The sequence below is a fragment of the Ochrobactrum sp. S1502_03 genome (assembly GCF_044435015.1).
Classification (GTDB): Bacteria; Pseudomonadota; Alphaproteobacteria; order Rhizobiales; family Rhizobiaceae; genus Brucella; species Brucella chromiisoli.
The window spans coordinates 57,672-173,014 of record NZ_JAYEXN010000004.1 but is presented as its reverse complement, the minus strand read 5'-3'; the positions used below and the strand labels follow the sequence as shown (position 1 = coordinate 173,014).

Sequence of the window (115,343 nt, the reverse complement as noted above, 5' to 3'; positions counted from 1 at the left end):
TCGAATGCGCGCTTTTTAAGCGCTGCCAGCACACGGTCCATGTCTGCGAGAAGCAGGTCAGCGGCACGAACGAGCTGCACATTAAGCGTTGTGTCGAGCACGTCCGACGAGGTCATGCCCTGATGCACGAAACGGCTGTCTGGACCGATGAATTCAGCGAGATGCGTGAGGAACGCGATGACGTCGTGCTTGGTGACGGCTTCGATCTCGTCGATGCGCGCAACGTCGAACTTGGCGGCATCACCCTTTTCCCAGATGGTCTTTGCAGCTTCCTTCGGGATGACGCCCAGTTCAGCAAGCGCTTCGCAGGCATAGGCTTCGATCTCGAACCAGATGCGAAACTTTGTTTCGGGAGACCAGATGGCGACCATTTCTGGTCGGGAATAGCGCGGGATCATGGGCATATCCTGTTTTGGCGGCCCGTCTGCTGGGCTGCAGGTATTTAGAGGGAATACGCGGTGTTTAGCAGAGCGTAAGGCTCTGCTCAACGCATTCCACCGGAAAAGTGGCTTGTTTAGCGTGCTGCTTCTGCGGCTGCGCGAATGGATTTGATGTTGGCGGCATAGCTCTCGACTGAGTTGCCTTTATAAACAGCAGAACCGGCGACAAGAATATTGGCGCCGGCCGCAACGACCAAACCGGCAGTGTCTGGCGTAATTCCGCCGTCAACTTCAATATCAATCGGGCGGTCGCCAATCATCTCGCGCACGCGTTTGATCTTATCGAGCATCGGCGCAATGAATTTCTGGCCGCCAAAGCCCGGATTAACAGTCATGACAAGTACGAGATCAACATCATCAATGACGTTGGTCAATGCTTCGACAGGGGTAGCGGGATTGAGCGCCAGACCGGATTTCTTGCCCAAAGCGCGGATGTTCTGGAGTGAGCGGTGCGTATGCGCGCCAGCTTCGGCATGAACCGTGATCAGGTCACAGCCTGCATCGGCAAAAGCTTCAAGATAGGGATCGCAAGGCGCGATCATTAGATGCGTGTCGAAGAAAGCCGGCGTGCGCGGGCGAATTGCTTTCACCACCTGTGGGCCAAACGTAATATTCGGTACAAAATGCCCATCCATGACGTCGATATGAATCCAGTCGGCACCGGCTTCAAGCACGGCATCGACTTCTTCTCCCAGACGCGCAAAGTCGGCGGATAAAATGGATGGGGCGATAGCGATAGGACGCATGGTTGTCTCCCTTGGCAAACACTTGCCTTATTCAAACAAAAAAGCGTCCGACCTTTGCTGGCCGAACGCAGATATTGATTTCTAGCCCCAGCGCTTGTGGAACCACATCCACTGGCCAGGATATTCGCGCACCCAGCCTTCAACCGTATCGTTGAGGAGCTGCGCGGTCGCGGCGATATCGATCTCACCCTTTTCATCGCGCGGCAGTTCCATGCGCTCTTTTAGCTCAAGCCGGTATCGCCCGCCGGGCAGGCGAATGCAGCGCGCCGGGTAAACGTCGCAATCATACTGGCGCGCGAGCTTTGCGAGCAACGGATTGGTCTTAACCGGACGGTTGAAGAAGGTCGAAGGTACTCCACGCTGGAACTTCTGATCCACCAGCATACCGACATTGCCATCAGCATCCAGAACGCGCGCCAGCGACCATGCGGCGCCAGCCTTTGATGGCACCAGATGCCCCATATTGGTCTTACGTGCTTTGAGAACGGTCTTGGCAATATAGGGATTGTTCGGCGGGCGGAAGAGGGCGGTTACATCCAGACCGAACGTACCGGCGCAGATCGGCAGAAGCTCGAAATTGCCGGTATGTGCGGTGAAGAAGATGTGCGGCTTTGTCTCGTCACGCAGACGTTCGAAAATCGGAATGCCGTCAACTTCAATTAGGCCGGGTTCTGTAGCGTTCGGATCAAAATCGAAGATCGCATCGAGAAAGATATATTCTGCGAAAAGACGCGCCATCGAATCCCACATTTCGACGGCGATCTTTTCGATTTCAGCATCGCTCTTCTCAGGATAAGCATGACGCAGATTGTTGGTCGCGACCTTATGCCGTGGCGTGAGTGGGCCTACTTTGCGCGCAAACCATGCAGAAAAGCGGATTGCGCTTTTCGCAGGCAGGAGACGCAGCAGAGCCAGCGCGATAAAGACGGCCTGCGCCCAAAGCCAGTAGTTAAACTGCTTGAGCTTGCGTGACCACTTGAAGAGAAGAAGCTTAATCTTGAACATTCAGGCTTAGTCGATCTGCAACACGATCTTGCCAAACACGTCACGGCCTTCCATGCGCTTCAGAGCGGTGCCAATGTCATCAAAGCCGACAATGGTGTCGATGACCGGATGAACAACGCCCTGCGCCATTTTCTGCATCGCATCAGCCATGTTTTCCATGCGGCAGCCAAAGGAACCGAGGATTTTAAGCTGCTGCTGGAAAAGCTGCATCAGGTTCATGTTGGTTGAAACGCCAGAGGTCGAACCACAGGTCACGAGCCGTGCGCCGCGCTTCATGCAAAGCATTGAGCCTGCCCATGTGTCTGCACCGACATGTTCGAACACTACATCAACGCCCTTTTTCTTGGTGAGCTTGCGCACAACACCTTCAAAGCGATCCACGCGATAATTGATGACATGATCGGCACCGAGTGCCTTGGCCTTTTCGATCTTGTCGTCCGAGCCAACGGTGGTAATGACCGTGCAGCCCATCTTCTTGGCAAGCTGAATGGCAGCCGTACCGATACCGGAGCCACCAGCCTGAACCAGAACGGTTTCACCCGGCTGGAGCTTCGCATTATCAAACAGCATATGCTCGACCGTACCAAAGGTAACAGGAGCAACAGCCGCACCAATGGCATCAACGCCGGGAGGTGCGGGAACCAGCAAACGTGCTGGCAGATTAACCGCTTCACAGGCAAAGCCATCAAGATGGAAGCCATGAACGCCGCCGACATGCTCACAGAGATTGTCGCGACCTTCGCGGCAGGCCTTGCAAAGACCACAGGTGCGCGCACCATAGATCGAAACAAGCTGACCCGGCAGAACATTGGATACGCCGGGGCCGATTGCATCGACGACGCCGGAAGCTTCTGCACCGATCACCAGAGGCATCTTGCGCTTGGCAAATGCCATGCCGCGCCAGCCCCATACGTCAATATGGTTGAGTGCGACGGCCTTGATACGGACTGTCACTTCACCATTGCCGGGGGCAGGTGGCGGAGCAATATCGGTCATTTCAAGACGACGATCGTCGAGAAGCTGCAAGGCGCGCATGAATTTATCCTTTTCAAGACATAATCCCGGAAAGCAATCTGCTGACCGGGATTACCGAGAATATATAACTTTGGACCCGATTAATTCGGATTTGCTGTCAATACAAGGCTGGTATTCTGTCCGCCAAAGCCAAATGAGTTGGAAAGCACGGTAGAAACCTGTGCGTCGCGCTTCACATTTGGCACGACATCCAGCGGAATTGCCGGATCTGGGTTGTCGTAATTGATGGTTGGAGGCAAGGTGCCTGTCTGAATTGTCAGCAATGAGAATACCGCTTCAATCGCACCGGCAGCGGTCAGCGTGTGGCCGATCATCGACTTGTTCGATGAAACAGGGATCGAAGAGAGCCGGTCGCCAAACACAGTTGAAAGCGCAAGATATTCCATCTTGTCGTTCTCAGGTGTGGAAGTGCCATGTGCATTGACATAGGAAAGCTGATCTTCGGTAAGGCCTGCATCACTAAGTGCGGCACGCACTGTACCAATTGCAGGTGAAGCGTCGGGCTTTGAGCGGGTGCGGTGGAAATCATCAGCCTTTTCGCCACAACCGGCAAGAATGCCAAGCACTTTCGCGCCACGCGCAAGCGCGCTTTCAAGCGATTCCATGACCAGCGCACCAGAGCCTTCGGCCATGGCAAAACCATCACGGTCTTTGGAGAAAGGCTTGGATGCCTTTTCCGGCTTGTCGTTCTGTGTGGACAATGCCGAGAGCAGCGAAAAGCGAATGAGCGATTCAGCCGATACCGAACCATCTGTGCCAATCGAAAGAACACGGTCACTTTCGCCACGACGAATGGCCTCAACGCCGAGCTGAATTGCGGTTGCACCTGAAGCGCAGGCGGTCGAGAGTGTTACCGGCAGACCGCGTGTGCCAAAAGCTTCCGACAGGCGTTCTGCTATATAGCCGAACTGTGTTGTATTGAAGAGCTCATCCTGACGTGTACGACGGCAGGCTTCAAGCAGAAGCTGATAGCTTGCCGGGCCTTCATCCTTGATGCTGGCATCCAGTGCAAAGCGGCTCTTCCAGTCGAGCTCAACAGGAGGGGCTGCAAGGAAAAGCGGGCCGCCAAAATTGGTAACTGAAAGACCTGACTGGGCGAGGGCTTCTTCACCGGCAAGACGCGCCAGCGCCTCAGACAGCGCGGACGAGCCAATATTGCTTTCAGGAAGAAAATCCACCGTGCCGGAAAAGCGCGTTTTCAGGCTTTCTGTCGGAAAACGGCTGATTTCATGAATGCCCGAGCGTCCACCGGTAAGCGAGGCCCAGTTGTCTTCCTTGCCCTGTCCGAGCGAAGAAACAACGCCTGCACCCGTGATGGCAACAATGGGACGGCCGAGATGGTCTGTATATTTGGTCATCTTATGCTCTCACCAGCTTTGCGGCACCTTCAGCGCGTGTTGCACCGATGGTGGTGACAATGGCTTCACTGATTGTTCCATCAATGGCTTTTTCAGCCGCGCTTGATGGTGTGAAAGCCTCACCTTTCCAGACAGAAATCGCTCCAAGCGCCAGCGCCAGCGGAAACTGTGCTTCACGCAAATGACCGGTCAGGCCGGCAATCCCGCGATAGGCGGCATTGATGCCTTCAAGTGCTGCCTTTTCACCAGTTGTTGCAGCATGCGCGCCGGAAGCACCCGAAACCACATATTGAGGCTCTTTGCCGCCATTGGCCGCAATCACAAGATCGCGAATTGCGTTTGTAAGATCAGCAGTATCGCGGCGGATTTGCTCGCTTTCAATGCTTGCGATCTCGGCATAGGCACGTGCACCGCGCTTTTGCGCGTGTTCAGCGCTTTCGAGCACCAGAAACACGCCGCCAGAACCGGAAATCATGCCACCACCGGCTGAACCTTCACGCTCCCAGAGCGGTGCCCAACCATCATGCTTGAGCAAACCGCCAAGCTCGTGGCCGAGAATCATATCGAAATGTTCAGCATTATAAGAGCCGCCGACCAACGCATGCGTGCTCTGTCCTGAACGAATGCGGGCAGCCGCTGTTTCAATAGCCGAAATACCCGAACCTTCCTCGCCCATGAAGGTGCGCGAAGAACCGGTGACTTTGTGAACGATGGAGATATTGCCCGCCAGCAGGTTGGAAAGCTGGGCAAGAAACAGGGTAGGGCGCAACTCTGTCGAGAGCTTCTCGTTGAGCATCTCACCGCGATTATTGCTGATGCGTCCTTCTTCGAGAATTTGCATATCGACAGTAATGTCGCGTTCACCACCACCGGCTCCCACGATCATGTCCATGCTGGCGCAAAGGGCTTCGTTGTCCTTGATACCGGCATCTTCGAGCGCAAGGCCTGCCGCATAGGTGCCGAGCCGCTGCCATGTTTCCATCTGGCGCTGGTCGCCACGCTTGGGTATCTGCAACCCCCAATCGACTTCACCAAGCGGATGAACTGTATAGGGCGCAAAGGCTTGCTTTTCGAGGCGCGGTTGAGAACCTGACGTTGAAAAAGCGTTCCAATGCGCATCCAGCCCTTCGCCGAGCGAGGAGATGATGCCAATACCGGTAATGACGACTTTATTGCTTTGCATGGTTCGGCCTGCCCGTAAATGCTGCGCTTGATCCTGAAACGGAATTAGGGCGAACAGGGATGTTCACCCTTTTTAACGCATCCCGAAAAGTGTGAAACGGTTTTCGGATAAGATGCGCGTTAAAAATAAGTTAGAGCGCCAATCTGATTTTATCAGATCGAAGGCGCTCTAATACCGTCAGCTTGCGTGGCTGTTCAGCCCTTCTTGGCTGCAACCAGCTCGTCAATCTTGGCGCAGAGGTTTTTCAGAACGAAGTATTCTTCGGTCGGAGCCTTACCTTCGTTGACTTCCTGCGTCCACTGTTCAAGCGGAATCTTGATGCCGAATTCTTTGTCGATAGCGAATACGATGTCGAGGAAGTCGAGGCTGTCGATGCCAAGATCATCAATGGTATGGCTATCGGGCGTGATGGTGTCACGGTCGATTTCGCTTGTTTCGGCAATGATGTCGGCGACTTTGTCAAAAGTAGAGGACAAGTTTCGATTCCTTTATTCTTGGCGATGCCACAACAGGCATGCGTCTGAGTATCTGCGCGTATCTAGCGTTTTTCCGATGATAGGGAAAGTCATAATAGTTCCACGATCACCGGCATTTCGCTGGACTTTGATTGCGCATATAAGGTGCACAATGCGCCAAGCGCAACATAAAGCCCATTACAAAAAATTGAAATGTCCTTCGGAGGGGGCTTGTTCAGGGTTCATTCCTGATCCGCTTGATGAAGTACCAAAGGCCAATGGCGGTGCATGCAAGCATGATGATTGCGAGCGCATATTGCACCGGTCCATTGCCGGATGCGATTGCCGCAAGGCCTGATATTGCGCTGCCCAAAGTGCCGAGCGCTTCTGGATGTTTGAGTGCGGTACTGATGGCTGTATCGCTTTGGCGGGCTTTCGGTAGCGGGTCAGCATTCGGCTCGGCGGGTTCGGTGGCAGGGGGCGTTGCGGCCAATGCGAGCGCGCGTGAGCGCACCCGCTCCACCCGCGCCAGCCAGCCATTGCCAAAGGTTGCAGCCGTGGAAAGTCCCTTGAGCCACGCTGCGCGTGCATCGCAGAGTGCATTGATAATGACTTCTGGAGGATAACTGGAAACTGCTGCAATGGTTTGTGCGCCGATTACAGCATCTTCTGGTTGATTGACGATTCCTTGCAGTGTTTTTGCAGCCCGCCCCGGACCGGAGTTCACCGCAAAATCAAACACGGCATAGTCGACCCCCGATGGCAGCTTGTCGCCGTCAACCTTGTTCCAGAATTGCTGTTGATAGATTTTTGTTGCTTCTGCCGGAGAAAGTTTCTCAACATCCAGTTTAGAGACAGGGTGCCCCTTCCATGCAGACAGTGTTGCTATGGTAATTCCCATGTTGGTCGCCCCACCGGGATCGCGGGGATCATCTGCATATCCGCCTTCTTCACTGAAAATATAGGGCATAATATTTTTGAAATTTTCTTTCATCGCTAAAACCCCTAATTTAGTTAATAATATTAAATTAATACTTGTTATATATTTATATTACGCTGAAATTTGACAAAATAATATTAACTTATGTTTTCCGGGTCTTGCTGGGCGGTTTTAATAATCGGTGTTCCCTCTTGCGTCATCTTCACGATGCGGATTTGATGCAGCTTTCGAAAACACATCAAAATGGGCGAGCACAGTGACATCGGAAATTTTTGGATATGCACCCGACGGGCAGGCGGTTTATCGGATGACCATTGCCAATGGTCCGCTTGAGGCAAAGATTATCACATGGGGCGCAGCCATTCAGGACCTGCGCATGGAAGGGCACGATGCGCCGTTGGTTATAGGCTATCGTGACTTTGCCGATTATCCTGAACACTCGCCGCATCTGGGCGCAATTGCGGGCCGCTTTTCCAATCGCATTCGCAATGCTCATTTTGAGATTGATGGTAAAGGCTACGATGTCGAGCCGAATTTTCAGGGCATTCATAATCTCCACGGCGGAAGTCATGGTCTTGGCAACCGGGTCTGGAAGGTTACAGGCTCTGGCTCAGATTTCGTGACGCTTGCAACGATCGCAGCCGATGGTGAGATGGGTTTTCCGGGCAATCTGAAGGTAAGTTGCACTTATATGCTCAATGCACACGGCACGCTGATTGTCCGCCTTGAAGCCGTCACTGACCAGCCAACACCCTGTAGCCTTCTCCATCACAGTTATTTCAATCTCGATGATGGTGGCGAGAGTGATATTCTTGATCATCAGCTTAAGATCGAAGCCGAGGCCTATATGCCCGTTGATGAAGCGCTGATACCGGATGGCCGCATTCTGCCGGTCAAAGACACGCCCTATGATTTCCGGGAATTTCGTCCGATTCGGTTTAATGAAAACGGCAAGCAACTCGAATATGACAACAATTTCTGCTTAACAGCTGCGCGCGGACCGTTGCGCCCTTGCGCTTCCGTCAAGGGCGCGCGTTCTGGCATCCGTCTTGATATTGCGACCACAGAACCTGGTGTTCAGTTCTATGCGGGCAATACGATGGCCAATGACTGCATTGGCCTGACAGGTAAGCCCTACGGCAAACATGCGGGCTTCTGCCTTGAGCCACAGCTGTGGCCTGGCTCGTTGGAATATTCTTATGTGCCGCAGTCGATTCTGCATCCGGGCGAGGTATACGCCCAGATGAGCCATTTCACATTTACGCGTGACTGATTTCGCTAAGATACGCGGCGCGCGCTGCTTCCATTGGAGCGAGTGCGCCGCGAATTTCAACAACACGGGCAGCAACCGCATGGGCTTTTCGCGCAGCCTCAACGGGTGACAGGCCCTCAAGACGGGCGGCAAGATAGCCGCCGTTAAAACTGTCGCCGGCCCCTGTCGTATCAACTGCATTGGCCTTGACGGCAGGCACAAGGGCCTGTTTGCCGTCAGCGATAATAAGCGCAGGCTCGGTGCCGTCTTTCACAACGATTTCCTTCACACCCAGGCCGATAAGCCGATCTGCACAGGCTTGCGCAGTTTCGTCGCCAAACAACGCCTGCTCATCCGGAAAGGTCGGCAGCGCAATATCGGCGATCTGCATCGCCGCGCTGATAATTTTTTTGGCGGCTTCGCGGTCTGGCCAAAGCTGATGACGGAAATTGGGATCAAAAGCGATAAGCGCGCCATTTGCACGGCACTCGCGCAAAATATCGAACAATGTTTCGCGGTGCTCAGGAAACACAATGCCAACCGAAATACCGGAAAAATAGATCATATCACGATTGGCGAGACTTAATCTCAGCGCATTCTCATCGCTTGCGAGGCGCTTTGCTGCGGCGTCACTGCGCCAATAGGTGAAGGAGCGTTCGGCACCGTTCAGGGTAATTGCGTAAAGACCCGGATGAACGCCTTTGATGGTAGGGCTGTGGGCAATACCAATGCCATTGGAGGTGAGAAAGTCGCGCTGCTTTTTTGAGAACTCGTCTTCGCCAAACGCAGTAACATAATCTACAGGAAAGGCCTGATCCGTGAGCGCGCGCGCATACCAGGCCGTATTGAGCGTATCACCCGCATATCCCATGCGCCATTGATCGTCACCATTGCCTGAAAGCTCGATCATGCACTCACCGATCGACGCAAAACCACCCATAGTCATCTCCTAATTTTATCCGGGAATACGCCTATACGAATTTGTCAGGATGTAAAATATTGATGTGATCTTCCTTTATCGACTTGCCACATTCGGCGTGTAACGATCCCGGCAAAAGAGGAATCACGATGCGTTACGCAATCTATTTTACGCCGCCGTCGGGTGATGCGCTTTTGAAAGTCGCGGCAAACTGGCTGGGGCGCAGTGCATTTAGTGGAGAGGCGGTTAAGGTTCCGGCGATTCGCACACTCGCAGCCGAAGATATCGCCGCGTTGACCGAAGAGCCGCGCCGTTATGGCTTTCACGCAACGCTCAAGGCGCCGTTCAGGCTGGATACAGCTTATAATGAAAGCGATTTGCTTTCGGCCCTGATGTATTTTGCATCGTCGAGCCGGCCATTCATGATTCCACGCCTGCGAGTACAGGGTATAGGTCCATTCTTTGCGCTGGTGCCGGAAGAGCCGGTTGCGGAGCTTAATCAGCTTGCCAATGATGTTGTTGTCTCGTTTGACCGTTTTCGTGCGCCTCTGCGTGATTCCGAAATTGCAAAGCGCCGTCCCGAGCGCTTAAGCGAAGCGCAGCGTCAAAATCTTGATCGCTGGGGGTACCCATATGTTTTCGATGAGTTTCGTTTTCATATGACGCTCACCGGATCGGTGGAAGAAAAACAGCGCCCGCATGTCGAGCGCGTGCTTGATGATTTTTTCGCACCTGTTCTGGACGATGCGGTGGAGGTTGCCAATCTTGCTTTGTTTGTTGAATCGGAAAAAGGTGCACCTTTTGAGATTCATTCGCTACATCCGATGACCGGTGGTAATAAGATTCCCAAACGGTCCTCGCGGGCTGTGGGGAGGCCTTAAGGGATGACGACGGAATTAATTCTGAAAAATGCAAGCATCGTGCTGCCGGATGAGGTTATCCGCGGCACGGTGAAAATCGTTGATGGAATCATTGCTGATGTTGCGTCTGGCTCGTCTGTGTCTGGTAAAGACATGGAGGGAGATTATCTGACGCCGGGGTTGGTGGAATTACACACCGACCATCTTGAAGGGCATTATGCGCCGCGTCCGAAAGTGCGCTGGAATCCGATTGCGGCCGTTCAGGCCCATGATGCGCAGATTGCGGCGTCGGGTATTACCACGGTTTTTGACGCTCTTCGTATTGGCTTTGATGAAGAAGCGCAGACCGGTATTGATGATATGCGCAAGCTATCATCAGCCATCGCCGAAGGGCGCGAGGCAGGACGGCTGCGCGCAGACCATTTTCTGCATTTGCGTTGTGAGGTTTCGGCTCCTGATTGCCGTAGCGCTTTTGAACGGTTTGGTGAACATCCGCTGGTCCGACTGGTGTCATTGATGGATCACGCGCCGGGACAGCGCCAGTTTACGGATTTAGAGACCTATAAGCTTTACTACATGAGCAAGCTTAGGGTCTCGGAAGAAGAATTTATCCGCTATTGCGAAAAGCGTATGGGGCAGTCACAACAGCATTCGGTATCAAACCGAACGGCCATTGCGAGTGCTTGTAATGCACGTGGAATTGTTCTTGCCAGCCATGATGATGCAACAGTGGATCATGTTATGGAAGCAAAGACACAGGGCATTCGCGTTGCAGAATTTCCGACCACGCATATGGCTGCGCAAGCCTCGAAAGAGGCGGGGATGTCGGTTCTGATGGGCGCGCCCAATGTCGTGCGTGGTGGCTCGCATTCTGGCAATGTTTCGGCCCGTGAACTTGCGAAAGCAGGGCATCTTGACATTATTTCGTCAGATTACATTCCGGCAAGCATGATGCAGGCGGCATTTTTTATGGCTGATGTGATGGATGAAATCACCCTGCCGCAGGCGATTAAACTTGTCTCAGCCAATCCGGCAAAGGCCGCTGGTCTTGATGATCGCGGAGAAATCGCGATTGGCAAGCGTGGCGATCTGGTTCGTGTGCAGATTGCTGAACATGTGCCGATTATCCGCACCGTATGGCGTGAAGGACGGCGCGTGATTTAACGCGCGCCGTTTTTAATATTAAGCAGCAGCATCAGCAAGAGAGAGAAGGCCGGTATCGCCGTCTACCGAAAGTTTCAACTCGTGATAGCTGTTGATGCTTCTATGTGACGTCTTTGGTGAATGCGGATGTGTTGCTGTCACCACCACAACGCTTGCCCCTGCCGTTTCGCCTGCAACAATACCGGCGGGCGCATCCTCGAAGACCAGACAATTATGCGGGTCAAAACCAAGGCGCTTTGCACCAAGCTGGAAACATTCCGGGCTTGGTTTCCCCCGTTCGACGTCTTCCGCAGACACAATTGTCTTGGGCATCGGCAATCCGGCAGCTTGAAGGCGACGACGCGCAAGCTCAATCGGTGCGGATGTCACAATTGCCCATAGGTCTTCGGGGAGAGAATTGACAAAATCCAGCGCACCTTCAATGGCGACAATCCCATCGAGATCAGCCATTTCGGCATCAAGCAGAATTTTGGCTTCTGTATCGGGATCAAGATGCGGCAAACCAAGCCTGCGCACCGTATCGACCGCACGAACACCATGAATGGTTGGAACAAAAGTGACCGGATCAATGCCATGGCGGATAGCCCATTGTCCCCAGACGCGTTCTGTTGCCGCTATTGAACTTAGAACAGTACCATCCATATCAAACAGAAAAGCATCGAAGGTTTTATTGAAGGGGGACAGGTCGGTCAAAACGGGGCCTCGAACTTTCATGGTCAGAATCGTGTATGATGATCTTAGAGCGCATCCCTAAAAGTGTGAAACGCTTTTCGGATAAGATGACCGCCCCGGCAACTTGATCATTTGCAGCGTTTGTGGCTTTTTGCGCCACTTGAAGCGGGGCATTTTATATGAAGCCAGCAAGCTTGCATGAATCGCATTCTCAGGATTATTGCTTAAATGACTGATATTAAATATAAAAATCACAATTATCCTGATCACCGGTTCTCCGTAGCACCTATGCTCGACTGGTCCGACAGGCATTGTCGTTATTTTCATCGACTGTTTTCAAAGCGTGCGCTGCTCTATACCGAGATGGTTGTGGCCGATGCGGCCATTCATGGACCGCGCGAGCGTCTTATGGGTTTTGATAACACGGAGCACCCGATTGCGCTCCAGCTTGGCGGCTCCGATCCAGTCAAGTTGCAGGAAGCAGCACGGATTGGTGCGGGCTTTGGCTATGATGAAATCAATCTGAATGTCGGTTGCCCGTCTGATCGCGTTCAATCAGGAACTTTTGGCGCCTGTCTGATGCAAACACCGGATGTGGTTGCGCGCTGCGTCGCGGCCATGAAAGAAGCCGTTTCCGTGCCGGTGACTGTTAAATGCCGGATCGGGGTCGATGATCAGGACCCGGAAGAAGCCCTTGATGCATTGGCCGATCAGACTCTTGAAGCTGGTGCTGACGCGCTCTGGGTTCATGCGCGCAAAGCCTGGTTGAAAGGTTTGTCACCGAAGGAAAACCGCGATATTCCACCGCTTGATTATGATCGCGTCTATCGTTTGAAGCAGCGCCTTGCTACGTCCTTCATTGGTATCAATGGGGGGGTCGGCTCTCTGCAGGAGGCCGTTGCGCATCGTGATCATGTCGATGGCATTATGCTGGGACGTGCCGCCTATCACAATCCGGCCATTCTCGCTGATGTTGATCATCTCATGTATGGCGATGACGAAAAGCCAACCGATATGGCTGAAATCATCGAAGCAATGTGCGCCTATATCGACAGGCATATTGCAGATGGCGGCAGGCTTTCCCATATCAGCCGCCACATGGTCGGCCTGTTTATGGGGCAACCTGGTGCACGCCGTTGGCGCCAGATATTGTCAACGGATGCGTCCAAGCCCGGTGCAAACAGTGATGTGCTGCGTCAGGCCTATGCCTCCGTCATGGAAGCCAGTGCGGAAGCAGCCTGACTTAATCCATCATGATCAACTGATCGCCGCGAACGCTGAATCCGCCCAGTGTTTGAAGGAAGTTCATACCGAGCAAGCTGCCGGTCATCAGGCCTTCCTGCGTGACCATGGCGCGAATATTGTGCCGCTCAATATCGCCAATCTGCAATGTCGCAATGGTTATGCTGGCGGCTGTCGCTCTGCCATTGGCCGTATTAATCGGTACGTTATAGGAAAGCGATGAGGTGTCTATGCCCGCGCGCTCGGCGTCTTGTTTTGAAAGCACGACGGACGATGCGCCGGTATCGACGAGGAAATGCACACGCGCATCATTGACGCGACCATTCACCTCAAAATGACCGTTGGACGATTTTGCGAGCGTGACTGTGAGCGAGCCATCGGCGGCGCGCCCTGAAATCGGGCTGCCGGGAATAAGCCCGGCGGTGATGCGGCTTCCGACATCCTGAAGCTCGTAGCGATATTGATAGGCGGCAACCAGAGCAAGAATGATGACGGCCCAAACGGCCATATTGCGCGCGAAATCGCTGAGTTTGATACCGGAGCCCAATATGCCTGCCGCAAGCACGACGCCCCAAATACCCATATAGGCAGCCTGACCAAATGCATCATTGGCAAGGCCGAGCGTTGTGCCGCTATCATTGTTTGCCATCAGCAGCAGAATAACAACTGCAATGGCTGCAATCACGATCCAGAACAAACGCCCCATCAGTCTTCTTTCTTTTCCAGTTTTTCATGCCGTGCCGGTAACAGCGCCATGATCGCCTTTCGTTCGTCCTGCTTCATAGCGGACCAACCGGCAATTTCATCAAGGGTGCGTGCGCAACCGAGGCACAAACCGCTTTCGCTGTCTATCACGCAGACGAGCACACATGGAGTTTCGATCGCTTCTGCACTCATGGGATCAATGTGGTTTCATCAAAGCGAGATAACAAGGCCAAGCAATATGGTGAGCACACATATCTGCTGTGCTGCGCCCAGCGTATCGCCGGTTTGTCCGCCAATCCTGGCAACGCAGAGCCTTGCAAAGCCAAAAAGCACCACACCGCTGATAACCAGTGCTTTGATAAAGCCGGAAACGCCGACGGAAGCAACGACAGTCACCAATAATAATACCAGACCAATCAAGCAGGCGCAGACAAGTGTTTCCCAGTTTGGTCGCCCCAGATTGTCGGCAAGGCCTCCGGGACGGGCAGAGGGAAGGCCGTGCCAAAGTGTGAGCATTGCAGCACGACTTGCAGCTTCCGCACCAATTAAGGCCAGCGCCGCAGAACACGCACCCGCGCGATCGATGATTGCAGCCAGCAGCGCGACCTTGATACCCGTCGAGATAATGAGAGCAAGTGCTGCAAACGTGCCAATGCGGGAATCTTTCATAATTGCCAAGCGCCGCTCTGGCGTGGATGCGCCAAAAAATCCGTCGGCAGTGTCTCCGAGACCATCTTCATGCAGTGCGCCGGTCATGGCGGCGAGTATACCGACTGCGATAAAACCCGAAACAATTGATGGCAGGGTGAGATAATCGGATATGAGCAGCCCTATGCCAGCCAGAACTCCAAGAACAGCACCGGCAAGTGGAAAAGCGCGCGCACTTGTTTTTAGCGAATCGCTTCCATCTTCAAACCAGCCATCGGGCAGCGGCAAGCGGCTCAGAAACCCGAGAGACCGAATTGTGTCGCTTAACAAGCTTTTCTTGTGCAACTGCTTGCTCCCGAAAGGAATAATTGCAGCCATTGAGGCATGGCGCAAAGAGGTGATTTGAAAAATTGCGTAAGTGCTTATAGGACGAGCACAACGATATTGCATCCTCCATTGATTGATTGGACCAGACGATATGAGCGCCAGTGGCCTTCCTTTTGACGATTTCCGAGAACTTATCCGCAATCTTCCGGGACCTGATCTTGATGCGGAAGCGGCTGTACGTGCGCGAGAAGTGACATTGACCAAGCCAGCAGGTTCGCTCGGACAGCTTGAAGAGATCGTCGCATGGCTTGCAGCATGGACCGGCAAGTCAACGCCGCAAATCAACCGGCCGCTGGTTGCTGTTTTTGCAGGCAATCATGGTGTGACGGAAAAGAATATCACGCCTTTTCCATCAAGCGTGACCGCGCAGATGGTTGAGAATTTCGCCGCCGGTGGCGCTGCAATCAATCAGATATGCATTGCTTATGATCTGGGCCTTAAGGTTTTCGATCTGGCGCTGGAACATCCCACTGCTGACATCACCGAAGAGGCAGCCATGGACGAGCGCACCTGCGCGGCCACCATGGCGTTCGGTATGGAAGGCATTGCGGGCGGCACCGATCTTCTGTGCATCGGCGAAATGGGAATCGGAAACACGACCATTGCCGCAGCCATTGCGCTGGCGCTGTTTGGTGGCGAAGCTGAAGACTGGGTTGGTCCGGGCACAGGATCAACAGGCGAGCTTCTTGAGCGCAAGCTTGCCGCCGTGCGTAAAGCGGTCGCACTGCACGAGGCCCATATAAAAGATCCGCTGGAAGTGCTGCGCCGTCTGGGTGGCCGTGAACTTGCGGCTATGGCCGGTGCAATCCTTGCGGCGCGCATGGAGAAAATTCCGGTCATCGTCGATGGTTTTGTGGCAAGTGCTGCTGCAGCAGTCCTTTATGCGGCCAACCCTGTTGCCTTGGATCATTGCCTTTTCGGCCACGTATCTGCAGAGCCGGGCCACCGCCTGCTTCTCGAAAAAATGGGCAAAAAGCCGCTGCTCGATCTTGGCATGAGGTTGGGAGAGGGTACAGGTGCCGCATTGGCAGCCGGCATTGTAAAGGCCGCAGCGCTTTGCCATAGCGGCATGGCAACGTTTGAACAGGCAGGCGTTACCGCTGGTAAATAATACAAAAAAGCAACGGTGCTTGGCATGCAGCACCGTTGCTTTTTGTTTGATTTTCAATCGCTTAATTGCTCTCTTTATCCAGAAGCATGTAATCAAGCGGCAATTCGGTTGTGTACTTGATCTGCTCCATTGCAAAAGACGAAGACACATCGCGAATTTCGATCTTGCTGATCAGCCGTTTGTAGAAAGCGTCATAGGCCGCAATATCCGGCACTGCCACACGCAGCAGATAATCGACATCACCGCTCATGCGATAGAACTCGATGACCTCCGGAAACTCCTGAACCACTTCCGAGAAGCGCTTGAGCCATTCATTGCTGTGCGAGCTGGTGCGAACGGAAACAAACACGGTGACCCGCGTATTGACCCGTATCGGGTCAAGAATGGCGACGCGGCGTTTGATAACGCCATCTTCCTCAAGTTTTTGAATACGGCGCCAGCAAGGGGTCGTGGATAGGCCAACCTTCTTTGCGACATCAGCGACTGCCAGTGTTGCGTCTTCCTGCAATAAGCGCAGTATTTTTCTGTCTAGCCTGTCCATGCGTTTTTTATCCCGGTATTAGAAATTGTTTCCCGAACTGTCCGTGTAGGTAAAACTAATTACCTTATCGATTGTATTTGTCTAAACTTACAGGAAAGATATTCTATTGAGAATGCGGGTTATAAAAATTATTTTCCGGGATGAATGAGTTTGCGTATTTTTTGCTGAAGTACTGGTACGACATCGGTATCAAACCATGGATTGCGCTTGAGCCAGCCGCTGTTGCGCCATGAAGGATGTGGCAGTGGAAGTACGGTGCGCCCGGCAGCATTTGGCGTTTCCATAAAGTTGCTCCAGTTCTCCACGGTTTCGGTCAGGCTGGTTTTTCTCCATTCGGGCAAATGATAGGCAAGCGCGTATTGTCCGACAACGAGAATGAATTCGAGCTGCGGCATCGCAGCAAAAACGCGATCATGCCACGTCTGCCGACATTCGCGACGCGGCGGAAGATCGCCGCCATGCTTGTCATAGCCGGGAAAACAGAAGCCCATAGGCACGATTGCAAAAAGCGCAGGATCATAAAACTCCTCGCGCGTTGTGCCCAGCCATTGACGCAGGCGATCACCGGACGGATCATTGAAGGGCAGGGACGTGTTATGCACGCGAATGCCCGGAGCCTGCCCGCAGATCGCAATGCGCGCGGTATCCGAGATGGTGCAGACCGGATTGGGCTCGTGTGGCAAAGGCGGCAGAAACAGAGGCGTGTCGCGGCAAATCCGGCAGTTTTTTATGGAATGGCTGAGTTGTTGCAACTGGTCCATGCAGACCATTCTACTCCCCTGGATCAGATGTTTAAAAAGCGGAAGATGATCTTCCTTATATAGTCAATCAATCCGCGTGTTCCATCAAACGCTGGCACATCATGGCTGGTTTCCGCTCCCGCATGTGGCTTTTGATGCGCCTTGCGCCATTGATCAGGCATTTCAAAACGACCAGCCCATATTCCGCGTTTGTGGCGCCGGGCTTCGGCTTCTTCAGTTCTGTAGTCGCCATAAGAAATAGCCCAGCCTTGTTCCACCATCCACTGGTTGAGATTGGCCTCACCGCGATAGCATCGGCCAAGAGTACGCCCAAATTTATCGAAGCCATGTTTCTCGCACCGAATCGCTGCTCCATCGGTTTTTGTGCGCAGCGCATTACGGGCGTCTCTGCCGCAAAGGTAGTCATGACCAGCAATCTGACAGCTTTGCTCCATCTCCGGTGCATCGATGCCCAGAAGGCGAATATGAGCCTTATTGAGAACGAGTGTATCGCCATCAATCACATAGACGCTGCCCGAGAGCGATTCCTGTGGCTGACGGTTGGCCGGAAGATATACAATGATTGCAATAAGCGTAAAAAAGATGAGCAAAGTTAAGAGGATACTGCGTATAGCGCGCCCTCTCACTGGCTTCCTTCGCGGGTAGGGTCGCCTGTAGCTGCGCCATTTGCCGGTCATTTTTGATGCCCCCGTCTCGTGCGGGATCATAACCCAAGTCCAGCGCCGGGCGAAATCGATCTAAATTTGCTCAAACAAAACATCGCAATTTATTGGGGATGAGAAGAGTCCGTTTGTGTTGATTCAGCAACAGTCTTTACTATTGCTTTAGGTTAGAAAGCAGGAAGGTGCTTTCTGCCCATTTCCCGCCACAAAGGCGCGTCACCGCTAAGGAAAGGCGAAAGTGAATAACGACTTCGGAAAGCTTTGGTTTCATCAGGACAGGAAGAAATGAGGAAAGACGCATTGTTTAACAACGATCCGTTTTCGGGCAGCGAAAAGACTGCACGGTCTTCCTATCTTTTTTTTGGTAAAGTTCGAGCTTTTTTCGGTCAAGATCAGGTCGCACTGTTGACGAAAAGACAGTGCAATTTGTCACTTATGTTTTCCACGTCCAACCATTGTGAAAGACCCGCGTTGTGATGCGTATTCGCAGTTTTTCATATCCCCTTATTGCCGCGGCACTTGGACTGGCGATTGCCTGTAACAGCGCACTGGCTTTTGACCTGAACGATGACTCTGAAAAGTCGCGGAGCCCGTTCGAACTCTTCAAGTTCGGTTTCTCTGCTTATAAGAGCGGTCACAAGGACGAAGCTATCAAAGCGCTGCGTTATGCTGCTGAACGCGGCCATCAGGGCGCGAAATGGAAGCTTGCGCGGATGTATGCCGATGGCGACGGCGTGGCTGAAAACGACTATGAAGCGTATCAGATTTTCGAAAAAATCGTCCGTGATGGCGCGGAGCCGGGTTCGGAGAACGAACCCTATGTCGCGGATGCGCTTGTTGCGCTTGCAGGCTATGTGAAGCGCGGCATTCCAGGTTCTCCAGTCAATGCCAACCCCAAGTTTGCACGTAATCTCTATGTGCAGGCTGCATCGAATTTCGGTGATCCGGCTGCGCAGTATGAACTGGGCAAGATGCTTCTTGATGGTGAGGGTGGAGAACCCAACCCAATGCAGGCCGCCCGCTGGTTCCAGCTTGCAGCCAAGAAGGGCAATGCAAGTGCGCAGGCAATGCTTGGCAATATGCTGTTTCAGGCTGGCAAGACCGTTCGTGGCCTTGCCCTGCTGACGGCTGCCTTTGAGCGCTGTTCGTCAGAAGATTGCTCGTGGATTCGCGATATGCAGGAGCAGGCTTTCTCGATCGCTGGTGAAGCGGATCGTCGCAATGCAATTGCGTTGTCCAGCAATATGACGGCCAAGGGCGATTTCTGATAAATTTAAATCGGCCTCATGATCAGAGTGCTAATGTAACCGTGACCGGAACATGATCTGACGGCTTTTCCCACGCGCGGACATGTTTTTCGATGTCAGTTGCAACGAAATGGTTCGCCGCTTCTGGCGACAGCATCAGATGATCGATGCGAATGCCGTTGTTTTTCTGCCATGCACCAGCCTGATAGTCCCAGAATGTATAGAGCCCCACATCATCGGTTGCCGCACGCACGGCTTCAGTAAAGCCCAGATTTTCAAGTCTGCGCAAAGCCTGGCGTGATTGCGGCTGAAACAGCGCGTCGCCTAACCATTGTTGCGGGTTTTGGGCGTCATAGGGTTCAGGGATCACGTTATAGTCGCCTGCAAGAATCAGCGGCTCTTCCAGCTCAAGCCTGTTCTTCGCCCAGTTTTCGAGGCGCTCCATCCATGAAAGCTTATAGGAAAATTTTTCCGTATCGATCGGATTGCCGTTGGGTAGATACAGCGACACGACACGAAGAACGCCTTTATCAGTCGAAAAGACGGCTTCGATAAAGCGGGCCTGTTCGTCGCTTTCATCGCCGGGAAGTCCGCGATTGACCTCGTCAGGTGATTTTTTGGAAAGAATGGCAACGCCATTAAAGCCTTTCTGGCCATGCGTCTCGACATGATAGCCAAGCGCTTCAATCTCCAGTCGGGGGAACAGATCGTCCACCGACTTGATCTCCTGAAGACAGGCAATGTCAGGTGATGTTTCCTTCAGCCAATGCTGGAGGTTTTCGATGCGCGCTTTGACGCCGTTAATGTTCCATGTCGCGATTTTCATGATCAAATGATTAGGCGCAAGAGACGGCGAGGGCAAGCGCTGCTCCCTCTCCATCACAGAATTTCGCCTTGGCTCGATAATTATTCAAATGCCATTTGTATTGCTGCTTTCGCGTTCCTATCTCCATAAAACCGTAGCTAAACAGGAGATTTGAATGTTCGACGCCAAAAAGCTTCTTGACCAATTTCTGGGGTCGCAAATACCGGGTACGTCAGGAAGTGTTCGTGACAAGGCAGGGCAGGTCACTGATCTCGCAAAGAAAAACCCCTTGGCTACGGGGGCAATTGCCGCGGCAATTTTGGGCACAAAAACCGGGCGCAAGCTTGCCGGTAATGTAGCGACTGCTGGCGGCATTGCAGCGATCGCCGGTCTTGGCTATCTCGCTTACAAAAATTATAAGTCAGGTCAGCAGCCGCAGGCAGCCGGGCAACCAGTGGCAAAAGAACCGGAATTACTTCCGCCACCGCCAGCCGATTCTCCGTTTCATCCGCAATCTCCCACAATGAGCAATAGTTTTGCACTCACACTCATTCAGGCGATGATTGCAGCCGCGAAGGCTGACGGTCATATCAATGATGCAGAGCGTGCCCGTATTATGGAAAAGGTGCAGATTTCTGGGCTCGACAACGAAGCGGAAGCTTTCTTTGAGAAAGAACTTGCTCAGCCAGTCGATATTGATGCGCTGGTTGCAGCCGCGCAGACCGAAGAACAGAAGGTCGAGCTTTACACCGCTTCCCGCTTGACCATTGATCCCGATAGCCGTGCAGAACGGGGATATCTGGACATGCTTGCCGGGCGCCTTGGTCTGCCGGATGCGCTGGTCGATCACATCGATGCGACAGTTTCATCCGTCAAAGCCTGATAAAGAAAAACCGGCTGCACAGAGCGGCCGGTTTCCCTTTTCAAATTGTAGACCTGATCAGATCGCAAAGCTTGTTCCGCAGCCGCAGGATGCGGTGGCATTCGGATTGCGGATCTGAAACGATTGTCCCATCAGATCATCAACAAAGTCGATTTCCGATCCATCCATGTAAGGCACGGAAATGGAATCGATGAGCACCTTGGCACCAAGCTTTTCAATAACGATGTCATCGTCGGATTGATCATCTACAAGATCATATTTGTACGAGAAGCCGGAGCAGCCGCCGCCTTCGACCGAAACGCGAAGCGCAGTCTTGCCCGGTTCAGAACCGATAATTTTTGCGATCCGCTTGGCTGCGGATTCAGAAACGGTAATATCTGTCATCTGCCTTGTTCCGCTTGCAATTGCACTTGCCCAGTTGGAATTTTCGAAATTCACGACCAACGCATACTTGCCTTCATGTTTAGCTGATAGCTATGAACGCGAGGTGTGGAAGTCAATGTCTACCTGAATTTAGCGTAATCATATTACAGTGAGGAATGCATCGCAATGTCCCCGGAAGGAATTGGGTCACTTGACGGAATAGGCTTCGGTTATCGTGAACGAGCACCCTATGCCAGCAATCCGATTTTGAGCCGTGGACGGCTGGTGCCGGAGCCGGAAAGCGCCACACGAACGCCGTTTCAGCGCGATCGTGACCGAATCATACACTCAACCGCATTTCGCCGTCTCAAGCATAAAACGCAGGTCTTTATCGCGCATGAAGGCGATCATTACCGAACCCGCCTGACCCACACAATTGAAGTGGCGCAGATCGCGCGCGCGCTGGCACGTGCTTTGCGGCTGGATGAAGATCTCGCCGAAGCCGTAGCGCTCGTGCATGATTTTGGCCACACGCCTTTTGGCCATACCGGCGAAGATGCCCTGAATGAGCGCATGAAGCCCCATGGCGGCTTTGATCACAATGCGCAGTCTTTGCGTATCGTGACCAAGCTTGAGCACCGTTATGCGGCTTTTGACGGTTTGAACCTCTCATGGGAAACGCTGGAAGGGCTTGTCAAACACAATGGTCCGCTGATTGGTCCTTTTGCGAGCCATTCGGATGAACCGGTTCCGCTGCCAATTCTTGATTTCAATGCACGCTATGATCTTGAATTGTCGCGCTTTGCGAGCCTTGAAGCACAATGCGCGGCAATCGCCGATGATATAGCCTATAATGCGCATGATATTGACGACGGTCTCCGCTCCGGTTTGCTGACGCTTTCAGGTTTAGACGAGGTGCCCCTGACCAGAAGGCTTCTGGATATCGTCAGAACCCGCTATCCGGGGCTTGATCCGGTACGCACAGGCCATGAGCTTGTGCGTCGGCAAATCACCGTCATGGTTGAGGATGTGATCGCTGAGTCGCAGCGCCGCATCGCAGGCGCCAATCCGCAGACGCTTGAAGATGTGCATGCCCAGCCATGTGCCCTTGTTGGCTTCTCGGAGACGATGCGGGATGAAGAAAAAGCCCTCAAGCGCTTCCTGTTCAAAAATCTGTATTTTCATGAAAGCGTCGTGGTGCGCAGACATGCAGCAGATAAAATCGTACAGGATCTGTTTGATATTTGCTTCAATGATCCATCCATCATGCCTGCCGAGTGGCAATCGGGCTGTGAAACGCTTGATGAGGCGGGCAGGGCACGCCGTATTGCCGACTATCTCGCCGGCATGACTGACAATTATGCCGTGCGCGAACACCGACGATTGTTTGACCATACACCCGATTTAGCTTAATCGGGTCCTCACGAAGTGGGTTGTGGCGCTTAGATGCGTCAAAGTCTCCGCTATTTTTATGACGAGCCAACGCCGGAAACCGCAACAATTGCCGGACGGAAGCCTGACAGGACGAACCATGAATATCTTTGCAGATTTCGACGCACGTATCAAAAAAACGTTGCAAGATATTGATCTGAAAGCGAAAGATGGCGGCGAGCTTGATTTGTCGCGTATCAGCGTTGAACCTCCACGAGATGCGACGCATGGTGATATTGCAACCAATGCGGCCATGGTGCTTTCCAAGGCTGTCGGCCAGAATCCGCGCGAGCTTGCAACTGCAATCGCCGAAGCGCTGAAAGGTGACCCGGACGTTGCGACCGTCGATGTGGCGGGCCCAGGCTTTATCAATCTTCGCCTGAAAGATGTCTATTGGCAGCGCGAATTGGCCGCGATGCTGAATGAAGGGACAGACTTTGGACGTTCGAAGCTCGGCAATGGCACCAAGGTCAATGTCGAATATGTTTCGGCCAACCCCACAGGTCCGATGCATGTTGGCCATTGCCGTGGCGCGGTCGTCGGTGATGTGCTTGCAAATCTGCTTAAATTTGCAGGCTTCGACGTCACCAAGGAATACTACATCAACGATGCGGGCGCGCAGATCGATGTGTTGGCCAATTCTGCAATGCTGCGTTACCGCGAAGCGCTCGGTGAGACGATTGGCGAGATTCCAGCCGGTCTTTATCCGGGTGACTATCTGGTGCCGGTCGGCGAGGCGCTTGCCAAGGAATTTGGCAAGAAACTTCTGGAGATGCCCGAAGAAGAAGCGCTTGTGCTGGTGAAAGAGCGCACGATCAACGCGATGATGGCGATGATCCGTGCCGATCTTGAGGCGCTCAATGTTCATCACGATGTTTTTTATTCGGAACGCAAGCTTCATGCCGATCACGCGCGTATTATTCGCGCCGCCATCAATGATCTGACGTTGAAGGGCCATGTCTATAAGGGCAAACTGCCGCCGCCAAAAGGCCAGCTGCCGGAAGAATGGGAAGATCGCGAACAAACCTTGTTCCGCTCGACGGAAGTCGGCGATGATATTGACCGTCCGCTGATGAAGTCCGACGGCTCCTTCACGTATTTTGCGGCTGACGTTGCTTACTTTAAAGACAAATATGATCGTGGTTTCAATGAGATGATCTATGTGCTGGGCGCAGATCATGGCGGCTATGTCAAGCGTCTCGAAGCCGTTGCTCGCGCTGTTTCCGATGGCAAGGCGAAGCTCACTGTGCTGCTTTGTCAGCTTGTAAAGCTATTCCGCGACGGTGAGCCGGTCCGCATGTCGAAGCGTTCGGGTGAATTCATCACACTGCGCGAGGTGGTGGATGAGGTGGGGCGCGATCCTGTGCGTTTCATGATGCTTTATCGGAAGAACGATGCGCCGCTGGATTTTGATTTTGCGAAGGTGACTGAGCAGTCCAAGGACAACCCGGTCTTTTATGTGCAGTATGCTTCGGCGCGTTGCTATTCGGTTTTCCGGCAGGCCATTGACCAGCTCGGGCTCGCGGATCTGGATCGCGTTTCGCTTGGTGCACATCTTCACAAGCTGACCGATGAGAGCGAAATTGCACTTATCCGCAAGCTTGCAGAATATCCGCGTCTGATCGAATCTGCCGCGACCCATCAGGAGCCGCATCGTCTGGCTTTTTACCTTTATGATCTTGCGAGCGCACTTCATTCGCAATGGAATAAAGGCACGGAAAACTCAGACTTACGTTTTATTAAGGTTAACGATCCAGAATTGTCTCTAGCAAGGCTAGGGTTGGTACAGGTGGTTTCCGATGTGCTGACGTCCGGTTTGACAATAATCGGTGCAGATGCTCCGACGGAAATGCGCTAAGACGGTTTCGTTACCCGCAAGATCAACAAAGGTTTTGTGCGGGGGTGGATAAGTCAAAAAGATGGAAGATCAGCGAATGTACAAGTCGTCGATCTTCCTTCAGGTGCAGAAAACTTCCGTCAACTTTTGCCCACATTGCCTCGCTACAATTTAGTGTATCGAGACGTCTTGTGACGTCCAGGGTTTGAGTTAGGAACACACCATGACGGACAGCAGTGCTAATTCCCGTAATTACGGCGAGCGTCCGCTGCACGAAGACGATCCGCTAATGGAGCTTTCGCGGATCATGGATTTCGGAGCGCCTGCTGATAACAACATTGCGCGAAACAACGACGCGCGCGAGCCGAATTTTGATTCTGCTGATGATGCGCTTTCCTTTGATCTCGAACGCGAGTTGTTGGGGGATTTCGGCGACGTTTCAGAGCCCGAAGAATACGCAATACCATTTTCGCAATCGCCATCTTACGACACGCCTCCCTATCAGAGTGCCGAGCCTCAGCGTGCCGAAGACGATCTCGCATTGGCGCTGGATGAAGAGCTTGATCTTGGTCTCGATGCAAACGAGCAGCTTTCACCTGGCGAATCTTATGAGTTCGTGGAGTCCGTTCGTTCAGACGCCAGCGCGGCTTACGTTTCGCAACATGTGGCGCAGGACGATGTGGATTATCGCCCCGCTGCCGATCAGCAGTCCGAAGCACCTTATGGCGATGCATATTTGAACGAACCGGAATTGAATGCAGCGTTTGGCGATAATTGGGAAATCCCGTCATCCGAACCGTTTGAACGCAGTGCTGCTGGCGAGCCTGTTCATCAGTCTTTGTCGCTTGAGGACGAGCTTGAAAATTTGCTTTTCAGTGACGATCCACGTTCTACCGTCGAAAACCAGTCAACCTATGGGAATCAGCCAGAGCAGGCTGCATCTTTTGCGCCGCGCTATGAAGACAGCGTTGCAGAAGCACCGTCTTATGCAGAGCCTGCCCGATATACAGAGGCTGAGCCTGTTTTCGATAACTCTCAGCTTGAAGACCCGCAAGCCTATGAGCCTGTAGAACAGGCAACAAGCTTCGCGCCTGAATCTTATGATGCACCGCAAAGCACATCGCAGGAACCTGTCTACCCGCATTACACCCTGAGCAATTTCGCACCGGGTGGCGCAACGGCAGGCGTGCTTTCAGCCGAACCTGTTCGCGCAGCTCATGCTGGCTATGAAGATGAGCCAATTGAACTGGCTGATGACTTCTCATTCGACGAAGATTTCTCACTGGAAAGCGAACAAGGTTTCACGTCTGTTGCTGCCGAAGCAACTGAGGATGAACTGTCTGGCCTTGATGACATTTCGTTCAATGAAGATGATTTTGGATTTGAAGCTTCCGGTGATGTTTCGTCACCGCCTGTGGTCGAAGACGAGAATATCTTCACTGAAGAAGATTTTTTCATCGAAGACGATCTCGATTTGGCGCCGGAAATTGCCGACGAGCCTGTTTACGCGCATGCGACCTATAATGAACAGGAACAGACGACAGCGCCTTCCTTTACCAATTATGCCGATCCGCGTTCGGCTTTTGCCGCACCTGCTCCTGAAATCGAAACTTTGAGCGTGGCTGACAGCAAGGTTGAGCAAACCCATTCGCTTGATTTGCCTGACGTGAATTACGGCGAAGAAGATCCAGCCGCTTCACTGACCGATCTTGAAGCCGAGTTCGCCGAAGTGTTCAGCACAATCGATGTTGATGACACTGCGGCAAAAACAGAAGTCCAAAGCGAAGCTGATCGGGCTTTTGAAGATATTTTCCGTGAAAGCGCTTCGTCCTACCTGCCAAATGCCGGCTTAGCGGCAGGGGCCGCCTTGGGTGCCGGAGCAGCGGCGGCGGCTTACGGCCGTTATTCCGCGCCACAGGACACTGTGTCTGAAACAAGCGCAAGCCAGGATGATTTCTATAATCATTGGGCCGCACAGGGCGCGCAGACAATCAAAAGTGAAGATTTGGGCACGCGTGCATCCATGCAGCCTGAAGATGATCTGGGCCGAGCATCTGAAGCTTATCTCAACCGTCCGGTGCGTGGGCGTCGTGGCCTCATTCTTGCAAGTGTTGCCGGCATTGCCGTGCTCATTGGCGGTATTGGCTATCATTTCATTGGTGGCAGCGGATCGGGTGAGCCTGTTGTGATTCGCGCCGATAACCAGCCGATCAAGGTTCAGCCGGAAAATCCGGGCGGTGCGACGGTGCCTAATCAAGATAAGGCCGTTTATGATCGCGTTGCAGGCACATTGCCGAATAGTCCTGAACAGCAGACTTTGATTTCTTCGGGCGAGGAGCCCGTTGATCTCGGCGCGCAGGATAATGATGTTGGCACGAACGATTCTCCAGAGCCAAATCAAAGCGCTGAGGCGCCTGCTAGTTCCGGTCAGGATGCGCCGCTGATCAAGACGCGTGAAGTTCAGACCATGATCGTTCGTCCAGATGGCACGATTGTCCAGCCACAGGAACAAGAACCCGCACCGAAACAGGCTACAGCAACAAATGATTCGTCGCCGATTGCGCCGCCTGCTGAAACGGATGAGATCGCTGCAATTGCAGCAGGCAGCCAGCCACCGCAATCAACGGTGAACACGCCAGCAGCCCAACCGGCACCGACTGTGCAAACACAAGCTGCCCCAGCAGTACGTGCACCCGTTGTGCCGTCCCGTCCGGCTGCACAACCAACGACGATTGTCGGCAATGTTCCTCAGCGCACACCGGCTGCAGCACCTGCTGCGGCGCAGGTCGCGTCTGCCGCGGTCGGGGGCTATTTCATCCAGATCGCCTCACAACCTTCTGCGGAACTCGCACAGAAGTCTTATGCCAATATGGCGCAGCGTTATGGCAGCGTCATCGGTGGTCGTGCAGTGGACATCAAGCGTGCCGACATTCCGAACAAAGGGACGTATTACCGCGTGCGCGTTCAGGCTGGCTCCAAAGAAGAAGCAAATGCACTGTGCGCCCGTTTCAAGAGTGCGGGCGGTAGCTGCTTTGTGACGCAATAAGTGTTGCAAAACATGCTTTTTGAAGAGGGCGGCATTGGCCGCCCTTTTTCATATGCTACCATAGAGTAGTTTTTTGGTCTAAATCTCCCCAGACCCCAAGCGCAAACAGATCGAAGGAATGTTGCATGAAAGAGTGCAAGGCGTGGATCGCCGGTGTGGCGGGAACGAAGCTTACGCCCGACGAGGTGGCCTTTTTCCGCAATGAAAGGCCGTGGGGTTTTATTCTCTTTGCACGCAATGTGGAAAGTCTGGAGCAGGTCGCGGACTTAACTGCGCAATTGCGCGATGTGACAGACCGCCCGCAAACACCGATATTTGTCGATCAGGAAGGTGGCCGCGTCCAGCGCCTTCGACCACCGCTTGTTCCGAATTATCCTGCGGCAGCAGAAATTGGTGCGATTTATGATCGCGATGCCGATGCTGGCCTTCGCGCCGCATGGCTGCATGCGCGCCTTCATGCCTTCGATCTTTTGAAAGTCGGCATCAATGCTGATTGTTTGCCGGTTCTCGATGTTCCGATTGAAGGCGCACATGATGTCATTGGGGCACGGGCCTATTCCAAAAACCCGTATAATGTTGCTGCGATGGGCCGCGCTGCTGCCGAAGGATTGCTGGCTGGCGGTGTCTTGCCGGTCATCAAACATATGCCGGGCCATGGCCGCGCCTTCAGCGATACCCATAAGGAACTGGCGCGCGTGGGGGCGCCGCTTTCCGAATTGGTCGCACATGATTTTGTACCGTTCAAGGCGCTGAATGATCTGCCAATGGCTATGACAGCGCATGTGATCTTCGATTGCATCGATCCAAAGTGGCCATCCACTTTGTCGCCAACGGTGATCAATACGATCATTCGCGATGTCATTCAGTTCGACGGACTGGTCATCAGCGACGACATTTCCATGAAAGCTCTGTCGGGCGATCTGGGCGATATTGCCGAAGGTATTACCAATGCGGGCTGTGACATTGTTCTTTATTGTGCGGGTGTGATGGAAGAGCTGGTGAAAGTTGCAGCGCGCGTGCCGGTGCTTGAAGGCAAATCCCGCAATCGTGCCGACCTCGCAGAGGTTTATGCTGGCGACCCCGATCTTTCGGATGAGGAAGAATTGCGCGAAGAGTTTGGGCAAATGTTCGGCGTGGTCGCTTAAACAATGAAGCTTGGTCGATCAGCCTACGAACAATAGCAGTCAGGAAAAACGGGTGGCTCAATCGGTAACCAACACAAGTGGCAAAGACGGTACCAACGTGCCGATGGATACACTGTGGCAGGGCGAAACCGACCGCGCTGAGAACGAGCCTTCACTGCTGATTGATGTGCAGGGCTTTGAAGGCCCGCTTGACCTGCTGTTGCATCTTGCGCGCAATCAACGAGTTGATCTGTCACGCATTTCCATCTTGGCGCTTGCTGAACAATATCTGCACTTTGTTGAGCAGGCGCAGGCGCTTCAGCTTGAGCTTGCCGCCGATTATCTCGTGATGGCGGCGTGGCTTGCTTATTTGAAATCCAAGTTGCTGATCCCGAAGCAACACGATGACGATGAAGCGACTGGAGAGGAACTGATTGCGTCGCTGCAATTCCGCCTCAAGCGGCTTGAAGCCATGCGGGATGCTGCCGCAAAGCTCGTAAACCGCAATCGTCTGGGCCGCGATGTGTTCGCCCGTGGCATGCCCGAATTGGTCGTGGTTGATCGCTCCAGCCAGTTTTCGGCTTCATTATATGAATTGTTGACAGCCTATGCCTCGCAACGGCAGCGGCAGGCCGTCTCCCATGTCCAGATTGAAAAGCGTACTGTATGGTCTTTAAAGGAAGCGCGGGGTGCGCTCGTGCGTCTGATGGGGGCAAGTGCAGACTGGGTCGCTCTTGATCATTTTCTGATCCATTATGCGCTGACGCCGCAGGAGAGGGCTTCCGCTCTCGCGAGTTCTTTTGCCGCAAGCCTGGAACTGGTGCGTGAAGGCAAACTGGAAGTACGGCAGAATGCACCTTTTGAGCCAATCTATATGCGCGCAGCACATGGATTGCGCGAACTGGATGAGGACGACAATGTCTGAAGCGGAAATCTCAAGGGATGGTGATGACGATAGTCAACATCCGACTGATACTACAGCGCTTGCGGAAAATGCCCGTGTGGTGGAAGCCATAATCTTTGCATCAGCAGAGCCTGTTTCCGAACGGGCTCTTGCGGAGCGCCTGCCTGCCAATGCCGATATTCCCGCGATCGTGTTGCATCTTCAGAAAATCTATGAAGGGCGTGGTGTTCATCTGGTTCAGGTGGGGGCAGCATGGGCTTTTCGCACGGCTCCCGATCTTGGATTTCTTCTGAGCCGGGAGACTGTGCAGCAGCGCAAGCTTTCGCGTGCGGCAATGGAAGTGCTTGCAATTATTGCCTATCATCAGCCGGTAACACGCGCAGAACTTGAAGATATTCGCGGTGTTGAAACCTCCAAGGGCACGCTTGATGTGCTGATGGAAACAGGCTGGATCAAACTCCGTGGTCGTCGCCGGACGCCGGGACGCCCGGTGACTTATGGCACGACCGACGCCTTTCTCGACCAGTTCGGCTTGCCGGAGATTCGGGATTTGCCGGGTTTGGAAGAATTGCGTGGCGCGGGGCTTTTGTCAGCGCGCATACCATCAGGATTTAGTGTTTCCGTTCCCAATATTGACCCGGATGAACTAACCGATGATGAAGAGCCACTCGAAGATATTGATCTTGAAGGGCTGGGATTGCTTGCGCCGCGTGCAGAGTGAAATGCGCGTTTCCCGAAAATGGGAACAGGGCATGCATAAACAAAGATGAAGGCGGTTTGCTTGATTTGAATAAGATACGGCACACTTTCGAAAGTCGAGATTGAGCAAATAAAATCAATCTAACAGCGCTCACCGCCATACTTCCGTTTGAAAGATTTGTTGAAAGCGCTTAAATCATAGTCAGCAATACAGGAATAAGCCGTGATTTCACGGCAATGAGAGGAATAAAATGGGTAGCTTTTCTATCTGGCACTGGCTGATCGTTCTTGCAGTTGTGCTGCTTCTGTTTGGCCGTGGCAAGATTCCTGAACTGATGGGCGACGTTGCCAAGGGTATCAAGAATTTTAAGCAGGGCATGTCTGAAGAAGACGCTGCTAAGGAAGACGCCAAGACCGATACACGTACAATTGATGCCAAGGCGGAAGAAACCGTCAGCGATGTCAAAAAGACGACAAAGTCCTGATCTGTCGTGAAATTGTGCTGTGATTATTCAAATCGCGGCATATTTTCCATAATAATGTGCGGTTTTCCGCCGAAAGACGGGACGCGCGCGATCAAAGCGCGGAGTAGCAAAATATGTTGGATATCGGTTGGTCTGAACTGCTGATTATCGCGATCGTCATGATCGTGGTGGTTGGGCCAAAAGATTTGCCGAAGATGCTCAGAGCTTTTGGCAAAGCGACGGCGCGTATGCGTTCGACAGCGAATGAATTCAAACATCAATTCAATGAGGCTTTGAAAGAAGCTGAACTGGAGGATGTGAAGACTATCGTTGATGAGGCGCGTAAGCTCAATCCACGTTCCAAACTGACGGAAGTGTTTGACCCGATTCGCAGTGCTGGCGAAGATATTCGCGCTGGCCTTCAGTCCACAACATCCATGTCTCCGCCTGAACCTGCAAAAGTGGCCGAGGTTGCAATGCCGGTCGAAGCCACCGGTGCTACGGTTCCCGTTGATGCGCCTGTTGAGGCGGCTGTGATCAAGCCAAAGGCAACGCGCAAGAAGGCTTCGCCTGCAGTTTTGGCTGAAAAGCCAGCTAAGACGAAAGCGACAGCGGCAAAGCCTAAGACCAGCACCAAAGCAGAATCCGTTGCAAAGCCTGCTGCGCCGAAGAAGGTATCTGCGGCCAAGCCTGCAGCAAGCAAGCCCACGAAAAAGACGACTGAAAAGACAGGAACCAAAGCGTGAAACGGGATGAGGCCGAAATTGAACAGAGCGCCGCACCTCTGCTCGAACACCTGATTGAACTGCGTCGTCGCCTGATCTGGGCGATTTTGGCGTTCTTTATTGCTTTTGTTTTCTGTTTTGCTTTTGCAAAACATCTCTTCAATCTGCTCGTCGTGCCGTATCAGTGGGCAATTGACTGGGCGGGTATGGATCGTTCAAAGGCTGAACTGATCTACACCGCTCCGCAGGAATTCTTCTTTACGCAGGTCAAGGTTGCCATGTTTGGCGGCGTTGTTCTGGCATTCCCGATTATTGCTGCGCAGATTTACAAATTCGTTGCGCCTGGCCTCTACAAGCATGAGCGTATGGCGTTCCTGCCTTTCCTGATTGCTTCGCCGATTCTGTTCCTCATTGGCGGCGCGCTTGTTTATTTCTTCTTCACTCCGATGGTGATGTGGTTCTTCCTGGCGATGCAGCAGACCGGCGGTAACGGGGAAGTGCAAATTTCGCTTCTGCCGAAAGTGTCTGAATATTTGAGCCTCATCATGACGCTCATTTTTGCTTTTGGTCTCGTGTTCCAGTTGCCTGTTATAACCAGCCTTCTGACACGTGCGGGTTTGCTGACTTCGGAAGGGCTCAAAGACAAACGAAAATACGCAATTGTTATCGCGTTTGTGGTTGCTGCGGTGCTCACACCTCCCGATCCTGCCAGCCAGATCGGTCTTGCCATTCCGACAATCCTTCTCTACGAGATTTCCATCATATTGGCCCGGATGATTGAGAAGCAGCGGAGTGAGGCGAAAGAAGACGCTGAGGACAGCGCTTCCTGATCCGGACATATGCTAAACAGAGGCTGCAACCCGGCAGCCTCTCTTGTTGTTAAATTTCAAGAAACGGCTTTTCCCATGCTCGATATCAAATGGATTCGCGAAAACCCTGAAGCTTTCGATGCAGCGCTTGCAAAACGCGGAGCAGGGGCAGTCTCGTCCGAACTGATCGCGCTGGATGAAAAGCGTCGTGAGCATGTTGGCAAGGTTCAGGCTGCTCAGGAGCGCCGCAATGCTGCTTCCAAGGAAATCGGCAAGGCTATGGCCGAGAAGGATGCAGCAACGGCTGATAAGCTCAAGGCCGAGGTGGGTGAGCTGAAGGCGTTCCTCACGGAAGCTGAGGAAACAGAACGTCGTTTGGTGAAAGAACTCAATGACGCGCTCTCAAGCCTTCCAAATGTGCCGGCAGATGATGTGCCACTCGGCAAGGATGAGGCGGATAACGTTGAAATCCGCCGTATTGGCAATCAACGCAATTTCTCGTTCACACCAAAAGAGCATTATGAGTTGGGTGAGGCGCTCGGTTACATGGATTTTGAGCGCGCGGCCAAAATTGCCGGTGCCCGTTTTACCGTTTTGAAAGGTCCACTTGCGCGTCTTGAACGTGCTTTGGGCCAGTTTATGCTTGATCTGCACACCACAGAGCATGGCTATCTGGAAACCATGCCGCCACTGATGGTGCGCGACGAGGCTGTTTATGGCACGGGTCAGTTGCCGAAGTTTTCGGAAGACCTGTTTCGCACGACCGATGGCCGCTGGCTTATTCCAACCGCCGAAGTGCCGCTGACCAATCTGGTTGCGGACGAAATCGTTGATCTCAAGTCGCTGCCACAGCGCTATACAGCCTTAACGCCTTGCTTCCGTTCGGAAGCCGGTTCTGCCGGTCGTGATACGCGCGGTATGTTGCGTCAACACCAGTTTCTTAAAGCGGAAATGGTGTCGATCACCGATGCAGAAAGTTCGACCGCCGAACATGAACGCATGACAGCTTGTGCGGAAGAAGTGTTAAAACGCCTCGGTCTGCCATTCCGCACCGTGGTTTTGTGCACGGGCGACATGGGCTTTGGTGCGCAGAAGACTTACGACATTGAAGTCTGGATGCCGGGCCAGAATGCCTATCGCGAAATCTCCAGCTGCTCGGTATGCGGCGATTTTCAGGGACGTCGCATGAATGCGCGCTATCGGCCGGAAGGGGAGAAGACCACGCGCTTTGTTCATACGCTTAATGGTTCGGGTGTCGCTGTTGGCCGTGCACTGATTGCTGTTATGGAAAATTATCAGCAGGAAGATGGCAGCGTTCATATTCCTGAAGCATTGCAGCCCTATATGGGCGGCCTCACGCGCATCGAAAAAGCCGCGTGAATTTAAACAGTTAATGACCTGAATGAAGGAGAGACGACGTGCGAATTCTGCTGACGAACGATGATGGTATCCATGCTGAAGGCCTCGCAGTTCTGGAGCGTATCGCACGCCAGCTCTCTGATGATGTCTGGGTAGTGGCACCGGAGACTGACCAGAGCGGTCTCGCACACTCGTTGACGCTTTCGGAGCCGCTTCGCCTGCGCCAGATCGATGACCGCCATTTCGCACTGCGTGGCACGCCCACTGATTGCGTGATCATGGGTGTGCGTCATGTTCTCCCGGAAGCACCGGACCTCATCCTGTCCGGTGTCAATTCGGGTGCCAACATGGCCGACGATGTGACTTATTCGGGCACGGTCGCGGGAGCCATGGAAGGCACACTTCTTGGCGTTAAATCGATAGCACTCTCGCAGGAGTATGAATACGAGGCCGACCGCCGGATTGTTCCGTGGGAAACAGCAGAGGCCCATGCGCCTGCTCTTATCAAAAAGTTGATTGAGGCCGGCTGGCCGGAGGGCGTGCTGCTCAATATTAACTTCCCGAATTGCGATCCCGACGACGTGAAAGGCACATGCGTGACCGGGCAGGGTAAACTCAGCCACGACGCCCGTCTTGATGAGCGCCGAGACGGTCGTGGCTTTCCCTATTTCTGGTTGCAGTTTCGCCGCGCCAAATCTGAAGTTGCTGTCGACAGCGATATAGCTGCTATTCGCAATGATCATATATCTGTAACACCGCTTCAGCTTGATCTGACAGCGCATAAGGTTCGGGCTGATCTGAGCAAGGCACTTGGGGTTGAAGCATGAATCAGGCTGTGTCTGAACGCCCGCAGCTTTCGGACAGGGAAGGATTTGCATCCTTCGTCATGCGTATGCGAGCGCGGGGAATCAATGATCCCCGCCTCTTTGCAGCCATTGAATTAACGCCGCGACAGAGCTTTATGGGGTCGGCGTGGGGACATATGGCATTCAGCCAGCGGACTGTGCCGCTTGATTGCGGAGAGTATATCGAAGGCATCGATGATCAGGCTCGCGTGATTGCGGCTTTGCAACTCGAGTCGGGCCATCGTGTTTTGGAAATCGGCACCGGCTCCGGTTTTACAGCGGCAGTCATGGCGACGCTTTCGGGCCGTGTCACGACTGTTGAGCGTTATCGAAAATTATGTGACCGCGCCTTGCAGCAATTTGTAACGCTCAAGCGTGAAAATATCATGGTTAAACACGCTGATGGACGCCATGGCATGCCCGGCGGGCCGTTTGATCGCATCGTGATATGGCTTGCCTGCGAAGATATTCCGCGTCATTTCGTTGAGCTTCTGGCAACGCACGGTGTGCTTATCGCACCGATCGGGCCTGGCGACGGCCAGCAGGTTATGACGCGCATCGCAAAGGTTGGAAGCCGCTTTGAGCAGGAAAATATTATGCCTGTGCGCTATCAGCCATTTATTGAAGGCCTTTCCTCGGTTTTATGACGACTGCGAAGCTCTGGCGATTTCGCGTCGGAATGGCTTTTCGCGCTTATGGTATTTAATTGGTGAATATTTTTTCGAAGAAAGAGGCCTTCTTAACCAGCGAGTAACATTAACGCGTTTTAATGAGTCCAAGTGAGTTTTAGAGTATGGGCGAGTTGAACATGCGTTTTCCGATATTGCAGCATACGTCCGAACGTCTTCTGCGGAATGCAGCGATCGTTCTGATTGCCGGTTTTGGTGCAGGGTGCAGCGCCGATACAATGCGCTTCACGGATGGTCTTTATACCGGCTCCACGCCTAACCAGCGCGTCGTGCAACAGTCAGCCAGCGATAATTATGCGCCGGTGGCGGCTGCGCAACCTGTTTCAAGCGGGTCGGTTCAGCGCAACAGTTTGCCGCCGGTTTCTTCTGCACCTGTTGCCGCGGCGACAGCACAGACAAAGAATCAGATTAATCAGGCGCAAAATGTTGCTGCCAATAAGGTAAACAGTGCTGGAACGCAGATGGCGAGTGCCGCGGGCACTGCAGTCAACGCAAATTCCAAAGTTCTTGGGCAGTTACCGGCCACAGCAAACGGTGTTCCGCTTCCGGCTGCTAACCATGTCACGACGCCTCCGGCGCAAGCTCCGGTCGCAGCAGCGAAGACTGTTGCAGCGGGTGGCTATACGGTCAAGTCTGGCGATTCGCTTTATTCGATTGCGCAAAAGCACAATGTTCCGGTCGAGACGCTCAAGCAGGCGAATGGTCTTACCAATGGTGCAATCCGTGTCGGTCAGTCTCTGACAATTCCATCGGCAGCGGGTGGCACAACACAGGTTGCAGCAGTTGCACCCCAGCCGGTAAAACCAGCTACAGAAGCACCTGTGAAAACAGCTTCGATTGCACCGAATGAAGCATCCAATGTGAAGCCTTATACGCCGCCGCAAGCGAGCAATAAGGTGATCGAAGACGCTGAAAAGGATCAGTCAGCAGCACCATCTTCGACGGGCATCTCTCAGATGCGTTGGCCAGTTCGCGGTCGCGTTCTTGCAAGCTTTGGCCAGCGTGAAGGGACGTCTGTCAATGACGGCATCGACATTATGGTGCCGGAAGGCACCGCCGTTAAGGCCGCCGAAAATGGCGTCGTTATCTATGCGGGCGATGGCTTGAAGGAGTTTGGTCAGACGGTTCTGATTCGCCACGACAATGGTCTGGTGACGGTTTATGGCCACAACAGCCAAATTCTCGTGCAGCGCGGACAGAAGGTTCGCCGCGGTGAAGACATTGCAAAATCCGGCATGAGCGGCAACGCGAAATCGCCAAAGCTGCACTTTGAAGTGCGCAAGAATTCTTCGCCGGTCAATCCATCCAAGTATCTGGAATCCTGATAGGAATTTCATTAAAAAGCAACAAAGGCGGGTTTCAAACCCGCCTTTTTTTGGGTGTTTAAATTGCTTGACCCAGGCGGCCAGCGAGATCCTGAATATATTGCCACGCAACACGGCCAGATCGGTTGCCGCGTGTGGTTGACCAGGTCAGTGCTTCTGCATGCATCGCCTGCGGATCGTAATCCAGCTTGTAATGTGCGGCATAACCGTCGACCATCGCCAGATAGTCATCCTGACTGCACTTATGGAAACCGAGCCACAGACCAAATCGGTCCGACAGCGAAACCTTTTCTTCGATCGCTTCCGATGGATTAACGGCAGTCGAGCGCTCATTATCAATCATATCGCGCGGCATCAGATGGCGGCGATTGGACGTTGCATAGAAAATTACATTGTCCGGGCGGCCTTCAACGCCGCCTTCAAGCGCTGCTTTCAACGACTTATAGGACGTGTCGTCGTGATCGAACGACAGATCATCGCAAAACAGAATGAAGCGATAGGGCGCTTCCTTGATGATGTTCATCAGGGCAGGGAGACTGTCGATATCTTCGCGGTGAATTTCAACGAGCTTGAGTGGTGGTTTGCCAACCATTTCCGCATTGACGCTGGCTTGCGCTGCTTTGACGAGCGATGACTTGCCCATCCCGCGTGCGCCCCAAAGCAGAACATTGTTCGCGGGGTAACCTTTGGCAAAGCGGCGGGTATTATCGACAAGCTGATCGCGGACAAGATCAACGCCGCGAATGAGCGCGATATCAACGCGGTTGACGCGCTTGACCGGATCAAGGGTCAGCCGCTCCGGTGCCCAGACGAAGCAGTCGGCGACTTCAAGGTCCGGGACGCCTGGCTGTGGCGGTGCTATGCGTTCCAGAGCAGCGATCAGGCGATCGAGTTTCTGGCTGAGTATATTTTCCGTCGTCATTCCATACCCTCAGATGATGAGGCTCAGGGCTTAACATGCCACAGCATGCAGGAAAAGTGTTAGACCTTGACTGAGTAAAGTCATCGTCGGTTGCAATTGGCGCACTAACCATTGTAATGCCATTAAGAATTTGTCTTCGAGACTTCAGAGGAGTTCCTAATGTTCGTAACCCCGGCTTTTGCACAAGCCTCCGGCGGCGCCGCTGGACCAGATATGCTCATGAGCATTCTGCCATTCGTTTTGATCTTCGTGATCATGTATTTCCTCATCATCCGCCCACAGCGTACGCAGATGAAAAAGCGTCAGGAAATGCTGGCTGCTGTTCGTCGCGGTGATACGGTTGTCACCGGTGGTGGTATCGTCGGAAAGGTCCTGAAGGTTCATGACGACGGCGAACTCGACGTTGAAATCGCTGAAGGCGTTAAGATCCGCGTTCTGCGCAGCGCTCTTTCGGAAGTGCGCGTTAAGGGCGAACCAGTCGCCGACAACAAAAACAAATAATTTTATAAGACTGATGGAGTCCCGGTAAGGTTTCCATAACCGGGGCTCTATCATTATCGTGCATGTCCCGGCAGCTGCCGTGGTGCTTTCACATGGCTGGAGAGCAGTTCGCGAAATGCGCTCTGGCACGATCTATACAAGCCGAAACGGATTTGTTGCCCGATGCTTTATTTTTCACGTTGGAAATCGGCTTTGATCTGGTTGGCAATCATTGCCAGCTTCATCATAGCGTCGCCTAATTTTTTCTCGCGTGAAACACTGGCCAATCTGCCCGGATTTTTGCCGACAAAGCAGGTGGCGCTTGGGCTCGACCTTTCCGGTGGTTCTCGCCTCATTCTTCAGGTGCAGAATCCTGGCAGCGGCGATCTTGATCGCACCAAAAACATTATGCGGCAGCGCCTTGAAGAACTGGGCTACGGGAGCCCGGTCGTTGAGGAAGAGGGCCGCAACCGTATTCGCGTAGAAGTTCCGGGCCTTTATGACGCTCAGCTTCTAAAAGATATTCTTAGTATCCGGGGTAATCTTTCGTTTCGTGCGGTTGATGACAGCATGTCACCCGACGATGCGATCCGCGGAGCCCCCCCAGCCGACAGCAAGATTATTTATTCCTATGATGATCCGCCGGTTGGTTATCTTGTAAAAAATGAGCCGGTTTTTACCGGTGAAGATGTCACCGATGCAAAAGCCACGCTTTCCGAAGATGATAATGAGCCCGTCATTACACTGACGCTTGATGAGAAGGGGCGCCGCAATCTCGCAGCTGCGACCGCTCATGCTATCGGCAAAAGCTTCGCAATCGTTGTCGACAATCAGGTTGTTTCTGCACCTGTTGTCAGCGAGCCGCTTGATACGGATGAATTGCAGATATCAGGCGCATTCGATCTGCAATCTGCCAATAATATGTCGGTGGTTTTGCGCTCCGGTGCGTTGCCTAAGGCTGTAACGGTTCTCGAAGAACGCACAATTGCATCTGCGCTCGGCGATGATTATGCGAGCGCCGCTGTTTCCGCAGCGCTTCTTGCAGCGTTTCTTGTCGGCCTGTTCATGATCCTGTCCTATGGCGTGCTTGGCGTGATCGCCATGGTCGCGCTCGCCGTCAATGTGATTATCCTTGTGGCAATCATGTCCTTGATCGGCGCATCGATTTCACTGGCCAGTGTGGCCGGTATCGTGCTGATCATTGGCATGGCGGTTGATGCCAATATTCTGATTTATGAGCGTGTGCGCGAAGATCGCCGCAAAGGCTATTCAGTCGTTCAGGCAATGGAATCGGGCTTTTATCGCGCGCTTTCAACCATTGTTGACGCCAATCTTACGACCATGATTGCGGCTCTGGTGCTGTTCTTGATGGGGTCTGGACCGGTTCATGGCTTTGCACTCACCGTCACAATCGGTATTCTCACGACGCTGTTTACGACGCTGACCTTTACGCGTCTGCTGATCGCCCAGTGGGTTCGGACCGCAAAGCCGAAAGAAATTCCGAAGCGCCGTTTGAAGCTCGTTCCAACCGTTACGCATATTCCGTTTATGCGTCTTCAGTTCGTGACGCTTGGCATCTCGGTTCTTGCATGCGCAATCGTTGTCGCGCTGTTCGTCAATATCGGCATCAACTACGGTATTGATTTCCGTGGTGGCTCGATGGTGGAGTTGCAGGCGCGCAGCGGGGATGCAAATCTGCCTGATATTGAAGAACGCATGAGCGAGCTTAATATTGACAGTGCACGTGTTCTTCCCGCCAAATCGCCACGCTCGGCTCTTGTGATCATCGGCAGTCAGGAAGTTGGCGACGATGCGGAACAGACAGTTGCAGTCAAACTGCGCGGCGAATTTGAGCCGGATTATTCGTTCCAGCGCGTTGAAGTTGTCGGGCCTACTGTTTCCGAGCAACTCTCCCAGGCAGGTCTTTTGGCGCTGTTTTTGTCGTTGGCCGGTATCTTTGTCTATGTCTGGATCCGATTCCGCTGGCAGCTGGCGCTCGGTGCGGTTCTTTCGACGCTCCATGACGTTATCATTCTTGCGGGTGTGTTCATTGTCTTCCGTATGGAATTCAATCTCTGGAGCGTAGCAGCGGTTCTGACGATTATTGGTTATTCGCTCAACGATACGATCGTGATCTATGACCGCGTGCGTGAAAATTTGAAGCGCTACAGCAGTGCGCCACTGCCTGCGATTATTGACGCTTCCATCAATCAAACCCTCTCGCGAACATTACCGACAGCCTTTGTGACTTTCATTGCGCATGTTCCGCTCTATATGTTCGGTGGTGCTGATATTCGCATGTTCGCATTGGCATTGAGTGTAGGGATTATCGTAGCGACTTATTCTTCGATCTTTATTGCAGCGCCTCTGCTCGTGCAGTTCGGCCTCAAGCCGCGTGCAGCCGATGGTGATGATGCAATGGGCGACGATCTTGCGAAGTCGCTCAATCTGGATAACTAAAATGGTAAAAGGCATAGAAATTCGAGAGGCTCACTTTCCGGGCCGTGCACCCATTGATGCATATGGCAATGGCGGTTTCCGCTTTGCAGAGATGTCTCATATTGGCTCGATCCTGTGCTTGCCGTCAGGCATTCATGGCTGGCAACCACACACGCCGCCGGTCCTGTCGTGTGATGATCTCGGCGCTATTCTCGAACAGGCAAATGACATCGAAATTCTTCTGGTAGGCACCGGAATGGATCTGCGCCGTATTCCCGAGGATGTTCGCGCTTTGCTGCGCGAGCATCGTATTTCGTCTGATCCAATGAGCACGGGCGCTGCTGTGCGCACCTATAATGTGCTGATTGCGGAAGATCGTGCCGTTGCGGCCGCACTCATTGCGGTAGACTGATTTCCATGAACCAGAATGAAGACCATTGCCTGACGCTTCTGCGCGAAGCCGACCGGGATCGTTATCTTTCAGTGCTTTATGCGCCAGAAGACAAACGTGGCGGGTTAGCAGCGCTTTATGCTTTTAACGTAGAAATTGCCCGCATTCGTGATCTGGTGCATGAGCCACTACCCGGTGAAGTGCGTCTGCAATGGTGGCGTGATCTCATCAATGGTGAAGAACGCGGAAGCGCGGATGCGCATCCGGTTGCAGCAGCCCTGATCGACACGATCAATAAATATGATCTGCCGCGCGTGCCTTTCGATAATTATTGCGAAGCGCGCATTTTCGATCTCTACGATGACCCGATGCCAAGCCGGAATGATCTGGAAGGCTATTGCGGCGAAACCGCTTCGGCACTGATCCAGCTTGCTGGGTTTATTCTTGATCGTGATGCTGCCCAACAGCATACTGAAACGATTGGCCATGCGGGTGTTGCACAGGCGGTGTCAGGGCTCTTGCGTCTAATGCCTGTTCATCGTCGTCGTGGGCAGCTTTATGTGCCTGGGGATATGTTGCAGGCGGTTGGCGTGACGCGTGACGCCTTCCTCGGTAATGAAGATAAATCTGCGCATGAGCGCGTGATCACTGTTATGACCGCGCTTGCACGCGAGCATCTGGCATTTTTTGACAAGGCCAAAAAGAACCTGCCTAAAAGTCTCGGTCCGGCATTTCTGCCGATGGCACTTGTTCCTGATTATCTCAAGTCCGTTGAACGGCTTGGTGGTAAAGCTGCCGATCAGGTCGCCGATCTCTCAGCCATACGCAAACAATGGCTGATGTTTCGCGCTAATTTTTAAAAAGAGGCGGTTTTCTGCGTAAGAAAACCGCCTTATCACTTTGATTTATAATCTCTTTCGAAATTATGCGTCGCTATCAAGCCATTGCTTGAAATCGCTGAGTGCGCGTTGAGACAAGGCGCGCTTTTTAGCAATCGTCTTTTCCTTGCCGCGCAGCCGCGTGCCTTCCGGCTTTGGTACGTCGATTGGTGGAAACAGGCCAAAATTCACATTCATTGGCTGGAATGAGCGTTTGCCGGGTTCATCGTCGTCAGCAACGATGTGGCCTCCCGTAATGTGGCCGAGCAGGGCACCAAAAGCGGTGGTCTGCGGTGGCGCAACAGGCGTCTTGCCGAGCTTTTCAGCAGCGGTAAAACGTCCGGCCAGGAGACCAATAGCCGATGATTCGACATAACCTTCACAGCCGGTAATCTGGCCAGCGAAACGCAGATTTTCGCGAGACTTCAACCGCAGCACATTATCAAGCAGCACTGGCGAGTTAAGGTACGTGTTGCGATGCAGACCACCCAGACGCGCAAACTCGGCATTCTCAAGACCGGGAATCATTTTGAAGATGCCGGTCTGGGTGCCGTACTTAAGCTTCGTCTGAAAGCCGACCATATTATAGAGCGTGCCCAGCGCATTATCCTGGCGCAACTGCACAACCGCATAGGCCTTGACCGTCGGATTATGCGCGTTGGTCAGGCCCATCGGCTTCATCGGGCCGTGACGCAGTGTTTCAGCACCACGCTCGGCCATAACTTCGATTGGCAGGCAGCCATCGAAATAGGGCGTGCCTTCCCATTCCTTGAAATCGGTCGTATCGCCTTCAATGAGGGCTGCAACGAAAGCCTCATACTGCTCCTTATCCATGGGGCAGTTGATATAATCCTTGCCGGTGCCGCCGGGACCGACCTTGTCATAGCGCGACTGGAACCAGCACACATCCATATTGATCGAATCAAAGTGAATGATCGGCGCAATGGCATCGAAGAAGGCGAGCGCATCAGCACCTGTCTGTTCCTGAATGGCTTTCGCAAGAGCCGGTGCCGTTAACGGACCGGTTGCTACAATCGTTGTGCCCCATTCTTCCGGGGGCAGGCCGGTGATTTCTTCGCGCTCTATGCTAATCAGCGGGTGCGCTTCGAGTTTCGCTGTCACTGCCTGCGAAAAGCCCTCGCGGTCAACTGCGAGTGCGCCACCAGCCGGAACCTGATGCGCGTCGGCGCACGCCATGATCAGCGAACCGGCAAGACGCATTTCGGCATGAAGCACGCCGACAGCATTGGTTTCTGCGTCGTCAGAGCGGAAGGAGTTCGAACAGACGAGTTCTGCAAGCTGCTCCGTCTTATGCGCATCTGTGCCGCGAACCGGCCGCATTTCATGCAGAACCACAGGCACGCCGGCCTGCGCAATTTGCCACGCGGCTTCGGAGCCTGCGAGACCGCCACCAACGACATGTACGGGGGAGAGATTGGTATCTTTTGACATGGCAAATCCCTTACCTTCTTTGCCTGTCGCCTTCAATGGGAGAAGAGCCCAGCAGTTCGGAAAGAGTACCACAAAAACAAATGGCATCCGGCGCGGGAGGAGGTGCGACGGATGCCATTATTGTCAGACCGGAATTGGGAGGAGGAGAGACCGGTCTTAGTATCGCAAAGCATGGGAGGAGGAGTGCTTTGCGACAAACCGGGCCTGATGGGAGGAGGATTCAGGCCCAGCAAAATGAATTCTATTTAGCGAGCCTTGGACTGACGCGCTACATAAGGAATGTCTGCGCGGGAAATGCCGAGGTCGTTGAGTTCGCGAGTCGAAAGCTGGTTGAGCTCATTGACAGTATCGCGGTAACGGCGCCAGTTGTTGTAAGAGCGTACGAGGTTCATGGTATTATTCCTTCATCGTTGAGGAACTGTGGTTCAATTCATCTTTTCTGTGTTCATGATATAACGCATTGTTTTCGTTAGTTGCAGGCCCGAGTTTGCATAGCTGCCTTGCGGGTTCTGCAACACACGCTAAATCGATTAGACTGGTCGGGCACAAATTTGCCTCAAACTGATTTGCGTTGCCTCTTTGCCAGCTGGCGAGTTTCCTATATGTTCCCAATCACTTGAATTAAATTTAGCATCAACAGATAGATCGTTCAGGAGTTGTTTTGTCGTTTTCAGTTTCCGTAGAGCGCCTGATCGAGCGTTGGCAGGATGACGGCCTTATCGACGCCGAAACCGCCTCGCGTCTCAATGTTGATCTTAAAAAACGGGGACCACGCTTCAGTCTTGGCTCGGTGCTGGCCACACTGGGGGGGCTGCTGCTCGGTGCCGCTGTCATCATGCTGATTGCCGCCAACTGGCAGGACATGCCGCGCATCATGCGGATCGGTCTTGTCTTCGCGCTTATCTGGGCCTGTTATCTCGGTGGTGCATGGCGGCAATTGCGTGGCGACAAAGTGCTTCCGCAGGCCCTTTATATCGTTGGCGCTGCATCATTTGGTGCAGGTATCGCGCTTGTCGGTCAGATGTATCATCTGTCGGGCGATGTGCATTTGGCAGCACTTGTCTGGACCGGTGGCGTCTTAGCCGCTGCCTTGCTGTTGCGCTCGTCCGTTCTGACAGCGTTTGGTGCGGGCGTGGCCTGCTTCTATCTCTTCACCTATGTATATGACAATAATTATGGTGATCTCAGTTACCGCCTGATTGGACCGCTGCTCGTGCTGATTGGCGCTGCTGTGGCGCGCTATACCCGATCCCGTCATGCGGCGCATTTGTGGTGCCTGTTTGTACTTGGCTGGGCGTTACTTCTTTATGTCGAGAATGAAAACCGTATGATTCTCGGCTTGATGCTTCTGTTCGGCATGGCATTCATGCTGGCGGATGCTTTCGCACATGATGCACTTCAGAAGCTGACGCGCTTTGCGCATCCTCTTGCGTCTTACGGTCTGCTGCTCGCATTGCTGGCGCTTGGCATCTTGCAGGTTGACAGAATGTTCTCTTATTCCACGCCCGAGGGCATAGCGCATGATGTTATTTATGGCATCTTCGTTCTCGCACTTTCTATTGGAGCGCTTGCAATATGCGGACGCGACAATGGCAGTTTGCGTTCTATTGCTTATGCGGCCTTCTCGTTTGAAGTGCTGTATCTGGCCTTTGCGACGGTTGGTTCGATGATCGGCACGTCAGGATTTTTCCTTACAGCCGGTATTCTGGTGCTTCTTCTCGCTGCTTTTGTGCGCCGTATGGAAAACAGGTTCGGCCGAAAGCGCGGGCCGGAGGTGCAGCAATGAGTGTTATGAAAAGCAAATGGCTTTATGCAGGTGCGGTTGCGGCCGCATTGCTTCAAACAGGCATTTTATATTCGAGTATTGAAAAGCGCGCCTCTGTGCTGCGGTCTGGCCATGAAGTGGTGTTGCAAACCCAGCCAGTCGATCCTCGCGATTTGATGCGTGGCGATTATGTCATCCTCGGCTATGATATTTCGACGATTGCGCTGACGCGCATTCAAGGAAAACCTCCCCGCGATGCTCGCGATGTCTATGTGGCGCTGAAACCCGATGCTAACGGCATATGGCATTTTTCACGCGCGGCTTTCGTGCCTTTCACGGACCTCGCTTCTGATGAAGTGCAGATTCATGGGGAATCAAATTATGTAATCCCTGATTATTCCGATGCCACCATCAACCTGCGCTACGGCATAGAACGCTATTATGTGCCCGAAGGTGAGGGGCGTGAGATCGAAGACAGCCAGCGAGATTTAAGCATTACAGCGGTGGTTGCCATCGACGATAAGGGCACAGCTGTCATGAAGGCTTTGCGTGATAATGGTGTGCCGCTTTACGAAGAGCCGCTTTATTAATATCGCTGCTTTCGAAAAGGGGCTTGGCTCTTGCGACAGGATCGCTATATAGGGGCAGAAAGCACGAAAGCGCTTCGGCTTGAAAGAGCTGGCAAATCAATGCCGGTAAAAAGGCTTTTTTCCTTTGAACCGGGAAAATTGAATGATATAGAGACGCGCGCTTTCGAGGGCAGTTCAATATCTGAGACGAATTCAGTGCGTTCGGTTGAATGCACTTCGGCTTAGAAGCGGATATGGCGAAATTGGTAGACGCACCAGATTTAGGTTCTGGCGGGAGACCGTGGGGGTTCGAGTCCCTCTATCCGCACCAACTGCTGCAAGGCAACAGAATTTCTCTCCCGCGACAAGGCACATAGGCCGGCAACGGCGGGACAATGACAAGAAGTGAAGGTTTGAACATGCAGGTTACCGAAACGCTCAATGAAGGGCTGAAGCGCGAGATTAAAGTCGTGGTTCCGGCCGGAGATCTCGAAGCCAAGCTCTCTGAGCGGCTCGAAACTGCGCGTGGTCGCGCCAAGATTAACGGTTTCCGTCCAGGCAAGGTGCCAACGGCACACCTGCGCAAGACCTACGGCAAGTCCTTCATGGCTGAGATCGTGAACGAAATCCTCAACGATTCGTCGCGTTCGATTCTTGCGGACCGCAACGAAAAGTCGGCAACGCAGCCCGTCGTTTCGATGTCGGAAGACGAAAAAGAAGCTGAAAAGGTTCTCGACGGCAAGGCCGATTTCGTTTTCTCGCTGACCTACGAAGTTCTGCCAACGATCGAAGTCAAGGACTTCACGAAGATCGCTGTCACCCGTGAAGTCGTCGATATTTCGGAAGAAGAAGTTGACGAACAGGTCAAGCGCGTTGCTGCTTCGACCCGTACCTTTGAAGCAAAGAAGGGTAAGGCCGAAAACGAAGATCGCGTAACGATCGACTATCTCGGCAAGCTCGATGGTGAACCATTTGAAGGCGGCGCAGACACCGATGCGCAGCTCGTTCTTGGTTCGGGACAGTTCATTCCTGGCTTTGAAGAGCAGCTTATTGGCCTCAAGGCTGGCGACGAGAAGGTTATCAACGTAACTTTCCCTGCTGAATACGGTGCGGCGCACCTCGCAGGTAAGGAAGCAACCTTCGACATCACCGTAAAAGGCGTTGAAAAGGCTGGCGAACTCGTTCTCGACGATGAAACCGCTAAGAAGCTCGGTATTGAGTCGCTTGAGCGTCTGCGTCAGGTTGTTCGCGAACAGATCGAAAGCCAGTACGGACAGATCACCCGTCAGAAGGTAAAGCGTCAGATTCTTGACGCGCTTGATGGCGATTACCAGTTTGAAACCCCGGAAAAGCTTGTTGAAGCCGAATTCAACAACATCTGGCAGCAGATCAACTTCGACCTGCAGCAGGCTGGCCGCTCCTTCGAAGACGAAGAAACCACGGAAGAAGCTGCTCGCGAAGAGTATCGCAAGCTTGCTGAACGTCGCGTTCGTCTCGGTCTGGTTCTCTCCGAAATCGGCGAAAAGGCTGGCGTAGAAGTTTCTGAAGAAGAACTGCAGCGCGCTGTCTTTGATCAGGTACGCCGCTACCCAGGTCAGGAAAAGGAAATCTACGAATTCCTGCGCAAGACGCCGGATGCCGTTGCGAACCTCCGCGCGCCAATCTTTGAAGAAAAGGTCGTTGACCATCTGCTCGCAAACATCAACGTGACCGACAAGAAGGTCTCGAAGGAAGAGCTGACCGCAGAAGACGAAGATGCAGCTTCGGAAGCAAAGCCAGCCAAGAAGGCTGCGCCTAAGAAGAAGGCCGCTCCTAAGAAGAAGGCAGAAGAAAAGTCCGACGAGGCTTAATTCTTTTCACGCCCACTTTATCAGAAGGCCGCGCAATGCGCGGCCTTTTTCGTTTCATCTCCTGCAATTGATTGGCCGAAAAGCTTGCATCGTTGAGGGCTTTGTTCTAGCCAGTATGCAATCCGTTTTTAGCTCAATCCGAATATTTGCGAGCCAGCATGTCCCTTATCGATACGCGTATACCTGAACCAAAACGTTTCATTTCTGGCGCAACTGGCGACTGGGAAGTGGTCATCGGCATGGAAGTCCATGCGCAGGTTACGTCCGAGTCGAAGCTGTTCTCCGGTGCCTCCACATCCTTTGGTGCTGATCCGAATGCCAACGTATCTCTGGTTGATGCTGCCATGCCAGGCATGTTGCCGGTGATTAATCTTGAATGCGTCAAACAGGCTGTCCGTACAGGCATTGGTCTGAATGCGCAGATCAATCTCAAGTCGGTTTTTGATCGCAAAAACTATTTCTATCCCGATCTGCCGCAAGGCTATCAGATTTCGCAGTTCAAGCAGCCGATTGTTGGCGAAGGCAAGATCATGATCTCCGTTGGTCCTGACAACAAGGGCCAGTTCGAAGATGTTGAGATCGGCATTGAGCGTCTGCATCTCGAACAGGATGCGGGCAAGTCGCTGCACGACCAGCATCCAACCATGTCCTATGTCGATCTGAATCGTTCCGGTGTGGCGCTGATGGAAATCGTTTCCAAGCCAGACCTGCGTTCGTCTGACGAAGCACGTGCTTATCTGACCAAGCTGCGCACGATTGTTCGCTATCTCGGCACCTGTGACGGCAATATGGACGAAGGCTCGATGCGCGCTGATGTGAACGTCTCCGTTCGTCGTCCGGGCGGTGAATTCGGCACGCGTTGCGAAATCAAGAACGTCAATTCGATCCGCTTTGTTGGTCAGGCGATTGAAGTTGAAGCACGTCGACAGATTGCTATTCTGGAAGACGGTGGTTCAATCGATCAGGAAACCCGCCTGTTTGATCCTGTAAAGGGCGAAACCCGTTCGATGCGCTCAAAAGAAGAAGCGCATGACTATCGCTATTTCCCGGACCCCGACCTTCTACCGCTCGAATTCGATCAGGCTTTCGTTGATGCGCTTGCCACTGATTTGCCTGAGTTACCCGATTTCAAAAAAGACCGCTTGGTCGAAACGCTCGGCATTTCGGTTTATGACGCTTCGATTCTCGTCTCGGAAAAGGCAATTGCAGACTATTACGAAGCGGTGAGTGAGGGTCGTGACGGCAAGCTGGCTGCAAACTGGGTCATCAATGATCTTCTTGGCGCATTGAACAAGGCTGGCAAGGACATTGAAGAATCGCCTGTTTCGCCAGCGCAGTTGGGCGGCATCATCGATCTGATCAAGGACGGAACAATTTCCGGCAAGATTGCCAAGGAACTCTTTGAGATCGTCTGGAATGAAGGTGGCGATCCGAAGAGCCTCGTTGAAGAACGCGGTATGAAACAGGTCACGGATACCGGTGCGATTGAGAAAGCCGTTGACGATATTATCAGCGCCAACCCGGACAAGGTTGAACAGGCCAAGGCCAAGCCAAGCATGGCGGGTTGGTTCGTTGGTCAGGTGATGAAGGCAACAGGCGGCAAGGCCAACCCGCAGGCCGTCAATGATCTGGTTAAGTCCAAGCTTGGGATTGAAGAATAATGTGGGTTCGCAGCGCCAGTGAGGCCGATCTGAAGGCTGTGCACGAGTTGCTGGTTTCGACTTGGCATGCGACCTTCGATGACGTTCTTGGCCGGGAGACGGTCGACGCCGTTACCGGAAAATGGCACTCGGTTGCAGCACTCAAAGCCAATCTCAAGAAGCCATATTCGGAATTTATCGTTGCAGATAACGGCGAGGGCGGTATCGATGGAATGGCTTTTGCAAGCCAGACCGGAGAAGGCAAAGCCTCGCTGCACCAGCTTTATGTGCGCCCCGAAGCGCAGGTACAGGGCATCGGCACAATGCTTCTGGCAGAAGTCGAAATGGCTTTCCCGGGTGTGAACACGATGCGCCTTGAAGTGATTGAGCGCAATGAAAAGTCGGTTCGTTTCTATGAGCGCAAAGGCTATGCGCGGGTTGGGCGCAGTGAAGATTGGGGTGATCCCAATTGCAAGGAACCGGTGCTGATTATGGAAAAGTCTCTTGAAGGCTGGAGCATGTAGGAACGCGTTGCTGCCGCTTCATACTCTTGTGACAGCGGCAACTTGCCCCTTGCGTTGCGCGTTTGATAGGGCCATAAGCGTTGAAAACCCGGCAGTTTTACTGCCTGTGGCAATAACGGATCTGGATAGGTCATGAAGAAATTTCTTACGCAAGTCTTCACATGGTGGAATGGCCAGACACTTGGCACCCGCTTTCATACCTGGCGCAAAGGCGAACGGGTTGGTGAAGACGAGTTCGGCAATATTTACTATCAGGGTGGTAAAGACTCTGAAGGTCGTACACGCCGCTGGGTCATTTTCAATGGCTATGCGGAAGCAAGTGCTATTCCTCCGGGCTGGCATGGCTGGATGCATCACCGTGTTGATACACCGCCAAGCAAGGAAGATTACAAGCCGCGCGACTGGCAGAAGCCACATTTGCAGAACCTGACAGGTTCGCCGCTGGCTTATCGTCCAAAAGGTGCTATCGCGATTCCGGGAACGCAGCCTGCGGAACGCCCGCGCGTGACCGGCGAATACGATGCCTGGACACCGGGCAGCTAAGTTTTATGAAAAGATCGGCGTGTGGTTTACCGCCGGTCTTTTTCTTTAGCGTCATACTGCAAAAGCCCTGAGGATAGATGTTTGCGAAGCATTGTTGCTTGCAGCTGGGCTACGAATCGTCACAATTGGCGATTAGAAACGATTGCGGCTCTATATTTAACCAGATTGTACGGATATCCGTTTTGACGAAGCATTCTCCCGGCACGGCTGTTAACGGAAAGAACTGGATAATGAGTGCTGCGAAACTCGCTTTGCTCACAGCTCTCGCTGGTACATTGAGCTTTAATACAGCCTATGCAGAGCGCATTTCCAATCCTGTTGCCGAATTTTCGGGGTTGGACAAGATCACTGGGCGCATCACAACCTTTGATGTTTATATCAATGAGACAGTGCAATTTGGTGCGCTGCAGGTAACGCCCAAGGTTTGCTATTCTCGCACTGAGAATGAGGCACCGCGCACAGATGCCTTTGTCGAAGTTGATGAAATCACACTTGACCGAAAAATCCGCCGGATTTTTACAGGCTGGATGTTTGCGGATAGTCCTGGCTTGAACGCCGTTGAACACCCGATTTATGACGTATGGCTGAAGAACTGCAAGCAGTCTTCTGACGTCCCGCCGCCTGATCAACGCAAATAATCTTGAGATTCAGAATAAAGCTGTTCCCTGAAGCGCGTCTTCGAGCAGCTTTTCATATTTCTTGCGCCGGACTTCGATCGCACCGAAGCGCTCAAGATGCGCGGTCGTGAACTGGGTATCGAGCAGCACAAAGCCCTGCCGCTTCAGATGTTCCACCAGAAAAGCGAGGCAGACCTTTGATGCGTCACGCTTGCGCGTAAACATGCTCTCGCCAAAGAAAGCGCGTCCCAGCGTAACGCCATAAAGTCCACCCACGAGCTTACCCTCATGCCACGCTTCAACGGTGTGGCAATGACCGGCATCAAAAAGCTGACCATAAGCTTCGCGAATTGGCCCGTTAATCCATGTGCGTGCTCGTTCGCCGGTGCCGCTTGCGCAGCCGTCGATAACTCCCTCGAAATCGCTGTCGAGACGGATTTCAAAAACTGCTTGCCGGATGGTTTTTTGCAGGCTTTTCGGAACGTGAAAGCCATCAAACGGGATGATGCCGCGCTTTTCAGGACGAACCCAGAAAATCTCCGGGTCATCCGCTTCTTCTGCCATCGGAAAAACTCCGGTGGCGTAGGCCCGCAGGAGCAACTCCGGGTCGATTGAATAGTCGTCCGGGGAAGCTCCTGCGGTCACTTTACTTATGCACCTGGTGTTTCAGACTGCTTAGCCAGATATTTTTCCAGCCAATGAATGTCGTAGTCGCCATTGGCGATGTCCTGATTGGAAATCAGGTCCTGGAACAGGGGCAGGGTCGTCTTGACACCATCGACCACGAACTCATCAAGTGCGCGACGCAGACGCATCATGCATTCAACGCGGTTGCGGCCATGAACGATGAGCTTGCCGATGAGGCTGTCATAGTAAGGCGGGATGCGGTAGCCGGAATAGACGCCCGAATCCACACGAATGCCAAGGCCACCCGGCGTATGGTAATGCGTGATCAGACCCGGTGAAGGCGTAAAGTTACGCGGATCTTCCGCATTGATACGGCATTCAATGGCATGACCGGAGAAGCGGACTTCATCCTGCTTGACCGAAAGACCGAGACCTGCTGCCACACGGATCTGCTCGTGTACGAGATCAATGCCGGTGATCGCTTCGGTAACCGGATGCTCCACCTGCAAACGGGTGTTCATTTCGATGAAATAGAACTCGCCGTTTTCATATAGGAACTCAATCGTGCCAGCACCGCGATAGCCCATGTCGGCAACAGCATTGGCGCAGACCATGCCGATCTTGTCACGTGCTTCAGCGTTCAACGCTGGGGAATTGGCTTCTTCCCAAACCTTCTGGTGGCGGCGCTGCAACGAGCAGTCGCGTTCGCCCAGATGGATTGCATTGCCTGCACCATCGCCCATCACCTGAACTTCGATGTGACGCGGCTTTTCGAGGTATTTCTCGATATAGACTGCATCGTCACCAAATGCCGCACCCGCTTCGGTGCGAGCGGTTGAGAGAGCGACTGAGAGGTCTTCCTCGGTGCGTGCAACCTTCATGCCGCGACCACCACCGCCGGCGGATGCCTTGATGATGACCGGATAGCCGATTTCTTTTGCGATGCGCTTGGCTTCGTTTTCGTCGGTTACGCCGCCATCTGAACCCGGAACGACTGGAATGCCAAGGCGCTTAGCCGTGCGCTTGGCTTCAATCTTGTCGCCCATGATACGGATATGCGAAGAGGTTGGTCCGATGAAGGTAATGCCGTGTGCTTCAAGAATTTCAGCAAACTTAGCATTTTCCGACAGGAAGCCGTAGCCCGGATGGATTGCATCCGCGCCTGTGATTTCGCAAGCGGCAACGATTTGATGAATATTCAGATAGCTGTCGCGTGATGGAGGCGGTCCAATGCACACACTTTCGTCCGCAAGGCGAACATGCATCGCATCGGCGTCTGCCGTGGAATGAACTGCGACCGTCTTGATGCCCAGTTCTTTACAAGCCCTGAGCACGCGAAGAGCGATTTCGCCACGATTGGCTATGAGTATCTTTTGAAACATTGCGCTTTGCTGCCCGTTCATTGAATAAGCCGAAATTCTTCTGACCAGATCGTCGTCTTATTCGATGACGACCAGCGGCTCGCCGAATTCGACGGGCTGTGCATCTTCGATCAGAATAGCCTTGACTGTACCGGCGCGCGGAGCGGCGATCTGGTTCATGGTCTTCATGGCTTCGATGATCAGAAGGGTCTGGCCTTCCTTAACCTGTGTGCCAACTTCGATGAAGTTGCGTGCGCCGGGAGCAGGCGCCAGATAGGCGGTGCCGACCATTGGTGAAGGAACAGCGTTCTTGCTGAGTTCTGCCTTGGTTGGCTCTGCGGCAACAACAGCAGCGACAGGCGCTGGGGCCGCGGCGGGTGCTGCCTGCATCACGGTGGCAGCCGCCTGAACCGTTACCTTGCGCGAAACGCGAATACGCAGATCGCCATGCTCGACTTCAATGTCGGTCAGGTCGGTTTCATTGAGAATGTCCGCGAGATCGCGGATTGTTTCTTTGTCGATGACGGATGATTTGCTGGACATATCAGGCCCCTTTACGCTTGCCCGTTGTTTTCTTCTTCTTTGGCAATTGCCGCGAGTGCGCGCAGGCCGAGCAGGTATCCTTCCGCGCCAAAACCGCAGATAACGCCTTTGGCGACTGCGGAGACATAGGAGTGATGCCGGAAAGCTTCACGCGCATGAATATTAGAAAGATGCACTTCCACGGCCGTAACCTTGGCCGAGCGGATGGCATCGTGAATAGCAACCGAAGTATGACTGTATGCAGCCGGATTGATCAGGACATAGGCGTTTTTCTCGCCTGCTTCCTGAATCCAGCTCACCAGCTCACCTTCATAATTGGTCTGGCGAAAATCGATAGCAAGGCCCCATTGTTCAGATTCGCGTTTGCAGCTCGCTTCGATATCATCGAGCGTTGCCACACCGTAGATGCCCGGCTCGCGCTTCCCCAGAAGGTTGAGATTGGGACCATTCAGAACAAAAACCGTTTTTACCATGTTCATCCGTTGTGGATTACGGGCCTATTACGAAATTTCGACTACACTTCGCATTTCATATAGAGGGCTTAGACGCAAGCTGAAACCCTCTAAATCAATGCTAATGTTTCACCACCGCGTTTTTCCCGCTATTCTTTGTGGAATGAACGCAATATGTGGCGAAAATAGTCATTTATACGCTCTGATTAAGTGATTGCGCGTCCTCGAAAATCAAGAAGATGCGATCTCAATCAGGCTAGCTTTTGTTTGCCGAGCGTGCGGCTGCGATTCTTTCGATCAAACCTTCGGCACCAATTGCACCCGGAACAAGTTCGTTTCCGATGATGTAAGACGGCGTTCCGGTGATGTTGAGCTTTTGGGCAAGCTGATAGGTTGCCTGGAAAGCCTTGGTGATGGCTGGATCTTTCATCTTTTCACGAAGCTGTGTTTCATCCGCTCCGAGCTTGACCGCGTCAGCTATCGCAGACGCTTCCGTTGCGCGTTCCTGTGCACCGAGAAGAAGCTCATGATATTCGACGTATTTTTCGGGCATCAAAGCTCTGAAAGCTTGTGCCACGACATGTGCGCGCATGGAATCCGGGCCGAGAATTGGGAATTCCTTCATCACGAAGCGCACATTCGGATCGTTTTTGAGAATGGCTTCCATGTCGGGCAGGGCACGTTTGCAGTAGCCGCAGTTATAATCGAAAAACTCATAAACAGTGACATCACCGTTTGGATTGCCAAACACAGCGTCATGCGCTGGATTGAAGAGCTGGTCTTTGCTGGAAGCCAGGATTTGCTTGACCTGTTCCTGCGCGGCCTCTGCCTGCTTGGTTTCAAGCGCCGTCTGCACCTCGACCATGATTTCAGGGTTCTGCAACAGATAGTTGCGAATAATGTTCTCAATGCCCTGTTGGGTCATTGCGGGGTTAGCCGTCGCGACGACAGGGGCTACCGGCGCGGCCTGATTGGCTGTACTGCCTGCATAAAAACCCAGAGCAAGGGCTGCGGCGCCAACAACGCCACCAGCGATCGAGCCCAAAATCACATTCTTCATAACTTTCACTTTCTTACGTGCTGAAAAGCTGTGCAGGACATCGATGCCAAGCCTAGCTGATATAGCGTCTGTGCTGATTATTTTTTAGCCTTTGCGTTGATAATATCCTGCGCACGCAACCAGTCGGGCGTTCCCCGCTTAAGCTGTTTTTGCGCACGGATCGCAAATATCTGCGCCTGTTGTAGGTTCCCGGAATAATAGTTCATGTCCGCGGTCGCAAGGTCTGCGCGTGCCATGTCCCCTGACTGGCCGTAGGCTTGTGCCAGAAACCCATATCCGCCGGGGAATTCCGGGTCCGCAGCGATGCCGGCTTTCAATTCTCTGATGGCCGCAGGCATATTGGCTTTGTTACCCGTGAGCATCAAGGCACGACCATAGCTCATGCGAAGCAATGGCGACTTGCGTGTATCGAGCGAGACTGCGCGCTGGAAAGCCTTGGCAGCAGCTTCTGGATTGTTCGCCTTGATCAGAACTTCTCCCATCATTTCCTGAAAATACGGATTCTTCGGTTGTTCTTTAATCAGCGCTTCGAATTTTGGTATTGCGGAGCGTGCGGAACCGTTCAGATAAGTTGTAATCGCGTTGCCATATCGGGCGGGTAAGCCGCCGGGATTGGCGCGGAACATGCGCTGCAATGCGCCCATATTATTGGAATAGGCTGCGATCTTGGCGCGCGCCATGTCATGTCGGAGCTGGAGAGCGGGTGAATCGACCTTGTTGAAATTCGGGCTCTTCTTCGCAAGCTCCTCAAGATTGGCAATGCGTTCGCGCGGCAGCGGGTGGCTGATGCGATACTGGTCGATCTGCGTGCCGGAAAGCGAAAGCGCAGATGCAAAACGCTGGAACGTATCCAGCATACCCTTCGTGGATTGGCCTGTTGCATTGAGATAATTCACAGCCAGCCGATCTGCGGTGATTTCTTCGGTGCGCTGATAGCTGAGCAGGCTACGCATTGCCATTTCAGAACTGCCCATAGCAATGCCGCCACCAGCACCGGCAGCAGCACTGCTACCGGTTGCTGCACCTGCAACACCGGCCCCAACACCCAAAAGCATACCGATAACGGCCATGGTGCGTGCGCGGCTTAATTGTTCACGCAGCCGGTCCTGATGACCACCTGCAATGTGGCCCGCTTCATGCGCAATCACGCCGATGATTTCATTGGGCGTTTCCGCCTGCATGATTGCACCGGTATTGATAAAAATACGGCGACCATCAACGAAGGCGTTGAAACTCTGCGAATTGACCAGGATGACGCGGACACCGCGTCCGCCAAGTTTTGCTGCTTTGAGAATGGGGGCTGCGTAATCTGCAACCAGCGCTTCAATTTCAGCATCGCGAACAATCGGAACACCGCCGCCGCGCGATTGCGCCTCTGCAGGCAGTATGCCTGTCACAGCCACAGCGAGGGCTGCAAATGCGGCCACTGAGCGGCGCATCATAGTTTGAAAGGAAATCGCTTTGGCTGAGAAAGTTGCAGTCATACTTTCCATATTGCCCCTCATTCTCCTCAAATCTGGCTTATAATTAATAGGGTTTTGGTGCGAATCTTAGCACTTCCATATGTCTCTAATTATCTTAAATCAAACTTCATCGCTGTTTTTACTATAGCGCTGTTGCTTTACCAATCCGGCGATTATAGGGCGGGGGAGTTGAATTGCATTCACCGCTTTTCTGGAGGCCAAGTTGAATATTCTTTCCAACCGTAGCGCAGTCGAACCGTTTCACGCCATGGATGTTCTGGCGGAAGCCAATCGTCGTCGTGCTGCGGGCCATCCGATGATTTCGATGGCAGTCGGGCAACCGGCAGACCCGGCACCGCAAGCCGTCCGGCTGGCTGCGGAGCGTGCACTGAAAGATGGCCGCATCGGTTATACGGATGCGCTTGGCCTGATTGAACTGCGCGAAGCGATTGCTGAGCATTATGCGCACAACTATGGTGTGTCGGTTTCTCCGGAACGCATTGCGATTACCACAGGGTCGTCAGCAGCCTTTAATCTAGCATTTCTCGTCTATTTCGACCCCGGTGATCGCGTTGCGATCACGCGTCCGGGCTATCCAGCTTATCGCAATATCCTGAAGGCTCTTGGTCTTGAGGTGGTGGAAATTGCCAATGAGGGCGGAGCATCCGGCGCGTTGACGGCAAAGGCGCTTGCCGCAGCCCACGCAGAAAAGCCGTTGAAAGGGGTGCTTTTTGCAAGCCCTGCCAACCCAACGGGCGCGGTGATTGACAAGCCCGAACTCAAAGCAATCATTGAGACCGCGCAGGATCTTGGCATCCGCGTTATTTCTGATGAAATCTATCACCGCCTTTCCTATGAGAAGGAAGATGTGACGGCATTGCAGATGTCAGACGATGTAACGATCATCAATTCGTTCTCCAAATATTATTGCATGACCGGCTGGCGCATCGGCTGGATGGTTCTGCCTGATGCCGATGTACGCGCTATCGAATGTCTGGGGCAGAGCCTTTATATTTCCGCACCGGAGCTTTCGCAGCGCGCAGCAATTGAAGCGTTTAACGCGACCGCTGAGCTTGAACGAGTCAAAGACCGCTATCGTCAGAACCGGAAAATCCTGCTTGAGCATTTGCCGCGCATGGGGCTCAATCTTGCGGCACCGATGGATGGCGCATTCTACGCCTATTGTGATGTGTCGCGCTTTACCAATGACAGTATGCAATTTGCGCGTCGCATGATCGCTGAAACCAACATAGCCGCAACACCCGGACGTGATTTTGATCCGATCGATGGGCACCGGACGATGCGTTTTTCTTATGCAGGCAGCCTTGGAGAAATAGAGGAAGCGGTTCGCCGCCTCGAAGAATGGCTTCCACAGCAGAAAGTCTGATCGCTACTAAATCGATATTGTAAAACAAAAACCGGCGTCTCCGCCGGTTTTCTTATATTCTACATTAGAATTTTGGCAGGGCTTAGAAAAAGCCCTTTTTCTGCCACCAGCCACCGCGCTTCGGCTTCTGTTCTTCAGCGTCGCTTGATGTAACAACGGGCTCTGAAACCTTCTGCGGCTCTGCAATGGTTGCCACTTCTGCCTCGGCAACAGTTTCCTTGACCGCAGTCTCTTCAACCTCCGGCTTTGCTGCCGTCTTGCGTGGACGACGCTTTGGTTTTTCCGTTTCAACGGCTTCCGCAGGCGCAGGCGCTTCTGCCGGAGTTTCCTCCTCAACAGCCTTCTTGCGCGAGCGTGTCTTGCGGGCAGGCTTGGCTGCTTCATCTGCAATACCATCGTCAGAAGCAACTTCTTCAGACTTCGCAGTCTTGCGACTACGCGGCTTGCGGGCTGGCTTTGCGGGTTTTTCCGTATCTTCAACGCTGGCCGCTTCGGGCGCTTCTACCACATCAACCGTAACGGCTTCTGCAGCAACAGCTTCGCTGGCAACGATGTTCGCCGGTTCTTCTTCAACCTTAGCCGGGATAACCGGTGTGTAGCCGACAAATTCCGGATCAGGTATTTTTTTGACCTGAATATCGTCTTCACGACGGTTCTTGCGTCCACCACGGCGGCCACGACGACGCTTCTTGCGACGATCTTCTTCGCTCTGTGAAGCGCTTTGCTGAGTGCCCGTGTTCTCTTCATCATCTTCGTCAGATACGTCAGAGTCCGTTTCAGCCTGTCCGTTCTGCTCACCATTTTCGCGATCACGACCACCGCGGCGACGGCGGCGACGGCGACGTTTGCGATCACCTTCTTCGCTGTTTTCTTCGCGCGGCTGCGCTTCGGTCTTGATTTCTTCTTCGCCGTCATCCTCATCAAGCGGGATGTCGGGGTCGTTGAGATCATCTTCGTAGACAATTGGCTGCGCAGGCTGGATTGTCACTGGACGCGTCGACGGCGCACCCTTGTCGATGACAAAATGCTGATGACCAACGCTGTCGTCCGCATCAATGCTGATTTCGGCACCGAAGCGGCCTTCAAGTTCAGCCAACAATTCGCGCTTATGGTTCAGCACATAAAGTGCTGATGCAACCGGGGTGCGGACAGTGATGTCATAGCCCGAGTGACGCAGAAGATAGTCCTCAATGCCACGAATAATATGCAGCGCCATCGACGAGTCGGAGCGAACATGTCCCGTGCCACCACAATGCTGGCAAACCTGCATCGTGCTTTCGAGAACCGATGCGCGGATGCGCTGGCGCGACATTTCCAGAAGGCCGAAATGTGAAATGCGACCGACCTGAATGCGCGCGCGGTCGTCTTTCAGGCAGTCCTTCATCTTCTTTTCGACAGCACGGTTATTGCGCTTTTCTTCCATGTCGATGAAGTCAACAACGATCAGACCGGCAAGGTCGCGCAGACGCAGCTGGCGCGCAACTTCTTCGGCTGCTTCCAGATTTGTCTGGAGGGCAGTGTCTTCAATCGAATGTTCGCGGGTCGAGCGCCCCGAGTTTACGTCGATCGCAACAAGCGCTTCGGTCTGATTGATGATGAGGTAGCCGCCTGATTTCAGCGTCACTTGTGGCAGAAGCATCCGATCAAGCTGTGCTTCCAGACCATAACGTGTGAAAACGGGAACCTGTTCGCGATAAGGCTGAACAACTTTTGCGTGGCTTGGCATAAGCATCCGCATGAAGTCTTTCGCTTCACGATAGCCGGTTTCACCTGCAACGAGGATCTCTGTGATGTCTTTGTTATAAAGGTCACGGATCGAGCGCTTGATCAGACTGCCTTCTTCATAGACGAGGGAAGGTGCCGTCGATTGGAGGGTGAGCGTGCGGACATTTTCCCACATGCGCATCAGATATTCATAGTCGCGCTTCACTTCCGCCTTGGTGCGGTTTGCACCCGCGGTACGCAAAATCACACCCATGCCCTGCGGCACTTCGAGGTCTTTGACGATTTCCTTAAGGCGCTTGCGGTCCTGCGGATTGGTGATCTTGCGCGAAATACCGCCGCCACGCGCGGTGTTCGGCATCAGAACTGAATAACGACCGGCCAGTGAAAGATAAGTCGTGAGAGCTGCGCCTTTATTGCCGCGCTCTTCTTTGACCACCTGAACCAGAATGATCTGGCGACGCTTGATCACTTCCTGAATGTTATATTGACGGCGATTGGTGCGACCATGCGATGGAAGTTCTTCCATTGCATCTTCGGACCCAACCGATTCAACCATGTCTTCTTCATTTTCGACATCGTTGTCGTCATCATCGTCGGCATCAATGGCTTCGGAAATGACATTGCCGTTCTGCTTCATCAGGGCGATGGCAGGTGTTCCGGGAACATAATTTGCAAAGGCCGGCCCGACGGGCTCTGCCGCAGGCAGACCGTTATTGGCGTTGCTGGAATACGAATCACCATTCTGATCATCGCGACGTCCGCGACGGCGATGACGACGCGAGCGATCATTGGCTTTCGCCTTTGGCTCGTCTTCGTCTTCTTCTGCACGCGCGGCTTTTGCTTCCGCTTCCAGCAGTGCCAGACGATCAGCAACCGGAATCTGATAATAATCAGGATGGATTTCAGAAAATGCCAGGAAGCCATGGCGATTGCCGCCATATTCCACGAATGCAGCCTGAAGCGAGGGTTCGACGCGGGTAACGCGCGCGAGGTAGATATTCCCTTTTAACTGCTTCTTATGCTCCGACTCAAAGTCGAATTCTTCAATTTTGTTGCCACGCGTTACGATAACGCGCGTCTCCTCCGGGTGGGAGGCATCTATAAGCATTTTGTTGGACATTAGTGTCTTTCCTGCCGGCGCGAAGACGCAAGCCGCGTGCGCCGGACGAAACCCTGAAGGCTGTCGTCCTGGCTGGGCTGTATCTGCCGGATGATATTGGGTTCGTCGGAATAAAAGCTGCTGTTGCTGCGCGCGATGGCCTCGTGGCGATCACGGTCTTCAGGCTTGCAATGGTCAGTCTTGCTTGACCCATAGCTGTTCCGAACGAAACGACCTCATATATGACCCGAAAAAGCCGGGCCGACCTCTTTGCTCTTCTGGAGCACTGGCGACAGCGCGTACCCATGCGCAGTCGGCCGATTAAAAAACGGAGATGGCAGGGGAGCCGTATTCCGTTGAATTCTGTGCGGGTTAATGGGTGGCGAACTTATTACACCACTGTTTTCGCTGACTTTCCTCGCGCTCCGTTTTGAAAACCGGCAAACGAATCTGGCAGCGATGCCATAACCTAACTTTAGCTTTTATGGCCTCGTTTGAACGATGACAAGTACGAATATCAGTTGACAGCCTCATCGCAATTTTGACGAAAGGTAGTTATAGAGCTGAAATTCGTTGATTGAGTCCCCGAAATGCGGGTTGAAAAGCCTTCATTAACCACAATTTTGTAGGGGTAGATTTGGAAGGCTTCGGGCTCAAAATCATTCCATAAAGTTTGGATAGCGATTACGGATGCAATGTCTGAACCAAAATTTTGATGATCAAAAAAAGTCGGCCATACGAATTGCTTTCGTGGCTTTCTCGATCATTTGTGCGGTCTTTTTTCAAATGGCCACAGCGAAAGCGGCGCCGGATGCACCGCTGATGGCGCTGACCTATCGCATGGCGGGCGATGATTTGCGCATGCGGATTGTGATTAATTTTGATCGCCAGCCGAAATTTTCCACATTGTTGCTCGCCAATCCGCATCGTTTGGTTTTTGATTTGCCGGAAACACGTTTCGGTTTTGATGACAAAAGCCTTGAGGCGAGGGGAATTGTTTCACGCGTGCGTTATGGTCTGGTCAGTGAAAACCGGTCCCGGCTCATTCTGACATTGCGCGGTCCTTTCAACGTCGAAAATGTTCAGGTTCTCCCGAATGAGACGACGCCCGGCTATCGTCTGGTTGCTGATATTGTTGCATCGTCGGATCGTGAATTCGCGGAAAAACTTGCGGCCCAGTATGACGTCACCGGTTCCACGGAACGTAAGCACGCCGCCAGTGCCACGGCACTTCCCCTCAGAAGTGATAGCAAGCGCCCGTTTGTTGTGATGATTGATCCCGGTCATGGGGGCATCGACAGCGGCGCTGAAAGCCTCAGTGGTATCAAGGAAAAAGATCTGACACTCGCTTGTGCGAAAGAATTACGGGACCGACTGGCCAAAGAGAAGAACATCAAAGCTTTGATGACGCGAGATGACGACAGGTTTCTGCGTCTTTCTGAACGTGTGCGTCTGGCGCGCCAGCATGATGCGGATCTTTTCATTTCGATCCATGCGGATACGATCAATCAGGGCGATATTCGCGGCGCAACGGTCTATACGATCTCCGATAAGGCGTCGGATTTCGTTGCGCGTGCCATGGCCGAGCGAGAAAACAAATCCGATAGCATCGGAGGTGCTACTCCTGAAGCGCAACCTGAAGTGGCCGATATCCTGCTTGATCTGACGCGGCGCGAAACGCATACATTTTCGCTCAGTTTTGCCGAGAAAGTCATTGGTGCGCTGCAAGGCGAGGTCAACCTTATCAACAATCCGCATCGTTTTGCAGGCTTTCAGGTTCTGCGGGCGCCGGATGTGCCGTCTGTTCTGATTGAAATTGGCTATTTGTCGAATGCAGAAGACGAAAAACTGATCAGCAATCCTGAATGGCGTCGGAAGCTTGCGGACCGCATTGCGGTGGCTATCAGAGCATTTGAAATTCAAAAACGTCCTGATATTTTGTCAAAAGGCTGAAATAGTGTAGTTTTCAGTAGGATTTAATATCTGGCGTTGCTTATAAGATGCATGGTTGCAACAGCTTTACGTATTTTTGTCACCCTTTTCGTATTGTGGGGGTTTAATTGGTAAAAACTTGGAAACGATCTTGCCTTTGACGCATTTGGTGGTCACTAACCCATCTGTTGGTTGAAGCGTTTTTGATCGGCGGGCAGCATTAAAGATGCTCCCTTGTTTTTACTGATAATCTGAAGGCGGGATTCCGGATAAATGGTAAGGCTTATCGGATATTTCTTTGGAATTGGAACGGTTCTGGCTCTGATTGTTGCCGGAGGCGTTGCAGTTTATATTGGAAGTCTCACCAAGGATTTGCCTGATTACGAGGTGCTCGCAAAATACGAGCCGCCAGTAATGACACGCGTCCATGCATCGGACGGTAGCCTTATGGCCGAATATGCGCGCGAGCGCCGCATGTATCTGCCTATTCAGGCTATTCCGAACCGCGTCAAGGCTGCTTTTATCTCAGCTGAAGACAAAACCTTCTATGAGCATCATGGTCTCGATTTTGGTGGTCTTACCCGTGCGGTTCTCACCAACTTGAAGAATATAGGTTCTGGTCGCCGCCCGGTCGGTGCTTCGACCATTACGCAGCAGGTCGCAAAGAACTTCCTTCTTTCGTCAAATCAGACCTATGACCGCAAGATCAAGGAAGCCATTCTTGCGATGCGCATTGAGCAGGCCTATTCCAAGGACCGCATTCTTGAGCTTTACCTTAATGAAATTTTCTTCGGTCTTGGCTCCTATGGTATCGCCAGTGCAGCTCTGACCTATTTCGATAAGTCCGTTGGCGAGTTGAGCATTGCCGATGCCGCTTATCTGGCAGCCCTTCCTAAAGGTCCGAACAATTACCATCCGTTCCGTTACCCTGAACGCGCGATTGAACGCCGCAACTGGGTGATCGACCGTATGGCTGAAAACGGCTACATCACCACCCAGGAAGCTGAGGAAGCCAAAAAAGAACCGCTAGGCGTGAAGACCCGCACAGCAACCCATTACCTGTTTGCGTCTGAATATTTCAGTGAAGAGGTGCGCCGCCAGATCATTCAGAAATATGGCGTTGATGCACTTTATGAAGGCGGACTGTCTGTCCGGACGACGCTCAATCCTACCTTACAGGTCGAAGCCCGGAAGTCGCTTCAGTCAGCATTGCTTCGCTATGATGAAGCGCGTGGATGGCGCGGTCCCGTGAAACATGTCGAAATCGGCAGTGATTGGGCCACAGCCTTCGGTGATATGCAGTCCTATGAAGATGTGCCCGAATGGCAGCTTGCTGTTGTGCTCAATGTTTCTGCGGCCGGTGCCGATATTGGTCTTCAGCCTGCCGTTGAAGGTTCAGGCTCGCGCAGCAAGGAACGCAAACGCGCATTTATTTCAGCCGATGACATGAAATGGGCAATGCGTGTTACCAACATTGATGGCAAGCGCGGAAGTGCAAAATCGCCAGAAGGCGTGTTGAAAGCTGGCGACATTATTTATGTGTCGAAAGTCGGTGAGGGCGATTCCCGTTTCCGTTTGCAGCAGCCTCCGAAGCTGCAAGGGGCATTGGTTGCAATGGACCCGCATACGGGCCGTGTTCTGGCGATGGTGGGCGGATTTTCCTACGGTCAGTCTGAATTCAACCGTGCCACGCAGGCCTATCGCCAGCCTGGTTCGTCCTTTAAGCCATTCGTTTATGCAGCAGCCCTTGATAATGGCTACACACCGGCTTCCGTTGTTCTCGACGGTCCGCTGGAGGTCAATCAGGGTGGCTCACTTGGCGTATGGGCTCCCAAAAACTATTCCGGCAAGTTCTCCGGTCCCTCGACGCTTCGTTATGGTATCGAACAGTCGCGTAACGTCATGACCGTGCGCCTTGCACAGGACATGGGCATGAAGACGGTAGCCGAATATGCGGAGCGCTTCGGTATTTACGACAAGATGCTGCCCGTCCTTTCTATGGCGCTTGGTGCCGGTGAAACGACAGTTCTGCGCATGGTTACAGCTTATTCTGTCATCGCCAATGGCGGAAAAAGCATCACGCCGTCAATGATCGACCGCATTCAGGATCGCTACGGCAAGACGGTGTTCAAACATGATGCGCGCAAGTGCGAAGGTTGTAATGCTCAACAATGGTCTAATCAGGACGAGCCGACATTGATCGATGATCGCGATCAGGTGCTTGATCCGATGACCGCCTATCAGATTACATCGATGATGGAAGGTGTTGTGCAGCGCGGTACGGCCCAGATTCTTAAGAGCCTTGACCGTCCGCTCGCCGGTAAGACTGGCACGACCAATGACGAAAAAGATGCATGGTTTGTTGGCTTTACGCCTGATCTCGTTGTCGGTGTATTCATGGGATACGACACACCAACGCCGCTTGGCCGGGGTGGTACCGGTGGTGGTTTGGCTGCTCCTGTGTTCAAGGATTTCATGACGCAGGCTCTGGCTGGCACGCCGAAAGTGGATTTCCGTGTACCGGAAGGCATGACGCTGATTGCTATCAATCGGAAGACTGGTATGCGTACAAATCAGGGCGATCCGAATCTGATCATGGAAGCATTCAAGCCGGGTACCGGTCCTTCTGATACCTATTCCGTGATCGGCATGGACCAGTATCGTGAAGGCTCGCCAGTTCAGCCGCAGTCACCGCAGGCAACCCGCGCCATCAATTCTGGATCGGGCGGACTTTACTGACCTCTGCCCCTTTACACTGTGCCGCGTGCTAATTATGGTCCGCGGCGCCTGAACAGCTTTGCATGTTCAGTTCAGGGTGTGAGACTGGCTCTTTAAGAGTTTTGTTTTCTCCACAAATTGCAGAATAATTGAAGGAACGATTTGCCCATGCGCGCGGAAATCGAGACGCTGGTTGACGAAATCCAGCAGGCGATAAGCCTGCTGAGGAGGCATCTTTGACTGGGATCAGGCAATCAAACGTCTGGGCTATCTGAATCAGAGAGCTGAAGATCCAACGCTTTGGAATGATGCACAGGAAGCCCAGAAGTTGATGCGTGAGCGCCAGCAGCTGGAAGATAGCATCAATGGCATTAATGGTCTCAGGCAGACCCTGAACGACAGCATTGAACTCATCGCCATGGGCGAAGAAGAAGATGACAAGTCGATCATCACGGATGCCGAAAATACGATTCGTGAACTGAAACAGGAGGTCGATCGCCGCCAGATCGATATGCTGCTTTCGGGCGAAGCCGATGCAAATGATACCTATCTTGAAGTGCATGCCGGTGCAGGCGGTACGGAAAGTCAGGATTGGGCGTCGATGCTTTTGCGCATGTATACCCGCTGGGCTGAACGCAGCGGACGCAAAGTCGAGGTAATGGAAGTTCATTACGGCGAAGAAGCTGGCATTAAGTCTGCGACGATTCTTATCAAGGGCCATAATTCCTATGGCATGGCGAAGACGGAATCGGGTGTTCATCGTCTGGTTCGCATTTCGCCTTACGATTCGAATGCGCGTCGCCATACGTCATTTGCGAGTATCTGGGTCTATCCGGTCATCGAGGACAATATCGATGTTCAGGTGACGGAAGCCGATGTTCGCATTGATACGTATCGCGCGTCGGGTGCGGGTGGTCAGCACGTCAACACAACAGATTCGGCTGTGCGTATTACGCATATTGCGTCGGGTATCGTTGTGCAGTGTCAGGCCGAGCGTTCACAGCATAAGAACCGTGAAAAAGCCTGGTCGATGCTGCGCGCGCGTCTTTACGAGGAAGAGCTGAAGAAGCGTGAAGAAGCCGCAGATGCTGCCAATTCCAGCAAAACGGATATTGGTTGGGGCCATCAGATTCGGTCTTATGTGTTGCAGCCCTATCAGCTCGTCAAGGATCTGCGCACCGGCGTTGAAAGCACCAATCCACAGGAAGTGCTGGATGGTGCCGTCACACCATTTATGGAAGCAGCCCTTGCGCATCGCATCAATGGCGGTGCTGAACTCATCGAGGACATTGATTGAGTTTGGTCGGATAAAATTTAAAAAACCGGCCTTGTGCCGGTTTTTTTGTGTCTTTCAGGAATTCTTGGACCCAGCGCGTGGCTTATATGCGCGGGGCCCCGTGATAATAGGATCAATCGTTTTAATCATAAGCGCGTCTTCAGGTGTGAAAAGTTCGGGCCGGGTGGAGACGCCAGGAGGTGCCTCTGAAGGCATTTCGGGCAATGGCTGCATCGTGGTCGGCCTCTTCAAGATCGCTGCAACCTTGCTATTTGGTTTATCAAGGCCTTGTTCATTGTCAGGAGCCTTTTCAAATCCGCTATAGATGCTTGCTCCAATGCCCGCACACACAACCATAAAGCCAAGCAATGCTATATGCGCTCTTTTTATGGAAACAGACGGCGCGATAGGATCACTGTGACCTTTCTCGCGCTTTGCTTTCTCTGTCTTGTTCCACTTTTGCGCCATGCCTGCTGTCTTCGCATCCTCAATTGTTGATTCGACTTCACGCTATCATGGTAAACGAACCTTATGCGAGGCTTTCACACTCAAAGTGCTTGCGCTGCTTCAAGCACAGCCTGAGCATGGCCATCGACTTTTACTTTTTCCCATATTTTGGCGATACGGCCATCGGCATCAATCAAAAACGTCGTCCGTTCAACGCCCATATATTTCCGGCCATACATGCTTTTCTCAAGCCATACGCCGTATGCTTCGAGCGCAGTCTTGCCTTCATCTGCTGCCAGATCGACACGCAGCGCATGCTTTTTGCGAAATTTCGCATGCTTTTCCGCACTGTCTGGCGAGACGCCAATGATACGGGCGCCAATTTTCTCGAACTCCGGCTTTAGCTGTGAGAAGGCGATGGCTTCTTTCGTGCAGCCCGAAGTGTCATCCTTTGGATAGAAATAAAGAACGACCGGTTTGCCCTTCAGCGATGAAAGAGTGATCGTATCGCTGTTGTCTGAAGGCAATGTGAAATCGGGTGCCTGATCTCCAACTTGGGGACGAGCCATATCTGCGCCTTTCTTTTATGGATAAACGGGGAAACTGCCTGTTACATTTACATTTAAAGCTATCGCATTCAGGGTGAGCTTGTGCAACTGTCCAGACCTGTCGAACCATGCCACGCAACATCTGACAAGAGGGTGTTAAACAAAGCGATCAACGGTTTGGCTAATATGCATAAATGGAATAAAAACAGATAGATATGGAGTTTTTATAATCCGCATTGCAGGGGTGAGCATTTGCAGAAATTACGGGTTCGGCTCAAATATTGACAGATAAACCGCGCAAAATTCGCTTTACGAAGCGGGAGATGAAGAGAATCGAACGCCTCGCCATTGAAGGCGATGAGGGCGGCGTGCTTCCGTTATGGCGTCCCCGACGTTCGTTTTTGCGGTGGTGTTCGCACGCCGTTTTATCGTTGTGCATCCTTATGGTTCTGGTTGGTGGCGTGGGGTTTGTGATCCTGCGTGGTGGCGTGAACAGCGACCTTCTGCGCGACGAGGCGCAAAAGAGCCTTAGTCTTCTGCTCGGAAAAGATGCATCTGCAACGATCGGCAGTGCCGGATTATCGCTTGATCAGAACAGTCTCGTTGCAATGGAGGCGAATAACGTCTCGATCAATGATCCGCGACAGGGCATTGAAATCAAAAATATCAAATCGGTGCGACTGGGCTTGGCACCATTGCCGCTGCTGGCGGGCAAGATTCGTGTTGCCGAACTTGAGATCGATGGCGCAGCCTTCGATTTACCAGAGCAAGAGGGGGCAGGATTCTGGAAATCGCTCCCCTATGACAAGCGGGGTTATATTGATTTCGACGCCGTTTCGGGCGAGCTTTTTTCCACTATGCGCCGCAATCTTGAATTGCTGCAGAACCAGAACACTCGGGCTATCGGGCTGCTCAACACCACAATCCGTTTTAAAACCGGTGATCAGCAGCAAAGCATTGACGTGAAAAAGCTTCGGCTTGTCGAGGATTCGGGAAAAATCTCGGTGAGCGGCAGTGTCGTATGGCATAATCAGATAATTTCGGTTGATGGCAGCATAGATCGCAAAGGCCATGAGAATGATCTGGATGGCTTTCAGATCAAGATCAGCAATTTGCCGGTTGATCTGGGTTCACCGGAGGAAGTTGCAGCCATTATCGATGGCAACAGAGCCAATCCTGCGCATTTCGATTTAAAAGCCACGGCGAGCCTTGCTTTGTCTGGCAAGGTTGCCAATGGGGATGTGCCTGAGCACGTGACCGCGCAACTCATCGCTGATGACATCAATATAGAGGTTGGTCGCGTTTCGGATGTGCGCGGAAATGCGGTGCTGCTGATAGAGCATTCTGTTGGCAGCGGGAAAATTGAAATCAAGCCGTCGCGCTTGCAGTTGGGCGGTTTAACTGCGGCCTTTAATGGTGCTTTCGGACCGGAACCGGACGAAACAAATAAAAGCGGCGGTCCTGATTATCGATTTGAAGTGGTGACCAGTTCCGCCACCAGCATGCCAGCAGAATCAAATGATCCGCAATTGGCTTTCGGCGTGAGGATCGCCGGCCATTTTCTGGCTAATCAACAGCGTCTTCAATTCTCTAATCTCGATATTAAGACGAATAATGGTGAACTTTATGGACAGGGCAGCATGGGGTTTGGCGATGGTTCGCCAGAAATGATTTTCATGCTGCGCATCCCTGAAATGCCGGTTGCGGACGCAAAACATCTCTGGCCGATCGATGTTGCCGATGGTGCACGTGAATGGGTTCTCAAAAACCTCTTTGGTGGCACGTTGAAAGACAGCCGCATTGATATTTCGCTTGCAGGGGGGCGCTTTAATGGCCCCGGTTTGCCGCCGCCATTGACAGGCGAAGAGATCAAGGCCGATTTCAATGTGGCCGATACGCGCTTTGATGTGATCGGAGAACTGCCGCCGGTGCGCGATGTTGCAGGAAGCATTTCAGTGCGTGGCGCGCATACAACAATCAAGCTGGCAAAGGGCGTTGCCTATACTCCGGATAATCGCAAAGCGATGGTTTCAGACGGAACGCTGATTATTCCGTGGGGGCCGCAACGGCCAGTAATCGCTACACTTGATTTGCTCGTTTCGGGCGAAGCTGCGGCGATTGCCGAGATTGCCGGTAAAAAGCCCATTGATGTTCTCAAAAACGTTCCTTTCAAGCCGGAAGATGCGACAGGTGATGTGAAAGCCCATGTTAAGGTCGGCTTTGCTGTTTCCAAAGGAGCGCCACCCGGCACGCTGACATGGGATGCTGATATTGGATTTACGAATCTTGCCATTTCCAAGCCGGTCGGAGGCTCTACCGTTACCAATGCAAATGGCAGCATCAAGGTCAATCAATCCGTTGCTCTTATCTCAGCCGATGCCAAGCTTGACGGGGTACCTGCAAAAATATCGATGACCGAGCCTGTGGACCGCTCTGGCCCTGCTAAACGCGAACAGAATATCAGGCTTGAGCTTGACGATAATGCGCGTGGCAAGGTGTTGCCCGGACTGAAAGACCTGTTTACTGGACCGATTTCCGTTGATCTTGGCATGGAAGAAAATGGCAAGCGGCATGTTGCAGCCGATCTGAACAAGACGCAGATCAATTTGCCGTGGCTTGGCTGGCGCAAGGGGAGCGGGGTTCCGGCCAAGGCGACTTTCGATTTGGTTAGAAGCGGTGACGCAGATAGCAAGATCGATATTCGCAATCTGGTTTTGACCGGCGATGCCTTCGGCGCGAAGGGCAATCTGTCAATTGTCGGCGGTGATTTGCAGTCTGCTGATTTCGACGACATACGTCTCACGCGTTCAGATCGCATGAGCGTGAAAGCGACGAAAGGAACGGGCGGCTATCGTGTAACGGTGCGCGGATCGCAGTTTGATGCCCGGTCGATCATCAAGCAAGTGTCGGACCTTCAGAAAAAGACTGAAGCCTCGGGTGGCAAAAGCCCCCGCGTGATTGTGAGTGCTCAGATTGATGAGGTCACTGGCTTCAACGATGAGAAGCTGCGCAATGTCGCCGTTTCTTACGAGAATGCAGGAAGTAAGATTTCCGGCGTTTCGGTCAATGCGATCACCTCTTCTGGCGAAACCTTTGTCGCAACGAATAATGATCAGGGTGACGCACGATCAGTATCGTTACAATCCAATGATGCCGGTGCGGTTTTGCGGTTCTTTGATTTTTATGACAAAATGCGCGGTGGCAAGATCACTGTCGGCCTCGCGGGACAGGGCAATGGACCTCTAAGTGGTCAGATTGACGCTCGTAATTTTGCAATCATCAATGAGCCCCGACTGGCAAAGATTGTTACGAGCTCTCCAAATACGGGCGGCGCCAGTCTTAGCCAGGCTGCTAAACGTGATATTGACGTGTCGCGGGTTGATATTGAGCGCGGTTTTTCTCTGATTGAAAAGGGCGAAGGCTATATGAAGCTTTCGAAAGGCGTCGTCCGTGGTCCGTCAGTCGGAACGACTTTTCAGGGAACGTTGTATGATCCGCGCGGCAATATGTCGATCACCGGCACATTCATGCCTGCTTATGGGGTAAACCGCATTTTTGGTGAAGTGCCGATTTTCGGAGCGCTTTTGGGCAATGGACGGGATCGTGGTCTTTTGGGTATTACTTTTAAGCTTGAAGGCAGTGCCAAGCAGCCGCAGGTGATTGTTAATCCGATCTCAATCATCGCGCCGGGTATTTTCCGTTCCATTTTTGAGTTCTGATCACAACAAGAAAAGCCGGGCAAAACCCGGCTTTTCTTCATCTTTAGTTTGGATTACGCAGGGCGAATAAGCACATGGCGCTTCTTGCCGAGTGACACCTTGATGACGCCTTGCTCATTGAGCGCTGTTGCATTGATGCTCAAACGTGGATCAGTGACCGTTTCATCATTGATGCGCACAGCACCACCTTCGATGTGACGGCGGGCTTCACCATTGGTGGTGCAAAGTTCTGCAAGCACCATCAAAGCCAGCACGCCGATACCGTCATTGAGTGTCGCCTTATGAACGCCGACGGTTGGAAGATTCTGCGACAGTTCGCCATCTTCAAAAGTCTTGCGCGCGGTTTCTGCCGCTTCTTCCGCAGCATCGCGCCCATGAAGGATCGCGGTGATCTCGGTCGCAAGTATCTTCTTCGCTTCGTTGATTTCCGAGCCGCCAAGTGCAGCAAGCTTTGCAATTTCATCCATTGGCAATGTCGTATAGAGCTTCAAGAAGCGTTCTACGTCAGCATCTTCCGTGTTGCGCCAATACTGCCAGAAGTCGTAGGCGCTGAGCATATCGGCGTTCAGCCAGATCGCGCCACCCAACGATTTGCCCATTTTCTGGCCCGATGCCGTGGTGAGCAAAGGCGAGGTGAGGGCATAAAGCTGCGGCGTTCCCATACGGTGACCGAGATCGATCCCGTTGATAATATTGCCCCACTGATCCGAGCCACCCATTTGCAAACGGATGTCGTAGCGCTTGTTGAGCTCTACAAAATCATAGGCTTGCAGGATCATATAATTGAATTCGAGGAACGAAAGCGACTGCTCGCGATCAAGGCGCATCTTGACCGAATCAAACGACAACATGCGATTGACCGAGAAGTGGCGGCCAACATCACGCAGGAATTCAAGGTAGTTGATGTCGCGCAGCCAGTCGGCATTGTTGACCATCAGCGCATCGGTTGGGCCATCGCCGAAGCTCAGGTAATTTGCGAAGACACGTTTGATACTTGCGATATTCTCAGCAATTGTATCTTCCGTCATCAGTTTGCGCGCTTCATCCTTGAAGGATGGATCGCCCACCATGCCAGTGCCGCCGCCCATCAGAGCTACAGGGCGGTGTCCGGTCTGTTGCAGCCAGTGCAGCATCATGATCTGGATCAGACCGCCAGCGTGAAGGCTTGGCGCTGTCGGATCAAAGCCAATATAAGCCGTCACAGTTTCCTTGGCCAACAATTCGTCTAGGCCTGTTTCATCAGACATTTGATGAATGAAGCCGCGCTCGGAAAGCGTGCGAAGAAAATCGGATTTAAAACCGGACATGCCCTTTTCCTGACTGGTTAGGCGAGAATGGAAATAACAGTAATCAAGTGCTTACCGCCTTATGATATTTTGCCTTTAACATCATTCAAGCGGGAATAACAAGGAAACTCCGGTATGGGCGATTTGAAACGCGCAATAGGGTTGATGAGCGGTACTTCCATGGATGGTATCGACATTGCGCTTTTGACCACCGATGGCGAAAACTGGGTTGAGCGGGGGCCATCCAGTGCGGTGTCTTATTCGGACGGGTTTCGGGCACGTTTGAAGGCCGCGCTTGTTGATGCGCGAGGCATCACGGATCGCCATGAGCGGCCCGGTGTTCTTAAACAGCTTGAACATGACCAGACATTACTTCATGCGGTCGCAATACAGGATTTTTTATACGCACATTCGTTCAGTCCAGAAGACATTGACGTGATCGGATTTCATGGCCAAACCGTGTTGCATCGTCCGCGTGAGGCGCTGACTGTCCAGATCGGAGATGGACCGCTTCTGGCGGCAGAAACCGGCATTCCTGTTGTCTATGACATGCGTGCCGAAGATATGCGGCACGGCGGCGAAGGTGCACCGCTTATTCCTGCCTATCATGCAGCGCTTGCCACCAATCTTCCGTTTGGTCTCGAAGGCCCGGTTGTTTTCGTCAATATTGGCGGCATATCCAACCTCACCTATGTTGGCGAAGATGGTTCACTGATGGCCTATGACAGTGGACCGGGCAATATGCTGATTGACCAATGGATGGAGTTGCACGAACAGGGCAGCTTTGACTCCGGCGGTATTACAGCCATGAGCGGCACCGTGGATAAGATCTTGGCTCTGAGGTATCTTGATCACGCCTTTTTCAAGGGGAACCATCGCCGGTCACTGGACCGTGGCGATTTTGCTGTACCAGCGAAAGATGAGGCAAGCGTTGCAACAGGTGCGCGCACACTTAGCTATGTGAGTGCCGCCGCCATTCTGCGCTCGGCTTCGCATCTGCCTGCAAAGCCACGGACCTATGTGATCAGTGGTGGCGGACGCAAGAATGCGGCCATTATGGCGGAGCTGACCGCACTTGCAGAGCGCGAAGGCGCATGTGTGCTGGATGCGGATAAAGCCGGTTTTGATGGGGATGCGATGGAAGCGGAAGCATGGGCCTATCTGGCCGTGCGTTCCATGCGTGGGCTGCCCCTGACATACCCAAACACAACAGGTTGCGATAAGCCTGTTTCAGGCGGTGTTCTTGCGCTTCCACCAAAAATAAAAGCCCGGTGAAAACAATCACCGGGCTTTAACAAGAGTCAGATTTTATTTGTTTAACGTAGACGCTTCTGACGAATTTCAACCAGTTCGCCAGCAAGTCGGCGTTCCAGATATTCCGAGCATTCGTCGATCAGTTCATCACCCATGCCGGAGAAGAAGTGGTTTGCACCTGGCATCGTGTTCTGCGTGATGTTGATACCCTTCTGTGTCTTGAGCTTATCAACCAATCCCTGCACATCCTTTGGCGGCGCAACCTTGTCCTGATCGCCATGAATGATCAGGCCGGACGATGGGCAAGGTGCAAGGAACGAGAAGTCATAGGTATTCGGCTGTGGTGCAACCGAAATAAAGCCTTCGATTTCCGGGCGACGCATCAGAAGCTGCATACCGATCCATGCGCCGAACGAATAACCGGCAACCCAGCAATTTTTGGAATCAGGGTGCAGAGCCTGCACCCAATCAAGTGCGCTGGCAGCATCTGACAATTCGCCCGCGCCATGATCGAACTCGCCCTGACTGCGGCCAATGCCACGGAAATTGAAGCGAAGCGTTGTAAAACCACGCTGCTGGAACATGTAGAACAGATCATAGACGATCTTGTTGTTCATTGTTCCGCCAAACTGCGGATGCGGATGCAGGATGAGAGCGATAGGCGCATTCTTTTCGCGCGAAGGCTGATAGCGGCCTTCAAGGCGTCCGGCAGGGCCGTTGAAAATGACTTCTGGCATGTGTACTCCGCTGGTGATCGGAAGATCGGCTTTAAAATGGCGAACTTGACGTGAGTGTGCGCCGCTTCTAAAACCGATTGGAAATTTCGTTAGACTGGACCAAAGTTCAGTACCTGATGTGGCTTAATAGGCTTTTCTGGATTGAAAATTCAAGAAAATTGCGCTTGAGGCCACTTTATGATGTTGCTTAGGAGATAGTATCGGTGATCGGAACCGGCAAGAGGCTCTATCTGGATTATAATGCCAGTGCGCCTTTGCTCGATGAAGCACGCAATGCGGTTATCGAAGCATTGGGCATTGTGGGCAACCCATCCTCCGTTCACCGTGAGGGGCGCATGGCGCGTGGGCTGGTCGAATCGGCACGTCGCAGTGTGGCAGCCCTCGTGAATGCCAGGCCTGACCACGTCTTTTTTACATCTGGCGCCACCGAAGCCGCATCCACACTTCTAACACCAGTCTATATGATGGGGCGTTCGCCGGTACGCCTGTCCCATCTTTATGTCAGTGCGACCGAGCATCCTTGTGTGCTGGCCGGCGGGCAATTTGCACCGGAAAACATCACGATTCTTCCTGTTGATGAATATGGTTGCCTTCGTCTTGATGCTCTGGAGCTGGCTTTGAGAGCGCACGATAAGAGAGCGGGCTTGCCACTTGTCGCTGTTCAGGCTGCGAATAATGAAACTGGCGTCATTCAGCCAATACGCGAAATTGCGGCAGCGGTGAAAGCCGCAGGCGGCATCTTTGTCGTTGATGCGGTACAGGCCGCAGGACGCATTAAGATCGATATGACAGAGGGTTGTGGCGATTATCTGATAATCTCCTCACACAAGATCGGTGGTCCCAAGGGCGTTGGTGCTGTGATCGCAATCTCTGATCTTATGATGCCGAAGGCGCTCGTTCGTGGCGGTGGTCAGGAAAAAGGACATCGTGCGGGTACGGAAGCGCTGCCGTTGATTGCAGGCTTTGGTGCCGCCGCAGATATTGCGCATGCACGCCTGAACGGCAATGGCTGGTCGTTTGAAGCGCGGGACAGGCTTGAAGCGGGGCTTATGGAGATCGCACCAAGTGCCATGATCCACGGCAAATCCGTTGATAGGCTGCCCAACACAACATTCTTCTCGCTCGACGGGCAAAAGGCTGAAACCGTTCAGATCGCATTCGACCTTGGTGGCATAGCGCTCTCGGCAGGCTCAGCCTGTTCTTCGGGGAAGGTCGGTCCAAGCCATGTGCTGGCTGCTATGGGCCATGAAGAAGGTCCGGGAGCGATCCGTGTTTCGCTTGAGCCCAATGCGCCTATCGAATCTGTTGATCAGTTTCTTGACGTTTTGGGAAAAATCGTCGCCCGTCATGAACGCTCAAAGGCCAGTTAAGTGCGTAATCGGGCCTATCTCTGTAAATTATTCTTGAATTTTACCGGCAAATTTAAAGCTGGGCTTGAAATTTAGTTTAGAGAGGTTTTAAAGAAGCGTCACGCACACTATATTGTGGCGAGGATAGTGACTATCATCGCCCTGACGTTTGCAACTGTCGGACCTTGAATTCGACGAGGATGGAGAACGCCAATGCCTGCAGTGCAGGAGACCATTGATCAGGTTCGCGGCTTGGACGTGGACCAGTATAAGTACGGATTTGAGACGGAAATCGAATCCGAAAAAGCCCCTAAAGGCCTCAACGAAGATATCATTCGCTTTATTTCGGCCAAGAAAGACGAGCCGGAATGGATGCTGGAGTGGCGTCTGAAGGCCTATGAACGCTGGCTCACTATGGAAGAGCCGGAATGGGCGCGTGTCGATTATCCAAAGATCGATTTTCAGGACGCCTATTACTATTCCGCTCCGAAGAATCAGTCGGGTCCGCTTTCACTTGATGAAGTCGATCCCGAACTGCTGCGTACATATGAAAAGCTTGGTATTCCACTGCGCGAGCAGGAAATTCTCGCTGGTGTGCGTAAGCAGGGCGAGCCGAGTGAAATTGATGGCAATCCATCGGACAATGTTTATGCATCGGGCCGTGTGGCCGTTGATGCGGTCTTCGACAGTGTTTCGGTTGTCACGACTTTCAAGGCAGAGCTTGCGAAAGCAGGCGTGATCTTCTGCTCGATTTCGGAAGCCATTCGCGAGCATCCTGAACTGGTTCAGAAGTATCTCGCTTCAGTTGTTCCTGTTTCGGATAACTATTATGCGACGCTGAATTCGGCTGTCTTCACCGATGGCTCGTTCGTCTATGTGCCAAAGGGCGTTCGTTGCCCGATGGAGCTTTCGACCTATTTCCGTATCAATGAAAAAAATACGGGCCAGTTTGAACGCACGCTGATCATCGCGGAAGAAGGCGCTTATGTCTCTTATCTCGAAGGTTGCACGGCACCACAGCGCGACGAAAACCAGCTCCACGCAGCCGTTGTTGAACTGATCGCGCTTGAAAACGCTGAGATCAAGTATTCGACTGTTCAGAACTGGTATCCGGGCGATAGCAGCGGCAAGGGCGGTATCTACAATTTTGTGACCAAGCGTGGCGATTGCCGTGGTGATAATTCCAAGATTTCGTGGACGCAGGTTGAAACAGGCTCCGCTGTAACGTGGAAATATCCGTCCTGCATTCTGCGCGGTGACAATTCGCGCGGTGAGTTCTATTCGATTGCCGTGTCCAACGGTTATCAGCAGATCGACAGCGGCACCAAGATGATTCATCTTGGCAAGAACACGTCGAGCCGCATCATTTCCAAGGGTATTTCGGCCGGAAATTCCAGCAACACCTATCGCGGACAGGTTTCAGCCCATCGTAAGGCTGAAAATGCCCGTAACTTCACCCAGTGCGACAGTCTCCTGATCGGCAACGATTGCGGAGCGCATACCGTGCCCTATATCGAGGCGAAAAACGCCACGGCACAGTTTGAGCATGAGGCAACCACCTCCAAAATTTCCGAAGACCAGCTGTTCTACGTTATGCAGCGCGGTATTCCGGAAGAGGAGGCAATCGCCCTCATCGTCAATGGTTTTGTGAAGGAAGTTATTCAGGAGCTGCCAATGGAATTCGCCGTCGAGGCGCAGAAGCTCATTGGCATTTCGCTTGAAGGCAGCGTTGGTTAATCCGACGCGCTTTAACTGCCTTTCTCCAATTTTTCTGACCAGCCTTTTCCTGGTACAAGAACAAGGTTTATACCCATGCTTGAGATCAAGAACCTTCATGCAAAGATCGCTGACACGGATACTGAAATTATCCGTGGTCTGAACCTCACCGTAAACAAGGGCGAAGTTGCCGCCATCATGGGCCCGAACGGCTCGGGCAAGTCGACATTGTCTTACATCCTTGCAGGCCGCGATGATTACGAAGTGACCGAAGGCGACATCCTTTATAACGGCGAGTCGATCCTCGAACTTGACCCTGCTGAACGCGCTGCCAAGGGTATCTTCCTTGCGTTCCAGTACCCGATGGAAATCCCAGGCGTTGCCACGATGGAATTCCTCAAGGTTGCCATGAACAGCCAGCGCAAAGCGCGGGGCGAGCCAGAACTCAAAATTCCTGAATTCATCAAGCGCGTGAAGGAAGCGGCTGGCGGCCTTAACATCGATATGGACATGCTCAAGCGTCCGCTCAATGTGGGCTTCTCGGGGGGCGAAAAGAAGCGCGCTGAAATTCTTCAGATGCAGCTTCTGGAGCCAAGCCTCTGCGTTCTCGACGAAACAGACTCCGGCCTCGACATTGATGCGCTGAAGATCGTTTCCGATGGTGTGAATGCGCTGCGTTCGCCAGACCGGGCTGTGATCGTGATCACCCACTATCAGCGTCTGCTTGATTATATCGTTCCAGACAGCGTGCATGTTCTTTACAAGGGACAAGTCATCAAGTCTGGTGACAAGACCCTTGCAAATCACCTTGAAGAAAACGGCTACGCCGACATTATTGGCGAAGTAGCCTAAGGAGGCGGATTATGAATATCCAGACCTCAAAGCCAAGGACGCAAGCCGAAAGCGCACTGATCGACAGTTTCGCGACCCGTATGGGCGAGCTTCCGGGCAATGCCGATGTCGTGGTTGCACGTGACAATGCGCTGGAATCGTTGAAAGTGAACGGTCTTCCGTCGCGCCGCATTGAAAGCTGGCATTACACGGATTTCCGCACGTTGCTCAAAGGCGTTGCTGATTTCAACCCGAGTGCAGGCACCAATGCGCTTCCCGCATTGCTGGCAGGCTCTTCTGTCATTGCGGTGAGCAATGGTGCAACGCTTGCAGCCAAGGCACCGGAAGGTGTGACCTTGACTGCCGTGCGTGACCGGCTTGCGGATGGTTCGCTCGTTTCGCAGCTTAACACTCGGGGAACCGATGATACGATTGGCCAGATCAACGCTGCCTATGTCAGCGACGGCTGGGGATTGTCGATTGCGGCTGACACTGAGCTTGAAGCACCACTTGAACTTCAGAACATCCAGAAGACCGGGCAGGGCCACACGCGCTTTCCTGTTGAAATTGGGGCGAACGCCAAGGCAACGATCATTGAACGTCAGTCAGGTGGCGAAGGCGATGCTTTCTCAACCTCTGTCAGCCATGTGAGCGTTGGCGATGGCGCTGATGTCATCTGGGTTATTCTGCGTGATTTTGGTCAGGCAACGCAGCTTGCTCAGTTCAACGCAACCATTGGCACAGGTTCGAAGCTCACGCTTTACATCGTCAATGCTGGCGGCAAGCTGGTTCGGCAGGAAGTGCATCTGACAGTGGCAGGCGAAGATTCGGATTTCGAGCTTCGCGGCCTCAATCTGCTGGCAGACGATTCCCACACCGATGTCACCATGACGGTTGCACATCTGGTTGAGAACACGCGTTCGACCCAGATTATCCGCAACGTGGTCAAGGATCGCGCACGCGGCGTTTTCCAGGGCATGATCCGTGTTGCACAGATCGCCCAGAAAACCGATGCGCGTATGGCCTGCAACACGCTGCTGCTATCGGATGATGGCGAGTTCGATGCAAAGCCAGAGCTGGAAATCTTCGCTGATGACGTGGCTTGCGGCCATGGTGCAACGGTTACCGAGCTGTCGAAAGACTACCTCTTCTATTTGATGGCGCGCGGTATTCCGGAAAATGAAGCACGCGGCTTGCTGATTAAAGCATTCATCGCCGAACTGATAGAAGAGCTGGAAAACGAAGCTTTGGTTGAGGCGCTGGAAGACGTGCTCTCGAACTGGCTTGCAGCCCACGCTTGATTGAACAAGGCGGAGTCATGCTTGCTCCGCCTTTTCTGCCTCAAGGGTAGAAGGAACGGTCATGGATCATAAGAATCCGCTTGTAGCGCGCTATGATGTTGAAGCGATCCGCAGAGATTTCCCCATCCTGTCACGACAGGTTCATGGAAAGCCGCTTGTTTATCTGGATAGTGGTGCTTCTGCACAAAAGCCGCAAAGCGTCATCGACGCTGTCACACATGCCTATGCAAATGAATACGCAAATGTGCATCGCGGCCTGCACTTTCTTTCGAATGCTGCCACAGATGCTTACGAAAAGTCGCGCGAAACCGTTCGCCGCTTTCTGAATGCTGGCTCTGTTGACGAAATTGTCTTTACGAAAAATGCCACCGAAGCGATCAACACGGTCGCTTACGGCTACGGTATGCCCAATATCGGCGAGGGTGATGAAATCCTTCTGTCGATCATGGAGCATCACTCCAATATTGTGCCGTGGCATTTCATCCGTGAGCGGCAGGGTGCAAAGCTTGTCTTCGCGCCGGTGGATGACGAAGGCGTGTTTCATATTGAGGAATTTGAAAAGCGCCTGACCGAACGCACGAAGCTTGTGGCAATCACCCATATGTCCAATGCGCTTGGCACAGTGACACCGATCAAGAAGATCGTTGAACTGGCCCATGCACGCGGTATTCCGGTGCTGGTCGATGGCAGCCAGAGTGCTGTCCATATGCCAGTTGATGTGCAGGATCTGGGCTGTGACTGGTATGTGTTTACTGGCCACAAGGTTTACGGCCCGTCAGGAATCGGCGTTCTCTTTGGTCGTGCTGAAATGCTCGAAAAGATGCGCCCGTTTCAGGGCGGTGGCGAAATGATCGAAGAAGTGACGGAGGAAAACGTTACGTATAATCATCCGCCGCACCGTTTTGAGGCTGGCACACCACCAATCGTTCAGGCGATTGGGTTAGGCGCAGCGCTTGAATATATGGAAAAGATCGGCCGTCATGCGATCGCAGCCCACGAGGAAGACTTGCGCAACTATGCGCATGAGCAACTGGGTAAGATCAATTCACTGCGCATTTATGGCAATGCACCCGATAAGGGTGCGATCATCTCATTTGCGCTTGATGGCATTCACGCGCATGATGTCTCGATGGTCATTGACCGGGCAGGGGTCGCGGTGCGTGCGGGCACGCATTGCGCACAGCCACTCTTGAAACGCTTTGGCGTTACCTCTACATGCCGTGCATCTTTTGGCATGTATAACACCCGTGCTGAAGTTGACGTGCTGGCAGAAGCCTTGGAAAAGGCAAGGAAGTTTTTCGGATGACCGAGACCGAGCAAAAAGTTCAGGAACAGACTGAAGCCAAAGCCGATGATGTGAATGCATCGGCGGATGGAAAGTCTGTTTTTTCCGCCTCTGCTATTCCTCAGGAAGAGCTGCTTCGGCTGACCGATGACATCATCAGTGCGTTGAAGACGGTCTATGACCCTGAAATTCCAGCGGATATTTACGAGCTCGGTCTGATCTACAAGATCGACATCGAAGATGACCGCACGGTTAAAATCGAAATGACACTGACGGCTCCCGGCTGTCCGGTTGCAGGCGAAATGCCGGGATGGGTCGAGAACGCGGTTGGAGCTGTCGAAGGTGTTTCCATGGTCGAAGTCACCATGACCTTCGATCCACCATGGTCTGCTGACCGCATGTCGGAAGAAGCACAGGTCGCTGTCGGCTGGTACTAAAGCGTGTCGCGCTTAATCGTACCCGATACGCTCACTCTATCTTCTTATTTTAACGCATGTCGTTGTCGGATCGTGGCGGGAATAGCAATCAGTCCGGTTGGACTGATTTCCCCGCGAAGGCGGTCCCCACTTTTCCGTGACATGCTCTAATAGTCAAAGAGAAGCCCCTCGCATTGCGTGGGGCTTTTTCTATTTGGCATTAAAAACCAGTCGTATTGGCGTAATGAAGAGATTTTCTTCCAAAACACCCCTGAAACAGACCAACGACGCCACCGAGAGCCGTGGCCGCTGAAACAAGGCCTTGGCCGCCCCTGAACGGTATGGAGAGGCTTGCGCCTAAAAACTTTAACCCGCGGCCTGCAATCTTGAGCGGCAGCTTTTTAAGTGTCTTATTGGGGTTTTCCCGATAACGCGCACCGAACTCGGTAATATTATGATCGCGATTGCGGCGATAATGATAGCTCAGTGTCAGGCGAGACGGGGGTACGGTTTCGTAGACGATGGCATCACAAGCCCAACCAGTTTTGGCGCCAAGCGACTTTGCTTTCGTCCAGAGGTTCCAGTCTTCGCCGCCAGTCAGGCCAAAATGGGAATCAAAACGCAAACCGGTCTCGCGGAAAAAGTCCAGTTTTCCCATCCAGCTTCCCGTCGCAACTTTGATCGAATCGCCACGCCCCATTGCGCATTTCTGTCGGCACTTGCGCTCGGATTTATAGCCACTGCGTTCGATCCCCGACCAAACAAGTTTCTGAACAATTGTCAGGTTCTCATCAAATGGCTTCGGCCTTACTGGAGAGCCGACAATATCGAGATCAAGTCGGTCACGCTCTGAAAAAAGTTTCACGAGCCAGTCTGCCTCTACAAACTCGTCGTCATCCACATAGACAAGATAATCAAAACCCTGTTCAATGGCGTGGTTCAGCGCACGGTTACGCGCCGATGATATGCCTAAAATGACCTCGACAACATAGTCGATCGGATCGTTTGGCATAAGCGCACGAAAATCTTCGATGGTTCCATCAAGCGTAGGGGAGGCGTTATTCTCGACGACAAGGAAGGATACATCTGTATCGTTTGGCTTCTGAATAGAAGCCAAAGACGAAAACAGATTACAGAGCATCTTAGGCCTGTTCCTCGTGACGACGGAAATGCAGATACGCCGTTGATGCATGATTAATCAGCCTAAGTGATCATTTGATATATTCAGTAAGCTTAATATACAATTATTATGGAGGCAATAGTTGTATTGAGCGTAAATATAGCCGCGATAATGGCTGACATCTATTACAGGGTAAGTTATTTTTTTTGAAAAAATACAGTGTTCATACACAACTGCTTAAAGTGGTGCCCCCAGAGAGACTCGAACTCCCGACCCCCTGATTACAAATCAGGTGCTCTACCAACTGAGCTATAAGGGCAGCACTGGCGTCGAATTAGCATAATTCTGGCGCGTGTAAAGCAAAAATTCACATCGAGCAGGGAATAGTCAGCAGGTTTTGCATATGATAGCCATTAAGCCTGTGGAAACAGCATCTTTTTGGGCGCATTGGAACCGAATAATATGAACGATAAATCTCTGGCGCTTCACTTTTTGCCATCTGGAACAGAAGAATCACTGGCTGCACAAAAAGAGCTGGTGAAGCGCTATGGGCATGTTGCGGCTGAGGATGCGGATGTTGTCGTGGCACTCGGGGGCGACGGCACCATGTTGCAGGCACTGCGAGATTTCATGAATAGCGGGGTGCCTGTCTATGGCATGAACCGTGGTTCGGTCGGCTTCCTCATGAACGAGTTCAGCATTGAGGATTTGCCCACGCGCATTCTCGCCGCACAAAAGGAAACGATCCGCCCGCTCGAAATGATTGCAGAGACGGAAGATGCGCCGCCTTTCAAGGCGCTGGCAATCAACGAAGTGTCGCTTTTCAGGCAATCCTATCAGGCGGCAAAGGTTCGGATCACCATTGATGGCAAGATACGGCTTGATGAACTTGTCTGCGATGGCGTGATGGTTGCCACGCCTGCGGGTTCTACCGCCTATAATCTCTCGGCACAGGGGCCAATTCTGCCGTTGGAAGCGCCTCTACTCGCCTTGACACCCGTCAGCCCATTTCGCCCCCGCCGGTGGGGCGGCGCGCTTTTGCCAAAACATGTGACCGTGCGCATGGATGTGCTTGAAACGGAAAAGCGCCCCGTGAATGCGGTTGCTGACAACAACGAGGTTAAATCAGTAAGATCAGTCACAGTGCGCGAAGATCTGGACAGTCAGGTTGCGATCTTGTTTGATCAAAATCATTCTTGGGATGAGCGAATTCTAACAGAACAATTTAGACATTAGTTGGCTATGATTTTAGTAAATTCACGCATTGGTGTTGGAGGAAGCACAATAAAATACAAATAATAAGCATTTTTATATTCTTTGATGGTATTTTAGTTGACTTTTGCACGCTGTGGACGTAGGCGATGCTACGTGAAAACGCTTTTTGCGTTGCAGACGCCTTTTCTGCCTTGGTTCCTGCGCCGGATGACGCGGCTGCAATGACAGGATGGGTGCAATTCATTTCCAAAAAAGAGAGCTGCGCCTCCATTGACGACATTTGCCGAACTCGGTCTTTCCCCGAAAGTGCTCGCCGCTGTTGAAGCTGCGGGTTACACCGCGCCAACGCCTATTCAGGCAGGTGCCATTCCTCCCGCGCTGGAGCGCAAGGATGTGCTCGGCATCGCCCAGACAGGCACGGGTAAGACTGCATCTTTCGTTTTGCCAATGCTTCATCTCTTGGAAAAGGGGCGTGCACGTGCTCGAATGCCGCGCACGCTTATTCTTGAACCGACGCGCGAGCTCGCAGCGCAAGTTGAAGAGAATTTTGTTAAATATGGCGTCAATCAGCGTTTGAATGTAGCGCTGCTGATCGGTGGCGTCTCGTTTGATGAGCAGGAACGCAAGCTTGAGCGCGGTGCAGATGTACTCATCGCGACCCCAGGTCGTCTTCTTGACCATTTCGAGCGCGGTAAACTGCTTCTGACCGGCGTTGAAATTCTGGTTATCGATGAAGCTGACCGTATGCTTGATATGGGGTTTATTCCTGACATTGAGCGTATTTGCAAGCTGATCCCATTCACCCGCCAGACGCTGTTCTTCTCGGCGACCATGCCGCCGGAAATCACCAAGCTGACGGAGCAGTTTCTGCATTCGCCGACGCGCATTGAGGTTGCAAAGGCATCCTCAACTGCCAAAACAGTGACCCAGCGTCTTGTGAAGTCTGGCAAGAAGGATTGGGACAAGCGCGCAGTGCTGCGTGATTTGATTCGTGCTGAAGGCGATTCGTTGAAGAATGCGATCATTTTCTGCAATCGCAAAAAAGACGTATCCGAACTCTTCCGCTCGCTTGTTCGCCACGAGTTTGATGCCGGTGCTCTGCATGGTGATATGGACCAGCGCGCGCGCATGGCGATGCTTGCCGGTTTCAAAGAGGGTAAATTGCGGCTTCTCGTGGCTTCGGATGTCGCAGCCCGTGGCCTCGATATTCCTGACGTCAGCCACGTCTTCAACTATGATATTCCGATTCATTCGGAAGATTATGTGCACCGCATCGGTCGCACAGGGCGTGCAGGCCGTTCGGGCAAAGCTTTCACGCTGGTGACTGCTTCGGACACGAAATACCTCTCGGCAATCGAAACCATGATTGGCGAAAAAGTTGAATGGCATGACGGTGATCTTTCGACCTTGCCAGCAACTGACGAATCTGACGATACGTCACGCAAGGGCAAGAATGCTCGTGGCAAAGGTAAAGACGCCAGGGGCAAATCGAAAGATAAGCAGAAGGTCGAGACACCTGTGATTGTTCAGGCAGATGAGCCGCAGCCGGTAATCAGCGAAATCAAAGAACGCCGTGATCCGATCCGTACGTCAAATGATGATCGCCGCGGCAGGCCGCAAAACGATCATCACAAGCGTCGTCGTGATCGTGATGATGATGACGGTCCGGTGCCGATTGGTTTCGGCAATGATATCCCAGCATTTATGCTGATCCCCACCGGGGTTCTGGCATAAGACAATAAAAGCCGATCTGGTTAAACCAGGTCGGCTTTTTTAGTGTATTTCCCACAAACGTGCGAAGTGTTTTGCGCGGGATAATGACGAAAACCAGATAGTTAGATTATTTCCACTGTTTCAATTCAAACAGAAAATGCTTTAGTTTTTCGTACCGGAGCGAAGACTGGCTGCAAATGCCAGTTTTACCCAGTCGGCCATGATTTCCGGGTCATCAAAGGCGTCATCGGGCACGCTCCAATAGGGCATTGCGACCGGCTTACCGCTCTTTCGGTTATCATATGACCATTGTCTTGATCCGGCCTCTATGAAAGCTGGCGCTGTTTGTGCGTCCACCTTCAAAAGCAGCTCGTCGTTAACAACGAGCGCTACGATCAGACCCTGGTGATAAATGCCTTTGCCGCCAAACATACGGCGAATGCTGATCGCACCTAAGCCTTCAAAAAACTCCCGAAGAGATTGGTCATCCATCCAGCTTTAAACAGCGTCCTGAATTTGGCGCAGCCTTTCGGCTGATGCAGGCTGAATCTCAACAGATTCACCACAGCCACAAGCCGACGTCTGATTTGGATTGTTGAAAACAAATCCTGTTCGCAAAGTTGTCACTTCAAAGTCCATTTGGGTGCCCAGCAGGAACAGCACAGCTTCGGGCGCGATATAGACCTTCGCATCATCCTTTTCGACACAATCATCACCGGCTTTTGGCTCTGTGACGAGATCGATTGTATATTCCATACCGGCACAGCCACCTTTTTTCACGCCCACGCGAATGCCCAGTGAGCCTTCACGGGAGGCCATGATTTCACGAACGCGCGCTGCGGCTGCATCGGTAAGCGTCAAGACTGAGAAACGGCCCATTTTCATCTCTTCCGGCGTTGTGCTGGTTTACGATTGAAGAATCTTCAATCTGCCCGAGGCAAAGCGCTTTTGTGTTCGGTTGCCACGTTTTTACTATAGTTAGTGTTGTAACATCATTACTGCAAGACGCCAAATCAGAGAGCCGCGATAACCGGCTTACACAAGTTGGTGTGCTGTAACAAAAGAATTGCTGGAAGAGGAAAAGCGAATGTCGATTAAGCGCATGCAGCCTTTGATACTTGCCGGAGTTGCCGGCGTTTTCAGCACGATTTTTTTTATATCTGGCACTCAAGCGCAGGATGCGCCGAAAAAGGCCGCTCCCGCACAGGAGCAGGTCAACCCTGTCGAGGAAACCAAACCCTCAGAGCAGACACAAGACGTAGCTGATGGTGCGATTCTTCCTGATTATCGTGATGATCGCTCAACACCACAGGCACTCATTGAATCCTATTATAACGCCATTAACCGTCAGGAATATGCCCGCGCATACGGATACTATTCGGAAGAGGGACGTGAGCCTGACTTCGCGAAATTCGTCAAAGGTTATAAGGGTACGAAGAGCGTAAAGGTTGCCGTTCGGAAGGTTGAGCCAGATCCGGGCGCAGGACAGATCTACTGGAGTATGCCGGTCGCGATAGAGTCGGAGAGTGAGGATGGCAAGAAGCAGGTATTCACTGGCTGCTACACGATCAACCTGACCAATCCCGGCATTCAGGCAGTGCCTCCATATAAGCCAATGCAGATTATGACGGGTTCTTTGACCAAATCGCCAATAGAAATTGAAAAAAGCGTACCGGAGAGCTGCGAAGCACCATAGTCAAATTATTGGCTTGACCTTGCCACGATGGAAAGCTGCATCATGGAAAAAGTTCAGACAAGGAGTAATTTGAATGGTGACGTTTTCAATCCCAACGATGAAATGTGGCGGCTGCGCGAAAAGTGTTACAAGCGCTTTGCATGAAGTTGATCAAGCAGCCAAAGTAACGGTTGATCTCGATAAAAAGGAGATCACCTTGGACAGCGTTGCATCCGAGCAGCAAGTGCTGGATGCGCTTAAGGCTGCCGGTTATCCAGCAACCATCGCGTAATGATTTGACATAAATTTGATTGTACGTGTCTCGTAACACAAACATACAAAGCACAATTGCCGGACCTTTAACACGCCCGGCATTTTATGAGAGCGCTCTGCACCCAAAAGGGTGTACGGCGCTCTAAGACCATGCGGGATTGGCGACCAAGTGTTGCAGTCGGTTGTGCGTTTCTTGTGTTTGATTGACTGTAGGGCCGTTTTTTGCCACATCAACGACAAATCTCGTTTATGGTACCCGTAGCGACAGCGAATTTCGGTGGGGCGGCTTTGCCGTGCCAACAGGGGCTGGTCGTAAAAGGGGATCGGAACATACAATCATCGCATGACCGCGATAAAGAAGGATGTAAGGCATGGCTATGGTAGCCGATTTCCAGGATCTTCGCACGAAGATGGTTGACAATCAGATCCGCACAACGGATGTCACGGACCTTCGGGTTATTGATGCTTTTCTGACCGTTCCCCGTGAAGTCTTTGTTCCTGCAAACCGTCAGGTCCTTGCCTATATCGACGAAGACCAGTTGCTTGAAGGCGAGGGCGCTGCGCCGCGCTATCTCATGGAGCCGTCGCCTTTCGCGAAGCTGGTACAGCTCGCAAAAGTGAGCAAGGACGATGTCGTTTTGGATGTCGGCTGCGCCACTGGATACTCTTCGGCTATTCTTTCTGAGCTCGCAGGTTCGGTTATTGGCCTTGAAAGTGATTCCGCTTTGTCCGCTGTTGCAGCGGCTCGTTTGCAGGAACTTGGCCATGACAATGTTGTGATCGTTTCAGGTGATCTGAATAAAGGTTATGCATCAGAAGCGCCCTACGATGTGATTTTCATCGAGGGTGCAGTTGATTTTGTACCGGAAGTACTTTTCAATCAGCTTAAAGAAGGTGGCCGTCTGGTCGTTGTCGAAGGGCGTGGAAATGCCGGAATTGCGCGACTTTACGTAAAAGAAAACGGGATTGCTTCGGGGCGCACCGTTTTCAATACGGCAGTTCGTCCGCTTCCTGGTTTTGAACGCGTTGAGCAGTTCGAGTTTTGATCCAGCGCGTGGGGCAATTCTGCAACGATGTGAAAATTGTTTGTGAAAGCACTGGTGGGAAAGATGGAAATAACCGAATTTACACGTTATTAAGTCTTCCCGAACCAATCGGTTCGATTGTGGATTCGTTTGTTCTTATATGAGGTATACGGTGTTCAAAGCGTGCAAAGGACTTATGGCAGCAGCAATCCTTCTGTCGGGCACCGTATTATCGGGACAGGCCGCTCTGTCAGAGACGCTGACTGGCGCTCTCGTAAAAGCCTATAAGAACAACGCGACACTCAACTCGTCGCGTGCTGGCGTTCGTATTCAGGATGAAAACGTAGCGATTGCGAAATCCAATTATCGCCCGCAGGTGACCGGGTCTTATAATGTTGGCCGCAGCAAGTCGCCCGTTTCAGGCTATCGCACAACCGGCACATACGGCATTGAGCTCAATCAGATGCTGTTCGACGGCTTTCAGACGAAGAATAACGTCGCAGCCGCAGAAACCACTGTCTTTGCGCAGCGCGAAAACCTTCGTAACACTGAACAGAACACACTCCTATCGGCTGTTCAGGCTTATATGAATGTGTACCAGCTTCGTCAGATTGCAGTGCTGCGTGAGAAAAACCTTGCAGCTATGAACGAGCAGGTTCGTGCTTCGCGCGCGCGTCTTGATGTTGGTGAAGGTACACGCACTGACGTTGCTCAGTCGGAAGCGCAGCGTTCGACTGCTATCGCACAATTGAATGCAGCCCGCGCTGACGTTAAGTCTGCAGAAGCGACATATGTTCAGATTGTCGGTGCACAGCCTGATCGCCTTTCACTGGCACCAGCAGCTAAAAACCTGCCGCGTTCTCCAGAAATGGCTTTTGCGAATGCAAAGAATATTCATCCCGGCATTCTTGCAACTCAGTATGCAGTTAACGCACAGGGCTATAACGTCAAGGCCAAGGAAGGCGCGTTGCTTCCGACTGTTGGCTTGACCGCGAGCGCAAGCCACCTCGACACTTATGCCGGCACCAATGCAGGCGATGGCAACTCGGCATCGGTCGGTCTCGGTGTGAGCATTCCGATTTATACCGGCGGACGCACATCGGCACAGGTCCGTCAGGCGAAGGAACAGTTGGGGCAGGCTCGCATTGAGGTTGATGTTATTCAGGATCAGGTTCGTCAGGCAATCAGCTCTGCTTGGTCGCAGCTGGAGGCAGCGCGTGCTTCTGTGAAGGCTAATCGCGACGGTATTGCCGCTGCTCAGCTCGCACTTGATGGTGTTATCGAAGAGCGCAAGGTCGGTCAGCGGACCACACTTGATGTTTTGAATGCGCAGAATGCTCTTGTTGATGTTCAGATCGCGCTTGTGCAAGCAGAACATGACTCGATTGTCGCGAGTTATGCACTTCTGGCTGCCAGTGGTCGTATGACAGCGCAGGATATGCAGTTGCAGGTTGCTCAGTATAAGCCGGAAGAGCATTACAATGCAGTCAAAGACAAATGGTTCGGCCTGCGTACGCCGGATGGTCGTTAAGCAATTGCTGCAATAAAGTTTACCGAACGGCGCCAAGGGCGCCGTTTTTGATTCTCGAAACAAAGCATAATTCTTAATAAATTGATAAAGCTGTGGGTTCGGATTGCACATGGCTGTGCAGGGATTCTCAAACCATCGAAGGTTCTGTACCCTTAATCCATTGATTCTTTGCCTGTGCAGGCAATTGACAATAAGGAAAGACGGACAGCTATGGCACAAACATCAAGCGCGGCGCGTGAACCGTCAATGGAAGAAATTCTCGCTTCCATTCGCCGGATCATTGAAGACAGTGATGTTTCCCGCCACCCGATTGTTGCCCCACCTTCGTTTTCGGCGCGTAGCGAGGTTGCAAAATTTCGCAAGCCTGTTTCCGTTCAGGAAACTCTGCCCGAACCGGGCATCCTTTCTGAAGAGACCGTACTGCGTGGTTCCATTCAAGAACCGGCACTGAAAGAAATCAGAGCAGTGGAAGCACCGGAGGCGGACGACGACGAAGATTTCGTTCTGGATGCACAGAATGATGACAAGCGTAGCGATGTTTTAGAACTTGCCGCCAGGATCGATGATATGCCTCCACTTGAAACGCAGATTGCGAACGAACTGAAGGTTTCGGAGCCAGTTGAAGAGCGCAAGCCGCAGGTTGAAGTCCCGCCTGCCGATTTGAAGCCGCAGAGTGCCGCACATATTTTATCGGAAGGTACGGAGCGAAAGGTCGCTGCCGCATTTCAGGATTTAAACCACGCTGTGCATTCGGAACCGCGGCGTTCGTTCGATGATATTGCGGCTGATATTCTGCGTCCGATGCTACAAGACTGGCTCGATAAGAATTTGCCGACGCTCGTCGAACGGCTCGTTCGCGAAGAAATCGAACGCGTGGTGCGTGGTGAACGCTAACAAAACTGCACCAGAGCGGACTATTTGACCCGTCTGTCTTGCAGGCGGGTTTTCACTTTTAGGGTGATTTGTTGGCTGTTAGTTGCTATTGAGCCGTCAATCAATTCATTCCGAATTCAGACCGGATATTTCTATGCTTGAGAAGACTTATGACGCTGCGGCTGTAGAGCCGAAAATCGCTGAACGCTGGGAAGAAGCCGGCGCTTTCAAGGCGGGTGCAGGTTCAAAGCCGGGCGCTGATCCTTTTGCAGTCGTCATTCCGCCACCCAATGTGACGGGCTCGCTGCATATGGGCCATGCGCTGAACAACACCGTTCAGGACATCATGGTTCGCTTTGAGCGTATGCGCGGCAAGAATGTTCTCTGGCAGCCGGGCCTCGACCATGCGGGTATCGCCACGCAAATGGTGGTTGAGCGTCAGCTTGCAGAACGGCAGGAGCCGAACCGTCATGCCATGGGCCGCGAAAAGTTCATTGAACGTATCTGGCAGTGGAAATCTGAATCGGGCGGAATGATTTCTAATCAGCTTCGTCGTCTTGGCGCATCCTGCGATTGGTCGCGTGAGCGTTTCACGATGGACGAAGGTCTGTCGCGCGCTGTCATCGAAGTCTTTGTTTCGCTCCATAAGCAGGGACTGATTTATCGTGACAAGCGGCTCGTGAATTGGGATCCAAAGCTTCTGACCGCGATTTCCGATATTGAAGTCGAATCCCGTGAGACCAAGGGCCATCTTTGGCATCTGCGTTATCCGCTGGAAAACATTCCGTTTGATCCCGAAAACCCGCACACCTTTATCGTGGTTGCAACGACCCGTCCTGAAACTATGCTGGGCGATACAGGGGTTGCTGTAAACCCGAAGGACGAGCGTTATCACGCCTCTGTCGGCAACAACATTGTTCTGCCGCTTGTTGGCCGTCTCATTCCCGTTGTTGCGGATGATTATGCTGATCCTGAAGCAGGTTCCGGTGCCGTCAAGATCACACCGGCACATGACTTCAACGATTTTGAAGTCGGCAAGCGCAATGATCTGCGCGCGATCAACATCCTGACACCATCGGCTGCCATCACGCTGAAGGACAATGTTGACTTTCTGGAAGGTCTGGAACTGACGTCCGAACTTAACGCGCTGATAAGCGTGTTTGAAGGTCTCGATCGCTTTGCTGCGCGCAAGCGCCTTGTCGAAATGCTTGATGAACAGGGCTATCTGGAAAAGATTGAAGATCACACTCACGCCGTTCCGCATGGTGATCGTGGTGGCGTGCCGATCGAGCCTTATCTGACAGATCAGTGGTATGTGAATGCCGCAGAGCTGGCAAAGCCTGCCATGGCTGCCGTTCGTGATGGCCGCACGCAGATTGTACCCAAAAATTGGGAAAAGACCTACTTCGACTGGATGGAAAACATTCAGCCATGGTGCGTTTCACGTCAGCTCTGGTGGGGACATCAGATTCCGGCATGGTACGGCCCAGACGGCAAATACTTCGTTGAAAAGAGCGAAGAGGAAGCCAAAGCCGCTGCGCGCGCGCATTATGGCGAAGAGGTTGAACTTGAACGCGATACCGATGTTCTGGATACTTGGTTCTCGTCGGGTCTCTGGCCATTCTCCACACTTGGCTGGCCCGACAAAACGCCTGAGCTCGCAACTTATTATCCAACAAGTGTTGTGGTAACGGGTTTCGATATTCTGTTCTTCTGGGTCGCCCGCATGATGATGATGGGCTTGCATTTCATGGAGGAGGTTCCGTTCCATACGGTCTATCTTCATGCACTCGTGCGCGACAAGCACGGCGCCAAAATGTCCAAGTCCAAGGGCAATGTCATTGATCCGCTGGAACTCATGGACGAGTACGGCGCGGATGCGTTGCGCTTCACCCTTGCCATCATGGCGGCGCAAGGCCGTGACGTGAAGCTCGATCCAGATCGGATAGCAGGCTATCGCAATTTTGGTACCAAGCTCTGGAATGCAACGCGTTTTGCACAGATGAACGGCGTAAAGCTTGACCCGAATTTCAAGCCGGCTGATGCAAAGCTTGCCGTCAATCGCTGGATTTTGACTGAACTGACCAAAGCAGCTGCTGCTGTTACGGATGGTATTGCAAATTATCGTTTCAATGAAGCGGCAGGCGCTGCATATCGTTTTGTCTGGAACCAGTTCTGCGACTGGTATCTTGAGTTGCTCAAGCCGATTTTCATGGGTGAAGATGAGCTGGCCAAGGCGGAAGCGCAGGCAACGGCTGCTTACTGTCTGGATGAAATCTACAAGATTTTACATCCATTCATGCCGTTCATGACCGAAGAGCTCTGGACGCTGACCGCAGGCGAGGGCGAAAAGCGTGATACGGTTCTGGCTTTGGCGAAATGGCCGGAATTGACGTTCGAGGATGGAGACTCCGCCACCGATATCAACTGGCTGGTTGATCTTGTTATGGGGATTCGCTCTGTTCGTGCAGAGATGAATGTTCCTGCGCGCGCGGTCGCTCCGATTGTGGTCCTCGAGGCCAATGCCGCCACTGTTGATCGGTTTGCGCGTCACGATGCGGCAATCAAGCGTCTGGCACGCGTTGAAAGCGTATCATTTGCACAGGAAGCGCCAAAAGGTTCTGCCCAGTTGGTACATGGTGAAGCGACGATCTGCCTGCCGCTTGGCAGCCTGATTGATCTTACGGCTGAAGCAGCGCGTATGGCCAAGGAAGCGGGTAAAATTGCCGCCGAAATGGAAAAAATCGAGAAGAAGCTCTCGAATGAGAAGTTTGTGGCCAATGCCAAGGAAGAGGTCGTTCGTGCCGAACGTGAACGCTTGACCGAACTAAAGGATGCTGCCGCACGCGTTGCGACGGCTCAAGCACGTATCCGCGAAGCAGGCTGATTCAGGCTTCCAGCTGAAGCCTAAATCGAATCAAGCACCCGGCAGCTCTGTGTTGCCGGGTGTTTTCGTTAAACATGTTGGTAAATGGCCCCTTTCAAGGAGCCTGTGCCCTCATCGAACCACGGTTTCGATTGTTTTTTACTGATGTTGCGCTTTAGCAACAAGGCGGGAAAAGGGCTTAAAAGTGGCCGAAATTGGCAATTCTCGAACGTTTATCTCCAGGAAACTTAGCAGAATTCCTGCTCGCTCCCATTATTTTGGGGTTTTCGATAAACCTAGGCTCCGATAGGCCGAACCTGTTCCATTTATGCATCTTGCAGCTTGAATCATTCCTGATTTACGTTTGCGTCAAAGTAAAAGTTTCGGGTTCACGTTATTTTGTTTGGGAGGACATTTCATGAAGGCCAACAGCCTGAAAATAGCGGGTATTGCGACTGCGCTGCTTGGAAGTGCGGTTGTTGCACATGCAAGCGGCCTGGAGCGCAGTTCGCAGGATTTTGATATCCTGTTTGAGCAGGGCACGGTCGTTGATACGACAGGAACGTTTGTTGCCCCGCAACGTAAGCTCAAGAATATTCGTGGTTCGGCCGTGGGGGCAGCAACTGGGGGCATTAACCCAATCACCAGACAGCCTTATGGTACTGAAGTTGATGAAGCCAAGAGTTATTGGGTTCCCAAATTTTCAGCTAAGGTTGATCTGACAAACGACCTCGCTTGTGCTGCACAGTACCGCCAGCCTTGGGGTATTCATACCGACGTTGGCACTGACACAGTGCGTATGTTTACGGCCATTGAGCAAAAAATTTCTTCACATGATTATGGTCTGAACTGCTCGTACAGGTTCTCCGCAGGTGAAAAAGGTTTTTTCCGCCTTCTCGGTGGCGTTAGTTATCAGGAGCTTAGTGGCGAGCAGACACGCATGATCCCACCGGGATCGGCTTTTGGTGGCTCGTTCCGTGTGGCTTCGCTTGATGTGGAAGATAAGTCATTCGGCTGGCGTATTGGCGCTGCCTATGAACTCCCTGAATATGCAATCCGCGCAAGCGTTGTGTACCAGTCGGAAGTGAAATACACCCTTGAAGGCACCATTGATAATCTGGCTCTAAGCCCGATTACCGGGCGTGGGCTTCCGATTAGCGTTGCTGGCGATGTCTCAACGCCATAGTCAGTGGAATTCAAGTTCCAGACCGGTATTGCCCCGGATTGGCTTGCTTTCGGTTCGGTCAAATGGACTGATTGGTCAAGCGTCGAGAAGGTTGCATTCAATTCTTCTTCAAACCTTCAGCTGGCACCGGGTGTTGTTATTCCTAAGGGAACAAATATCACCAACCTGAACCTCTACTATCAGGATGGCTGGACTGTCAGTGGTGGTGTCGGTCATAAGTTCAATGAACAGTGGTCTGCGGCTGCAACGGTTACGTGGGATCGCGGGACGACAACCGGGCTTACATAGCAGACAGACGTGTGGCTGTTTGGTCTCGGAACAAACTACAAGGCGACGGATAATTTCGAAGTTCGTCTTGCTGGTGCCGCTGGTTGGCTGACGTCCGGTGAAATGGACGACACTTATATCAATGGTAAGTTCAATCCGACTGGTTCTAAGGGCGATTTTGGAAACGATTTCGTGGGCGCTTTGTCGCTGACGGCCAAGATCAAGTTCTGATCGTTTAATGTCGACAAAAAAGCCCGGCTCGAAGCCGGGCTTTTTTGTTCAGAGCAGCGTTTATTGCTCAAGGCGTGCAAGCAGTGACGATGTATCCCAGCGTCCGCCACCGTTTTTCTGGACTTCCTTATAGAACTGATCAACAAGCGCTGTGACGGGCAAAAGCGCACCGTTTCGGTCTGCTTCGTCAAGGCAAATTCCCAAATCCTTGCGCATCCAGTCGACCGCAAAGCCAAAGTCATATTTGCCTTCATTCATGGTGCGATGGCGATTTTCCATCTGCCACGAGCCAGCTGCCCCTTTGGAAATGACCGCAATCAGCTTTTCTATGTCGAGGCCGGCCTTCTTACCGAAGTGAATGCCCTCGGCCAGCCCTTGCATGAGACCGGCGATGCAAATCTGATTGACCATCTTCGCCAACTGACCAGAGCCGACAGGTCCCATCAACCCAACGGAGCGCGCATAGGCTTCGATGATTGGCTTGGCACGGTCGAAAATTGGTTCCTCTGCGCCGACCATTACAGTGAGAACGCCGTTTTCAGCACCTGCCTGACCGCCGGAAACCGGAGCGTCTATGAAATGAAAGCCGCGCGATTGCGCTTCTGCGTCGAGCTCGCGCGCAACCTCTGCGGAAGCCGTTGTATTGTCGATGAAGATCGCTTCTTTTTTCATGGTGGAGAAGGCGCCATTCGCTCCCACCGTCACTTCGCGCAGATCATCATCATTGCCGACACAGCAGAAAATGAAATCCGCATCTTTCGCTGCTTCCGCCGGAGTGGCTGCATGCTTGCCGTTAAACTGTTCTGCCCATTTGATCGCCTTCGCATTTGTCCGGCTATAGACCGTAACGTCATAGCCACCTTTGTTTTTAAGGTGGCCTGCCATCGGATACCCCATGACGCCGAGGCCGAGGAAGGCTACTTTAATTGCAGTCATTGTCTGTTACCTCCGAGAGGGAATATAAGAATGCTTAAAAGCAGGGATAAATATATGTCGCTGTGCAAGTGCGGCGGTTAGGTCAGGGGCGTCATCACGGCTTTCCGATAGGCCGCGCGCTGCGAAAGGCGCTGATACCAATCTTCTAGATGAGGCATTGACGGACGTGTGATCGGAAACGCGAACCAAGCATAGACATAGCAACCAAGTGGTATGTCACCAATGCCGAAACTTTCCCCCGATAGCCATTTTTGCTGGGAAAGAGCATGATCTGCAATCTTGAGCGATCGCGTCAGGCCCTCAATTCCGCGCTGCGCAACGGCCTTGTCGCGCTTGTCTTCGGGAAGCCGGATCAAATTTGCCATCACATTGCGAAAATCTGCATAAAGCGTGGAGGATGCCCAATCCATCCACTTTTCCGCCTGCGCACGTTCGGCAGGGGCTTCAATCCAAAGGCCGCTCTTTGCATGCGTTGCAGCAAGATAGCGAACGATCACATTGGATTCCCAGAGTGTTGTGTCACCATCTTCGAGGAGCGGAATGAGACCATTTGGGTTACGAGCGAGGAAACTCGCCTCCTGCAGGCCACCAAACTGCCCGCCTAAATTGATCTGCTCATAGTCGAGCCCGAGTTCTTCAGCTATCCAAAGCACCTTTTTGACATTGGTGGAATTGGTTCGACCCCAGATTTTCAGCATGATTAAGCCTGTCGATTTGCGATTGAAAGACGTGCGTTGCGCTTAAGAGAGCTATGTATTTAAAGCAGATCGCCCCCGGTAGCTGCAAGGCGAACGGGGGCGATAAATTTTCTTTATTCGTAATCTCAGCGGATCAAATGCCGTGTCAGGCGCCTTTCTAGGAAGTCCCAGACGTGCCGAAGACATTCAACGATAATCAAATAGATGACTGCCGCCCAGATATAGGTCTGAAAGTCGAATGTGCGCGAATAAGCGCGGCGCGTCTCTCCCATAAGATCGAGCACAGTGATGATCGCGACAATAGCCGATCCCTTGATCATCAGAATGATTTCGTTGCCATAAGGGCGCAGAGCAACGATCAGAGCCTGTGGCAGGATCACTTTAACAAAAGTCACGCGTTTGGAAATGCCGAGCGCTGCAGCGCCTTCCCATTGGCCGAGTCCAACGCTTTGAATGGCCCCGCGCAGGATTTCTGCCTGATAGGCGGCCGTGTTCAGCGAGAAGGCGAGGATCGCGCAATTCCACGCATCACGGAAGAACACCCAAAGACCGATGCTTTCAAGAAAAGGGCGGAATGTGCCAAAGCCGTAGTAGATCAGGAAGGTTTGAGCCAGAAGCGGTGTACCGCGAAAGAAATAGACGTAGCCAAACGCAAGGCTGCGCAGCCAACGGTTTTTGGACATGCGCGCAGCCGTAATCGGTAGCGACAAAATCGCTCCAATCACGATGGAAATAGCAACCAGTTGCAGGGTAACGAGAAGCCCCGACCAATAGCGCGGTCCATAGGTCTCAAAAAGATCAATGCGCCAGCTGTTATAGAGATAAATTGCAAGACCGAGGAACATCAAAGCCCAGAAGGCAACGATGATATGTCCGGCAATTCGTGTGCGTGTCCAAACTTTTGCAACGGGGGGCGGTGCCAGAACTTTTGCGGTGCCTGCAGAGATGACTTCACTCATAATCATGCTCCCCGCGATGCATTGTTACTGGCATCGGCCCAGCGAGCGATGCGGTTTATGAAATAGGACGAGATAATCGCAAGTCCAAGATAAAGCAGACAAGCCACGCCAAAAAACAGGAAGGGCTCTTTGGTGACGCGTGCGGCAATCGATGTCTGACGCAAAATATCCGACAATGTGATGACGGACACCAAAGATGTGTCTTTAAGCAGAACCAGCCAGAGATTGGCGAGGCCGGGAAGGGCAATGCGGATCAATTGCGGAAAAATGACTTTGCGCATGGTCTGCCAATAGGAAAGACCGACGGCATAACCACCTTCATATTGTCCGCGTGGAATGGCGCGGAAAGCCGACAGAAACACTTCACTCGAATAGGATGAAAACACAAAGCCAAGCGCAATCATGCCCGCTACAAAAGCGTTGATCTCAATATTCGCATTGATATTGAAAAAGGTGAGCAATTGCTGGAGCAGAAGCGACGCACCGAAATAGACGAGAAAAAGCGTCAGAAGCTCCGGCAGGCCACGAAAAATAGTGGTGTAGATATTGCTGGCCAGTCGCATCGAGCGTTCACTCGACTGCTTTCCTAAAGCCACAATAAAACCCAGAACAAGACCGACGGGCAAGGTTGCAAGGGCCAGACTGATTGTGACGACAAATCCCCAAGCGATACTTTTACCCCATCCCCCAGGGCCAAAGCTTAACAATGTGGCGTAATGTTCCATGCGCCTAATCTCTTTCTGAGGGCTTCAAATCGATTGCGAAAATGCGATTTGACAACTTTTGAAAGTTTCTCATTATAGCCCAAATAGTTACGCCGGTTTACGTGGGCGTAAACCGGCGTCTGATATTAAGAAATTTTAGTTTTCTGCACCGTAGGCGTCGAAATCGAAGTACTTGTCATTGATTTCTTTGTACTTGCCGTTGGCGCGGATTGCCTTGATGGCTTCATTGAATTTTTCGATGAGTTCCGGGCGGCCTTTTTTGAATGCAACGCCTGCACCCGGACCGTGAATCTCGATCACCGGCGGGAACGTGCCGACCATCTTGCAGCATGCACCATCTGGGGTCTTGAGCCACTCGGAAAGCGTCACGCTGTCGTCGTTGACGGCATCAAGTCGACCGTTTGCAAGATCCAGACGATATTCTTCGGCCGTTGGATAGGCTTTGATCGTGCTGTCGGTAAAGGTTTTTTCCGAGTAATTGGCATGCGTGGTTGATCCCTGCACGCCAATGGTCTTGCCAGCGAGGTCTTCCTTGGTCACGCCTTTGATGTCGGTGTCTTTCGGAGCCGCAATGCCGGGAGGGGTGTTGTAGTACTTGTTGGAGAAATCGACCTGCTTCTTGCGTTCATCCGTGATGGACATCGAGGCAATAAAGGCATCGAACTTGCCCGACTGAAGGGCAGGGATGGCGCCATCCCAATCCTGGGTTACGAATTCACATTGGGCCTTCATTTCATCGCAAAGTGCCCTGGCAATATCTACGTCGAAACCGGAAAGCGTGCCATCTGGCTGAATGAAGTTGAAGGGAGGGTAAGCGCCTTCTGTACCAATCTTAAGCTTCAGAGGCTCTTGAGCATTGGCAATGCCAGCGCTCATGCTGCCAAGAGTAATTGCAAGTGCTGCTATTGATGTCGCCGCAGCGATACGCTTAATAACGCGCATTCTTAGTCCTCTCGTTTTGTTTCGGCTGGCTCCCTGATTATTTTTCTGGTTCAGCCGCATTTAAGGAGCATTATCGACGAGGATTGTTCGGTCGCAGGTCTGACAATGTGATCCCTGATTTCTATAATTAGATGCTAGAGCTGATAACGCGCAATAATTATTCGCACTTATGCCCATCCATCCGCCCATAACCCCATAATCCCACCATTTTTCATCGAATGGCAAGACGGTTTGAGTAATTTAATTTTTAGCGTAAAAAGGGATTTTCCAAAGAAAAGGCATGATCGAAAGATATTTTTCAGTGTTTTCCGTGTCGATATAATCAATTGTTAGTGAAAACCTCAAAGCTCCATCAATTGTTGAATGAAGTCTGCAATTTCTTCGATTTGATCAAGATGAAACACCGGTAATCTTTCATGGCTTTGCATATGATCGCTGGCAATGGCAACAATGCTGGAATCGCTATCGCAAAGCGGTGGCCCTTCGTGGCTGCCAATACGCCTAAGTTCGATCTTCTTATGAGGTTCGTTTTTGTAGCCTTCAATCAGAACCAGATCGCAGGGGGCCAGCTTGCTGACAATGACTGGTAATGACGGCTCTTCTTCGCAAAGATTTTCATGCATGATCGCATAACGTGCAGATGAAACGATTGCGACTTCCGCAGCGCCAGCATTGCGGTGCCGCCAGGAATCTGTCCCGATATGATCAATATCAAAATTATGATGAGCGTGTTTCACCGTCGAGATGCGATAGCCACGTTTGGTCAGCGCCTGAACGAGGCTTTCCGTCAGTGTGGTTTTGCCAGCATTTTTCCAACCGGTGATTCCGAACAGTTTATGGGTCATTGGATGGCCTCAATCAGCAGCTTTGCTGCCTCAAGATCTTCAGGTCTGTTGATGTTGAAGAAGGGGTCATAAACTGCGCCATTGGATGTAAGTGCCACGAGCGCAAACACCACCTCTTCAAAACCGACATTTTGCGCGAAAGCAAGCACACTGGCCGTTTCGGTGCGTGCCAGCCAGTCAATAAGCGGTTGCAGCAGTTCTGTTTTCCAAAGCCCGCAAGTCGGATGAACACGGCCATTGGAACACGCAAGCACAATGCTGGCACCGGTTTTTGCTTGCTGCTCGTAAAGCCGCGATACAAGGTCAAGCGGCAGAAAGGGGCAGTCGGCTGCAACACTCAGGAGCAACGGGAAGCCGGCGGCATATTCCAATGCTGTCTTGAGCCCCACAAGTGGCCCACCATGCGCGGAAATGGAGTCCGCTGTCACAGGTATCCCTAGTTTTGGAAGACGGCCATGATCGCCATTGGCGTTGAGAAAAAGCTGATCGACCTGCGGTGAAAGGCGCTTTGCAACATGTTCAAGAACTGTCTTTGTGCCGAGCTTTTGCAAAAATTTATCACCCGGCACACCGCCCGCCTGCATGCGGCTGGACTGGCCTCCGGCAATAATGGCACCTGCGATACGGTGCGTCTTTCCTGTCACGTGGGTTCTACTCCCGTGGGCGCAGCAGCCAGTGTGCTTTTATAGTGTTCCCGCTTTTTGAGAACATTTTCGCGGTACACCATATAAATACCGCTGCTGACGACAAGAATTGATCCAAGGATTGTATAAGTGTCTGGCGCTTCATTGAAGATCACAGTGCTTAGCAGGATCGCCCAAAGCAGGCTCGAATAGCGGAATGGCGAAACAAATGAAATTTCACCTTCACGCATCGCCAAAATGATAAAGTGATAGCCAACCAGCAAAAGTGCTGCCGCCACAGCCATGAAAAGAATTGGCTCCAGGCCGATGGGTTGCCAGCCGCCCATAGGCACTATGAGTGCTCCACCTGTGAGTGCAATGGCACCGGCAGTGAGCGTTGAGAGATAAAGTGTCGGCACATGTGCCGGGACGCGGCGTGTCGCAATATCGCGCATCGCTGCAAAGCAGACGCTGGAAAGCAAAATCCCCACGGCGGCAAGCGTTGTTGAGGTGTCAGCGCCAGGACGAATGATAATCAGAACCCCGATCAACCCGAATGAGATACACATCCAGCGCCGCCAGCCGACTTTTTCATTCAGAAAAAGCACGGCGCCAACGGTCACAACCAAGGGCGTTGCCTGAAATACGGCTGAACAGAAAGCCTGTGAAAGATGCCCGAGCGAATAGATATATGTGACTGTTGCCAGCACTTCGCCCAGAACACGCAGCAACGTCATCTTATCCATCGACATGTTGCGAAGCGCTCCGTTGCGCCATGCGAGCAGGCCGATTGCCGTTGTTGCAAATATTCCTCGAATGAACATGTACTGACCACTGTTCATATGGATCAGCAAATATTTGGTAATTGAATCGCCGATGGTGAATGTCCCCATGGCGAGGAGCATGAAAATGCTTGCACGAAAATTTGCAGTTTGCGGCACAATATAAAATCCGATTTTGGGACTTTCTATCGCTACCTTATGATTTAGATAACGTCCAATGCATATGTGTTGCGAATTGATTTAAATTATTTATCCGCCAGTCAGGCTCATGTGACGTGCAACAGCCGGGCGATTATGGTCGCGATCAATGATGAAATCATGGCCCTTGGGCTTGCGTGAAATGGCCTCGTCAATCGCATCATTGAGAACGCTGTCACTTTCGCTTGCACGCACTGCGGTGCGCAGATCCGCATCATCGTTCTGACCAAGACACATATAAAGCATGCCTGTGCATGTCAGGCGCACACGGTTGCAGCTTTCGCAGAAATTATGCGTAAGGGGTGTGATAAAACCGAGCCGGCCACCCGTTTCTTTTATGGTGACATAGCGGGCAGGGCCACCGGTATGATAGGAATTGTCGGTTAGTGTGAACTGCTTGCCAAGATCGACACGAAGCTGCGAAAGCGGCAGATATTGATCCGTGCGATCAATCTCTATTTCACCCATCGGCATGGTTTCGATCAGCGTCATGTCCATGTCACGACCATGCGCCCAGCGGATCAGCTCTGGAATTTCAAACTCATTGAAGTTTTTCAGCGCAACAGCGTTGATTTTAATGCGAAGACCGGCCTTCTGCGCAGCGTCAATACCTTCAATGACGCGATTAAGATCACCCCAGCGGGTAATAGTACGGAATTTATCAGGATCAAGCGTGTCCATCGAGACATTGATACGCTTTACACCACATTCTGCGAGTTCATCAGCATAACGGACAAGTTGCGACCCGTTGGTTGTGAGCGTCAGCTCTTCCAACGCGCCGGTTTTGAGGTGACGCGACAGCCCGCGGATCAGATGCATGATGTTTTTGCGAACAAGCGGCTCACCGCCTGTCAGGCGCAACTTGCGCACACCCTTATCGATAAAGGCGCTGCAAATCCGATCCAGTTCTTCGAGCGTCAGCAGGTCTTTTTTCGGCAGAAACGTCATATGCTCTGCCATGCAATAGGTGCAGCGGAAATCACAGCGATCTGTCACTGAAACGCGCAAATAGGTGACAGCGCGTCCAAACGGATCAATCATATCTCCGGTCGAAGAAACAGCAGGCAATGTCTGAGATTGATTCATAGAATAAGCCATTGTTTCAAAACGCTGCAAAGTCACCCTCTTCAAGAGATAAGTTCCCTTGAGGAGTTTGTCCAGTTTATGTGACTGTCATCCTGTATATTGCAGAATCAAACGCAGCGGGAATGACGGAGAACAATTATGAGTGATGTCTGGCCGACCGAGTTGCGGGTGTCGAAGGATCGCAAGCTTTTGACGGTGGCTTTCGAAAACGGTGAGCGTTTTGAGCTGACAGCAGAATTCTTGCGTGTGCTCTCTCCTTCGGCAGAAGTGCAGGGCCATTCACCAGAACAACGGGTCACGGTGGGCGGCAAGCGCAATGTGGAAATCATGCGTATGGACCCGGTCGGCAACTATGCCGTCCGTATTACTTTTGATGACATGCACGATACCGGACTGTTCTCGTGGACTTATCTGCACAAGCTGGGCACTCAGAAGGATACTCTCTGGCAAACCTATCTGGACGAGCTTGTGGAAAAAGGGCTGAAACGCGACCCGAAATAAAAAAAGGGGCGATAAACGCCCCATTTTTAACCGAGATTGAGCTCTTTGAAAAAGTCATTGCCTTTGTCGTCGATGACGATAAAGGCTGGAAAATCGACCACTTCAATGCGCCATATGGCTTCCATGCCGAGCTCTGGATACTCGACCACCTCAACCTTCTTGATGCAGTCCTGAGCAAGGCGGGCAGCAGGGCCACCAATCGAACCCAGATAGAAGCCGCCATGTCTGCCACACGCTTCACGGACCTGACGCGAGCGATTGCCCTTGGCGAGCATCACCATCGAACCGCCAAATGACTGGAACTGATCGACATAAGAATCCATGCGGCCAGCCGTCGTCGGCCCAAAGGAGCCGGATGCATAACCGGTTGGCGTCTTGGCTGGGCCTGCATAATAAATCGGGTGGTTCTTGAAATAATCCGGCATAGGTTCGCCGTTTTCCAGCCGTTCGCGGATTTTCGCATGCGCCAGATCGCGTGCGACGATGATTGAGCCAGTCAAAGAAAGCTGTGTCTTTACAGGGTGTTTCGACAGTTCCTTAAGTATCTGCTCCATGGGCTGGTTGAGGTCAATTTTGACCACATGCGATGAGAGCTTTTCCTCGTCAATCTCTGGCATATACTGCGCGGGATTGGTTTCGAGTTTCTCAAGGAAGATACCGTCTTTCGTGATTTTGCCTTTGGCCTGCCGGTCGGCAGAGCAGGAGACACCCAGACCAATTGGCAGCGATGCGCCATGGCGGGGCAGGCGGATAACGCGTACATCGTGGCAGAAATACTTGCCGCCAAACTGTGCACCGACGCCAAGCGACTGTGTCAGCTTATGGATTTCAGCTTCCATCTCCAGATCGCGGAAAGCATGACCGTCTTCCGAACCCTTGGTTGGGAGACTGTCGAGATAGCGCGTGGATGCGAGCTTCACCGTCTTGAGGTTCATTTCAGCGGAGGTTCCGCCGATAACGATTGCCAGGTGATACGGTGGGCAGGCCGCAGTGCCGAGGCTTAAGATCTTATCCTTAAGGAAATCAATTAGGCGGTCATGCGTCAGCAACGATGGTGTGCCCTGATACAAGAACGTCTTGTTGGCAGAGCCGCCGCCCTTGGCAACAAACAGGAATTTATAGGCGTCTTCGCCCTCTTCATAAATGTCGATCTGCGCAGGCAGATTGTTCCTGGTGTTCTTTTCTTCGAACATCGATAACGGGGCGAGCTGCGAATAACGCAGGTTCTTCTTGTTATAGGCATCCAGAACGCCGGCAGCGAGCGCATCAGCATCACCGCCTTCTGTCCAGACGCGACGGCCTTTTTTACCCATGATGATTGCTGTGCCGGTGTCCTGGCACATGGGCAACACACCGCCGGCCGCAATATTGGCATTTTTCAGCAGGTCATAAGCCACGAAGCGGTCATTATCGGTGGCTTCCGGGTCTTTCATGATATTGGCAAGTTGCTGCAAATGGCCGGGGCGCAGCAGGTGATTGATATCCGCAAAGGCAGCTTCCGACAGAATGCGCAGGCCTTCAGCATCAACGCTCAGAACTTCCTGTCCCTTAAACATATCGACCGAAACATGATCAGATGTCAGTTTGCGATAAGGAGTGTTGTCTTCGCCAAGTGGAAAAAGATCAGCGGCGCCTGCTTCTGCCATTGTGGTACCTCGCGTGCTTGCCAGTTACATATTCTCGCCGGGCTTTTAGCGTGATGCTGGGTGGATTCCACTGCGGCACTTTGTGCAGATCCGGAATTAATCGTTTCGTATGTGTCTGCAAAAACGCTTCTCAAGAAAAATTGATAGAACTGCCCGAAAAAAAATGAGGAGATTGCGTTAACGTTAAAAGATTCTATACGAGATTCATCAATTCTATGGGCGAAGATTGACGCAGGCCGCTATAGCGGTTGTACTGAATTGGCGGTTGGAATGCAGTTCTCCAGAAATTTGAATCGGAACATTGAAGATAATCGCAAACGTGGTCCTTATGTCCGCAAAGCGATGGCTTTCGCACTGGCCGCATCGACACTTTTCTCGACAGCGCAGGCGCAGGCAGCAAATTCGCTGCTTGAGCTGTTCCAGCAGCGCCGTCAGCAGCAAGCCCAACCGGTTCAACCGCCAGTGCAGGCCACACCGGCACCCAAGATTGCAAAGCCGGTTTCCGTGCCCAGAGCCGCCATACCGCCCGCACAGCGTGTGACGGTTAAGGGACCGCAGATATACGATTACAAGCCGGACGCCTTGATTAATATCGATTTCAGCGCGCTCGATATGCAGGTGACCGCAGCTGTCGCTGCTGCGCAAACAGATGCTCTGACGTCAGGCATGTCGCCGATTGGCCCAACAAAGAAGGTGACGGAAACACCGGCTGAATTAGCTTTTGATGCGGCGGCGGATTATCTCAAGACTGTTAATGTGAAAGCAGAAAAGCAGATCGCGGACGCCATCGTCAGCTTCTATTCTGAAAACCGCAAATTCCTCTGGTCAGCCGATAATAAGGCCCTTGATAAGGCGCGCAGCGTCGCCGCGTTCTTTGCGCAGTCGGATGAAGATGGGTTCAACCCCGAGGAATATGAAGTTTCAATTCCCGGCGATCATTTTGATGAATCGCAGCTTGCAGAACGCCAACAAAAACTCACGGATTTTGAAATCCGCATGTCAGCGCGCGCGCTGCGTTATGCAATCGACGCAGGCGAGGGGCGTATTGTTGCTGACCGCTTGAGTGGCTTTCACGACCTGCCGCGTAAGCGCGTCGATCCAAAGGCGGTCCTTGCTCGTCTGGCGACTGAAACTGATCCGGTCGCCTATCTGAAAAGCTTTCAGCCAAACAATGAAGCCTATTCGGCCCTGAAGCGCGAACTGGCGAACACAGAGGCGCCAGCAGGCGAACCAATTCGCATTTCACTCGATAAAGCCATTCGTCCGGGAGATACCAGCGATCAGCTGGCCAAGGTTGTGGCGCTTATTACGCATCATGCACCGTCGAGCTATATCGAACAGCATCGCGATGTGTTGCAGGCCCATGCCGATACAACCATTTACGACCCGGAGCTGACCACGGCCATCAAGGATTATCAAAGGCTTTCGGGCAGCACGCCTGATGGCATCATCGGCAAAAATACGATCGCAGCGCTTCAGGGTGAGCAGGATTCGATCAAGCGTGATCGTATTCTCTATTCGATGGAACGTCTGCGCTGGCTGCCACATGATTTCGGATCGCGCTATGTGATGGTCAATCAGCCATCCTATCGCGCTGAATATTTCGAAAACGGCAAAGAAAAGCTGGCAATGAATGTCGTGATCGGTTCACCAACGCATCAGACCTATTTTTTCTACAACAAGGTGCAGACCGTTGTGTTCAACCCATCGTGGGGTGTGCCGCGCTCAATCATCCTGAATGAAATGTTGCCCAAAGTGATGCGCGATAACAGCTATCTCGACCGCAATGGCTATGAAGTTTATGTTGGTGGCAAGAAGGTTTCGGCAAGTGCGGTTAATTGGAATGCCGTTGCCGCAGGCAAAGCCCATGTTGGCATCCGACAGAAGCCAAGCCTTGATAACGCTTTGGGTGAACTCAAGATTTTGTTCCCAAATGCCCATGATATTTATATGCATGACACACCGGCAAAATCTTATTTCAGCCGCGACATGCGTGCCTTAAGCCATGGCTGTATTCGTCTAGAGCGTCCGCGTGATATGGCGGCGGCGGTTCTTGGTAAGCCTGTTGCAGACCTGAGCAAATATTTCGGCAAGGATGAGCGCGGCATCAAAGTCGCTGATCCTGTTCCGGTTTATATTGCCTATTTCACCGCATGGCCTGATGCATCAGGCACAGTTCGTTTCTACAACGATGTTTATGGCCGTGATTCCGGTTTGCAGAAGGCTTTTGATAAAACGGCTGAATCGCGATTAGCTTCTCTTTAAGTCGCTATCTTATTTATTGACGGATGGCATTTGAAAAAGGCGGACTTAGAGCGCATTTCGATCTGATTGGATCAGATCAGCGCCCCAAGTCCGCCTTTTTAACTTCAATTTTGAATATAGCAGGCTTTTCCCTGACCCCGCGCCGGATCACCGAAAGTCTGATTGTTACATGGTACGCCGTCACGGAAAACGCGTTCTACGAAACGCCCTTTCGCACCATAACGAACGAGCTTGCGGCCATAAAAATCACAAAAGCCATTTTCTTTGGCGCATTGCTGCCATTGGCTACGGCCCCGGTCGTCTCGTCTACCACCACGCCAGTCGTTACGTCGATCATCACGACGATCCTCGTAACGCTCACGCACGACATATGAGCAACTTTTTCTTCTCTTGGGCGCAGGATCTCCAAAAACGCGGTTCGAACAGCGAACTTCCGGGCGGTCGATAAAGCGCGATGTACCCTGCCCATCAGCGCCGTAAATAACCTCGGTCGGGTAAGGCAATTGGCAAATGCCGTTTTCCGATGCACATTTTTGTAGACGCGCTGCTTCTGCGGAGGCAGGCGCGAGCACATACATGGATGCGATGAAGGCTGATATGCCTGCAATCAGGCTGAGTTTGTTAGACAGAAGAGCTGCCATGCGAACACCATTGTTTGAGTATTGATCTGCTGAAAAATATAGAACCCGCATATTGAATATAGAGTGAACGATAATTCACGTCTCTATCTATCTGAATTTGATGCACGCGTCGTTTTATTTGAGAGAAATGATTGTAAAATCCCGTTGCCGCAGTTTCCTTTCTGTCTTGAATCCGCAACAGTGCACCTGAAGGTTTCTCGTCAGTAAGGTCGTTTGAAATGCATGGTGAATATAAGGTCCACGGTGGAAAGCTGGTCGTTATCGATCTGGAGGTTCAGGACAATAAACTCTGCAACGTACAGGTTGCCGGTGATTTTTTCCTCGAACCCGGCGAAGCCCTTGATGATATTCGCAATGCATTGAATGGCCTGCCTGCAACGGCGTGCGCTGAAGAAATCGCGGATGCCGTGCGCAAAGGGCTTCGTCCCGATGCCTTCATGATTGGTTTCAGCCCGGAGGCGGTGGCCATTGCGGTTCGTCGCGCTCTCGGCGTTGCACGGACATGGCGCGATTACGAATGGCAGATCATTGATATTCCGCCACTCAGCCCGACAATGCATCTGGCGCTTGATGAGGTTCTGGCGCGCGAAGTTGCTGCCGGGCGCCGTGCACCCACATTGCGCTTTTGGGAGTGGGAGCGTCCTTCAATCATCATTGGTGCATTTCAGTCACTGCGTAATGAAGTGGACATGGATGCTGCCGAAGAAATGGGCGTGGAAACGGTGCGTCGCGTAACCGGCGGCGGTGCTATGTTTGTCGAACCTGGCAATACGATCACCTATTCACTTTATGCGCCTGGGGATTTGGTCCGCGATATGAGTTTTGCCGATTCCTATGCATTTCTTGATGAATGGGTGCTGAAATCCCTCAACTCGCTTGGAATTGACGCTTTTTATAAGCCGCTCAACGATATTGCGAGTTCGAAAGGCAAGATCGGAGGAGCCGCCCAAAAGCGTTATTCCGGTGGAACCGTTCTGCATCATGTCACGATGGCTTATGATATGGATGCAGAAAAGATGGTGAAGGTCCTGCGGATCGGCCGTGAAAAACTCTCTGACAAGGGCACGGCCAGCGCCGTCAAGCGCGTCGATCCTGTCCGCAGTCAGACCGGCCTGCCGCGCCGCGAGGTCATTGATCGTATGATGGAGACATTCATCTCGCTTAATGGCGGTGTAAGCGGCACGATTACGCCGGAGGAATTTGCCGCAGCAGAGCAGCTCGTGGAAGAAAAATTCGCGACTGAAAAATGGCTGCATCATATTCCGTAAGCAAAGAATAGCTGCAAGCTGCGCAGCGCCGCGTGACAGCGGCGTCAAGCCATGTCATAGGGAGGCCGAGTTTTCACAAGGCCTCCCGCGCATATGATCCGTTTAGACAATATCAGCAAGTCCAATAGCCATCGCATTCTGTTTATCGAAGCTTCAGCCGCTTTGAACCGCGGCGAGAAGATTGGCCTCGTCGGGCCGAATGGTGCTGGCAAGACAACGCTTTTCCGCATGATTACCGGCGAAGATCTGCCTGACGAAGGGCAGGTCAATGTCGAAAAAGGTGTAACGATTGGCTATTTCAACCAGAATGTTGGTGAAATGGGTGGGCGTTCGGCTGTTGCCGAAGTGATGGACGGGGCAGGGCCGGTAAGCAGTGTCGCGGCTGAATTGCGCGAACTTGAAGCCGCCATGTGCGACCCCGATCGTCTTGATGAGATGGATGCCATTATCGAGCGTTATGGCGAGGTGCAGGCTCGTTATGAAGAGCTTGACGGTTACGGGCTGGATGGCCGTGCGCGTGAAGTTCTGGCAGGGCTTAGTTTTAGTCAGGAAATGATGGATGGCGATGTCGGCAAGCTGTCCGGCGGCTGGAAGATGCGCGTGGCGCTTGCCCGTATTCTGCTGATGCGCCCGGATGTTATGCTGCTTGACGAGCCAAGCAACCACCTTGATCTCGAAAGCTTGATCTGGCTCGAATCCTTTCTTAAAAACTATGATGGCGCGCTGCTCATGACATCGCATGACCGCGAATTCATGAACCGCATCGTGACCAAGATTATCGAAATTGATGCCGGGTCGCTGACCTCTTATGCGGGGGATTACGCCTTTTATGAAGGCCAGCGCGCACTCAACGAAAAGCAGCAGCAGGCGCAATTCGAGCGCCAGCAGGCAATGCTCGCCAAGGAAATCAAGTTTATCGAGCGTTTCAAAGCGCGTGCATCACATGCTTCGCAAGTGCAAAGCCGCGTCAAGAAACTCGAAAAGATCGACCGTGTGGAGCCTCCACGCCGACGCCAGACGGTTGCTTTTGACTTCGCTCCTGCACCGCGCTCAGGCGAAGATGTGGTCAGCCTTAAGGGCGTCAGCAAAACCTATGGAAGCCGGACGATCTATGATGGTCTGGATTTTATGGTTCGGCGCCGCGAACGCTGGTGCATTATGGGCGTGAACGGAGCAGGCAAGTCAACGCTGCTTAAACTTGTGACGGGCGCAACCGAGCCGGATCAGGGCATTGTGAATCTTGGTGCAAGCGTGAAGCTTGGCTATTTCGCGCAGCACGCCATGGATATTCTGGATGGTGAAAGCACTATTCTTGAATGGCTGGAGCAGCGTTTTCCAAAGGCAGGACAGGCACCTTTACGGGCATTGGCTGGCTGTTTTGGTTTTTCCGGCGATGATATTGAAAAGAAATGCCGTGTGCTGTCCGGTGGTGAAAAAGCGCGCCTGGTGATGGCGGCAATGCTGTTTGATCCGCCGAATTTCCTCGTGCTTGATGAGCCGACAAACCATCTTGATCTCGACACAAAGGAAATGCTGATCAAGGCGCTTTCAGCTTATGAAGGCACAATGCTGTTTGTATCGCATGATCGCCGTTTTCTGGCAGCTCTGTCTAATCGGGTTCTGGAACTCACTTCCGATGGCATTCAGCAATATGGTGGTGGTTACACCGAATATGTCGAAAGCACCGGGCAGGAAGCGCCCGGTTTGCATGTCGGATAAAACAAACAAAGGCGGGACATTCCCGCCTTTTCTTTTGCGCTTTTATCGCAAGCGGCAAAGGATCATCTTTGATATTAAATTAGCGCAGCGACCTTTTCATGATCAGAGGCCCATCTGTTTTCTGCTCAACATATCGCATAATAACCCGCACAGTCCGTGAACGCACCGAGGTTTTGCTGGCGCACTTTAAAATGGCATCCTGTGCCGAGACAGCAAACTCTCGTCCCGCTTTTCTAACCGGCTGAAACTCCACTGTTAAAATGCGCGTCAGTTGGCCATTTCCGTCATAAGTAACTTCGAAAGTTGCAGACGCACGGCTGTAGTTCACATCTTCCGGCAATTGCCAACACTGTTCGGCCATCTCGGTCACAATTTCAGAGTCAGTTGCGGCCGTTGCAATTGTTGGGATAAGCCAAAGTGCAAAAACGACAATTCCGATTAACTTTTTCATTCGTCTCCCAAGCAGCTTCGCCTCTGGCTTTGTTTAAGATAGGCATTCAGAAAACAAATACCAATCATAAGGCCGATAATTGCTTCGGCAACAGGGGATACCATTTGCGCTTGTAACACCAAGCAATATCACGGAGGTCGGAAATAAGAGGGGATGATGTTTACCGGCTAAATGACTGAAATGGCGCACCCGACAGGATTCGAACCTGTGACCTCTGCCTTCGGAGGGCAGCACTCTATCCAGCTGAGCTACGGGTGCATCACCGGGAGGCGTGAGCCTCGTCTACCGAGGTTCTAAACGAAGCGATTGATTGCTTCAATGGCCTATTTGGGAAATTCTAATGGTTTATCCGCAAATTTTGCACGTTCAGGATTTTACGCTCGAACTTTGATGACACCACCGCCAAACCACTCAAGTCTCTCGGTGTAAAGCAACGGTGCTGTCAACACTTGTCATCACTCCCAAAAAAGTCCCTAAAGGCAGATCATCATTAACACGCAGCCAATCCTGATATCCAGTTGAGCTGCGACCTTTTACGAGAGATGAAGCTGGTGAAGGCTTGGAAAACGGAATATCGGGGGTCAACTCCAGATATTCCCCATGTGAAATAAGGCCGCCATCAGCCATTAATTGTTCACGCAGCTTTCTGACATTTAACGGTAAACTATCTGTAGCCCTGGCGTTTATTTTTGAACCAGCCTTGAGAGTGTAAGCACCATCTTCATAGCGTAAAAATGCCTTCTCGTTTTTTCTGTTCGGTAGCGTTGCATAAAGATCAAACGGCGCTATTTCCGATACTTCACTTTGGTTTATTGGTGCCGGGGAAGCTGTAATACGCTCCTGCACTGAGAATAAGTCGTAGCCAAGTGCCTCAAGCACATAGATCATGTTGCGAAGATAGGTTTGCATAGTTGCAATGTCTGCGCGTGGCAAATTTGAGCCGGTCGGCCGGTTAGAATTGGCAACGAGTGCCTTGCCACTATTATCTTTTAAAATAGCCCAGAGCTTCTCTTCCAGCCATTTGACGTGGGCACGCGTCAGATTGTCGTCCTTGCTGGTGAAGATCAGGAAGGTATCAAACGCGATTGGAAACTTGCTGTTCGTATAGCGTTGCGAGAAGTCGTCACTTTCACCAACATAAATTGCGGGCAAATCATCCTCAGCGCCAGATCTGATGAGAAGATAAACGCACGAACGGCTAAGGACTTCATCCTGAAGCGCTCGCTTGAAGAACTCGGGTTGCCCCGTGATAGCAACGCCTGTCCAGTTGTCGAGCTCGACAGTGCGAAGACTGCGCGGATCTTGCCCTGTGATGAAAATCTTTACGACACGACCGAACGCTTCATTGGAACTCATATTATTCTGACACAGCCCCCCAGATTTCGAGATGTATTCTTTAACATAACGCACTGGCGTAATGTCAAATTCGATTCGGAATAGCAGGTGGAAATTGAAGCATGTTCACAGGTGAAATTCGCTCAATAGTTGATCAGGTCTGGAATGCTTTCTGGGCAGGTGGGATCACCTATGCCATGCTACGGTGGTCGCGTTTCAAGAATGACGGTCCTGCGCGCATGTTTTTCATTGTGTCGGAAAATGTTTTTCAGTCGCGGTACGGCCTGGTACACTTCTGACGCTTACCAACTTCGAGGAAGTGCAAACTAAGTTTCTCTCCGCTGGTATTGGTGCTGCCATGCATTTGGAGAAAGCGGCGGAGATAGCGCAATGCTCTGGCGCGTTCGTCCGCTTGCTCGTCAGCCTTGACAGCGCGGCCGGGTAGTTTTTTCAGTGGTCTTGATTGGATGCGATCGCGAGATATGGCTGTCTTCAGATGTATTTTTACTGCCTCGCTTTGGGTGGTTCTGATCTAACCAGTCAGCCGGTACAATGACTATGAATGTTCTCAACGCAGGCGCTCAGTTCGAGCGCGATCGGCTAATTGAACGCACGCAGTATGGCCTCAAGCAAGTCAAGTCTGAACGGAAAAATTTAGGGTGTCCATCGACACTTGGGATAAACAGAAACAGGACGTGCACGCTGATTTTGTAGCAGGCATACATATTTCAGCTATAACTCGAAAATTTGTGACCACTCGACAAACGGTCATACGCGACAAGGGGGCTGTTAAAAATGTTGGGAAAATTGATGACAAATGAATGCTGGCAATCGTTCAAAAAGCTTACTGAGCGCTTGGAGTTGCGTCTGGTCACGGTATCAGATAGCGCGGCACTGCAAAAATTAATGACGCCTGCGATTAGCCGGTGGGTGGCCGCTTGGCCATATCCTCTTACACAAAAAGCTGCTGAAAAGATAATTGATAAAGCCCTCACTGGTCATGCAGAACAGCGTACGCTTCCACTCGTAATCGTGAACCAAGCTGACAATCAGGTCATTGGATGGATCAAAGTAGATTTTGAAGAGTTTGATGGAAAGCGAGTTGGCGAAATCGGCTACTGGCTCTCTGAAGAAGTTCATGGCATGGGATTGGGCTATGAAGCCGCCCAAGGACTAATTGCAGCTTGCTTTGAAGGATTGAGAGTACATTCAATGCGAGCAGGCGCGCAAACCGAGAATACCATTTCTCATAATCTCCTAATGAAATTGGGAATGCACAGAATTGGGGAGCAGCTTGTCTTTGCACCGGCTAGAAATAGAGATGAATTGTGCACTTATTTCGAAATGATGAGAACCTGATTATGGCTTTCTGATTTAACCGCATAACGACTACGAGTGCGGCATCTGATGGCGCGCTCCTGTATGGTCTTCATCCGTTTGAGCTTGTTGTATGATTTATAACTGCTCTTGTTTCGGTCCCGTTAAGGCAAACAGATCACGTATTTTCAGCGTTTCAATCAGAACAGGAGATGCTCTAAGATTTCAAAACGCTCCGAGTTAAGCGGCCTATGGGCTGCTTTTTTTTGCATAAGCAATAACTGCATCGGTGAGATAAAGAAATTTAGTTCCAAACATTCCTCTGCTAAGAGAGGAATGGCGCGAGTGACGGGGCTCGAACCCGCGACCTCCGGCGTGACAGGCCGGCACTCTAACCAACTGAGCTACACCCGCGCATTGTTCTGATGTCTTTCGATCAGGAACGCTGCTCATGTATTCGGGAACTTGGTCAGCGTCAATCGTTTCCGCACGTAAGATGATAAAAAAGTTGGGATAATTCTAATTTAGGCTCATAACTGTGGAAAATGCAGTCATTTTGCTGCCATTTTAAATTTACCGCTTCTGTGCAGGCGTGAATTTGGCAGAAAAAGCGGCGCCCTAACATAAACGCCGCTCGTTTTAGATTCGAGCTGCGGACAGATTCGCCAGTCTTAGGATCAATCTTAATTTCGACCGTCGCGTCATTTTATGAAACTGTCTATTGCCACGCGCCAAAATGCGTCTGCAAATAGCAGCCAAACACAAGAAAAGCAGCAATAGCCAAAACAAATAAGAATATCTTCATATTATGAATATCTACATTATCAACATCACAAACAAGAAAACTCTATGTGAACTGTCCCCGGCTATGCGCAGGGCTTTTCACGCCCATTGCAGGGCTGTGACGTTTAACCATTAAAAGCGTTAAAAAGAATTCATAAGCCTTCCCATTGATATCCGAAAATCCATCGCCATTTGCGCTGTTCAATACCTCAATTTAAAAATTCCAACGGAAACCTATGGCCACATCCTCCAAGCGCCGTGCATTGCTGATTGTCAATCCAAAAGCCCGCAATGGCAAAGGGTTCAATGCGGTTATGCGCGCGATACTCGAACGTGGAAACCTTGCTCTCATCGAGAAGACAGTCCGGGGCGATGAAACCATTTCGGATGTTATTCGTGCGAACG

The 115,343-nt window shown here is 52.3% G+C and carries 106 protein-coding genes, 4 tRNA genes and 2 pseudogenes (2 of these 112 cut by a window edge); 62 read left to right on the top strand and 50 right to left on the bottom strand.

All coding sequences use genetic code 11. From position 1 onward, the window contains the following. From purB to VBH83_RS05430, 8 genes are all read right to left on the bottom strand, one after another. Window positions 1-398: the beginning of an adenylosuccinate lyase gene (gene purB, locus VBH83_RS05465; protein ID WP_265983593.1), read on the bottom strand. 910 nt of this gene lie to the left of the window's left edge; 398 of the gene's 1,308 nt are visible here — the first part of the coding sequence; the start codon lies at window positions 396-398; its stop codon lies off the left edge, out of view. Between the two features lie 116 nt (window positions 399-514). Beyond that, window positions 515-1,186, bottom strand: a complete 672-nt coding sequence (rpe, locus tag VBH83_RS05460; RefSeq protein ID WP_265983594.1) for a ribulose-phosphate 3-epimerase — start codon at window positions 1,184-1,186, stop codon at window positions 515-517. Window positions 1,187-1,267: 81 nt separating this feature from the next. Beyond that, window positions 1,268-2,191 carry a lipid A biosynthesis lauroyl acyltransferase gene (locus VBH83_RS05455; RefSeq protein WP_265983595.1) on the bottom strand — a complete coding sequence of 308 codons (924 nt, stop codon included), beginning with the start codon at window positions 2,189-2,191 and terminating at the stop codon, window positions 1,268-1,270. Window positions 2,192-2,197: 6 nt separating this feature from the next. Continuing rightward, the gene (locus VBH83_RS05450) at window positions 2,198-3,226 is read right to left on the bottom strand and encodes a zinc-binding dehydrogenase (protein WP_250039692.1); all 1,029 of its coding nucleotides are present in this window, start codon (window positions 3,224-3,226) and stop codon (window positions 2,198-2,200) included. A gap of 80 nt (window positions 3,227-3,306) precedes the next feature. Then, window positions 3,307-4,584 carry a beta-ketoacyl-ACP synthase gene (locus VBH83_RS05445; protein WP_265983597.1) on the bottom strand — a complete coding sequence of 426 codons (1,278 nt, stop codon included), beginning with the start codon at window positions 4,582-4,584 and terminating at the stop codon, window positions 3,307-3,309. Between the two features lies 1 nt (window position 4,585). After that, window positions 4,586-5,767: a beta-ketoacyl-ACP synthase gene (locus tag VBH83_RS05440; protein ID WP_265983598.1), complete on the bottom strand. Its 1,182-nt coding sequence runs from the start codon at window positions 5,765-5,767 to the stop codon at window positions 4,586-4,588. 194 nt (window positions 5,768-5,961) lie between these two features. Further along, the gene (locus tag VBH83_RS05435; RefSeq protein ID WP_024897522.1) at window positions 5,962-6,243 is read right to left on the bottom strand and encodes an acyl carrier protein; all 282 of its coding nucleotides are present in this window, start codon (window positions 6,241-6,243) and stop codon (window positions 5,962-5,964) included. A gap of 214 nt (window positions 6,244-6,457) precedes the next feature. Next, a complete protein-coding gene (locus VBH83_RS05430; protein WP_396996670.1) occupies window positions 6,458-7,216 on the bottom strand; it encodes a glycoside hydrolase family 108 protein in 759 nt (252 codons plus the stop codon). Between the two features lie 202 nt (window positions 7,217-7,418). On the opposite strand from VBH83_RS05430, the gene VBH83_RS05425 reads away from it, so the two are divergent. Further along, entirely contained in the window at window positions 7,419-8,435 is a 1,017-nt protein-coding gene (locus VBH83_RS05425) for an aldose epimerase family protein (protein ID WP_265983601.1), read from the top strand. On the opposite strand, the gene VBH83_RS05420 is transcribed toward VBH83_RS05425, so the two are convergent. Further along, window positions 8,422-9,354, bottom strand: a complete 933-nt coding sequence (locus VBH83_RS05420) for a sugar kinase (protein WP_265983602.1) — start codon at window positions 9,352-9,354, stop codon at window positions 8,422-8,424. The two genes, VBH83_RS05425 and VBH83_RS05420, sit on opposite strands and share 14 nt — an antisense overlap. Window positions 9,355-9,482: 128 nt before the next feature. On the opposite strand from VBH83_RS05420, the gene VBH83_RS05415 reads away from it, so the two are divergent. Continuing rightward, window positions 9,483-10,214, top strand: coding sequence for a DUF1045 domain-containing protein (locus tag VBH83_RS05415; RefSeq protein WP_265983604.1), 732 nt, complete (start codon window positions 9,483-9,485; stop codon window positions 10,212-10,214). A gap of 3 nt (window positions 10,215-10,217) precedes the next feature. Beyond that, the gene (locus VBH83_RS05410) at window positions 10,218-11,357 is read left to right on the top strand and encodes an alpha-D-ribose 1-methylphosphonate 5-triphosphate diphosphatase (protein ID WP_265983606.1); all 1,140 of its coding nucleotides are present in this window, start codon (window positions 10,218-10,220) and stop codon (window positions 11,355-11,357) included. An 18-nt stretch (window positions 11,358-11,375) separates the two neighbouring features. Here the strand turns inward: VBH83_RS05410 and VBH83_RS05405 are convergent, their stop codons facing one another. After that, window positions 11,376-12,050: an HAD family hydrolase gene (locus VBH83_RS05405; protein WP_396996708.1), complete on the bottom strand. Its 675-nt coding sequence runs from the start codon at window positions 12,048-12,050 to the stop codon at window positions 11,376-11,378. A gap of 207 nt (window positions 12,051-12,257) precedes the next feature. On the opposite strand from VBH83_RS05405, the gene dusA reads away from it, so the two are divergent. Continuing rightward, the gene (gene dusA / locus VBH83_RS05400; protein WP_396996666.1) at window positions 12,258-13,271 is read left to right on the top strand and encodes a tRNA dihydrouridine(20/20a) synthase DusA; all 1,014 of its coding nucleotides are present in this window, start codon (window positions 12,258-12,260) and stop codon (window positions 13,269-13,271) included. Between the two features lies 1 nt (window position 13,272). Here the strand turns inward: dusA and VBH83_RS05395 are convergent, their stop codons facing one another. Genes VBH83_RS05395 through VBH83_RS05385 form a run of 3 tightly spaced genes read right to left on the bottom strand, consistent with a single transcriptional unit; the run spans window position 13,273 to window position 15,002 of the window. Continuing rightward, window positions 13,273-13,977 (bottom strand): TIGR02281 family clan AA aspartic protease, encoded by a 705-nt coding sequence (locus VBH83_RS05395; RefSeq protein WP_265983609.1) that lies wholly within the window; start codon window positions 13,975-13,977, stop codon window positions 13,273-13,275. Next, the gene (locus VBH83_RS05390) at window positions 13,977-14,168 is read right to left on the bottom strand and encodes a DUF1289 domain-containing protein (protein ID WP_265983610.1); all 192 of its coding nucleotides are present in this window, start codon (window positions 14,166-14,168) and stop codon (window positions 13,977-13,979) included. Before VBH83_RS05390 ends, VBH83_RS05395 begins: the two co-directional genes overlap by 1 nt. Window positions 14,169-14,186: 18 nt before the next feature. Beyond that, complete coding sequence (locus tag VBH83_RS05385; RefSeq protein WP_396996664.1) at window positions 14,187-15,002, bottom strand: adenosylcobinamide-GDP ribazoletransferase; 816 nt, start codon at window positions 15,000-15,002, stop codon at window positions 14,187-14,189. Window positions 15,003-15,102: 100 nt separating this feature from the next. Here VBH83_RS05385 and cobT point away from each other — a divergent pair, with 100 nt between their 5' ends. Next, window positions 15,103-16,122, top strand: a complete 1,020-nt coding sequence (gene cobT, locus VBH83_RS05380; RefSeq protein ID WP_265983612.1) for a nicotinate-nucleotide--dimethylbenzimidazole phosphoribosyltransferase — start codon at window positions 15,103-15,105, stop codon at window positions 16,120-16,122. Between the two features lie 61 nt (window positions 16,123-16,183). Here the strand turns inward: cobT and VBH83_RS05375 are convergent, their stop codons facing one another. The 3 genes from VBH83_RS05375 to VBH83_RS05365 form a co-directional block, all read right to left on the bottom strand. Continuing rightward, entirely contained in the window at window positions 16,184-16,663 is a 480-nt protein-coding gene (locus VBH83_RS05375; RefSeq protein WP_265983613.1) for an Lrp/AsnC family transcriptional regulator, read from the bottom strand. Between the two features lie 128 nt (window positions 16,664-16,791). Beyond that, window positions 16,792-17,424, bottom strand: a complete 633-nt coding sequence (locus tag VBH83_RS05370; protein ID WP_396996706.1) for a uracil-DNA glycosylase family protein — start codon at window positions 17,422-17,424, stop codon at window positions 16,792-16,794. Between the two features lie 23 nt (window positions 17,425-17,447). Continuing rightward, window positions 17,448-18,101 (bottom strand): thermonuclease family protein, encoded by a 654-nt coding sequence (locus tag VBH83_RS05365; protein ID WP_265983615.1) that lies wholly within the window; start codon window positions 18,099-18,101, stop codon window positions 17,448-17,450. A 461-nt stretch (window positions 18,102-18,562) separates the two neighbouring features. Here VBH83_RS05365 and VBH83_RS05360 point away from each other — a divergent pair, with 461 nt between their 5' ends. Continuing rightward, window positions 18,563-19,354 carry a tetratricopeptide repeat protein gene (locus VBH83_RS05360; protein ID WP_265983616.1) on the top strand — a complete coding sequence of 264 codons (792 nt, stop codon included), beginning with the start codon at window positions 18,563-18,565 and terminating at the stop codon, window positions 19,352-19,354. 22 nt (window positions 19,355-19,376) lie between these two features. Here VBH83_RS05360 and xth read toward each other — a convergent pair whose 3' ends face one another. After that, window positions 19,377-20,159: an exodeoxyribonuclease III gene (gene xth / locus VBH83_RS05355; RefSeq protein WP_265983881.1), complete on the bottom strand. Its 783-nt coding sequence runs from the start codon at window positions 20,157-20,159 to the stop codon at window positions 19,377-19,379. Window positions 20,160-20,313: 154 nt separating this feature from the next. Here xth and VBH83_RS05350 point away from each other — a divergent pair, with 154 nt between their 5' ends. After that, complete coding sequence (locus VBH83_RS05350; protein WP_265983617.1) at window positions 20,314-21,021, top strand: tellurite resistance TerB family protein; 708 nt, start codon at window positions 20,314-20,316, stop codon at window positions 21,019-21,021. Window positions 21,022-21,078: 57 nt separating this feature from the next. Here VBH83_RS05350 and erpA read toward each other — a convergent pair whose 3' ends face one another. Further along, window positions 21,079-21,405, bottom strand: coding sequence for an iron-sulfur cluster insertion protein ErpA (erpA, locus tag VBH83_RS05345; protein WP_007874671.1), 327 nt, complete (start codon window positions 21,403-21,405; stop codon window positions 21,079-21,081). A gap of 165 nt (window positions 21,406-21,570) precedes the next feature. Between erpA and VBH83_RS05340 the strand changes: the two genes are divergently transcribed. The 13 genes from VBH83_RS05340 to dipM all read left to right on the top strand — a co-directional run bounded on the left by VBH83_RS05340 (window position 21,571) and on the right by dipM (window position 36,641). Next, window positions 21,571-22,797, top strand: a complete 1,227-nt coding sequence (locus VBH83_RS05340; protein ID WP_396996660.1) for a deoxyguanosinetriphosphate triphosphohydrolase — start codon at window positions 21,571-21,573, stop codon at window positions 22,795-22,797. A 118-nt stretch (window positions 22,798-22,915) separates the two neighbouring features. After that, entirely contained in the window at window positions 22,916-24,673 is a 1,758-nt protein-coding gene (gene argS, locus VBH83_RS05335; protein ID WP_396996658.1) for an arginine--tRNA ligase, read from the top strand. 202 nt (window positions 24,674-24,875) lie between these two features. Further along, complete coding sequence (locus VBH83_RS05330) at window positions 24,876-27,698, top strand: SPOR domain-containing protein (protein WP_265983621.1); 2,823 nt, start codon at window positions 24,876-24,878, stop codon at window positions 27,696-27,698. Window positions 27,699-27,823: 125 nt separating this feature from the next. After that, window positions 27,824-28,843, top strand: coding sequence for a beta-N-acetylhexosaminidase (nagZ, locus tag VBH83_RS05325; RefSeq protein ID WP_265983622.1), 1,020 nt, complete (start codon window positions 27,824-27,826; stop codon window positions 28,841-28,843). A gap of 103 nt (window positions 28,844-28,946) precedes the next feature. After that, window positions 28,947-29,747 carry a segregation and condensation protein A gene (locus VBH83_RS05320; RefSeq protein ID WP_396996704.1) on the top strand — a complete coding sequence of 267 codons (801 nt, stop codon included), beginning with the start codon at window positions 28,947-28,949 and terminating at the stop codon, window positions 29,745-29,747. Further along, the gene (gene scpB, locus VBH83_RS05315; RefSeq protein WP_265983626.1) at window positions 29,740-30,447 is read left to right on the top strand and encodes an SMC-Scp complex subunit ScpB; all 708 of its coding nucleotides are present in this window, start codon (window positions 29,740-29,742) and stop codon (window positions 30,445-30,447) included. The genes VBH83_RS05320 and scpB overlap by 8 nt, the downstream gene beginning before the upstream one ends. 229 nt (window positions 30,448-30,676) lie before the next feature. Continuing rightward, window positions 30,677-30,910 (top strand): twin-arginine translocase TatA/TatE family subunit, encoded by a 234-nt coding sequence (locus VBH83_RS05310; RefSeq protein WP_265983627.1) that lies wholly within the window; start codon window positions 30,677-30,679, stop codon window positions 30,908-30,910. Window positions 30,911-31,023: 113 nt separating this feature from the next. Beyond that, complete coding sequence (gene tatB / locus VBH83_RS05305; RefSeq protein WP_265983628.1) at window positions 31,024-31,635, top strand: Sec-independent protein translocase protein TatB; 612 nt, start codon at window positions 31,024-31,026, stop codon at window positions 31,633-31,635. After that, the gene (gene tatC, locus VBH83_RS05300; protein ID WP_265983630.1) at window positions 31,632-32,444 is read left to right on the top strand and encodes a twin-arginine translocase subunit TatC; all 813 of its coding nucleotides are present in this window, start codon (window positions 31,632-31,634) and stop codon (window positions 32,442-32,444) included. Before tatB ends, tatC begins: the two co-directional genes overlap by 4 nt. Window positions 32,445-32,519: 75 nt before the next feature. Beyond that, a complete protein-coding gene (serS, locus tag VBH83_RS05295; RefSeq protein ID WP_265983632.1) occupies window positions 32,520-33,803 on the top strand; it encodes a serine--tRNA ligase in 1,284 nt (427 codons plus the stop codon). Between the two features lie 38 nt (window positions 33,804-33,841). Continuing rightward, the gene (gene surE, locus VBH83_RS05290; protein ID WP_265983634.1) at window positions 33,842-34,609 is read left to right on the top strand and encodes a 5'/3'-nucleotidase SurE; all 768 of its coding nucleotides are present in this window, start codon (window positions 33,842-33,844) and stop codon (window positions 34,607-34,609) included. After that, window positions 34,606-35,274 (top strand): protein-L-isoaspartate(D-aspartate) O-methyltransferase, encoded by a 669-nt coding sequence (locus VBH83_RS05285; protein ID WP_265983636.1) that lies wholly within the window; start codon window positions 34,606-34,608, stop codon window positions 35,272-35,274. The genes surE and VBH83_RS05285 overlap by 4 nt, the downstream gene beginning before the upstream one ends. Before the next feature lie 146 nt (window positions 35,275-35,420). After that, complete coding sequence (gene dipM / locus VBH83_RS05280; RefSeq protein ID WP_265983637.1) at window positions 35,421-36,641, top strand: cell division endopeptidase DipM; 1,221 nt, start codon at window positions 35,421-35,423, stop codon at window positions 36,639-36,641. Window positions 36,642-36,699: 58 nt separating this feature from the next. Here the strand turns inward: dipM and VBH83_RS05275 are convergent, their stop codons facing one another. Then, a complete protein-coding gene (locus tag VBH83_RS05275) occupies window positions 36,700-37,563 on the bottom strand; it encodes an ATP-binding protein (RefSeq protein WP_265983638.1) in 864 nt (287 codons plus the stop codon). A 159-nt stretch (window positions 37,564-37,722) separates the two neighbouring features. Here VBH83_RS05275 and yajC point away from each other — a divergent pair, with 159 nt between their 5' ends. From yajC to VBH83_RS05255, 4 genes are all read left to right on the top strand, one after another. After that, the gene (yajC, locus tag VBH83_RS05270) at window positions 37,723-38,064 is read left to right on the top strand and encodes a preprotein translocase subunit YajC (RefSeq protein WP_265983640.1); all 342 of its coding nucleotides are present in this window, start codon (window positions 37,723-37,725) and stop codon (window positions 38,062-38,064) included. Window positions 38,065-38,226: 162 nt separating this feature from the next. Beyond that, a complete protein-coding gene (secDF, locus tag VBH83_RS05265) occupies window positions 38,227-40,503 on the top strand; it encodes a protein translocase subunit SecDF (protein WP_265983642.1) in 2,277 nt (758 codons plus the stop codon). Between the two features lies 1 nt (window position 40,504). Continuing rightward, window positions 40,505-40,894, top strand: a complete 390-nt coding sequence (locus VBH83_RS05260; RefSeq protein WP_396996651.1) for an Mth938-like domain-containing protein — start codon at window positions 40,505-40,507, stop codon at window positions 40,892-40,894. 5 nt (window positions 40,895-40,899) lie between these two features. After that, window positions 40,900-41,733 (top strand): phytoene/squalene synthase family protein, encoded by an 834-nt coding sequence (locus VBH83_RS05255; RefSeq protein ID WP_396996649.1) that lies wholly within the window; start codon window positions 40,900-40,902, stop codon window positions 41,731-41,733. Window positions 41,734-41,796: 63 nt separating this feature from the next. Here the strand turns inward: VBH83_RS05255 and trmFO are convergent, their stop codons facing one another. Then, window positions 41,797-43,203, bottom strand: coding sequence for a methylenetetrahydrofolate--tRNA-(uracil(54)-C(5))-methyltransferase (FADH(2)-oxidizing) TrmFO (gene trmFO, locus VBH83_RS05250; RefSeq protein ID WP_265983648.1), 1,407 nt, complete (start codon window positions 43,201-43,203; stop codon window positions 41,797-41,799). Window positions 43,204-43,448: 245 nt separating this feature from the next. Next, window positions 43,449-43,595, bottom strand: a complete 147-nt coding sequence (locus VBH83_RS05245) for a DUF1127 domain-containing protein (protein ID WP_265983650.1) — start codon at window positions 43,593-43,595, stop codon at window positions 43,449-43,451. A gap of 269 nt (window positions 43,596-43,864) precedes the next feature. On the opposite strand from VBH83_RS05245, the gene VBH83_RS05240 reads away from it, so the two are divergent. From VBH83_RS05240 to VBH83_RS05205, 8 genes are all read left to right on the top strand, one after another. Continuing rightward, window positions 43,865-44,989, top strand: coding sequence for a DUF2157 domain-containing protein (locus VBH83_RS05240; protein WP_396996646.1), 1,125 nt, complete (start codon window positions 43,865-43,867; stop codon window positions 44,987-44,989). Next, window positions 44,986-45,558, top strand: a complete 573-nt coding sequence (locus VBH83_RS05235) for a GDYXXLXY domain-containing protein (protein ID WP_265983654.1) — start codon at window positions 44,986-44,988, stop codon at window positions 45,556-45,558. Before VBH83_RS05240 ends, VBH83_RS05235 begins: the two co-directional genes overlap by 4 nt. 227 nt (window positions 45,559-45,785) lie before the next feature. Beyond that, window positions 45,786-45,868: transfer RNA gene (locus VBH83_RS05230), tRNA-Leu, on the top strand. A gap of 88 nt (window positions 45,869-45,956) precedes the next feature. Continuing rightward, window positions 45,957-47,387: a trigger factor gene (gene tig / locus VBH83_RS05225; protein WP_265983884.1), complete on the top strand. Its 1,431-nt coding sequence runs from the start codon at window positions 45,957-45,959 to the stop codon at window positions 47,385-47,387. A gap of 158 nt (window positions 47,388-47,545) precedes the next feature. Beyond that, on the top strand, window positions 47,546-49,048 hold the full coding sequence (gene gatB, locus VBH83_RS05220) for an Asp-tRNA(Asn)/Glu-tRNA(Gln) amidotransferase subunit GatB (RefSeq protein WP_396996644.1): 1,503 nt from the start codon (window positions 47,546-47,548) through the stop codon (window positions 49,046-49,048). Further along, window positions 49,048-49,551, top strand: coding sequence for a GNAT family N-acetyltransferase (locus VBH83_RS05215; protein WP_265983733.1), 504 nt, complete (start codon window positions 49,048-49,050; stop codon window positions 49,549-49,551). Before gatB ends, VBH83_RS05215 begins: the two co-directional genes overlap by 1 nt. A 132-nt stretch (window positions 49,552-49,683) precedes the next feature. After that, window positions 49,684-50,094 (top strand): NADH:ubiquinone oxidoreductase subunit NDUFA12, encoded by a 411-nt coding sequence (locus VBH83_RS05210; RefSeq protein WP_265983735.1) that lies wholly within the window; start codon window positions 49,684-49,686, stop codon window positions 50,092-50,094. A gap of 182 nt (window positions 50,095-50,276) precedes the next feature. Further along, window positions 50,277-50,732: a DUF2155 domain-containing protein gene (locus VBH83_RS05205; RefSeq protein ID WP_265983737.1), complete on the top strand. Its 456-nt coding sequence runs from the start codon at window positions 50,277-50,279 to the stop codon at window positions 50,730-50,732. 9 nt (window positions 50,733-50,741) lie between these two features. Here the strand turns inward: VBH83_RS05205 and aat are convergent, their stop codons facing one another. The 6 genes from aat to VBH83_RS05175 all read right to left on the bottom strand — a co-directional run bounded on the left by aat (window position 50,742) and on the right by VBH83_RS05175 (window position 56,247). Beyond that, a complete protein-coding gene (aat, locus tag VBH83_RS05200; protein ID WP_396996701.1) occupies window positions 50,742-51,311 on the bottom strand; it encodes a leucyl/phenylalanyl-tRNA--protein transferase in 570 nt (189 codons plus the stop codon). A 50-nt stretch (window positions 51,312-51,361) separates the two neighbouring features. Then, entirely contained in the window at window positions 51,362-52,720 is a 1,359-nt protein-coding gene (gene accC / locus VBH83_RS05195) for an acetyl-CoA carboxylase biotin carboxylase subunit (RefSeq protein WP_265983739.1), read from the bottom strand. 57 nt (window positions 52,721-52,777) lie between these two features. Then, window positions 52,778-53,242, bottom strand: a complete 465-nt coding sequence (accB, locus tag VBH83_RS05190) for an acetyl-CoA carboxylase biotin carboxyl carrier protein (RefSeq protein WP_396996641.1) — start codon at window positions 53,240-53,242, stop codon at window positions 52,778-52,780. Between the two features lie 11 nt (window positions 53,243-53,253). Next, window positions 53,254-53,715 carry a type II 3-dehydroquinate dehydratase gene (gene aroQ / locus VBH83_RS05185; protein ID WP_265983741.1) on the bottom strand — a complete coding sequence of 154 codons (462 nt, stop codon included), beginning with the start codon at window positions 53,713-53,715 and terminating at the stop codon, window positions 53,254-53,256. Between the two features lie 235 nt (window positions 53,716-53,950). Beyond that, the gene (locus tag VBH83_RS05180) at window positions 53,951-54,754 is read right to left on the bottom strand and encodes a DsbA family protein (protein WP_396996638.1); all 804 of its coding nucleotides are present in this window, start codon (window positions 54,752-54,754) and stop codon (window positions 53,951-53,953) included. 77 nt (window positions 54,755-54,831) lie between these two features. After that, window positions 54,832-56,247 (bottom strand): M48 family metalloprotease, encoded by a 1,416-nt coding sequence (locus VBH83_RS05175; RefSeq protein WP_396996636.1) that lies wholly within the window; start codon window positions 56,245-56,247, stop codon window positions 54,832-54,834. A gap of 193 nt (window positions 56,248-56,440) precedes the next feature. Between VBH83_RS05175 and VBH83_RS05170 the strand changes: the two genes are divergently transcribed. After that, the gene (locus VBH83_RS05170; protein WP_396996634.1) at window positions 56,441-57,604 is read left to right on the top strand and encodes a pyridoxal phosphate-dependent aminotransferase; all 1,164 of its coding nucleotides are present in this window, start codon (window positions 56,441-56,443) and stop codon (window positions 57,602-57,604) included. An 82-nt stretch (window positions 57,605-57,686) separates the two neighbouring features. Here VBH83_RS05170 and VBH83_RS05165 read toward each other — a convergent pair whose 3' ends face one another. Then, window positions 57,687-60,449 carry an Rne/Rng family ribonuclease gene (locus tag VBH83_RS05165; protein WP_396996632.1) on the bottom strand — a complete coding sequence of 921 codons (2,763 nt, stop codon included), beginning with the start codon at window positions 60,447-60,449 and terminating at the stop codon, window positions 57,687-57,689. A 2-nt stretch (window positions 60,450-60,451) separates the two neighbouring features. Here VBH83_RS05165 and VBH83_RS05160 point away from each other — a divergent pair, with 2 nt between their 5' ends. The 4 genes from VBH83_RS05160 to prfB all read left to right on the top strand — a co-directional run bounded on the left by VBH83_RS05160 (window position 60,452) and on the right by prfB (window position 66,375). Then, window positions 60,452-60,637 (top strand): hypothetical protein, encoded by a 186-nt coding sequence (locus VBH83_RS05160; protein ID WP_265983748.1) that lies wholly within the window; start codon window positions 60,452-60,454, stop codon window positions 60,635-60,637. A 577-nt stretch (window positions 60,638-61,214) separates the two neighbouring features. Then, complete coding sequence (locus VBH83_RS05155; RefSeq protein WP_396996629.1) at window positions 61,215-62,381, top strand: N-acetylmuramoyl-L-alanine amidase; 1,167 nt, start codon at window positions 61,215-61,217, stop codon at window positions 62,379-62,381. 252 nt (window positions 62,382-62,633) lie between these two features. Next, a complete protein-coding gene (locus VBH83_RS05150; protein ID WP_265983751.1) occupies window positions 62,634-65,099 on the top strand; it encodes a penicillin-binding protein 1A in 2,466 nt (821 codons plus the stop codon). A gap of 147 nt (window positions 65,100-65,246) precedes the next feature. Then, a protein-coding gene (gene prfB / locus VBH83_RS05145; RefSeq protein WP_396996627.1) for a peptide chain release factor 2 occupies window positions 65,247-66,375 on the top strand; the annotation gives its coding sequence in 2 pieces (ribosomal slippage) (window positions 65,247-65,315 and window positions 65,317-66,375; 1,128 coding nt in all). A gap of 527 nt (window positions 66,376-66,902) precedes the next feature. Here prfB and bcp read toward each other — a convergent pair. Further along, the gene (gene bcp / locus VBH83_RS05140) at window positions 66,903-67,370 is read right to left on the bottom strand and encodes a thioredoxin-dependent thiol peroxidase (RefSeq protein WP_265983753.1); all 468 of its coding nucleotides are present in this window, start codon (window positions 67,368-67,370) and stop codon (window positions 66,903-66,905) included. A 302-nt stretch (window positions 67,371-67,672) separates the two neighbouring features. Here bcp and VBH83_RS05135 point away from each other — a divergent pair, with 302 nt between their 5' ends. Next, complete coding sequence (locus VBH83_RS05135; protein WP_265983754.1) at window positions 67,673-71,068, top strand: RNA-binding protein; 3,396 nt, start codon at window positions 67,673-67,675, stop codon at window positions 71,066-71,068. A 53-nt stretch (window positions 71,069-71,121) separates the two neighbouring features. Here VBH83_RS05135 and tyrS read toward each other — a convergent pair whose 3' ends face one another. Beyond that, on the bottom strand, window positions 71,122-72,375 hold the full coding sequence (tyrS, locus tag VBH83_RS05130; RefSeq protein WP_265983755.1) for a tyrosine--tRNA ligase: 1,254 nt from the start codon (window positions 72,373-72,375) through the stop codon (window positions 71,122-71,124). A gap of 114 nt (window positions 72,376-72,489) precedes the next feature. Here tyrS and VBH83_RS05125 point away from each other — a divergent pair, with 114 nt between their 5' ends. Continuing rightward, the gene (locus VBH83_RS05125) at window positions 72,490-73,629 is read left to right on the top strand and encodes an anhydro-N-acetylmuramic acid kinase (protein ID WP_265983756.1); all 1,140 of its coding nucleotides are present in this window, start codon (window positions 72,490-72,492) and stop codon (window positions 73,627-73,629) included. Window positions 73,630-73,670: 41 nt separating this feature from the next. On the opposite strand, the gene VBH83_RS05120 is transcribed toward VBH83_RS05125, so the two are convergent. Then, window positions 73,671-74,345, bottom strand: a complete 675-nt coding sequence (locus VBH83_RS05120) for an alpha/beta hydrolase (protein ID WP_265983757.1) — start codon at window positions 74,343-74,345, stop codon at window positions 73,671-73,673. Between the two features lie 203 nt (window positions 74,346-74,548). On the opposite strand from VBH83_RS05120, the gene VBH83_RS05115 reads away from it, so the two are divergent. The 6 genes from VBH83_RS05115 (at window position 74,549) to VBH83_RS05090 (ending at window position 81,264) form a co-directional block, all read left to right on the top strand. Beyond that, window positions 74,549-75,715: a cysteine desulfurase family protein gene (locus VBH83_RS05115; protein ID WP_265983758.1), complete on the top strand. Its 1,167-nt coding sequence runs from the start codon at window positions 74,549-74,551 to the stop codon at window positions 75,713-75,715. Between the two features lie 192 nt (window positions 75,716-75,907). Beyond that, window positions 75,908-77,431: a Fe-S cluster assembly protein SufB gene (sufB, locus tag VBH83_RS05110; RefSeq protein WP_265983759.1), complete on the top strand. Its 1,524-nt coding sequence runs from the start codon at window positions 75,908-75,910 to the stop codon at window positions 77,429-77,431. A gap of 75 nt (window positions 77,432-77,506) precedes the next feature. Then, complete coding sequence (sufC, locus tag VBH83_RS05105) at window positions 77,507-78,262, top strand: Fe-S cluster assembly ATPase SufC (protein ID WP_265983760.1); 756 nt, start codon at window positions 77,507-77,509, stop codon at window positions 78,260-78,262. A gap of 11 nt (window positions 78,263-78,273) precedes the next feature. Next, window positions 78,274-79,542, top strand: coding sequence for a Fe-S cluster assembly protein SufD (gene sufD, locus VBH83_RS05100; RefSeq protein WP_265983761.1), 1,269 nt, complete (start codon window positions 78,274-78,276; stop codon window positions 79,540-79,542). A gap of 61 nt (window positions 79,543-79,603) precedes the next feature. After that, window positions 79,604-80,848, top strand: a complete 1,245-nt coding sequence (locus VBH83_RS05095; RefSeq protein ID WP_265983762.1) for a cysteine desulfurase — start codon at window positions 79,604-79,606, stop codon at window positions 80,846-80,848. Continuing rightward, the gene (locus VBH83_RS05090; RefSeq protein ID WP_265983763.1) at window positions 80,845-81,264 is read left to right on the top strand and encodes an SUF system Fe-S cluster assembly protein; all 420 of its coding nucleotides are present in this window, start codon (window positions 80,845-80,847) and stop codon (window positions 81,262-81,264) included. Before VBH83_RS05095 ends, VBH83_RS05090 begins: the two co-directional genes overlap by 4 nt. Window positions 81,265-81,463: 199 nt before the next feature. Here VBH83_RS05090 and VBH83_RS05085 read toward each other — a convergent pair whose 3' ends face one another. Together VBH83_RS05085 and VBH83_RS05080 are read right to left on the bottom strand one after the other, a co-directional pair. Further along, the gene (locus tag VBH83_RS05085; protein WP_265983764.1) at window positions 81,464-82,435 is read right to left on the bottom strand and encodes a glycosyltransferase family 2 protein; all 972 of its coding nucleotides are present in this window, start codon (window positions 82,433-82,435) and stop codon (window positions 81,464-81,466) included. 171 nt (window positions 82,436-82,606) lie between these two features. Then, window positions 82,607-82,682, bottom strand: a tRNA-Thr gene (locus VBH83_RS05080). A gap of 143 nt (window positions 82,683-82,825) precedes the next feature. Here VBH83_RS05080 and VBH83_RS05075 point away from each other — a divergent pair. Beyond that, the gene (locus VBH83_RS05075) at window positions 82,826-83,599 is read left to right on the top strand and encodes an NAD kinase (protein WP_265983765.1); all 774 of its coding nucleotides are present in this window, start codon (window positions 82,826-82,828) and stop codon (window positions 83,597-83,599) included. A gap of 249 nt (window positions 83,600-83,848) precedes the next feature. Then, on the top strand, window positions 83,849-85,312 hold the full coding sequence (locus VBH83_RS05070; protein ID WP_265983766.1) for a DEAD/DEAH box helicase: 1,464 nt from the start codon (window positions 83,849-83,851) through the stop codon (window positions 85,310-85,312). A gap of 141 nt (window positions 85,313-85,453) precedes the next feature. Here VBH83_RS05070 and VBH83_RS05065 read toward each other — a convergent pair whose 3' ends face one another. Together VBH83_RS05065 and sufA are read right to left on the bottom strand one after the other, a co-directional pair. Continuing rightward, window positions 85,454-85,783 carry a TfoX/Sxy family protein gene (locus tag VBH83_RS05065; RefSeq protein ID WP_265983767.1) on the bottom strand — a complete coding sequence of 110 codons (330 nt, stop codon included), beginning with the start codon at window positions 85,781-85,783 and terminating at the stop codon, window positions 85,454-85,456. Window positions 85,784-85,789: 6 nt separating this feature from the next. Next, on the bottom strand, window positions 85,790-86,170 hold the full coding sequence (sufA, locus tag VBH83_RS05060) for a Fe-S cluster assembly scaffold SufA (protein WP_265983768.1): 381 nt from the start codon (window positions 86,168-86,170) through the stop codon (window positions 85,790-85,792). Between the two features lie 208 nt (window positions 86,171-86,378). Here sufA and VBH83_RS05055 point away from each other — a divergent pair, with 208 nt between their 5' ends. The 7 genes and pseudogenes from VBH83_RS05055 (at window position 86,379) to VBH83_RS05025 (ending at window position 95,218) form a co-directional block, all read left to right on the top strand. After that, on the top strand, window positions 86,379-86,987 hold the full coding sequence (locus tag VBH83_RS05055; RefSeq protein ID WP_265983769.1) for a hypothetical protein: 609 nt from the start codon (window positions 86,379-86,381) through the stop codon (window positions 86,985-86,987). Between the two features lie 73 nt (window positions 86,988-87,060). Beyond that, entirely contained in the window at window positions 87,061-87,258 is a 198-nt protein-coding gene (locus VBH83_RS05050) for a heavy-metal-associated domain-containing protein (RefSeq protein ID WP_265983770.1), read from the top strand. Window positions 87,259-87,616: 358 nt separating this feature from the next. Continuing rightward, window positions 87,617-88,285, top strand: a complete 669-nt coding sequence (locus VBH83_RS05045) for a protein-L-isoaspartate O-methyltransferase (protein WP_265983886.1) — start codon at window positions 87,617-87,619, stop codon at window positions 88,283-88,285. 139 nt (window positions 88,286-88,424) lie between these two features. Then, a complete protein-coding gene (locus VBH83_RS05040; protein ID WP_265983771.1) occupies window positions 88,425-89,795 on the top strand; it encodes a TolC family outer membrane protein in 1,371 nt (456 codons plus the stop codon). Between the two features lie 210 nt (window positions 89,796-90,005). Continuing rightward, window positions 90,006-90,689, top strand: a complete 684-nt coding sequence (locus tag VBH83_RS05035; protein WP_323054532.1) for a PopZ family protein — start codon at window positions 90,006-90,008, stop codon at window positions 90,687-90,689. Between the two features lie 133 nt (window positions 90,690-90,822). Further along, entirely contained in the window at window positions 90,823-93,555 is a 2,733-nt protein-coding gene (locus VBH83_RS05030) for a valine--tRNA ligase (protein ID WP_265983772.1), read from the top strand. Window positions 93,556-93,952: 397 nt separating this feature from the next. Then, a pseudogene (locus VBH83_RS05025) lies at window positions 93,953-95,218 on the top strand (OmpP1/FadL family transporter). 60 nt (window positions 95,219-95,278) lie between these two features. Here the strand turns inward: VBH83_RS05025 and VBH83_RS05020 are convergent. The 9 genes from VBH83_RS05020 to moaA all read right to left on the bottom strand — a co-directional run bounded on the left by VBH83_RS05020 (window position 95,279) and on the right by moaA (window position 103,012). Continuing rightward, window positions 95,279-96,154 (bottom strand): NAD(P)-dependent oxidoreductase, encoded by an 876-nt coding sequence (locus VBH83_RS05020; RefSeq protein WP_265983775.1) that lies wholly within the window; start codon window positions 96,152-96,154, stop codon window positions 95,279-95,281. A 77-nt stretch (window positions 96,155-96,231) separates the two neighbouring features. Then, entirely contained in the window at window positions 96,232-96,852 is a 621-nt protein-coding gene (locus tag VBH83_RS05015) for a glutathione S-transferase family protein (protein WP_265983776.1), read from the bottom strand. 125 nt (window positions 96,853-96,977) lie between these two features. Beyond that, window positions 96,978-97,811, bottom strand: coding sequence for an ABC transporter permease (locus VBH83_RS05010; protein WP_265983777.1), 834 nt, complete (start codon window positions 97,809-97,811; stop codon window positions 96,978-96,980). A 2-nt stretch (window positions 97,812-97,813) separates the two neighbouring features. Next, window positions 97,814-98,536, bottom strand: coding sequence for an ABC transporter permease (locus VBH83_RS05005; protein WP_265983778.1), 723 nt, complete (start codon window positions 98,534-98,536; stop codon window positions 97,814-97,816). Window positions 98,537-98,671: 135 nt separating this feature from the next. Beyond that, on the bottom strand, window positions 98,672-99,478 hold the full coding sequence (locus tag VBH83_RS05000) for an ABC transporter substrate-binding protein (RefSeq protein WP_265983780.1): 807 nt from the start codon (window positions 99,476-99,478) through the stop codon (window positions 98,672-98,674). A 341-nt stretch (window positions 99,479-99,819) separates the two neighbouring features. Continuing rightward, window positions 99,820-100,323, bottom strand: a complete 504-nt coding sequence (mobB, locus tag VBH83_RS04995; protein WP_265983781.1) for a molybdopterin-guanine dinucleotide biosynthesis protein B — start codon at window positions 100,321-100,323, stop codon at window positions 99,820-99,822. Beyond that, a complete protein-coding gene (gene mobA, locus VBH83_RS04990) occupies window positions 100,320-100,967 on the bottom strand; it encodes a molybdenum cofactor guanylyltransferase MobA (protein WP_265983782.1) in 648 nt (215 codons plus the stop codon). The genes mobB and mobA overlap by 4 nt, the downstream gene beginning before the upstream one ends. Next, the gene (locus tag VBH83_RS04985) at window positions 100,964-101,851 is read right to left on the bottom strand and encodes a DMT family transporter (RefSeq protein WP_265983889.1); all 888 of its coding nucleotides are present in this window, start codon (window positions 101,849-101,851) and stop codon (window positions 100,964-100,966) included. The genes mobA and VBH83_RS04985 overlap by 4 nt, the downstream gene beginning before the upstream one ends. A gap of 126 nt (window positions 101,852-101,977) precedes the next feature. After that, window positions 101,978-103,012: a GTP 3',8-cyclase MoaA gene (gene moaA, locus VBH83_RS04980; RefSeq protein ID WP_323054533.1), complete on the bottom strand. Its 1,035-nt coding sequence runs from the start codon at window positions 103,010-103,012 to the stop codon at window positions 101,978-101,980. 138 nt (window positions 103,013-103,150) lie between these two features. On the opposite strand from moaA, the gene VBH83_RS04975 reads away from it, so the two are divergent. Then, the gene (locus tag VBH83_RS04975) at window positions 103,151-103,513 is read left to right on the top strand and encodes a DUF971 domain-containing protein (protein WP_265983783.1); all 363 of its coding nucleotides are present in this window, start codon (window positions 103,151-103,153) and stop codon (window positions 103,511-103,513) included. A gap of 26 nt (window positions 103,514-103,539) precedes the next feature. Here VBH83_RS04975 and VBH83_RS04970 read toward each other — a convergent pair whose 3' ends face one another. Next, a complete protein-coding gene (locus VBH83_RS04970; RefSeq protein ID WP_265983785.1) occupies window positions 103,540-105,159 on the bottom strand; it encodes a fumarate hydratase in 1,620 nt (539 codons plus the stop codon). 270 nt (window positions 105,160-105,429) lie between these two features. Between VBH83_RS04970 and VBH83_RS04965 the strand changes: the two genes are divergently transcribed. Continuing rightward, window positions 105,430-107,424, top strand: coding sequence for a murein L,D-transpeptidase (locus VBH83_RS04965; RefSeq protein ID WP_396996617.1), 1,995 nt, complete (start codon window positions 105,430-105,432; stop codon window positions 107,422-107,424). Window positions 107,425-107,528: 104 nt separating this feature from the next. Here the strand turns inward: VBH83_RS04965 and VBH83_RS04960 are convergent, their stop codons facing one another. Further along, on the bottom strand, window positions 107,529-108,065 hold the full coding sequence (locus VBH83_RS04960) for a hypothetical protein (protein ID WP_265983786.1): 537 nt from the start codon (window positions 108,063-108,065) through the stop codon (window positions 107,529-107,531). A 218-nt stretch (window positions 108,066-108,283) separates the two neighbouring features. Between VBH83_RS04960 and VBH83_RS04955 the strand changes: the two genes are divergently transcribed. Beyond that, on the top strand, window positions 108,284-109,333 hold the full coding sequence (locus VBH83_RS04955; protein WP_265983788.1) for a biotin/lipoate A/B protein ligase family protein: 1,050 nt from the start codon (window positions 108,284-108,286) through the stop codon (window positions 109,331-109,333). Between the two features lie 93 nt (window positions 109,334-109,426). Continuing rightward, a complete protein-coding gene (locus tag VBH83_RS04950) occupies window positions 109,427-111,052 on the top strand; it encodes an ABC-F family ATP-binding cassette domain-containing protein (protein ID WP_265983790.1) in 1,626 nt (541 codons plus the stop codon). 79 nt (window positions 111,053-111,131) lie between these two features. Here VBH83_RS04950 and VBH83_RS04945 read toward each other — a convergent pair whose 3' ends face one another. The 3 genes from VBH83_RS04945 to VBH83_RS04935 form a co-directional block, all read right to left on the bottom strand. After that, window positions 111,132-111,503 (bottom strand): hypothetical protein, encoded by a 372-nt coding sequence (locus tag VBH83_RS04945; RefSeq protein WP_265983792.1) that lies wholly within the window; start codon window positions 111,501-111,503, stop codon window positions 111,132-111,134. Between the two features lie 181 nt (window positions 111,504-111,684). Then, window positions 111,685-111,761 (bottom strand) — tRNA-Arg (locus VBH83_RS04940). A gap of 153 nt (window positions 111,762-111,914) precedes the next feature. After that, complete coding sequence (locus VBH83_RS04935; RefSeq protein ID WP_396996615.1) at window positions 111,915-112,859, bottom strand: DUF4357 domain-containing protein; 945 nt, start codon at window positions 112,857-112,859, stop codon at window positions 111,915-111,917. 101 nt (window positions 112,860-112,960) lie between these two features. Here VBH83_RS04935 and VBH83_RS04930 point away from each other — a divergent pair, with 101 nt between their 5' ends. The 3 genes and pseudogenes from VBH83_RS04930 to VBH83_RS04920 all read left to right on the top strand — a co-directional run bounded on the left by VBH83_RS04930 (window position 112,961) and on the right by VBH83_RS04920 (window position 114,197). Further along, window positions 112,961-113,137: a hypothetical protein gene (locus tag VBH83_RS04930; protein WP_265984739.1), complete on the top strand. Its 177-nt coding sequence runs from the start codon at window positions 112,961-112,963 to the stop codon at window positions 113,135-113,137. A gap of 206 nt (window positions 113,138-113,343) precedes the next feature. Next, window positions 113,344-113,659 (top strand): annotated as a pseudogene (locus VBH83_RS04925) (recombinase family protein); the annotation flags it as partial. Continuing rightward, a complete protein-coding gene (locus VBH83_RS04920) occupies window positions 113,649-114,197 on the top strand; it encodes a GNAT family N-acetyltransferase (protein WP_265984738.1) in 549 nt (182 codons plus the stop codon). The pseudogene VBH83_RS04925 and the gene VBH83_RS04920, both read left to right, overlap by 11 nt. Window positions 114,198-114,492: 295 nt before the next feature. On the opposite strand, the gene VBH83_RS04915 is transcribed toward VBH83_RS04920, so the two are convergent. After that, window positions 114,493-114,569: transfer RNA gene (locus VBH83_RS04915), tRNA-Asp, on the bottom strand. Between the two features lie 605 nt (window positions 114,570-115,174). Between VBH83_RS04915 and VBH83_RS04910 the strand changes: the two genes are divergently transcribed. Then, window positions 115,175-115,343, top strand: the beginning of a protein-coding gene (locus VBH83_RS04910; RefSeq protein WP_265984737.1) for a lipid kinase. Its footprint extends 719 nt past the window's final position; 169 of the gene's 888 nt are visible here — the first part of the coding sequence; the start codon lies at window positions 115,175-115,177; the stop codon falls past the right edge of the window.

Bases quoted from the DNA above. Each gene is read 5' to 3' on its own strand.
- rpe (WP_265983594.1), bottom strand. From the start codon at position 1,186: ATGCGTCCTATCGCTATCGCCCCATCCATTTTATCCGCCGACTTTGCG.
- VBH83_RS05455 (WP_265983595.1), bottom strand. From the start codon at position 2,191: ATGTTCAAGATTAAGCTTCTTCTCTTCAAGTGGTCACGCAAGCTCAAG.
- VBH83_RS05450 (WP_250039692.1), bottom strand. From the start codon at position 3,226: ATGCGCGCCTTGCAGCTTCTCGACGATCGTCGTCTTGAAATGACCGAT.
- VBH83_RS05445 (WP_265983597.1), bottom strand. From the start codon at position 4,584: ATGACCAAATATACAGACCATCTCGGCCGTCCCATTGTTGCCATCACG.
- VBH83_RS05440 (WP_265983598.1), bottom strand. From the start codon at position 5,767: ATGCAAAGCAATAAAGTCGTCATTACCGGTATTGGCATCATCTCCTCG.
- VBH83_RS05430 (WP_396996670.1), bottom strand. From the start codon at position 7,216: ATGAAAGAAAATTTCAAAAATATTATGCCCTATATTTTCAGTGAAGAA.
- VBH83_RS05420 (WP_265983602.1), bottom strand. From the start codon at position 9,354: ATGGGTGGTTTTGCGTCGATCGGTGAGTGCATGATCGAGCTTTCAGGC.
- VBH83_RS05415 (WP_265983604.1), top strand. From the start codon at position 9,483: ATGCGTTACGCAATCTATTTTACGCCGCCGTCGGGTGATGCGCTTTTG.
- VBH83_RS05410 (WP_265983606.1), top strand. From the start codon at position 10,218: ATGACGACGGAATTAATTCTGAAAAATGCAAGCATCGTGCTGCCGGAT.
- dusA (WP_396996666.1), top strand. From the start codon at position 12,258: ATGACTGATATTAAATATAAAAATCACAATTATCCTGATCACCGGTTC.
- VBH83_RS05395 (WP_265983609.1), bottom strand. From the start codon at position 13,977: ATGGGGCGTTTGTTCTGGATCGTGATTGCAGCCATTGCAGTTGTTATT.
- VBH83_RS05390 (WP_265983610.1), bottom strand. From the start codon at position 14,168: ATGAGTGCAGAAGCGATCGAAACTCCATGTGTGCTCGTCTGCGTGATA.
- VBH83_RS05385 (WP_396996664.1), bottom strand. From the start codon at position 15,002: ATGGCTGCAATTATTCCTTTCGGGAGCAAGCAGTTGCACAAGAAAAGC.
- cobT (WP_265983612.1), top strand. From the start codon at position 15,103: ATGAGCGCCAGTGGCCTTCCTTTTGACGATTTCCGAGAACTTATCCGC.
- VBH83_RS05375 (WP_265983613.1), bottom strand. From the start codon at position 16,663: ATGGACAGGCTAGACAGAAAAATACTGCGCTTATTGCAGGAAGACGCA.
- VBH83_RS05370 (WP_396996706.1), bottom strand. From the start codon at position 17,424: ATGGACCAGTTGCAACAACTCAGCCATTCCATAAAAAACTGCCGGATT.
- VBH83_RS05365 (WP_265983615.1), bottom strand. From the start codon at position 18,101: ATGACCGGCAAATGGCGCAGCTACAGGCGACCCTACCCGCGAAGGAAG.
- VBH83_RS05360 (WP_265983616.1), top strand. From the start codon at position 18,563: ATGCGTATTCGCAGTTTTTCATATCCCCTTATTGCCGCGGCACTTGGA.
- xth (WP_265983881.1), bottom strand. From the start codon at position 20,159: ATGAAAATCGCGACATGGAACATTAACGGCGTCAAAGCGCGCATCGAA.
- VBH83_RS05350 (WP_265983617.1), top strand. From the start codon at position 20,314: ATGTTCGACGCCAAAAAGCTTCTTGACCAATTTCTGGGGTCGCAAATA.
- erpA (WP_007874671.1), bottom strand. From the start codon at position 21,405: ATGACAGATATTACCGTTTCTGAATCCGCAGCCAAGCGGATCGCAAAA.
- VBH83_RS05340 (WP_396996660.1), top strand. From the start codon at position 21,571: ATGTCCCCGGAAGGAATTGGGTCACTTGACGGAATAGGCTTCGGTTAT.
- argS (WP_396996658.1), top strand. From the start codon at position 22,916: ATGAATATCTTTGCAGATTTCGACGCACGTATCAAAAAAACGTTGCAA.
- VBH83_RS05330 (WP_265983621.1), top strand. From the start codon at position 24,876: ATGACGGACAGCAGTGCTAATTCCCGTAATTACGGCGAGCGTCCGCTG.
- nagZ (WP_265983622.1), top strand. From the start codon at position 27,824: ATGAAAGAGTGCAAGGCGTGGATCGCCGGTGTGGCGGGAACGAAGCTT.
- VBH83_RS05320 (WP_396996704.1), top strand. From the start codon at position 28,947: ATGGATACACTGTGGCAGGGCGAAACCGACCGCGCTGAGAACGAGCCT.
- scpB (WP_265983626.1), top strand. From the start codon at position 29,740: ATGTCTGAAGCGGAAATCTCAAGGGATGGTGATGACGATAGTCAACAT.
- VBH83_RS05310 (WP_265983627.1), top strand. From the start codon at position 30,677: ATGGGTAGCTTTTCTATCTGGCACTGGCTGATCGTTCTTGCAGTTGTG.
- tatB (WP_265983628.1), top strand. From the start codon at position 31,024: ATGTTGGATATCGGTTGGTCTGAACTGCTGATTATCGCGATCGTCATG.
- serS (WP_265983632.1), top strand. From the start codon at position 32,520: ATGCTCGATATCAAATGGATTCGCGAAAACCCTGAAGCTTTCGATGCA.
- VBH83_RS05285 (WP_265983636.1), top strand. From the start codon at position 34,606: ATGAATCAGGCTGTGTCTGAACGCCCGCAGCTTTCGGACAGGGAAGGA.
- dipM (WP_265983637.1), top strand. From the start codon at position 35,421: ATGGGCGAGTTGAACATGCGTTTTCCGATATTGCAGCATACGTCCGAA.
- VBH83_RS05275 (WP_265983638.1), bottom strand. From the start codon at position 37,563: ATGACGACGGAAAATATACTCAGCCAGAAACTCGATCGCCTGATCGCT.
- yajC (WP_265983640.1), top strand. From the start codon at position 37,723: ATGTTCGTAACCCCGGCTTTTGCACAAGCCTCCGGCGGCGCCGCTGGA.
- secDF (WP_265983642.1), top strand. From the start codon at position 38,227: ATGCTTTATTTTTCACGTTGGAAATCGGCTTTGATCTGGTTGGCAATC.
- VBH83_RS05260 (WP_396996651.1), top strand. From the start codon at position 40,505: ATGGTAAAAGGCATAGAAATTCGAGAGGCTCACTTTCCGGGCCGTGCA.
- VBH83_RS05255 (WP_396996649.1), top strand. From the start codon at position 40,900: ATGAACCAGAATGAAGACCATTGCCTGACGCTTCTGCGCGAAGCCGAC.
- trmFO (WP_265983648.1), bottom strand. From the start codon at position 43,203: ATGTCAAAAGATACCAATCTCTCCCCCGTACATGTCGTTGGTGGCGGT.
- VBH83_RS05245 (WP_265983650.1), bottom strand. From the start codon at position 43,595: ATGAACCTCGTACGCTCTTACAACAACTGGCGCCGTTACCGCGATACT.
- VBH83_RS05235 (WP_265983654.1), top strand. From the start codon at position 44,986: ATGAGTGTTATGAAAAGCAAATGGCTTTATGCAGGTGCGGTTGCGGCC.
- tig (WP_265983884.1), top strand. From the start codon at position 45,957: ATGCAGGTTACCGAAACGCTCAATGAAGGGCTGAAGCGCGAGATTAAA.
- gatB (WP_396996644.1), top strand. From the start codon at position 47,546: ATGTCCCTTATCGATACGCGTATACCTGAACCAAAACGTTTCATTTCT.
- VBH83_RS05215 (WP_265983733.1), top strand. From the start codon at position 49,048: ATGTGGGTTCGCAGCGCCAGTGAGGCCGATCTGAAGGCTGTGCACGAG.
- VBH83_RS05210 (WP_265983735.1), top strand. From the start codon at position 49,684: ATGAAGAAATTTCTTACGCAAGTCTTCACATGGTGGAATGGCCAGACA.
- accC (WP_265983739.1), bottom strand. From the start codon at position 52,720: ATGTTTCAAAAGATACTCATAGCCAATCGTGGCGAAATCGCTCTTCGC.
- accB (WP_396996641.1), bottom strand. From the start codon at position 53,242: ATGTCCAGCAAATCATCCGTCATCGACAAAGAAACAATCCGCGATCTC.
- aroQ (WP_265983741.1), bottom strand. From the start codon at position 53,715: ATGGTAAAAACGGTTTTTGTTCTGAATGGTCCCAATCTCAACCTTCTG.
- VBH83_RS05180 (WP_396996638.1), bottom strand. From the start codon at position 54,754: ATGAAGAATGTGATTTTGGGCTCGATCGCTGGTGGCGTTGTTGGCGCC.
- VBH83_RS05175 (WP_396996636.1), bottom strand. From the start codon at position 56,247: ATGGAAAGTATGACTGCAACTTTCTCAGCCAAAGCGATTTCCTTTCAA.
- VBH83_RS05165 (WP_396996632.1), bottom strand. From the start codon at position 60,449: ATGTCCAACAAAATGCTTATAGATGCCTCCCACCCGGAGGAGACGCGC.
- VBH83_RS05155 (WP_396996629.1), top strand. From the start codon at position 61,215: ATGGCCACAGCGAAAGCGGCGCCGGATGCACCGCTGATGGCGCTGACC.
- VBH83_RS05150 (WP_265983751.1), top strand. From the start codon at position 62,634: ATGGTAAGGCTTATCGGATATTTCTTTGGAATTGGAACGGTTCTGGCT.
- bcp (WP_265983753.1), bottom strand. From the start codon at position 67,370: ATGGCTCGTCCCCAAGTTGGAGATCAGGCACCCGATTTCACATTGCCT.
- VBH83_RS05135 (WP_265983754.1), top strand. From the start codon at position 67,673: ATGAAGAGAATCGAACGCCTCGCCATTGAAGGCGATGAGGGCGGCGTG.
- tyrS (WP_265983755.1), bottom strand. From the start codon at position 72,375: ATGTCCGGTTTTAAATCCGATTTTCTTCGCACGCTTTCCGAGCGCGGC.
- VBH83_RS05125 (WP_265983756.1), top strand. From the start codon at position 72,490: ATGGGCGATTTGAAACGCGCAATAGGGTTGATGAGCGGTACTTCCATG.
- VBH83_RS05120 (WP_265983757.1), bottom strand. From the start codon at position 74,345: ATGCCAGAAGTCATTTTCAACGGCCCTGCCGGACGCCTTGAAGGCCGC.
- sufB (WP_265983759.1), top strand. From the start codon at position 75,908: ATGCCTGCAGTGCAGGAGACCATTGATCAGGTTCGCGGCTTGGACGTG.
- sufC (WP_265983760.1), top strand. From the start codon at position 77,507: ATGCTTGAGATCAAGAACCTTCATGCAAAGATCGCTGACACGGATACT.
- sufD (WP_265983761.1), top strand. From the start codon at position 78,274: ATGAATATCCAGACCTCAAAGCCAAGGACGCAAGCCGAAAGCGCACTG.
- VBH83_RS05095 (WP_265983762.1), top strand. From the start codon at position 79,604: ATGGATCATAAGAATCCGCTTGTAGCGCGCTATGATGTTGAAGCGATC.
- VBH83_RS05090 (WP_265983763.1), top strand. From the start codon at position 80,845: ATGACCGAGACCGAGCAAAAAGTTCAGGAACAGACTGAAGCCAAAGCC.
- VBH83_RS05085 (WP_265983764.1), bottom strand. From the start codon at position 82,435: ATGCATCAACGGCGTATCTGCATTTCCGTCGTCACGAGGAACAGGCCT.
- VBH83_RS05075 (WP_265983765.1), top strand. From the start codon at position 82,826: ATGAACGATAAATCTCTGGCGCTTCACTTTTTGCCATCTGGAACAGAA.
- VBH83_RS05065 (WP_265983767.1), bottom strand. From the start codon at position 85,783: ATGGATGACCAATCTCTTCGGGAGTTTTTTGAAGGCTTAGGTGCGATC.
- sufA (WP_265983768.1), bottom strand. From the start codon at position 86,170: ATGGGCCGTTTCTCAGTCTTGACGCTTACCGATGCAGCCGCAGCGCGC.
- VBH83_RS05055 (WP_265983769.1), top strand. From the start codon at position 86,379: ATGTCGATTAAGCGCATGCAGCCTTTGATACTTGCCGGAGTTGCCGGC.
- VBH83_RS05050 (WP_265983770.1), top strand. From the start codon at position 87,061: ATGGTGACGTTTTCAATCCCAACGATGAAATGTGGCGGCTGCGCGAAA.
- VBH83_RS05045 (WP_265983886.1), top strand. From the start codon at position 87,617: ATGGTAGCCGATTTCCAGGATCTTCGCACGAAGATGGTTGACAATCAG.
- VBH83_RS05040 (WP_265983771.1), top strand. From the start codon at position 88,425: ATGAGGTATACGGTGTTCAAAGCGTGCAAAGGACTTATGGCAGCAGCA.
- VBH83_RS05035 (WP_323054532.1), top strand. From the start codon at position 90,006: ATGGCACAAACATCAAGCGCGGCGCGTGAACCGTCAATGGAAGAAATT.
- VBH83_RS05030 (WP_265983772.1), top strand. From the start codon at position 90,823: ATGCTTGAGAAGACTTATGACGCTGCGGCTGTAGAGCCGAAAATCGCT.
- VBH83_RS05020 (WP_265983775.1), bottom strand. From the start codon at position 96,154: ATGACTGCAATTAAAGTAGCCTTCCTCGGCCTCGGCGTCATGGGGTAT.
- VBH83_RS05015 (WP_265983776.1), bottom strand. From the start codon at position 96,852: ATGCTGAAAATCTGGGGTCGAACCAATTCCACCAATGTCAAAAAGGTG.
- VBH83_RS05010 (WP_265983777.1), bottom strand. From the start codon at position 97,811: ATGAGTGAAGTCATCTCTGCAGGCACCGCAAAAGTTCTGGCACCGCCC.
- VBH83_RS05005 (WP_265983778.1), bottom strand. From the start codon at position 98,536: ATGGAACATTACGCCACATTGTTAAGCTTTGGCCCTGGGGGATGGGGT.
- VBH83_RS05000 (WP_265983780.1), bottom strand. From the start codon at position 99,478: ATGCGCGTTATTAAGCGTATCGCTGCGGCGACATCAATAGCAGCACTT.
- mobB (WP_265983781.1), bottom strand. From the start codon at position 100,323: ATGACCCATAAACTGTTCGGAATCACCGGTTGGAAAAATGCTGGCAAA.
- VBH83_RS04985 (WP_265983889.1), bottom strand. From the start codon at position 101,851: ATGCTCCTCGCCATGGGGACATTCACCATCGGCGATTCAATTACCAAA.
- moaA (WP_323054533.1), bottom strand. From the start codon at position 103,012: ATGAATCAATCTCAGACATTGCCTGCTGTTTCTTCGACCGGAGATATG.
- VBH83_RS04975 (WP_265983783.1), top strand. From the start codon at position 103,151: ATGAGTGATGTCTGGCCGACCGAGTTGCGGGTGTCGAAGGATCGCAAG.
- VBH83_RS04970 (WP_265983785.1), bottom strand. From the start codon at position 105,159: ATGGCAGAAGCAGGCGCCGCTGATCTTTTTCCACTTGGCGAAGACAAC.
- VBH83_RS04965 (WP_396996617.1), top strand. From the start codon at position 105,430: ATGCAGTTCTCCAGAAATTTGAATCGGAACATTGAAGATAATCGCAAA.
- VBH83_RS04960 (WP_265983786.1), bottom strand. From the start codon at position 108,065: ATGGCAGCTCTTCTGTCTAACAAACTCAGCCTGATTGCAGGCATATCA.
- VBH83_RS04955 (WP_265983788.1), top strand. From the start codon at position 108,284: ATGCATGGTGAATATAAGGTCCACGGTGGAAAGCTGGTCGTTATCGAT.
- VBH83_RS04950 (WP_265983790.1), top strand. From the start codon at position 109,427: ATGATCCGTTTAGACAATATCAGCAAGTCCAATAGCCATCGCATTCTG.
- VBH83_RS04945 (WP_265983792.1), bottom strand. From the start codon at position 111,503: ATGAAAAAGTTAATCGGAATTGTCGTTTTTGCACTTTGGCTTATCCCA.
- VBH83_RS04935 (WP_396996615.1), bottom strand. From the start codon at position 112,859: ATGAGTTCCAATGAAGCGTTCGGTCGTGTCGTAAAGATTTTCATCACA.
- VBH83_RS04930 (WP_265984739.1), top strand. From the start codon at position 112,961: ATGTTCACAGGTGAAATTCGCTCAATAGTTGATCAGGTCTGGAATGCT.
- VBH83_RS04920 (WP_265984738.1), top strand. From the start codon at position 113,649: ATGACAAATGAATGCTGGCAATCGTTCAAAAAGCTTACTGAGCGCTTG.